Source organism: Exiguobacterium sp. HSB13, from assembly GCF_056764755.1.
In genome coordinates this window covers 1-115,343 of the sequence record NZ_JBUZOM010000001.1, presented here as the reverse complement: position 1 = coordinate 115,343, position 115,343 = coordinate 1, and the positions used below count along the sequence as shown (strand labels likewise).

Sequence of the window (115,343 nt, the reverse complement as noted above, 5' to 3'; positions counted from 1 at the left end):
CTTTTGAACGAACTCAACACGCGTCCCAGTTGCTTCGATGGAACGAATCAAATCGTTTCGCTTCTCATCCGTGTTGTCATACGCACCTAAATAAATGGTTTTCACGCGAACTTGACGCAGTACACCTAGAAGTCCACCGACGTGATCGTGATCAGCATGTGTCACGATGAGACCGTCGATTTCTGCTTCTCCTCGTGTGAATAAAAAGGGCGCGACGATATGACTACCTGGATCAAACGGACGAAGCAGTGGATGCGTCGTTTGTTGATAAACGCCACCCGTATCCACGACGAATGTCTCTCCTGCTTTCTCAAGCACGATACTATCGCCTTGCCCGACATCTAAAAAAGTGATTTGTTCGGGTGCGCGCCACTCCGTGTAGCCCCATGCCGCAAGTAAAAGGATCAACGGGAGAGCATGCCCCCACCATCTCCGCTCAGCAATGAACCAAGCAATCCCCGTTCCGACAACGACGATCGTCAAGACGATAGGAGAAAATGCTGGAACGGCAACCATCGCCAACGGTATATCCTCCGCCAGTCGTAACGCTTGATCCATCCATTGAATCGCATACTGATGCGCGATCTGAAACGTTGAACGAATCGGTAAGAACGGAAGGGTCGCAAGAATGAATGATCCCGGAAGAATCACCCATTCAATCCAGCTACCAATCAATAGGTTCAACAATGGCGACCAAATTGAAACAGTCGTCTGTTCAATACCTTGCAAAAAGAGGAGGGTTCCAAACTGTGCCCAAGCACTGATGAGCAGCCAGTTCCAAGGACGACGAACCGAACCCATGAGTCGTCTCGACAGCACAAGAAACAGCGTCAGTCCGACCGTCAATTGGAATCCGATATCGTAAATGACAGTTGGTTGAATCGCCAATTGAAAAGCTGCGACCCCCGCAATGACCTCCACCGGATCTAACGGTTTATGGAAACGACGACCGAGCAACAGAATGATCGCGACAAGAACAGCTCGTGTGACTGGAGGACTCCACTCCGTCAACCATCCGTAAATCGGCAGTAAGACAAGAACGATATCAAGTCGTTTTTCTTTGGTCATTCTGATTTTTCGTAAGACATACAACAGACTAAACACTAAAAAAGCGATATGTGATCCTGAGATGACGATCGCATGTAATAAGCCGAATTTCTTAAACCGTTCGAGCGTCACTTGATCCATTAATCGATCCTCACCAAACACAAGTGCTTCGACGTAGAAGGCTTGCTTTTGTGGTAGCAATTCTTCAATCCGTTTCAACCATGCTTCACGTACCCGTCTTCCTTCTGCCGCATACCCAGGTGTCGGATGACAGGAATCAAATGAACGGACTTCCCACTTTCCAGCGTAACGATGTGTATGCATGAATTGCTGTTCGTCAAAACCTCCCGCATTCGATTGTTGCCGGACGTCGAGCGGCTCCGTATTGACACGACAGGAGTACCCGATTCGTTCGTATCCTGTCTCTTCTTCTGCAATCGTCGCCGTCAACAGAACCGATTGATCGTTGCTCTCTGCCTCATAGCGAATTCGATCCCCATTACGCTTACCTGATAAAATGTCAACAGACGAGACGTCATGCGGTTCAGGTGACAGATGACCCATTCCGATGAAAAGGCAACTCAGAATGAGCAAACAGAAGAGACGACCGATTGAAAAAGACCATGATTTCATGACAGCAAACAACATCAACGTTACTAACCACCAGATTGATTCTTTAACGGCAACAACGAGTAAGAGCACAAACAGGGCATATAGCGGCATCAGTAGACGATCAGGTAGGATTTAAGCGACTCTAACGTCTTTTCCCCAAAACCCTTCACATCTCCGAGTGATTCATACGTCGCAAATCCTCCCTTCTCCTCCCGATAGGCCAAGATCGCTTCTGCTTTGGCAGGACCGATTCCCGGAACCTCCATCAACTGTTCCGCTGTTGCCGCATTGAGATCAATCAATCCTTTTGGTATCTCTGCTTTTGAGCGTTTCGTTGATTTCGGCTGATCTTTCGTCTTTTTTACCGGCACGATGACTTCCTGTCCATCAATGAGACGTGCCGCAAGATTCATTTGTCGAATGTCCGCTTTCGCAGTCGTCTTTGCTTTTTCGATTGCATCCTTCACTCGATCACCGAGGTGGAATTGATAGGGTCCAGGTGCTTCTACCGCCCCTTTCACATCGACCATGATGAGTTTGTCACGAATCGAGGTCTCCTTTTCTGCTGGCTCTGCTTTTGCCTCTTGTTGTTTATCCGTTAAGGACGGTTGATCGACCATCGCTTCATTCGAACAAGAGGGTAATGGTACGAACAATAAAACGATGAGTAGCAGGACGACGACGAGACCTGCGATTTGTTGCAAACGTGGAACGGTCAAGACGAATCCCTCCTTTTCCCACGACTCTAACAGGTCGCTACGGACTTCAGGAAACGAAGGAATACGTACTAACCACTCTTTTACAACACAATACTATGTGTTAGGTCGGATGAAGGTCATAACATCCATACTGTTACTTTGAATTAGCGTCTGTTTGACGAACAAAAAATCCGTCTCCTTTAAGCAACACGAACGTGTATCGCTTAAAGAAGACGGATGAGATCACTTTTACATTTTTTCAGCAACGAAGAAAATCCGCTCGGCTGTCTCAGAAGGAGCATCCGGTCCAAAATCGCCTGTGACGGCAAGGACACGGAATCCCGCTTCGCGTAACCACGTCACGTATTGTGCCGGAGGATATGTCCGCTGATGATGCGTTTCATCGACACGCTCATAGCGACCGTCCTCTTCCTCGATGAAGAAAGTCAGTTCATGGACGACAGAAAGCGGTGTTTCACCAGGATCCGCGAACCAGATATACGAACTTTGCTCGGCATGTGTCGCGTATGTCTTTCCATTGAACAACGTTTCCATCTTGTAAGGAGAATGTGTATCGAATAAGAGACGTCCACCCTCTTTGAGGATTGCTGCTACATGTGTAAACGTCTGTTTGACATCCTCTTCCGTCCGGAGATAGTTCAAGGAGTCGCATAGTATTGTCACAGCATCGACAGGTGTCGGCAATTCGATTTCGCGCATGTCTTGCGCCCAGAATTGAATGCTTAATCCCTCTTCCATCGCCTTCTCTTGCGCGACTTCTAGCATCTCTTCCGATAAATCGATCCCGAGCATTTCATAGTGTGCCGCTAATGCAAGTGTCGCCGTACCCGTTCCACATCCGATATCAGCAATCGTACTTCCAGTCGGAACATATGCTTTGACCCAGTCGACCCATTGATCGTACGGGACGTCTTGCATCAATTCATCATAGATGTAGGCGAACTGTTCGTATGCCATTAGTTGACCTCGACTTCAACCTTTGGAGCATCTGCCCAGAGTTTTTCGAGGTTATAGTAATCACGATCGTCACGGTGGAAGACATGAACGACGACGTTTTCAAGATCCGCTAACACCCAACGTGCCGCATCGAATCCTTCGAGACGTTTGATCGGTAGGTTATGTTCGTGCGCGATTTCTTTGAGTTCACGTGCAATCGCCTGTACTTGTTTTTCTGAATTCCCTTCACAGATGACGAAATAATCGGCAACTGGTGAGATGCTCGACATATTCAGGACGACGATATCTTCAGCGCGTTTATCGTCGATGGCATTTACGATTAATTGTAATTCTTGTTCGACTGTCATAGGACGGTCCCCTTTCGTTTGGCCGCGACGAAGGCATTATAAGTCTCAATCGTTCGCGGAAAGATGATGGCTTGTTTCTTACATAAAAAATGAATCGTTTGACTGAGTGTAGCGATGACGGCGTCCGTCAAATCCTGCTCCGCTACTTCACGAAGCGCTTCAACACCTGGATAACTGCGATTCGGTTCAATCGCATCCGCGACGAAGATGATTTGATCAAGCAACGGCATACCGGGTGCCCCCGTCGTGTGATTTGCGATCGCTTGATAAATCACATCTGAATCAAGACCAAGTTCTCGACGGACAAGCTCCGCACCCACTGGCGCATGAAGCAGTTCGTCATCATAATCGAGTAAAACACGTTGATTCAACTCAACGGCAATCGAACGCATCTCATTCGTATCGCGGTATTTCGCATAATCATGGAGCATGGCAGCAAGTGTTGCTTCTTCTTCATCAACACCATATTTAAGAGCCAAGTGTCGCGCTGTCTCGACGACACCTAATGTATGCACATAGCGTCGTTCAGGCAACGTACGCTCAATGATTTGACGTGCTTCTTCAAGGCGCATATAGATCCCACTCCTCAATCCGTTGTCGAACGGCTTCCGGTACAAGGTAGCGAATGCTCCGTCCGCGCGCGACCCGTTGCCGGATATCCGTTGAAGAAATTTCTAGTAATGGCATATCGACTGCTTTCACATGAGCACCGCGTGGAATCAGATACCGACTGCCCGGTCGAGCGACGGCACCAAAGACGACTTCCTCGTATAACTGTTCGGCTTGATACCACGTATCGAGACTAACGAGTGAATCCGCTCCAATGAGAAACAGAAACTCATGCTCCGGGTACCGGTGCTTGAGTGCACGAATCGTATCATACGTATAGGAAGGCTCTTCGCGCTCAAACTCGATCGCTGAGACGGAGAAGGTCGGATTCAATGCAATCGCTTCTTCAATAAGACGTAGACGTTTGGTTGCTTCTGTGACAGTACGTTGTTTATGCGGTGGCACATTCGCCGGTAAAAACCAGACCGCATCGAGTTCGAGTTGTTCCTGCGCTTGTTCGGCAATCAGGAGATGACCGATATGCGGAGGATCGAACGTTCCGCCCATCAGTCCGATTTTCATCGTGGCAATTCGAGCGTCTTGTTCTCTTTTGATTCTTTATAAAGAACGATGACTTTTCCGATGACTTGAACGAGTTCAGCATTCGTTCCTGCGACGAGTTCTTGTGCGACATCCTTTGGTGCGTCCGCACAATTTTGCAATACTTGTACTTTCAAGAGTTCCCGTTTTTCAAGCGCATCCATCAAATCAGCGCACATCGCTTCGCCGACTCCATTTTTACCGACTTGGAAAATCGGGTTTAAATCGTGAGCTGTCGCGCGTAAAAAACGTTTTTGTTTACCTGTTAACATGATTAAAATTCCTCCAATTGCTTTCGTATCACCTGCTCGCCAAGTGCAAGGTCAGGTGCTTGTCCGGTGAAGCGTTCAAATGCTTCAGCCGCTTGTAAGACGAACATCGGGACGCCGTCAAGTGTGTCGAGACCTTTTTCAGTCGCTTCACGCAATAGACGGGTCGGCGTCGGTCGATAAATAATATCACAAATCAAGGCGTGCGTCTCTGTCAATTCGATTGGACGTGCCTCGATATGTGGCGCCATCCCGACAGAAGTCGTATTGATGATGACGTCGTAACTCGTTAAATCAAGTGTTTCTTGCCATGGTAGAACGTTTGCTCCAAATTCATCGGCAACTGCCTTAGAGCGTTCTTCTGTACGATTCGTGATTGTCACATCTCCGGGTAACGCAGCAATGATACCTCGCGCCGCACCGCCCGCACCAAGAACGAGCGTTTTTTGAAATGACGGACGACGTTCTGTCAACGCGCGGACGAATCCGATTCCATCTGTATTCGCACCAATCAACTGCCCATCCTGCCGGTACACCGTGTTCACGGCGCCTGCTTTTTGAGCTGCCGGCTCTAGCCGATCCAGATACGGAATGATTGCTGTTTTATGCGGAATCGTCACATTGATTCCGTCTAGCTGATGTGTGCGTAATTTCGTAATGATTTGCGGCAATTGCTGCTCCGTTACATCGATGAGGTCATAACAGCCGAAAAGCCCAGCCGCTTCCAGCCAAGCTGTATGCAGCTCAGGTGAAAGTGAATGGGCAATCGGATGACCGATGACGGCAAAGCGCATCAGACGAGCGCCTCACGTAAGGATACAGCGACACCTTTCGGGGCGTAAGCAGCGACACGTCCACCTTTTCCGTGAACCGCAACCCACCCGAGTCCACTGAAGACGATATCCGTCTTCATGTTGTCGCGGAGGCTGAATTCATGACGGACAAGCGGCGGTAGCATCTCACGCGTCTTTTCGTTTGGCGGAGACAACAGCTCACCGTTGTGGTTCGCATATAGATCGTCTGCCTTTTCAAGCTTCGTCCGGTGAACTTTCAATTCGTTCGACATGTAGATGACGAATGAACGCTTGTTCCCTTCCATATAGTCCAATCGCGCAAGACCTCCAAAGAAGAGCGTCTGTTGCGGATGGATTTGGAAGACTTGTGGCTTGATCTCTTTTTTCGGTGTGATCAGCTTCAAGTCTTTTGCATCCACATAGTGAGCCATTTGGTGGTGATTGATGATCCCTGGTGTATCATACAGGTTACAGTTATCATCGAGTGGAATATCGATCAAATCAAGTGTCGTACCTGGGAAGTGACTGACCGTGATGACGGCCTCATCTTCTTCACCGAAGCGTTTGATGACTTGGTTGATCAGCGTCGATTTCCCGACGTTCGTACAACCAACGACATAGACGTCGCGGCCTTTTCGATAATAATCGATTTTTTCAGCAAGTTCATCAACTCCGTGCCCTTTTTTCGCACTGATCAGATGAACGTCGACTGGACGTAATCCGAGTTCTTTCGATGCTTGACGCATCCAGTTCATGAGACGATTCGGGTTTAGTGACTTCGGTAATAAATCGGCTTTGTTCCCAACGAGTAAGACGTCGTTTTTACCGACGAACCGATGTAATCCCGGTAACCAGCTTCCATTAAAATCGAAGATATCAACGATTTTAACGACAAGTGCATCTTTTTGACCGATTCCGTCTAAGATTTTAACGAAATCATCGTCCGATAACGATACATCTTGAATTTGATTGTAGTGCTTTAACTTAAAGCAACGTTGGCAAATGACCATTTCACGATCAAGTGCAGATTTAGGTGCGTATCCTGGTGCTTTTGTGTCTTCCGTTTGAATGGCGACACCACAACCAGCGCAGTGGATTTCTTCGATCATATTATGTTGAGCCGCATGCGGGAACGATATCCCTTCTCTTTTCACCGTAGCGCCCTGCTCGCTACTCCAAGAGCGTAACTTCCGACCTCTCGCCGTACATGTTGCGACTGCTGCCTTCCCTTTCATCTACCGATCTGACAGGGTTATTGTTGCTTATCCTGACGAAGTGTTTCGATCGGATGTTCCAGCACAGAAGGATCTTCTTTGACACGTTGTGTCAATTTATAGATTCCTTTGCGTTTCATCCGGCGGAAAATGACACGTTCCATCAGGCGATTGAATTTCGTGACGACACCGTCCGTCTTAACGACGGGTTGAACATGGATGACTTCGATTCCAACGGAGTTTGCACCGAGTACATCCGTAAAGAGTTGATCTCCTAAGAAAACAACTTCCTTCGCGTGATAACCGAATTCCGTCAATGCCCGTTTAAACCCGATAGGAAGCGGTTTTCGAGCAGGCGCAATGTAGTGCAATCCGAGTGGATCCGCGAACTTCTTGACGCGATCTCCATTGTTGTTCGATACGATGATGACGTCGAAACCATATTGATTATTCACCATATCCAGCCAAGCAACCAATTCGTCTGGAGCATCTGCGATATTCCATGCGACGAGTGTATTATCAAGATCGGTCAAAATAGCTTTGACACCGTTTCGTTTGAGCATTTCAAGGTCGATATCGTAGATCGAAGCCACGAAATGTTTCGGATAAAGTCGTTTGAACAAGAATAAAACCTCCAGATAATGGTCTAGCTCTATAGTTAAGTTTAAGAAACAGTTATGCTCTTATCGTTCGATTATAGCACAATCAGGTAGTAAGAGCGACGCACAAAAGAAAACGGAAGGCGGACCTTCCGTTTTCTTAATAATACCGAATCCACAGATAGAGTTGGGATAGAATCAACGTTACGATCGTGATCGGTGCTCCGTAAATCAAAAAGCGCATATAGGTGAATTTTTCACCTTGTCGTGTTGCAAGACCCGCGACGATGACGTTCGCCGACGCACCAATCAATGTTCCGTTACCACCGAGACAGGCACCGAGTGCGAGGGACCACCATAACACGTCCACTTTCGCATCTGCTGGTGACAATCCGATCCCAGCAGCCACATCGTTGATGAGTGGAATCATCGTCGCGACGAACGGGATGTTATCGATCGTCGCACTGGCGATACCGGACAACCAAAGCACAGCAGTTGCTGTCGTCTTGATATCACCGCCTGTCAAATCAATCGTCTTTTCCGCAAGGTAGCGAATGATACCCGCCTCCTGAATCCCGCCGACGAGCACGAACAGTCCGGCGAAGAAAAAGATCGTCGTCCATTCGATGCGGGCAAAAATTCCTTCGAGCTGATGATCGTTTTCGATCGTCAGCAACATTAGGACCGTCGCTCCAAGGATCGCGATGGCCGGTGCTTCGAGATGGAGTCCGATTCGATCAAGCACCGGATGCAACACGAACAACGCAATCGTACTGACGAGGACGATACTGCTCCGTGTGACCAATTTGCGACTGACAATATAACTCTTCTCATCGATTTCCATCAATTTCTGTCGATCTTCCGCTTCGACATGCAGTTGTTTGCGGAAGATGAAGTACAGAATGCCAATCGTTACAACCGTGATGACGAGAATAATCGGTGCGAGATTCACTAAAAAGGCGTTAAACGTTAAGTGTGGATTCGCAGCACCAATCATGATGTTCGGTGGATCGCCGATCAAGGTCGCCGTCCCACCGATGTTTGCAAACAATACTTCTGCGAGCAAGAACGGAAACGGCGCAATCTTAAGTATCTTCGTAATCGAAAACGTAATTGGAACGATCAATAGAACCGTCGTGACGTTATCAAGAAAAGCAGATCCAAGTGCCGTCAATGCAGACAGTAAAATCAACACCTTGATCGGATCACCTTTCGTCGTCTTCGCCGCACGGATTGCGATGTATTCGAACAAGCCAGATTGGTTGGCAATCGTGACGAGAATCATCATGCCAATCAATAAGACGATCGTTCCCCACTCGATGTATTCAAATAATGCAGTCTCGAGATCCACGATGCCGATGATGACCATCGCGAGAGCTCCAAGCAAGGCGACGATCGCCCGACTTACTTTTTCACTGATGATGAAGCCATAGGTCACTAAAAAAATGATGAGTGCGATATACGTTTGGACCTGTGTACTTCCGATTTCTGCTAATGCCAGTGCCGGCATGATTCATTCCTCCTAAACGTAAGGAGACGCCCAAAACGGGCGTCTCGCTTTCATGAATGCCATTGTCCGAGGCGTTGCCCCATTAAAACTGGTCCGATTGCTTGACTGTCTAACGTCAATGCATCTTTCGGACAAATCAGGACGACCGTCGAACCGAATGAGAAGTATCCGAACTCATCCCCGCGACGAAGGCCCTTCGACTCGTTCGTCCGAACGATCGAGTTGACGTTGAGTGCACCGACCATGACATGTTCAAGAGCATGTTTCCCTTGGACGATGCGTGTCACACGACGGTAGTTCCGAGTCAATGGGCGAAGCGCATGTGTGAGACCAATCTCATTTACTGGTGCCGAATCGCGACCGAGCGTATAACTCGTCCGGACCGTTCCATCCATCGGTACATGAACACGATGGTAGTTTTGCGGACTTAAGTAAAAGATCATTACACGTCCACCGACATATTGCTGTGCTTCATGATGGGAACCGAGTAACTCGGATACCGTATACGATTGTCCTTTGACGGTAAAGCGGCTATCAGCCGTCAAATCGTCAACGACGGATAGCACACCGTCACACGGACTGACGAATGCGCCTTCTGCTTGATCGATCGGTCGCATTTCCGGTTTGACATGACGAACGAAGACGTCATGTAAACTCGAATACTCTTCAAGGCTCCGAGTCGCTTCTGTCATATTTAAATCGTATGCCTGAACGAACGGACGGATAAACGGACGACTGATACGGCTCATCGCAAAACGTTTCAGTTGTTTGGCAACAAGCGGGTGTCCATTTAATTCGAACACACGAGAGTAAAACCATTTTTTAATCATTGAGATCACCAGATGATTCTTCTTTTGAGTCCTCTACGTCTTTTCCAGCGAAGAACTCTTTATAGCTGTCTTCCGTTTGCTCACCTGCGACACGTCCAACTTCCTTACCGTCCTTAAAGTGAACGACAGTCGGTGTACCCTCGATACCAAACGTATCCCAAGCCGACTGTTCGACAGCAAGGTCGATCTGTTCGAATGGGATATCTTGTTTTTCACCAAGCGGGACGAGATATGGTTTTACTTTTTCACAGTGGGAACAACCCGTTTGATAGAAATACGTATAGAATTCATCACCGGATTTTACTTTATCTGCGACTTGTGTAGCCGTTAGATTGCCGTTCTTCGATGCAGAATCTTCTCGATCCGTGAAGACAAGAAGTAATCCTCCCACCAATACGATTAAGGCGATGACTCCCGCTGTAATCCAATTCGCCTTGGATTGCGGTTTTTTCGTATTTTTACGTTTTGTTTTCTTTGACACGTCTATCCCTCCGTCATTCTGGTATTAGCCATTTTTTCTGAACCATTATAGCATGACCATTCGCAAGAATCGTATCGATTTGCAAAGCGTCATCAATCAGTAACAGATCCGCTCGTTCTCCGACCGCTATTCGCCCGCCCGGTATACCATATGCATCCGCGACATGTCGCGTGATCGTCGTGATTGCCTGATCAAAAGCAACACCATGCGCCACTGCATCGCGCACGGCTTGTATCAGAGAAGAAGGCTTTCCTGTATCAATCCGAACTAGACGACCTGCATCATCAAATGCTGGAAGACTGGCACCAGCATCGCTCGACATCGTAATCTGTTCAGGTGGGATTCCTGCTGCTAAAGCACGGGCGACAGCCTGTCCTGCTGGAATTTCGCCTTCCGCAATGAAGCTTTCCGTCGTACACGTCGTGAAATCGATTCGTCCGCCCTGTTTCGCCCAGGCGAGTCCCGCTTCAAAAATACGTTCATTCCGGTTGATATGCGTCGGAAGGAATTGTCCGATGGGGATATCAGTCGTGTCAATCACTTCATGTAATAGATCGAGTCCTTGTTTCCCGTCTCCGATATGAACGTTCATCGTTCCCGACACGCCTTTGACCATGCCGGCAATTCGGGCTTCTGACGCTAATCGTGCGAGTTCATGGGCTGTCGGTTGTGTCGACCGATGATCGTTGATGGCAATTTCCCCGATACCGATCACTTCATTGATGAGGACGATATCATGTCCTGTCGATTGCGTCAGGAAGACCGGTGGAACCATATAACTTCCGCTTAATAGAAAGGGGCGGATACCAGATGCAGCATATCCTCGTATATGTGCCAGTAGATCGATTCCCGTTCGTGTCCAACCATCCGTTCCGAGTAATCCAACGACCGTCGTGACACCACCTTCGAATATGTCTCGAACGGTCAGCGATGCTGTTCTCGTCGCAAATCCGCCTTCTCCTCCCCCACCGATTGGATGTAAGTGTCCATCGATGAATCCAGGAACTAGCTGTTTGCCGCGACCATCGATCCGATGCGTAATCATTGCTTCATCTATGGTATAGGAACCGATTCCGATGATCTGATTTCCTGCTATGTAGATATTTTGCGGCATCTGTTGCCACAGAACCTGTTCGATGACGATCATCGATCATTCCTCCTTAAGACAAAAAGCGAGCCTATCGCCCATGTGACGACATCTCGCTTTTCCTTATTCTGCCTTAGTCCCTTGACCAAGACCTAAATCTTCATTGACGGCATCGAGTGCGAAGACGACAAGTGAAGTGACGACAGACATAGCTGTCGCGAATCCGAAGCTATACGTTACTGCATCAACTGCCGATACGATGAACACAGCTGTGTTCACGAGTAAGAATGACCAAAAGAATGTAACGAGAAAACGCATGATTTCCCCTCCGTTTCCATAACGTACTATAGAGTTATCCTACGATTTGTAGTATACCATTTTTTAAACCAAGCAACAGCTTTTCTCTAATTTTTTCAAGCGCTTTCTTTTCCTTGAAAAACTTAATCGTTTCATAAGAAGGACAATCGCTTCATATGCTACAGTAGAATTAACGAAAAGAAAGCGGAGGATTCCATCATGACCCGTCACTTAATCGCTGTCGATCTCGACGGCACTCTTTTAAAAGATGATAAGACAATCAGCGCTGCGAACATCAATGCGCTGCAACGCGCGCGTGCGAATGGTCACGAAGTCGTCATCGCAACCGGACGACCGTTTCGTCACGCCAGGAAATATTACGAACAGCTCGGTTTAACGACACCAATCGTTAACTTTAACGGTGGTCTCGTCCATCACCCACAAGACACCCACTTTGAAGTCCAGCATCATCCAATTCCATTAAAAACCGTTCAACATATTTTAGAGTCCGTCGCTGAGACGAAGACACAGAACATCGTCTGTGAAGTCACGGATCATGTCTATTTTCAATATGATCCGGTTGGCATCTACGAATTTTATACTGACCATGCCTTATCCGTCACGACCGGAGATTTACGAAAGGTGCTTATGCATGAACCAACCTCTCTTTTGATTCATGCCAAAGGAGAACACGTCGATGAGATCCGCTCCGAATTATCTGGTATTCATGCCGAGACGGTACTCAATCGTCAATGGGTGAAGCCTGAATTCATGGTCGAAGTGATGCGAAAAGGTACAAGTAAAGCGGTCGGTCTTGCCCATATCGCGCATCACCTTGGTATTGACTCTAAACAAATCATTGCTTTCGGTGATGAGGAAAACGATTTAGAGATGATCGAGTATGCTGGACACGGTGTAGCGATGGGAAATGCCATCCCCGCGCTGAAGCATCTGGCAAACGGCACGACGAAGCGAAATGAAGATGACGGGATCGCCTATTACTTGAGACACGTCCTCGGGCTCGCATGAAAACAGATAAAAGGCACTTGCTGCATGTTGCAGAGCAAGTGCCTTTTTCATTATCCTTTTCGGAAGTATCCGACGACCGAGTCCGTTGCGACGACGTTGATGAAGACCGTCTCGTCCGCTTCCCGGCAAATCCGTTCAATGTCCCGCAATTCGTGACGCTCGATGACCATCATCAACGTCGCTTTTTCAGCTCGTGAATACGTACCGATCGAAGGAATCTGCGTGATTCCTCGAATGATGTGCTGATGCAGAGCCGTCGTGATGTCATCCGCATGATTCGTGACGATGAATATCGTCAAGCGCTGGTTGCTTGTATGAATCTCATCGACGACCTTCGATGTCACGTAAATGAAGACAATCGTGTATAAGGCAGTCGACCATCCGAACAATGCCCCTGCCAATAAGGCGATCAAGAAATTCAAGACGAACAGATACAAGCCAACACTGCGATCGGAGAAACGGGCGAAGATGAGGGCAACGATATCGAAACCACCTGTCGAAGCACCGAACTTAATCGTGATACCGGTACCGATCGCAAGCAAGACCCCTCCAAACACTGCATTCAGTGTTTGATCACCTGGTATGACAGCATATTGAGGAATAAGACCAATGAAAATCGTCGTTGCCAAAACTGAAATCAAGGTGATGATTGTAAAGCTCCGACCTAACATGATCCATGCGAGCACGATCAGAGGTATGTTCAACGCCAAGAACCAGACGTTTTCACCAAACGCAAATGCTGTATTTTGAAGGACTTGCGTCAAGATTTGGGCAAGTCCTGTAAATCCAGTCGAATATACACCACTAGGAATCAAAAACCAGTTCATGGCAACGGCGATGACGAATCCCCCAATCGAAGCCACGATCACTTTTAACATACTTTCCTTTACTACTGCTGTCACACGCCGTTCTCCTCTCATTCATAACTATCTTGAAACACTTTAGCACATTCAAATGTCGCCGGATAGTCAAGATTTCCAAAGATTGATGTTCTTTTTCATGATGGCGTTTTCATTTGTGACAAAGGTGTCCTGATTCTTGTTACACAAAAAAGAACCGACTAAAAAATCGGTTCTTTTTTTCTCTTATACTGTCATCGAAGCAGGAACTGTAATCTGTCCGCTTGCTGGAACTTCCACAGTCGTTCCATGGACATTCAAGCTGAATGCTTCGCCTTCCGTTTGAGCGATTTCGACAGCATTCGGCTGTACATGGACATGGATATGATGACCGCGCCATTGCATCCGGAATGTATAACTCGTCCATCCTTTTGGCAACATCGGCTTAAAGGACAACGTATCATTTGCTACTCGTAATCCAGCAAACCCATGAACGATCGACATCCAAGATCCAACCATCGACGTGATATGCAATCCGTCTTCCGTGTCGTTGTTGTAGTTATCAAGATCAAGTCGAGCCGAACGTTGATACAATTCAACCGCTTTTTCCTCATACCCGACTTCTGCTGCAATGATTGAATAGATACATGGTGATAGTGACGATTCATGGACCGTACGTGGTTCATAGAAATCGAAGTTTGCTTTTTTCTCTTCTAGACTGAAGCGATCCGTCAAGAAGTAGAGACCTTGTAAGACATCTGCCTGTTTAATGAAAACAGAGCGCAGGATCCGGTCCCATGACCAATTCTGGTTCAGCGGGAGATGTTTCGGATCGAGTTCAGCGACCAAGATTTGTTCCTTATCCATGAAACCATCTTGTTGCATGAAGATCCCAGGTGCTGCTTCATCTTTCGGATAATACATCTTCGCGTCGATGTCAGCCCACTTCGCCAACTCCTCATCCGTCAATGCTAATTGATGCATGAGTTCTTGCAGACGTTCTGGCTCTTCTTGCGCTAAATGACGGTGAACGGTCTGTGTATATTCGAGACACCACGCCGCAATCAGATTCGTATACCAGTTGTTGTTGACGTTGTTCTCATATTCGTTTGGTCCCGTCACACCAAGAATCATGTAGACATCCTTATGCGGCACGTAATTGACGCGACTTGCCCAGTAACGAGCAATCTCGACTAACACTTCAAACCCGTATTGTCCAAGGTACGACGTGTCTCCCGTGTAGTTCGTGTAATTATAAATCGCATGTGCGATCGCACCATTCCGGTGAATTTCCTCATGCGTGATTTCCCACTCGTTGTGGCACTCTTCTCCGTTCATCGTTACCATCGGATAAAGCGCACCCTTCATGCCGACATTCTTATCCGCATTTTCTTTCGCTTGCGGCAATTGGTTGTGGCGATACTTGAGTAAATTCCAAGCAACTTCCGGTTTCGACGTCGCAAGGTAGAAGTTCAAGCAGTACGCTTCCGTATCCCAATACGTCGCACCACCATACTTCTCGCCCGTGAATCCTTTTGGTCCGATGTTCAGGCGTGAATCTTCACCTGTGTAAGTCTGGAACATATGGAAGATGTTGAATCGAATCCCTTGCTGTGCCTCGACATCACCTTCAATTTTCACATCCGCTTCTTCCCAGTGGTGCAACCAAGCGGCTTCATGTGTCGCAAGCAATGGTTCAAAGCCTGATTCGAATGCGACGTGAACACGTTTCATCGCTTGCTCCAGTAACGCATCGATTTCATGGTCGCGATTCGTTACGAGTGCGACGAATTTTTCGACTGTGACACCCTCACCTACTGCGGCTTGTTTCGTAAAACGATTCGCGACGTACTGCGTATTGCCATCGACGACTTCACATCGTGCGCCTTCGACATCCGTGATCATCGCTGCCGTCACATGCCAATCGAGCTTTTTCGTTTTTGATGTCACATAACCGAACCGTTCTTCAATTCCGTGTTCGACAGGAAGCCAGAACTTCTCATCATAGTTCGAGTCTTCATTTTCAACATCCGCATCGAGATACGATTCAATGACGATTTCTGCTTCGAAATTGACAGGTGTCACCGTATATTGCAAGGCAGCGATTTCTTTATCGACGATTGAGAAGAAGCGCTTGGATTCGACTTTTATCTCTTCTTCTCCATGCTTCAACAACATCGCCCGCGTCAATACACCATGTTGCATATCAAGTTCACGTTTGAAGTCAACGACTTCCCACGTATTCAAATCAACAGCTTTTCCGTTGACAGATACTTTCAAACCCATGATGTTGACAGCATTGAGTACTTTCGCGAAATACTCCGGATAACCGTTTTTCCACCAGCCGACACGTGTCTTATCGGGATAATAAACACCTGCGACATACATGCCTTGATGCGTGTCACCAGTATATTCTTCTTCAAATGTACCGCGCATTCCCATATGACCGTTTCCGATCGATGTCATCGATTCTGCTAGTCGATTATCTTCTGGATGAAAACCAAGCTCTGTAATTTTCCACTCATTGACCTCAAAAAGTCGTTTCATCGTCAAGTCGCTCCTTTTTATGCTACGCATGTCAGTCAATCTGAACATGTAAGCGTTTCATCTATACTCTACATTCTTTATTGTACACATAAAAGGCATCAATGCAATCGTTTGCACGAAAATAAATTTCTTTTTCTGCAACCGCTTCCTTTTACTAGAAATCGACATCCATTTGAATCAAAAAAAGTCTATTTTCAAACCAATCGGCTTAAAAATAGACTTCTGTTTCATGCTTCAGATTTTCCGCCACATGACTGACGGACAACGAGATAATGCGGAACGATGACGCGCTTCCCATAAGGTGTCGCATCTTCATTGATTTGTTCAATCAAACAATTCGTCGCTTCAAAACCAAGTCCAAAGATATTGATTTCAACAGAAGTCAACGGTGGGCTTGAGAATTCTGCGATGAACAAGTTATTGAAACTGACGACGGCCATTTGATCCGGCACACTGATACCCATCTCATTCAGTGTACTCATGACACCAAGTGCCATCATATCGTCACTAACAACGACGGCAGTCGGTGGATGTTCAAGTGACATCAGTCGTTTGACTGCCTCGGCACCACCCGTCGTCATAAATGGGGCGCTGACGATATAAGAATCGTGAATCGGAATTCCCTCTTCCATGAGAGCTGTCTTATAACCACCGACACGTTCTTGTGTCACAGCTAAATCCTGTGCCCCACCGACGAATGCAATACACTCATGCCCGAGTTGATGTAAATACTTCGTTACTTCGCGACCCGCTAAGTAATTATCCGTATCGACATACGTGACGTGTGATGAATCACTGAATGGTTTACCGACAACGACGAACGGAAACTTCGAGTCCTGCAGAAATTGAACGACTTTGTCATCCGTACGAGAATACAATACGACGACGCCATCGACGCGACGGCCCTGAACCATCGAGACGACACCTTCATATACCTCTTCTTCCGAAACACCTGTCGTCATATATAACGAATAGCCATTTTGATGCGCTTTTGTACTAATTCCTCGAATGACCTCCGAAAAGAACGGGTTTTGTAGCGTTTTTGTTGCAGCACTTGGCATGACAAGACCGATTGCTTGTGTCGTTCGATTCGCTAGACTGCGTGCATGAACGTTTGGATAATATCCGAGCTCATCCATCGCCTGTCGCACCCGTTCCTTCGTCTTTTGACTGATGCGTGAACTATTCGCAATAACGCGTGATACCGTCGAGGGTGCGACATTCGCTTCCCGTGCTACATCCTTGATTGTTACCTGCATCCCCTTCACCTCACATTTCCCCTAGTTAAGTATTTTATTTTGTTTGACGTTGCATGCGTTTACGGTGAACGAGAAGAAGTATGAGCGCTAAAATCGGAGCAATCGCACCAATTGCGACGATCGACCACCAGTTGACTTGTGACTTTTCGATGACATAGCTGTTCGCACTATTTGCATCAAGCGTGATCTCATAGGCGTCACCATCCTGACGCACCAAATCTGAGAATAAAAGTCCTCTTAGACGCTGGTCATCACCAATTTCTTTCGCAGACACGCGTAAGCTCGTCTTTTTTTCTCCAAGATTGATCGCGTAAACGACTTGTTGTTGTTTCGTCTCCCGGGAGTAGACTGCCATATGATCGGTCTTTGCGATCAAGCGTTGCTTCCCTGTTGCAAACGCTGGGTAGTCCTGACGCATCTCGTTCAACGTTTTTACGTACTGTTGCATCTTCTTGTTTTGATCAAATGTCATCATCATCCGGTTTCCGGGATCCTCACCACCTGGCATCGCCACCTCTGTTCCTTGGTAGACGATCGGCATCCCTGGTGCAGCATAGAGTGCGAACAATGCTAGTCGAAGTTGCCGCTCCTCTTCGTCTGCTCCACCAATCTTTGCTTCCGTGATGAAGCGTTTGACATCATGATTATCAATGAAGGTTGCAAGTCCCTTGGCATTCGGATTAAACGTAGTATCTCGATTATAAACTGAATCGAGCTCTTCCGCTGAACCATTTTTGCGAGCAAACTGATCCTTGACTCCATAATAAAACGGGAAGTTCGTCACGGAATCAAAACCTAATTTCGAATAGGACGCAATTTTTCGCGGATCTCCATCGAATACTTCAGCTAATAAGAATAAGTCTGGATGCTTTTCTTTGACTGCTGGGATGAACGTTTCCCAAAATGTGGCAGGTACATGGCGAACTGTATCGAGCCGGTATCCGTCTATACCCGTTTCATCGACCCAGTAGTTCGCGACATCAATTAAATAATCGACGACTTCCGGATTTTCTGTATTGAAGTCCGGTAAATCGAACAGCCAGTTATTCTCGACTTCCGACGGGTTATTCCAATTCATGATCGGTTGATTTTTATGAAACCACTCCGGTTTTTCTTTCACCATTGGATGATTTGGTCCTAAATGATTGACGACAAGATCAAGGACGACCTTGATATCCCGGTCATGCGCTTCCTTGACGAGACGTTTAAACTCTTCCTTTGTTCCGAAGTGCGGATCAATTTCGTAATAATCATCCGTCCAGTATCCATGATAACCATTCGGACGATTCTTAAAGATCGGCGTCAACCAAATCGAAGTGAAGCCCTTTTCCTTGATGTAATCGAGACGTTTCGTAACACCTTCTAAATCGCCGCCTTGGAACGCTTTTGGATTTTCAGGATCCGCCTCTCGGTCATTACTCGGATCGCCATTCTCAAACCGGTCCACCATGATGAAATACATTCGTTCTTTTTCCCAACCTGCTGCTTCACCCGTCATCGGTTGAAGCCCGATAGACAAGAGAAGCGGCAAGAGGAGAAGCATTATGCCTCGTCTCATGCCGCTGATTTCCCCCTTATGATTATCCTTTTGTTCCACCAGCCGTCAATCCAGACACGAAGAAGCGCTGGAATGCGAAGAAGAGAAGAACGATTGGAACTGCTGATAATACGGCACCTGCCGCAAATAACGTGAAGTTATTGTCGAACTGCTCCGACACCATGTTGTACAACCCGACCGCAAGTGTCTGTTTCTCAGGAGAACGCAGGACGAGCGATGCTAAAATGAAGTCGTTGAATGGTGCCATGAAGTTGAACAACGCGATGACGGCGACCATCGGTTTTGCGAGCGGTAAGATGATTTGCCAGAAGATTCGTAAGTGACCGGCACCATCCATCCGTGCCGCCTCATCAAGTTCTTTTGGAATCGTATCAAAATATCCTTTTGCAAGATACGTATTCATTGGAATCGCACCACCCGAATAGAGCAGGATGAGCGCCAGATGCGTATCAAACAATTCTAACATATTAAGCAAGACATAAATCGCAATAATGGCAACGAATTGCGGTACCATCTGCAACACGAGGAACAAGATGAGTGAATTTTTCCGACCGACGAAGCGATAGCGCGAAAAAATGTATCCTGTTAACGTGATTAGAGCGACTGAGACGACCATCGTGATGACGGCAATCTTAATTGTGTTTAGATACCACATGCCATAATCCGTTTTTGCTGGATCAAACAAATCAAAGTAGTGGATCAAGGTCGGATTACTTGGGAAGATATCCGATGTAATGCTTTTCCCAGGGTTGAGTGAAGTACCAACGACCCAAAGGAGTGGATAAACGATAATGATGGAGGCGATCGTCAAAATGAGATATGACAACGCCATGTTGATTCGGTTTTGTTTTCTCATATTAGATCATATCCTCATCTTTGAATGATTTTGAACGCTTGAACTGAATGACGGCAATCGTCATGATGAAGAACGACAACACAAGCGTGATCGCTGCTGCGAATCCATACTGCGGGTTCGAGCCAAGCGACAATTTGTAAATCCACGAAATCAAGATATCCGTTCCACCAGCCGATTGACCCGGTACTGCCGGTCCACCGTTGTTGAAGAGATAAATGATGTTGAAGTTATTAAAGTTAAACGTATACTGCGTGATTAAAATTGGTGCTGTTGCGAAAAGAATCATCGGCAACGTAATCAAGCGGAATTTCTCACCTGCTGTCGCTCCATCAATTGTCGCTGCCTCATAAAGATCTTCTGGTATCGACTGCAAGATCCCCGTCGTCAGTGTCATGATGTATGGGAAACCTAACCACCACTGAATCCCGATCAAGGCAAGCTTCGTATACGTCGGATCTGTCATCCAGTCGACACCGTCAGTAAGACCAATCGCTGGTAATAACGTCGTATTGAAAACACCGAATGTCTCATTGAACATCGAGCGGAAGATCAAGATCGTAATGAAGGCTGGTACTGCCCATGACAGGATCAAGATGGAACGGAAGAATCGTTTTCCTTTGAGTCCTTTTTGGTTCAGCAAGACTGCAAGTCCGATACCGATCGCGATGACACCCGTCGTCGAAGCGACGGTCCAGACAAGCGTCCAGCCGAGAACGCTGACGAATGTATCACGGAAAATATCGACCGTGAAGATATTCAAGAAGTTTTGGATACCGATCCAGTCGACTAACTTCGCTGGAGGCGAGTTGTTGAATTTGTAGTTCGTAAAGGCAATCAAGAAAGTAAAGATCAACGGTAAGACGACCGTGAACACCAGAAGTACTAATGAAGGAATCAACATCGCGTACGGGAACCCGTTATCGCGGAAGTTCCGTAGTTGCATCTTCAAAGATGGCACTTCAAGGTTCATGTCACGTAACTTACCGATTCGATACGCATCGATAAAGTTCCAGACGTAAATGGCGATACCAAAGACAAGTAAAATCAAGGCAATGATGCCCTCGACCATCAGAAAGATCGAGTGATCCCCTCTTACGCCTGGTACCTCACCGAGTGTAATCAAGCCCCAGATCGCTCCGCGATCGCCAGGACCATTTCCTGCTCCTTTGAAGAACAGTTCAAAGTTGACGAGAAAATATGATAGTACGACGACAAAAAATGTCGCGCCTTTAAGGAATTGTTTATTGTATAGTTGTCCCACTCCTGGAATGATCGACATCAGCGCCGCAATCGTGCGGTGGTTCGTCTTTTTTTCAGGCGTTGGATTCGTCGGGTGTGGTGTTGCAATCGCAGCCATCGTCCGTTCTCCTTTCCAAAGGTCATGTCTGACCTCAGGCTTCTCTTCCAACCATAAAGATGAGGGGGAATCCAAGACCCCCCTCTCTTTATCTCTTTTTCATGGATTCACGCGTTCCATTTACGCTTATTGATTGTTTGCTTCGATTTGTTGCTTGATTTGTTTGACAGCGTCATCAGCTGATTTTTGTGCATCTTGTTTGTTTGTTGCAACAAGCTGAAGTGCTGCTGCCATTGGTTCCCAAACTTGACCCATCTCAGCGATGTTTGGCATTGGCACACCGTTTTGTGATTGTGCGAAGACTGCTGCTGCGACTTCGTTATCCTTGATTGTTGCATCTTCTTGAAGAGCAGTGACTGGTGGGATCTCATTGTATTTTTCGAACATTGCTTTAGCGTTTTCTTCACCTGTGAGTGATGCCAAGAACTTCTCAGCCCACTCTGCATTTTCCGAGTATGCTGAAATCGCGTATGTTTTTACACCAACGAATGTTTTGATTGGCTCACCGTTTGGAAGTTTCGGAAGTGCTGAAGCTCCAAGATTGATGCCTTTTTCTTTATAGCTCGCAACTGCCCATGGACCGTTCATGACAGCAACAGCTTTTTTATCACCGAAGAGTTGATCAAGTGCTTGACCACCGCCACCACCGATGAGACCTTTCGGGAAGAGACCTTCTTTGTACCACTTGCCGATGTAATCCATACCTTCGACAGCACCTTCGTTGTTCAAGCCGATATCTGCTGGATCCAATTTGCCGCCGTTGTCTTTGAAGACATAACCACCGTATCCACCGATTGGACCGTGTGCGAAGTAGAAGTTATCCCAAAGCGCGAGGAATCCGTATTTCCCGTCTTTCTTTTGCTCTGTTGAGATCTTGTACAGATCATCCATTGAAGCTGGTGCTTCTTTTAATTCATCTTTATTGAAAAGGAGGATTGGTGTTTCAACTGCTTTCGGATATCCGTAGACTTTACCATCAAACGTTACTGCCGATTTCGCTGTATCGATGAATGGCTCAAGTGCTTTTTCGCCATCCTTGAGTTCCGCGATCAAACCTTGGTCAACGACTGTACCGATTTGGTCGTGTGGAAGAAGCATGATGTCCGGTCCTTTACCTGCTGGTCCGTCAAGTGCTACTTTCTTCTGTTGATCTGTCATCTTGACTTCTTTAACTTCAACTTTGACGCCTTCTTTTTCTTCGAACGCTTTAGCTGCAGCTTTAGTTGTTTCAGCTTTTTCAGTGTCTTCCCAGATGACGATCTTGCTTGGTTTTTTACTGCCTGAATCTGAAGATGATGATTCAGAATCCGATCCACCGCCACATGCTGCAAGAGCACCGATTGCCATGACAGATACAGAAAGACCTGCTACGAATTTTTTCATTTCCATGATTGAAATTTCCTCCCCAAGTTAACTTATGAATGATAAGTTTTAATGCACAACGTTTGCATAAAGGCACAACCATTTTCTCATGATAACAACCGAGTGGTTGTAAGCGTTTTATGAAAACGTTTGCATCACCTTTACATTTTTATTATACAATCTAAAATCCTTTTGACAAGTCCTTTTATTCAATTATTTTCTTACATTTCAAAAACTTTTTATTTCTATTTTCATTATTTGAATCAAATACCAGGTCAGAGAAGCAGTAAAAAAGAAAACGTTTTCATTTTTATATTTTGCACAAGATGATGCAAACGATTGCATTAGACTCTCGACTTTTATCAGGAATCCTTGATTTCACGGGATTGCAATTGACTTTAAGAAAGCGCTTTACTATTCTTAGGTCGAAGACATAATCAATACGATGCAAGCGATTGCGTTAAGGAGTGACTGCCATGTTCAAAGAAGCTGTGTTCCACCGTGCGATGTCTCCATTCGTCTATAAGTACGATGAGCGAACAATCCACATCCGTTTACAAACAAAAAAAAATGACATTGATCGCGTCGATCTGATTTGGGGCGACCCATACGATTGGCATACTGAAAACCCAGATGCTGCCGATTGGAACTTCGATCCCTCAAAATCAAACTACTGGAATACATTTGAAACACCGATGAAGCGAAGTGGATCAGATGAGTTATACGATTACTGGTTCATCGATGTTGTTCCTCCCTTCCGTCGTCTACGATATGGTTTCCGTCTCCATGACGGTGCAACAAGTCATGTATTCACGGAACGTGGCTGGTTCGATGAAAAACCGCTCGATGATACAGGCTACTATTTCTGTGTTCCTTTCCTTAATGCAGTCGATGTATTCACTGCACCAGATTGGGTCCAGGATACGGTTTGGTATCAAATCTTCCCAGATCGCTTTGCAAATGGCGATGCGACGAATGATCCAGCTGGTACACTTCCATGGAATAGTACAGCACCGACGACGACGAATCTTTTCGGTGGAGATTTCCAAGGGGTCATCGACCATATCGATTATCTCGTTGAACTTGGTATCACTGGCATTTACTTCTGCCCCATCTTCTTGGCGAAATCGAATCATAAATATGACACAATCGATTACTTAGAAATTGATCCACAGTTCGGTACGAAAGAGAAATTCAAGGAAATGGTCGATCTGTTACACGCACACGGCATTCGCATCATGTTAGATGCCGTTTTCAATCATGCCGGCTTCCACCATAAAGCATTCGCTGACATTCGTGAACATGGTAGCCACTCCACCTATAAAGAATGGTTCCACCTGCGTGATTTCCCGCTCGTGACAGAACCGTTGCCGAACTACGATACGTTTGCTTTCGTACCTGAGATGCCGAAATTCAATACCGAGAATGATGAAGTAAAGTCTTACTTGCTCCACGTCGCTCGTTACTGGGTCGAAGAATTCGGAATCGATGGCTGGCGACTCGACGTCGCCAACGAAGTCGATCACGCATTTTGGCGTGATTTCCGTCAAGTCGTCAAGGAGGTCAACCCTGACACGTATATCCTTGGTGAAATTTGGCATGACTCACAGGAATGGTTGCTCGGTGACCAGTTTGACGCCGTCATGAACTATCCATTTACGAATGCCGCCTTGAACTTCTTTGCCTTAGATAAGACTAAAGCAACTTCGTATGCGAACGATATGTCGCATGTATTGTTCTCAAACACGATGAATGTCAATGAAGTAACCTTTAATTTGATCGGTTCTCACGATACACCGCGTGCATTGACGCGTGCAGGGAATAATAAGAGTAAGTTACGTCTCTTGTTACTTTCGATGCTGACGTTCTCGGGCAGTCCTGTCATTTATTATGGAGATGAAATCGGTCTTGATGGGGATCAAGATCCAGGCTGCCGGAAATGTATGCCGTGGGATCCAGAGGAGCAGGATCAGGAGTTATTCGCCTATACGCGACACTTGTTGCAGCTTCGAAAGCAACATAAGACACTTGCGAACAAAGGACATATCTCTTTCGTTCACGCGAATGATGAGACAAATACGATCATCATGCGTCGCATGAGTCCGGAAGGATTGTATTATATCTATTTCAACAACTCAGATGTTTCTGTTTCGTTGACCGCTCCACAAGCTGGTCGGGGGCTTGATTTATTGACGAACACGCACCAGCAGACGCTTGATGTCTCTCTCCCTGCGTATTCAGGAACGATCGTTCAAGTCTTATAACCATCTAAAAGCCTGTACACTTACCTTCTATAAAGAAGTTTTGTGTCCAGGCTTTTTTCTGTATCCGTTCTCCAGGATAGAAACGAGTTAATGAATGCTTGCGAATTAGGGTATAGGATACAGAAAGGAGGACATCCTCCATGGAAATTTTCTTTTACGCCGGTCTCATCCTCATCGGCTTGTTTACGATCAGTTACTTAAGCGAACGATTTCACGTCCCGAGTATTCTGGCCTTCATCTTGATCGGAATCGTCCTTGGCTTCTATTACGACCCTCCCGAAGAGCTGAAACTCGGAGGAGAAGCGGGCATCATCGTCTTATTCTTTTTACTCGGTCTAAAATTTTCAGTGGCGGACTTGCTGATTCAGCTCCGTTCCATTTGGAAAGCAGGAGTCATCGATATTCTACTTTCGTTTGGTGGAACAATCCTGTTGACCCTATCGTTTGGCTTTTCAGTCGCCGAATCGTTTTTGATCGGCTGTGTCTTGTATGCGACGAGTTCTTCGATTTCTGCTCGGCTGCTCGACCGTGAACCAGATAAACACCAAGACGTGAATCGCTTCGTGCTGTCCTTACTCGTCTTCGAAGATTTGATGGCACCAATCCTACTGACGACGGCACCGTTCGTTTTAGGGACTGAGACGTTCTCGGTTGCCAAAATCAGCATCATCTTTCTCGGGTTCGCCTTCTTCTTCATTGCTCTGATGATCATGACGTTGTTTATCCGAAGACGTGGTCGGTTAGTCGACTCCCTCTATCGACATCCCGATGCTGGGATCGGGATCATCGGCTTGATTTTATTGTTTTCTGGAATTGGAATCTTATTTGGTCTATCAGAAGTACTCGGTGCCTTCATCATCGGTATTCTGTTAACCGAACTGGATGAGACGCGTTATCTTAGACGGCTAGTCACTCCGTTCCAAGACTTATTATTACCCTTGTTCTTTATCACGTTTGGAATGTCATTCGAGTTGACTGAGGGATTACCGATTGATCTATTTTTCTTCGCTCTTGTCATTTGGGGAGTCGTCTCTAAATTCTTAGTCGGTTACCTCGGCGGAAGGTCCTTTGGTTTATCGAATTATCATGCGATCGAATCTGGCTTTTGTCTAGGTCCACGTGGTGAATTTTCGATACTTTTCATCACGCTCGCTAGTGGTGCATTCGTGACGTTGACCGGGATATACATTTTTGTTTCTGCTTTTCTTGGAATTCTATTATTCCGCATCTCTACAGGATTGACGAACCGTACACATGCGACCGCACGAAAAATCAAAAAGAAATTGAATTAAAAAAGACGTCGGCGCATCGTGCGTTTCCGACGTCTTTCTTCTATATATGTTCTTCGATTCATCGTCCGACAAAAACAGGGCGTTTTTTTTCGATGAAGGATTCAACAGCATGACGATGATCTTCCGTTTTTCCAGCACGTGACTGATAGATGATTTCTTGAGCAAGCATTTCCTCCAAGTTATTTTCATAACTCGCTGCTTGCAGCTGCTTGATGTACCCGATCACTTTTGTCGGACGATCTGCCAGCTGACGAGCAAACGCTGTGACCTCTTCTACAAATTGCTCTGATTCGATACTTCGTGTCGCAAGATTGAGCGAAACGGCTTCGTCTGCTGAAATCGTGTCACCGAGTAACGCAAGCTCTGTTGCTTTTGCCGCACCGATTAGCCGAGGTAAGAAATACGGCGCTCCTGCATCCGGGACAAGACCGATATTGATGAATCCAAGCGACAATTTCGCTTCAGCGTGGACGAGCCGGAAATCGCAGGCAAGCGTCAATGATAAACCGGCACCTGCCGCTACACCATTGATGGCAGCAATCGTCGGTTTTTTTGATTTAGCGAGTGCCCGAACGACAGGATGATAATACTGTTGTAGATATTCACCATGATCGAGCTCAGGTGAGACGGTTTTCAAATCTTGTCCTGCACAAAAACCACGTCCTTCACCAGTCAAGACGATGACACGTACTTCCTCATCCTGATTCGCTTCTTCTAGAGCGTCTGCCAACTCTTCTAATAAATTCGACGTTAATGCATTCAGTTGTTTGGGTCGAGCCAGCGTTAGCGTTGCGATTTGATCCTTGACGACATAATGCATTTCTCGTTTCATCGGATTCCCCTACCTTTTAAAAATGAATGATTGTTCATTATGATGTATTCGTGATATTTTATGAAAATCCTTTTAAATCTCTTTTTTTTCGATGAAAGACAAAAAACCCTCTTTCATTATGAAAATCGAAGGCGTATAGTTTCAAAAAGATAAAGAAACACTATTCGTTTTATGAAACAAAGGGGATTTATTTATGAAAACAATCAAGCAACCAAGCTTATTCCACATTACGTGGCCATTATTCATCGAGATTGCATTGCATATGAGCCTCGGGATCATTGCAACGTTGATTTTAAGTTATTACTCGGATAGCGCTGCTGCGGCAGTCGGTGTATCCAATCAAATTTTGAATATCTTCATTATTCTCTTTAACATCACCTCGGTCGGTGCAACGATCATCATTGGTCAGTACCTCGGTGCAAGAAAGACGCAAAACGCTCGTCAAACGGCTCGTTCTGCTTTTGCGATTAACTTGTATACCGGTCTCATCGTTTCTCTGACCGTCGTGTTGTTCGGAAGACAACTCCTTGGATTTTTCTCGTTAGAAGGAGAGACGCTCGTCTATGGCGAAACGTTCATTAAGATCGTTGGTCTATTCCTTTTCTTAGAAGCTATCTCATTGACACTGGGTGCGATTCTCCGGAGTCATGGATTCACTAAAAATGCTATGTATGTCACGCTACTCATGAATTTCGTTAGTGCTTTTGGTAACGTCATCGCTGTTCTTGGACTCTTCGGCATTCCCGTTCTCGGTGTTGCTGGTGTCGCTTGGTCGATCGTCATCGCCCGGACAATCGCTGTCCTTGTCTTGTTCTTTGTCGTTTACCGCAAACTTTCTTTACGTTTTACAGTAAAAGACTTGATTCATTTCAATCGTGAGGATGTGAAACGAATCATGAACATCGGAATCCCATCTGCTGGTGAAGGGATCTCGTATCAATTCTCACAACTCATCATCACAGGATTCATCGCAACAATTGGTGAAGCAGCGTTGTCTGCTCGTGTTTATGTATCAAACATCACAATGCTTTGTTTCCTATTTACGCTTGCGATCGCGCAAGGAACGCAATTACTCGTCGCACGCCAAGTTGGTGCTCAACAATTTGAACAAGCATATGGACGTGCTGTGAAAACATTGAAGATCGCTGTTTTCGCAAGCTTCATCTCAGCTGTTGCACTTGCTTCATTCGGCTCATCGATTCTATCAGTATTCACATCAAGTCCTGAAATCATTGCAATCGGTATCCCACTACTCTGGGCAAGCGTCATTCTTGAACCAGGTCGCGCGATGAACATTGTGCTTATGGGAACTCTTAAATCGGCAGGAGATGTTCGTTTCCCTGTCGCCATCGGTATTATATCGATGTGGGGAATCGCGGTCGTCCTCAGTTATACACTTGGTCTTGGTTTCGGTCTCGGTTTACTTGGAATCTGGATTGCCTTCTCTGCTGACGAATGGTTCCGTGGCATTTTCGCCATGAAACGTTGGCACGGACGGAAATGGGTCCAATACTCACTCGTCAAAGGAGAAACACATGAGCAAAACGAACGTCGAGAGGCTTCTGAAGCAGTCTAAGATTGACTTCGAATCCCTCACTTATCCTGTTGATTTTGATGATTTATCTGCTGAAGCCGTCGCTAGAAAGATTAATTACCCCCTTTCGACCATTTTTAAAACCCTTGTTTTGAAAATGGTCGAAAATAAATATGTCTTCGTCGTCATTTCAGGGGAAGAAGAACTCTCTCTAAAGGCAGCGGCTAAAGCATTGCATTCGAAAAAAGTCGCGCTTGTTCCGATGAAGGAGTTAGAAGGTCTGACTGGCTATATTCGAGGTGGTGTCTCTGCCATCGGTGCTAAGAAGAATTTTCCGGTTCTTTTATCGGATCGTGCTATCCATGAACCATTCATCATCATATCCGCTGGAAAACGTGGACATCAAGTTCGATTGAATCCTCACGATTTTTTATCTTTCACTCAGGGGATTCTCTTTACGAACGGCTGAATTCCATCTCCTAATTATGGTATGATGAGTAGTATCGATGAAGTGGCAGGAGGAATCATTTTGTGGAAAGATCGTGTTCGTAATTCAATACCCAACCTATTTACGTTCGGAAATCTGTATTGTGGTTTTTTAGCCATCGTCATGGCGGCAAAAGGTGATTTTCAAAATGCCACCTTACTAATCGTCATCGCGATGATGCTTGATAGTCTGGACGGACGTCTTGCTCGGATGCTTGGTGTAGCAGGCGACTTCGGAAAAGAACTGGACTCATTAGCAGATATCGTGACATTCGGTGTCGCACCTGCAATGATGGCCTACTATACGTATTTCTATGAATTCGGAGAAGTTGGTTTACTAATTTCTGCTCTGTTCCCGTTGTTCGGCGCATTCCGTCTTGCCCGGTTTAATTTATCGGCAACGAATGTGGCATCTGCTTATTTTTCAGGTGTACCGATTACGGCGGCAGGTGGTATTTTGGCCGTTGTTACGTTGTTTAGTGGACGAATGAACGACTTGATGGTTCCACTTGTCTTCACAGGTCTTGCCTTCTTGATGGTCAGTCGTGTCAAGATTCCAAGTTTTAAAGACATTCCCGTTCCGCGCCATACGTTCGTCATCACCTTTACATTGCTATACGTGACGTATGTCATGATTGCTCGTAGCAATGAATGGTCGACGTTTTGGTTCGTTGCTGTTCCGTTGTATATCGCGTTTCTCCTTTTCTCTTTCATCAAAAAGAAGAAGCAAAAGCAACATTCAAACGGATGATGGTAGGAAGTGGTCCGGTTTCTCTTGCGAGAAGCCGGACCACTTTTTTTATAGGACCGCTTCTCCCTCGCTCGTTTTCAAGATATATGGGTATACTTATGACAGAAGCTATTTTGGAAATGGAGGAATGTCACGCATGGAGCAGTTTCATAAACGTCTTTGGATTTTCTTTTCAATTTGGTTCACCATCGGCTTGATCTTAGTTGGTTTTTCGTTACTCCCCCCTTGGCTCGAGTGGGCCAATGCCGTCTTTTTATTCGCTTCCGGCTTATACGCAGCACTCTATTTTTGGCATATCTTACCGAAGGGTCGTCTTGTCATCCCCTTCATCTTCTTTGGTTCGATCATCATCGAGTCGATTGGGGTCCATACCGGTTTTCCGTTTGGAACATATCGTTATGAGTCGGATTTCGGTGTTCAATTATTAGGTGTGCCGATAACGATCGGGGCTGCATGGCTGTCGGTCATGGGGGCGAGTCTCGCTTTCTCCCGTTTGTTTTCGTTTCGCTATAGTACATTGATCCTCGTTCCATTGTTTGCCGTCTGGCTCGATTTAGCGATTGATCCTGTTGCTGCTAACGTGAAATCGTATTGGCTTTGGCAAGACGGTGGCTGGTATTACGATATTCCGACACAGAACTTCTTCGGCTGGTATGGAACGGCGCTCGTCTTTTCCTTTTTCATCAATCGCTATCAAGTCAAAGCGACGGATGCCGCACTCGAACAAAACAATCAGTATCTCTTTTTGATGTTGCACACTTTATTCGGTGTAACAGCAGGAGTTGCTGGTCTCTATGGCGTCACTTTGGTCAGCTTAAGTGCATTCATCGTCTATTTCATTGTGAAACGAGGGGTTATCGTTGAAAGAAGCAAACAAAAGCAAATTAGCTGAATCCGTATTTCATACGTATGTTGATCATGCTTTGATCCGACGTCATTTCCACCGTGTCTTATATCGAGCAGACGATCTACCTGTCCCTGGTCTCATGCTTGCTACGCACAGTTCTTGGTGGGATGGTATGATTCTTTTTCATTTGGATCAGACCTGTTTCCATCACGATCCTTACGTCATGATTGACCAAGCAGGGCTTGCTCGCTTCCCGTTCTTCTCTCGTCTTGGAGCTTTCTCTGTTGATCGGACATCATTCGCGGATATCAAGACAAGTCTTCATTATGCCAAAGAACGACTTCAAAATGGCAGCAGCGTCTGGATGTTTCCTCAAGGCGAGGAACGTCATCAAGAGGACCGTCCGCTTCGCTTAGCAAGTGGTGCCACACATTTGACGCGTCATACGGATCACGTGTCTCTCGTCGCCTTTTATTATTCATATGGCCATGAACAGCAACCGGACATCTATATCCGGACGCGTCGCTTTCATCCATTACCTGAGGAACGTTCAAGTGCCCAGGCAAAACGACTGACGGCAGAACTAACCGCCTTATACGACGACATTCGAGCAGATGCAATTGCGGAACGTATTGATTTATATCGTTGTATCTCTACAAGAAGGGAACCACTTCCTGCGCGAACGGAGCGCTGGTTACGGGCACTTCGGTCATGAGTTGGTTCTTTCTCTTCTTCGCTCTAGCTGTCTGTCTCTATACATGGATCAATTTAGCTTTTTTACCACGATTAACGGATCCCGTTCAACCAGATAGTCTAGCAATCTGCATCCCTTTACGTAATGAGGAGCGTAACGTACGAAAATTATTAGACGCACTAGCACCTGCTCTGACACCTGGGATGCACGTTTACTTATATGAAGACCGTTCGACCGATCGGACGCGCGAGTTATTGCTCGATCGGATTGGTCAAGACGACCGTTTTACAGTGATTGATGGTCTTCCCTTACCAGCAGGCTGGGCAGGAAAGGTCCATGCGTGTCATCAACTCGCGAAACGAACGACAGAGGACTACTTGTTATTTCTCGATGCTGATGTGACACTGACACCTGATGCAATTTGTCGCTTATACGGAACGTTACGAACAGAACGAGCCGTTTTCCTTTCCGGTTTCCCGTCCTTTCCTGTACCGACGTTTCTCGGAAAGTGTTTGATTCCAATGCAACATGTTCTTATTGCACAACATCTTCCGATTCCTTTTCGCAAGGTGAAGCATCCAGCGTTTGCTGCAGCCAACGGAATGGTCGTTCTCGTCGAACGACGTGCGTATGATCAAGTCGGTGGACATGAAAGTATTCAATCGGCTCTAGTTGACGATTTAGAACTTTGTCGCACATTTAAAAAATACGGATGGACGACGACGCTCGTCGAAGTCGCTCCAGCAGTCTCTTGTGATATGTACGCCACGAATGAAGAGGTCTGGCAAGGTTTTCTAAAGAATGTCTTTCGTGGGATGAACGATTCTTATGTTGTCGGATCATACTTTCTACTCTTTTACTTGGTTCAAGCAAGTGTCCTACCTTATCTCATCCTTCACCCATCCTGGCAGATAGGTGGTGCACTGATTCTTCTTTACTTAGCACGATTCCGGATTGATCGTGCGGCACGAATCCGACATGTTTGGTGGCTCCATCCACTAGCTGTATTCTTTTATGTCATCTTGCTAGCAAGTGCGATGATTCGAAGCTTTAGGAAACGGGAAATCACATGGAAGGGTAGGACCTATTCATAAGGAGGAATCAGTATCATGAAACATATAGCTGTCATCGGAGCTGGTCTTGGCGGACTAAGCGCTGCCATCTCATTAGCTGCAAAAGGATTTCGTGTCACGGTCATCGAGCGCAATACACATATCGGTGGCAAAATGATGCCGATCGTCACAGAAGGACATCGCTTCGACTTTGGTCCGAACACGATCACGATGCCGGAAGTTTTTCAATCTGTCATTCTTGAATCTGGTGCGGATCCTGATGAATACTTTACATTCACGAAACTTGAGCGTCACACGGTCAATCACTTTTCTGACGGACGCACCTTAACGTTCTCGTCTGGACGTGAAGCGATGCGGACAGAAGTAGATCGTTTCACGAACGGTCAGTTGGCAAAAAACGATATTACAGGTTATCAAGAAGAAGTGGCGAAGTTGCATACGATTGCAAAACAACAATTCTTTACGAATATAGATTCATTCATCCGCCCCTCCCTCTGGCGAGACATGTTGAAAGTGCATCCCTTCCAAAACCTTCATGGGCTGCATAAGCACTACTTTAAGGATAAAGGGTTGATTCAGGCACTCGATCGTTATGCGACCTATATCGGGAGTAGCCCTTATCAAACACCCGCTACCTTCAGTCTCATCGCTCATTTAGAACTAAATGACGGCGTCTACTTCACGAATGGCGGCAATACAGCAATCGCAGAAGGATTCGCTCGACGTGCAAAAGAACTAGGTGTCGTCTTCCGTCTTGGCGATGAGGTGACACAGATCGAAGTCGTCAATGGACAAGCAACGGAAATCGAATTGAATCACTTGGAATATCTACCGGTCGACTTCGTCGTCATGAACGGCGATTTATTGACACAATATCCACGCCTGATCTCAGAAACGGCACGACCTGATTTTAAAAATCCGACACCTGCTCAAGTCGAACCATCAATTTCTGCCTACGTCCGATGTATCGGTCTCTCACGTCGGATCGAAGGACTGGCTCATCATAACGTCTTCTTCTCTTCGGATTACGAAGCTGAGTTCAAGGCACTCTTTGATGAAAAACGTTACGCTGAGGAGCCGACGATCTATATCTCGAATTCTTCCGTCACAGCACCAGAAATGGGACAAGCGGGTGACAACTTATTCGTGCTCGTCAATGCACCCGCAACGGATACTGGACATGCGATTGATTTTGATACGTATGATCAACTGATCAATCAACGATTGCAGTCATTTGGAATTGATATTTCATCTGATGTCGTCTTCGAACAACGGGTCACACCACAGGATATCGAACAAACCTTCTTTGCTTATCACGGCTCGTTATATGGCTTGTCATCCAATGGCATCCGGTCGTCTTTCCTCCGTCCGAGCAACCGTTCAAAGAATGTTCACAATTTGTTTTTTGCCGGTGGATCAACGCATCCTGGTGGTGGTAGTCCAATGGTGACGCTTTCAGGAAAACTAGCAAGTGAACGAATCGTCTCTGCTGTCGCCGCTACCCTGTGAACGTTATGTGAATTGCATATCAATCACTTGTACGGACAACTAAGATTTGATACGATTACTTCGAGTTCAAGAGGTAGTGATTGACCCCACATCCTCAATCAAGCGCAAGGTGACTTCCCCGAGTCAAGAGCGTTGAAGAACTTACTTTTTCTAACCAGCGAAATCAAATGGGACCCACCCATTTCATCACGTGACTCATCGTGTGTCCATTCGCATGACTTACGACGTTCCCCCTTAGATCGTCTCATCCGAATGGTCCACAGATAGCTCGATAAAGAAAAGACCATCCCCGTGGTCGAAACAGACCTATCTCGTAGTCCAGATGTTCGCTCTGGTGTAGAAGTAATCTGAGACTCCCCGGTCTCAGACCATAGAAAAAAGACCTTGGTCCCCGCCAAGGTCTTTTTTCTATGGTCATGTATTAAATCGTAGCAAGTAACTTCATTTTTTGCCAACGGCTGACGTACGCGCGTTTCGTAAAGACGTCATAGTGATTATCCCGCGCTGCATCAAGAATACCGCGGTACAGGAAGGCAGCAGCTTTTAGAGCACGCCGACTCTCACGTGGATATCGTTCAAACGATGGAATCGCCGCGTCATATAGATGCTCTGCTCGAAGGGCAACCTCTTCCCAGAGACCGATGAAGTCTCCTGAAGGACGACCAGCGAGTAACGACTCTGCTGTGACACCGTATGTCTCCATCCATGAATGGGGCAAGTAGATACGACCACGTTTTGCATCTTCACCGACATCTCGCAAAATGTTCGTCAGTTGCATCGCGATTCCAAGATCGATAGCTGATTTACGGAGATCAGGCTGTTGCGGTGCAAGGATGGGTAACAGCATCAAACCGACAGTACTCGCTACGTAGTAGCTGTATTGCTCTGTCTCCTCAAGCGTTTGATAACGATTTTTCTCGATATCCCAACGCATCCCTTCTGCGAGCTCAAGAAATGGTGTCTCATCCATTTCATAACGTTCAAATACATCTGCTAAAGCAATCCATAACGGTTTATCTAGTACTTCGCCATCACGGAATCGTTTGAATTCATTCAAGAAAGCCATTAAGCTCTCTTTTGGTGTCTCCGATTCATCGACGGTATCATCGAGGAATCGGCAAAATGTATAGATGGCATAAACAGCTTGTCGATCTGCTTTTGGTAAGAGTGAAAAGGCTTTATAGAACGTTTTAGATCCGGACTGAATGACTTCCTCACATTTGATATACGCGTTCTGGATCGTCACTGAATTCATGTTTCCACCCCATCTCTTGTTCCATTCGGTTTACGAGTATCGTTGCGCCCATCATGACGACTGGTACTCCTCCACACGGATGTACCGATGCACCGACGGCATATAATCGATCGATATCCGGATACGGTTTTGCCTGTGTCTTTAAGGCAGCAGATTGGCGAATCGTCGGCGCAATCCCAAAACTCCCTCCCTGATACAATCCAAAGGCCTGTGCATCATTCGGTGTGCGAATCTTCATTTCTTGTATCTTTTCCCGGAATCCCGGATGATGATGCTCGATTTTTTCAAGTACGGTCTCAATGAAGTCTACTTTTTCATAATCTTCTACACCATAGCCACGTGGAGAAGGAATTAATGAATAGACGACGCTATCGTCCGTTCCTGTCAAACTACGGTCAATCTGACTTGGATGGAACAGATAGACTGCCGGATGTTCAGGTAATCGTCCTTTTTTAAAGATATTCGTCATGAGCGGTTCCAAGTCGTTTGGCATCAAAAAGCGATGCACTGGTAAATCGACTTTCCCTTTCATCTTGAAATACAGTAATAGCGTACCGCCTGAAGGCGTATAGGTCTTAGGTTGTTTACCTTCCACAAGACGTTCCATCAATGGAAACTCTCCATTTAGTACGATTTGATCGAAGGCTTCGTGTGTTCCATCTTGTAAGATGATTTCTTTCGCCTGTCCTTGGTCGACAACGATTCGTTCAACGGGTGCCTCGAAGACGAATCGGACACCACGTTCGACTAATGTGTCGTACATGCGTTCAGCAAGCGAGAAATAGCCACCTTTTACATACCAGACACCTTCTGCTTGTTCCCGGTACGGAATCAAACCGTAAATCGATGGTGTTGTATAAGGATTTCCGCCGATATAAAATGTCGGGAAACTGTATGCCATGCGCAAATATTTACTCTTGAAGTATCGCTTCAAATGGTCATGTGCTGTCTCTAGAGCATGCATCTGTAATAATGGACGCATCATGTCTGGGTGCAACAACTCCGTCTTCCGACGATAACCACGTTCTAAAAATTTCGATACACTCGTCTCATAATCCTTTTCTTTTTGATGCATGAATTCATAAAATCCACGACCTTCACCGAATTGACGTTCGATTGCGATCGCTTGATCCACGACATCGGCTACTTTCGTGACGACGGTACCGTCGTCGAAGTGAAGGTCATACAATGGATCGACCCGTTCAAGTTCTACTCCCGTCACGCCGGCTTCTGCCAACTGCTCTTTTAACTTGCCTGGCATCAGGACGATCGTCGGACCTTCATCGATGCGGCCACCTGATTCAAAATCGACGGATCGTAATCGACCACCGACATGCGCTTCTTTTTCAAAAATCGTAATCTCGACTCCGGGATGTCTTGCTGTCAGCAAAAGCGCTGCATGCAGTGTACCGACACCGGCTCCTACGAATCCTATCTTCATGTCCGCACCCCTTCTTTTTTGAGCACAAGTTCTGCAGTGATACGCGCGGATTCGAAGATCGTTGGTAATCCGCTACCTGGATGTGTGCCACCTCCGACGAGATACAGATGATCGAGCTCTTCAAATTGATTATGCGGTCGGAAATACATCATCTGCGTCAACTGATGACCGAGATTGAACGTCGCGCCTTGATGGATCCCCATCGCTTCCCAGTCGTCTGGCGTGAACATCTCTTCGACTTCGATTGCTGCTTCAATCCCTTGATACGGCGAACGCGTTTCAAGGGCGTCAAGAACACGACGACGTAGTTTCGGTCCTTCGATCGACCAATCAAGTTCAGAGTAATTGTTCGGTACCGGCACTAGGACATACATAGCAGACTTGCCTTCAGGTGCTAGCGTTGGATCAATCACGGATGGATTTTGGACATAGAATGAAAAGTCATCCGATAATTCCAAAGTCTGTGTCATCTCACGAACGTTTTTCTCATAGTCCTCCGCAAAATAAATCGTGTGGTGTGGTGCATCAAACGTCCGGTTGACACCAAGATATAACATGAACGTCGAACATGAGAATTTTTTACGGTCAATTTTTGGTCGGGACCATTTTTTCAAAACCCCTTCCGGCACCAAATGATTCATCGCATGTGCGAAATCGGCACCGATGATGACTTCATCGAATAACTCATGTTGACCTGACTCAAGGATGACTCCTTCGACAGTTTTTCCATTTAAGATCAATTGTTCGACGCCTGCACCTAACTGTACGGTTCCGCCCAGCTCCTCGATCGCACGTTGCATTGCTAGCGGTACTTGATGCATCCCGCCAATCGGATGGTGGACACCGTAAGCATGTTCCATGTAAGACAGGATGGAAAAACCACCTGGACATTCCCAAGCTGACATGCCTAAATATTTCGCTTGGAATGTAAAAGAATACTTCAATTCTTCGCTCGTGAAGTAATCGGATAAAACATCATAAAGCGATCGTCCAAGCGATAGGCGTGGAAGTGCCGTTAAGACACGCGGTGATAAGTAATCCGTTAGCCGATCGTGACGTGTCTGTAAGATGGGCATGAGCTTTCCAAGCTTAAGTGCTTGCTCTGCCATGAATCGATCGTACCCTTCTCCATTTCCAGGAAAGTGTTGTTCAATCGTCTCTTTCATCCGGTCCCGATCCGTCGTCATCGTGAATTGCTCTGTTCCACCTTTAAAATAGAGCGTGTACATCGGATCAAGTGCCTTTAAATCTAAATAATCTTCTAATCGTAAACCAGCTTCGTGAAAAACGTTTTCTAAAATATGCGGCATATTAAGGAATGTTGGTCCTCGGTCGAACGTATAGTCACCTAGTTTGACGGCAGAAGTTCGTCCACCGACTTGCGTTTGTTTTTCATAAACGGTGACGTCTACTCCTTTTCCTGCTAATAACAAGGCACATGCAAGTCCCCCAGGTCCTGCTCCTATCACTGCTACGCGTCGCTTCACCCAAATCTCTCCTTTATCTCTCATCGTTTCAACTATTATACTAAGCACATAGTAAAAGCGACAAATTTGAACTGTCTTCCAACTGTAAAAACGCCAGACTTCGCTTAGGAAGTGGCGTTTGCAGTGACGATATACCAGGCACCTTCTTTTAAGAATGGTGTGATCGAAATGTTTTCAAACCCAGCTTTCGATAGATCTTCTTTCAATTCTTCCTTACTCGGTAATGGATATAGATTCTCATGCAACGTCATAAAGGCATTGAATGCTGCTGAGAAAGGTGCGCCATGTGAACTATCACGTAATGGTGTGACGAGAATGACTGTTCCATCATCTTTGACGAAACGACGAACTCCTTCTAATAGTGCAAGTCGTTCCGGTTGCGGGAAGTAATACAAAATATTATTCATCATGACACCGTCATATGTCTCTTTGACATCAAACGTTTTGATATCCCCGACGACAAAATCAATCTCTCCGCTCGTATCTCGCCGTTTTGCTTCGGCGATAACCGATTCTTCAATATCAATTCCGGCGAGTCGTAAGTCCGGCAATGCCTCGTGGATTTTACGGAGATACCCTCCGTAGGCACAACCAATATCAAGAAGTGAAGTCAGATTACGATTCCGAATGATGTGACGTACTGCTGGGAAAGCAACAGTCTCAACGAGAGCTGAAGTTTCAGCTACGATGTCTCCATGTTCCTCTCCATTAAAGGTCTTTTGGTGACCCTCTTCTAAAAATTGAGGATAAGAGAATAGTGCTGGTAAGTGCAGCTCCATCATTTCCGATAACATGAATCCGATACTGCGGTCGTCTGATTGAGAGAGTTCCGGAAGAACATGGCGAGTCGCTGTATAGCGTAAATCTTTTTTCTTCAAGTGACCGACTGCGACGCCGACTTCGAACCAGCGGGATAGCGCTTCCTGTGTCAGCGGACGCTGCATCCGTAGCTGTGCCTCTGCTTGTGTTGCTCCTGTTTGAAGAGCATCGAATAATCCATATTTATAACCGATATACCCATGCCAAAGTGGTAACACCGGTTCTGCGCGTTTCATCCATTTCCGTGCCCGGAAAACCTTCGTCCATTCCTTCAACTGTGCCACAAGCGTTCCCCTCTCTACTGTGTAATACATCCCTTTTCCCAAATAACAACCACTTGTAAACAAAAATTACTAACGGACATACAAAAAGAGTCCTTTTCAACCTATGAGGTCGAAAAGGACTCTTTGATTCCGCATGAAATTAGAAGAACTTCATACCGTATGGGAGTGAATAACCTAGGAATATTGTCACAAGGACAAGCACGATGAATCCGATGACGAAACCGGAATAGGCTTTGCCCTTTTTGACACGAACGAGTGTCAACTCTCCGAAGACGAGCGACAATAAGCCGAGGGTGATCTTCGCATGGTAGAGTGGGTCTGGATTTTCAGACATCCCCATGATTTTGATATACAGGTAAAGACCTGTCGCGAACGTCAATAAAAGCAACAGACGGAACGCCATATGAATCCCTTTTGCAGCTTTTTTGTTGTTCTTGTACATCGAAAAGGCGACGAAGAACGTGACCAATAAAAGTACCCAAAGTAAGACGTGTGTGTGAACGAATGCTGTGATTGGCATTTCATTTCCTCCTTTCTTTTCCTATCTCATCGTATCTGATTTCAGGACGAACACCTAGTGTTATTTTGTTGATATATGGTTTTTTCAGGAGATTGTCACATGTGTGGATTGGACGATTGGGAATTTGACAGTGAAGAGACTTCCTTCCCTTACGACCGATTCCACGTGAATTTCTCCACCATGACCGGTGACGATTTCCTTACAGATGGCTAGACCGAGACCCGTACCTCCAATTTTTCGACTATCTGAGTTGTCGACGCGGTAGAATTTTTCAAAGAGACGACTGAGCGATTGTTCCGGAATCCCGATTCCCTCATCCCGGACTTGAAGAATGACTTGATCAAGCGATGTCGTGAGTACGACATCGATCGCACCGCCAGAAGGTGAATACTTCACCGCATTATTCAATAAATTATTGAGCAACTGTCTGATTTTTTCTTCATCTGCTTCAATGACGGGCAATTGATCTCCTTCGTGACGGAACGTAATCCGATGAGCTTGTGTCGAAGCTGCATAGAACTGTGTCGTCTCTTCAGCAATCGCATGAACGTTCACGGATGCTTTTTTATACGATTGTGTTCCTGATTCCATGCGCTGGACATCTAAGAAATCATTGACGAGATTCGCAAGACGTTCCGTTTCGGAATGGATCGTCCGTAAATATCGATCTTGGCGCGATTCTTCGATGTCCCGGTTGAGCATGAGCTCTGTAAAGCCGTAAATCGAAGAGAGTGGCGTCCGAAGTTCATGAGAGACGGTTGAAACGAGTTCCGATTTCAAACGATCCATTTCGGTCTCTTTCGTCACATCACGCATGACGAGCATCGTTCCTTTATGCACCTGATGAATCTGGATCACCTCGACATAAAATTGAATGAATACCGTCTCGTTTCGAATCGAGAATTGTAGACTGTCAGTCGGTAATTCTCCACGCAGAACTGAGTCTACATATCGACTGAAGACTTCCGGTTCATCGACGACGGATCGAATGACTTCTAAGCACGTTTGCAGTGTCTCCTGTTCAGTCTGGACACCATAACGTAATTCCGGGAATAAATCGTATAATGGTCGATTGACGAAGACCTCTTCTTTACCCGGTTCGAGATAGATGACGGCCTCTCGAATCGAATCAAGAATCCGTTCCGTCTTCGTTTTCTCTTTCGTCATCTCATCAAATAAACGCATGCGTAAGAGCGATAGTGACAATTGACGAGAGAACGACATGACATCACGCATCTGTTCGTTCGTAAACTGATCGCGATAACGGACAAGGTAGATATACGCGATGATATCATCTGCCGTTGGATCGAGAATCGGCACAGCCGTTTCATACATATAGTACGGATACGGTAATGGATGATTGCTCGCGACTTGTTTAGAAGAATGCACAGGTGACTTCAATGACTCGGCTCGTTTTAAGAGAGACGCCTCGTTTTGAAGCAACTGTTCTGCCAATTCATCCGTCATTCCATACGTAACGACAGAATAACTGTCTTCCTCATCAACAAATACTAATGCACCAATCTCAGAATCTGTGATCGTGACGAGCTTCTCGATGATTTCTGGATAAGCAGTCAACGACTCACGTGCCGCTAGCGTTTCTGTCAAATCATTCCGATACTGCAAATGTTGCTCATTCCGCATCGTCAGTTCTAATGCTTCTTCGAGTTCTTCTTGCTGTGCTTGTAATTCTTCCTGCTGTGCTTGCAATTCTTCCTGTTGCGCCTGTAATTCTTCATTTTTCGCTAATAAATGCTGCTTGTTCTCGGAAATCGAACTTGCCATCTGATTGAAGGATAACGCCAGAATTCCGATTTCATCTTTACGATTCGGTACTTTGACGCTCGAAACATCTTCACCGTTTGCAAGCCGTTGACTGTTCTTGACGAGAGATAATAATTCCATCGTGATGCGGCGAATAAACGGATAAATAAAGAAAATCAAGATGGCAAGTAAGACGACGATATTCGCTAACCAAATCAGCTGTGTCGTCCGGATTTCCCGTTCCAGCTGGGCGCTCGTCCGTTGTGCCCAATCCTCTAAAAATTCACGATAACCGCCGAGTGCTAGCTCGCTCTTATTGATCTCTGATAGTACATCAATGTTTCCTTGAGCATCTAATTGAATCTTACCTTCAGCTAACAATCGCTGACCAAGTGGCAGTTCAGCAAGTGTTGTTCCTTTTAAGAACGATTCCGTGACATCTCCGGATTCTTTCGCTTTGACATAAGATTGAATAAGCGGCAAAATGGCATCGAAATAATAACCATACAATTCTCTCGAGGACTGGGCGAATGCCTTTCCCTGATCATAAATCGCATTTTTTTCGAACCATTCAGTCTGCTGATCGATCTTATCTTGTTGGGCCATGACCTGATTATATAAATCCGTATTTCCCATCAAGGCATAACCACGCATATTGAACTGGACATCCTGCCACTCTTCCCATAAGGCACCCGCACGTGCACTCCGATCACGGATATCTTCTAATTTCGCCCGAGTCGCCTGCAGTTTCGTGTCGGTGTAGTTGTAGACGATCAATGATGAAATCATCAATGTAGCTAATACGACATAAAAGGAAGCCATGAGTTGGCGTCCGATTTTTCGATTAATCCACTTTGTGATCACTCAGTATTCCTCCTACTACATCAATCAACTCTAGAGGACTAAATGGTTTGGAGAAGAAATAGTTCGCACCAATTTCTTCCGCGCGTTCCCGGTCGGATTGTTGACTTTTAGCCGTCAACATCATGATTTTTAGATGTTGCTTATCCGGATGTTGTCGGACTTTTTCGATGACTTCAATCCCTGTCATTCCAGGCATCATGTAATCAAGTAGAACAAGGTCGTATTCAGCGTTCATGATTTTTTGATACGCTTCGTCTCCATCTGTCGCTTCGTCGATCGTATATCCTTCATCTTCTAGTGTATCGAGTACTAACATGCGTAAGACATCTTCGTCTTCTGCTAATAAAATACGTGCCATCTATTAAAACCTCCCAAAATTATCCATCGTCAAAGTAACATATCTTCTTTATTTTACACAGTTCCTTCACAATAAGAAACGGAAATCGCTTCAGAAACTGATTTTGTCTCCTTATTCCTCATCCCTCTTTCGTCCTATGCTAAAACCTCCCTCATCTCTACCTTAAGTAGGAGAACGAGGAAGGTCTCGATCGTATCAAAATTAAATTAAACTAAATCAATCGTTTCTTCTAAAGCAAACGCATAGATGACCTTCCGTGTAATCTGAATATGAAGAATCGCTTCTAGCGCTTCTTGATACAGATTCAATTGGGTCGCATATCGTTCACGTAACACGTCTGCAGGTGTTTGCCCGACTTCCGTCGTAACGATTTGATCCGATTTATAATCGAGCAAGATATATGACTCCCCATCCTGAATCAAACAGTCGACGATTCCTTGCATGACTGCGTCATCCACTGGACCTGTCCAGTCTTTCCGGAAGCGCGATGCCCCGATCTTATAAGTGAATGGCAACTCACGATAGACGTGGTTCGTCCGTAATCGTTCGCTGAACAATTGTCCGATTTCAGAGTCGAGGAACCCTTGTAACTGTGCTGTCGCTTCCCGCATCGTCTTCGCTTCAATCGGCGTAATGCGTTCCGTTGCTTCCCACTGATCAATTTGATTCGAAATCGATTCGTCCGGTTCATACAATTGCATCGCTAAGTGTAAGACCGTTCCTCGTTCCGCCCCACTGAGAACTGGTCCGAGGAATTGAGGCGTTCGGTAATAGGTCGTCTGGCGATATGTCGTTTCAAATGCTGCACGTTCCAGCTGTTCCGCCCGCTTCAGTTCCGTGACGGTCTGTTTTGCTGCCGTCTCTGTCGCAAGCGCATGCGGATACTGATACGAAAATGCCGCTTCGACGATTTCTTTGACTTGCGAATTAATCGGCACATCGATTTTTTCAAGCTTCTGGACGTGTTCGAGTTGCTCCACGAGTGTTGAGATTTCTTGATACGGTGCTAACTCCTCTAAAGACATCACGCGAATCGACCAATCCGTCTCATCCGGACGTAGTAAACTACTGCGTAAAACTGCCGGAACGACCCATTCTGCATAACTCTTCGCTTGGCGCCGGTCATTTTCAGGTAGTAAGACTTCATCTGGTGGCGTCATCTGCCAAGTCGCCATTTGATCTTCTAAATCCTTGACTGTGCCGACGAGAATCAACTTTTCCTTCGCTCGAGTCATCGCAACATACAAGACGCGCATCTCTTCCGCCTTCATCTCTCGATCCATTTCCCGGCGAATGACTTCTTTCAGAAGGGTCCCAGATCTTAAACGACGAATTGGATCAATCGCATCTAGGGCAATGCCATACGTCTTATGCAACTGAATCGCTTGCATCTGATCCTGTTTGTTGAATTGCTTCGTCAATTGGCTGACGATCGTCACAGGGAACTCGAGTCCTTTTGATTGGTGGATCGTCATGATGCGAACGACGTCCTCGTCTTCTCCAAGCGAACGGGCTTCTGCGAAGTCTTCTCCTCGTTCAATTAATCGATTGATCAAACGAAGGAAACGATATAATCCACGATAACCGGACGTCTCATATTGCTTCGCTCGCTCATATAAGGCGTTCAAGTTGGCTTGACGACTTTTTCCTCCGGCGAGACAGCCGACGTACTCAAAATAGCCGGTCTGATCAAAGAGCGATCGAATAAAAGCCGGAAGGGCACTCCCACGCGCTTCAGTTCGCCATGATTGAATCTGACGGATAATTTCATCTATTCGAATTCCGAGTGATGATTCCTCTGCCGCCATCGCTAGCGCTGCCTCATAAAAGCTTCCTTCTTTTTGTTTTGCTCGAATCCGTCCTAAATCTCGATCTGCCACTCCAAAAATCGGCGATCGTAACAGACTCGCGAATGGAATATCTTGAAGTGGATTATCGATCGTCTTGAGCAATGCCATCATGATTTGAATTTCCGTCGCTTGGAAGTATCCGCCCGTCGTATCCGCATAGACCGGAATCTCATACTGTTCGAGCACTTCGACAAGCGCTTGGACACGCTTACCACGCGACCGTGCTAAGACGACGATGTCGCGGTATTCACAGGTCCGGAATCGGTTTGCTTTCGCATCGTAAATCAGATGTGGATGCTTCGAATCAACGAGTTCTAAAATTCGTGTTGCAATCGCTCGTGCTTCAACCTCTTCTTTTTCACTATCAAGTGGATCAATCAAGAGTAATTCAGGCGCCACTTGCTCCGATTCGAGATAACTCAGATTCCCGAGTCGAAGGTGCGCGGCTTCATCGTAATCAATCTCCCCGACCGTCTCATCCATTACTTGGCGGAAGATTTGATTCGTTCCATCCAGCACTTCAAGACGACTTCGGAAGTTTTTTGTTAAATCGATCCGTGTTCCAACGTCGGTCTGTTGGAATCGTTTGAATTTCTCAAGGAACAGTCCTGGCTCTGCATGACGAAATTTATAGATGGATTGTTTGACATCACCGACCATGAAGAGATTTCCTGTCGCCTCATCCGTTTTCGAGACCAATTGGATGATGCGTTCCTGAACCTCATTCGTATCTTGATATTCGTCAACGAGTACTTCGACGAAGCGTTCCTTCAGAAGTTTTGCCACGTCTGACGGTTGTCCTTCGTCCGTCAAAATCTCTAATGCAAAATGTTCAAGATCCGAAAAATCGACGATACCACGTTGTTGTTTCGCTTCAAGATAATCACTTGCAAATTGACGTACGAGTGTTACGATCGTTTCCACATGTCGAAGCTGCGATCGTAAGTCTTCTAAATAATCAACACCAGTCTTTTGGACGAATAACTCTTTCATTTTCTTGAACTCCGCTACGAGTCGCGTCCGCTCTGCTTGAAACGGTTTGATTCCTTCATCCCCGCGTGGACTCTTCCAGCGACCGAACTCTACTGCTTGAAAAGCAAGCGCAACCATCGACCATTGGCGTGCTGACGTCTCAAGTGAGGTAAAAGGAGCAATGTCCTGTCGCATCATGTTTCCCATTTCCGCATAACCAGACTGCTCCAGCTCAAAAGCAAGTTCTCGGTAACGTCCCAATACATTTGAGAGACTTTCCCACTCTAATTCGACTAGTCGTTGCATAAGTGGAGAATCATCCGGGTCAATCGGCTGATCGTACTGACTGATTAAATGTGCATAAAAGGCTTCCGGATCTGGTAAGGAACGGGAAAATCGATAGAGATTCGAAATCAGTGTCAGCATCGCTTGATCATCCCGATCTGACGTATAACTATCAATCAAATCATAGAATCCCGGGTCCTCAGAAGCATAAAAGGACTCAAAGACCGCTTCTAAGACATCGTCTTGTAATAACAGTAATTCAGATTCATCGGCAATTCGAAACGCAGGATCCAGACCAATCCGGTAATAATTCTCGCGGAGAATCGACAAACAGAACGAATGAATCGTCGTAATTTGTGCCCGGTTCATCAATTGACGCTGTTTTTTCAAATACAAATCGTCCGGTGCCTCTTTGATGCGCTGATCCATGACCTCGATGACCCGCGTCTTCATCTCACGTGCTGCCGCATTCGTAAAGGTAGCAACTAGAATTCGATCTGCCGACAACTCATCTTTGGGATCAATCAATCGTTGCGTCAGCCGTTCGACGAGGACGGCTGTCTTCCCTGATCCAGCTGCCGCTGAGACTAGGATATGTCCACCTCTAGCTGAAATGGCTTGTTGTTGTTCTTCCGTCCAACGCACGCTCATTCTTCTTCCTCCTTCAACCGTTCCAGTACCTCTTTTTCAGACATCGGCTTTAATGGGCGATACTGATTCCCAAGCGATTCATCGAACTGACAGACTGAACGATACTCACAAAAACTACACGGAGTCCGCTCTTGATAATCAAATGGATTGATAGCGATATCCCCATCGTAGATTTCTTGACTGCTGTCTTTTAGTGACTCCCATGCATGATCCATCAGCGCTGATAAATCTTCCTCCTGTACGACACCTTTCGTCTGCGTCTTATGCAGTCCGTTTTTCGTGAATGTCACTTTGACAAGCGGTGATTTTTTTCGTTCATCGTACGCAATATGATCCATCGCTCGTAGTACTTCGTCATTCTCGAGGATGACGCCTTGCATTTGATAGGACTCGAGTAACAGTCGGTTGCGTTCTTCTTCGTCAGCCGATAAATCGCCCCGCAACATGGGGTTTTTGACGTGGAAATATAACGCACCAGCTGGTTTTGCCTGCTGTTGATAAAGCAGCTCCGACTGTTCCACGACCGTCTTCAAATACAACAACATCTGAATCGCAAGCCCATAATAGATTTCCGCAAAATCAAGTCCTCGAGCACTTGATTTATAATCAATGATTCGAACGTATAGCTGATCACCAATCGTCGCCTGATCAATCCGGTCGATGCGACCCGTGAATTCAATTTCTGTTCCATCCGGCAATGTAAAGCGTAATGGTGGGAACGTCGCGTTCCCAAAACTGATTTCAAATAAGTCGGGTTCAAAATCTGTTCGCTTTGCTTGTTCAACAAGCATTTTAGCTGTTTGCTCCACGACATCCGTCAATTTTTTCTTGATATACCCGAACCGACTCGAACTCATCAAAATCGCATTCTGAATTTCCGGTGTCACCTTTTCGACAGCTTCCTTCGCAAGTGTCCCGCACGTCTCGCCATCGAGCTCTCGCCAGTGTCGTCCGGAAGCTTTAATACTGAGCGACAGATCATTTAATGCACCGTGGAACAGATTTCCGATGTCTGGTGCTTCAAATTTATAAAGCTTTCGCTCGCGTAAGCGAAGTCCGTATCGGGCAAAATGCTTATACGAGCAGGCGTTATAGGTCTCAAAACGCGAAACGCTCGCTTGCAGTGAATCACCATATAAACGATGCGCCAACCCTTCCGGCAAGGCTTCCGCTTGATTTTGATAGAACAAGGCACTCGAGAATAACCCCATCCGTTCACGTCCCTGTCCATTTTCGAGAAGCGTATTGTACACTTCGAACCAAATCGGCTGAATCGGATAACGTCGTTGAAGACGCCGGAGTTCAATCGCTGTCGCTGCTGCCGCGCGATCTGGACTCGTCACAAAATCAAGTTGTTCTTGCGGTGCGTGTTCCCCAGCTTCTGCAAAGTGTGTTTTGATCGGACGATCGAGCAACAGTTGTCGCTTTAATTGTTTTGTGATCGCTGCCGGCTGAAGCGCCTTTCCTTCTTCATCGACAAGTGCGTAACTAACATACAATGCTTCACTTGGAGCCATCATCCCTTGATACAGGTAAAACAGCTCATCATCAAACACATCAAGAGACGCTTTCCCAACCGGAATACCATGTTCATGTAAAAAGTCATGATCATTTTCGGACAGTAACTTTGATTGATCTTGAACGAACGGAATCAGACCATCATTCACTCCCAGTAAAAAGACGACTTTCACTCGTTGTAATCGTCCACGGACATAGTCCGTCGCGATAACTTGATCAAGCGATGGAGGAACAAGTGCAAAACGAAGGCTCTCAAGTCCTGTCTCGACCATCTGAACAAACAGTTCCGTCGACAAGGTATGCTCAGGCGCAGCAGCTTCTAGCTGTTCGAATAGATGGAGTATCGCTTCGTACACTTGATCGTGTTCCCGGGCAACAAGTAACTGATCCTGCTCTAGTGCCTGCTTACGCCATTCCATTAAACGTTCTGCAATTTTTTGTTCTTCAAGGAATTGATAAAGACCTTTCGTATACGCGCTCATCGTCTTTGCCTGCTTCAACCGACGGTGCAATGGTTCAATCAAGTCGACGACGAAGGTTCGTAAATCGTTCAGTTCTTCTTCTTGCGCAAGCTCTTCTTCCGTTAAGCGAACTTCCTCCGCTAGGCGTCGCTTTAATTGCCATGGTTGTTGCCACATCGATCCTTTGATGCCGCGTTCGAGCACGAACGTCTCGAAACGATCGAGCGCTAGACGCGCATCTTCTGCTGGAATCGGCAAGAGCTCCGTCTTCAGTAAACGAAAGACTGTTTCTTCCCGATAACCCGACGTCACGATGTCTAAAGCAGATTGAATCAAGTCAATGAGCGGATGATGAACCATCGACTCACGTTGATCCAAGAAATACGGAACATCGTACATGTGGAAGGCTCGTTCCAAGTGATCCGCATACGGCTCTAGATGTCGCACGACGAATGCCATTTCATGAAAACGATACCCTTTTTGTCGAACGAGTTGAATCGCTTTACGCACGGCTGATTCTGCTTCGACTTGACGGTTAACTGCAGCTGTCATCTGAAAGCCGTCAACGTCATGATCGACAGCGGGATATCCCGGCTTCAACAAGGCCTGCTCCAAATGTCGTAGCCCTTCTGATTGAAACTTGATTGGTTGATCGTACAAGATTTCTTCGTATGGAATCGACAGCTCCTGCATCTGACCGATCAACTGCATGTAGCATCGCTGAGACACACCAAAAGAGGTTTGTTTCGCATAAGGATCCGTTGGGTCCATCGTAAAACTAATATGCATTTCAGCCACTTGTTGCATCAAGGCGAGCAGTACTTGTTGTTCCTGAAGCGAAAATTCATAAAATCCGTCGACGATGATCGTCGCTTGATCCAGTCGTGCTTTTGGAAGTAATTCAAGTAACGTCGTATAGTAATCGTCCGCATGGAGTGCTTTATCGACGATGCGTTCCGTAAAGCGCTCATAAATCAAAGCAAGATCGTTCAATTTCGGTGACCGTTCGAGAGAACGATCACTCACTTGACGCAACATGTCTGGTTCAATCAACGAGCGTTTAAACGACGCGATGAGCTCATCAAGTCCTTGGAAAAATCCTGGCATGTTTTTAGTTCGTTTAAAAATCTTCAGTTCGTCTTCTGATTCCTCGACGACCTGTCGCAGTAATAGCTGTGTCCCCGTCTCATCGAGAAATGGAATCGCTTGATTCCCGTAATCGCGTAAGATATGAAACGCAAAGCGCCGTAGACTCATGACCTCAAGACGAACAAGACCTGCTATCCGGTCATCTGTCGCAATCCGCCGCTCCATTTCAAATGACATCTGATCCGGAACGATGAAATACATCTTCTCCCCTAGCGGTCGTTGCTCGAGTTCTTGTATGACGCGCTCGATCAATTGTGTCGTTTTCCCACTACCGGCACGACCAATATGCATATGGTTCATCAAGAAAACCTCCTCCTCGTTTTTCTTTACTATCAGTATCTCACAAACAAGAACAAATGTACTGTTTTTGGCGCATGCCTTCTAAGTATAAATTTGCTATAATCAGGACACATCCTATGTAAGGCAGGTGATGCTTCTTGTCACTTTACGAAACCATCGGAGGCGAGCATATACTCACATCCTTGGTTCGCTCGTTCTATCATCAAGTCTACCATGATTCACTGTTGCGACCGTTATTCCCTGAAGATCGACAACGTGTCGAACAGGCACAACTCGTCTTCTTGACCCAATTGACAGGAGGACCGCGCGACCCGGATCAACCGCCGGCGAGTTTAGCGATGATTCACCGGTTATTACCGATTCAAAAAGAACATGCCATCCGTTGGTTGGAACTGATGGAAGTAGCTTCTCTTGATACGATTCCAAATGAAGAAGCACGACTCCAACTACTCGAGCGATTACGAATTGGCGCGATGAATGTACTACGCGTTTGTGAAGCACACCAGATGGACTGAGGGATTTTTCTTTCTCATCTGTCCATTTCCATGTAAAATAATAATTGGAGGCGATAAAACATGACGGAAGAACAAGAACAACGACCTGAACTCGTAAAGAATGCGATCGAGCAAGCAGAAGCATCGACGAACGAGGATGACACGCTCGAGGAAGAGCAAACCGAAGAACAAAAAAAATTGGATCATATCAAAGGTCTCGTAACACTTGAACGTGGATCTGATTACTATCGTGTCGTTTTTTATGACGACCATAAACACTTGATTTTCAAGGAACTCGATTACGATCGTGTCGACTTCGTAGGTCGTTTCTACAATGATAGCTTTGATCCGACAAACTTGACGGAACTAGAAGAAATCGCAGACAAAGCACTCTCGACTTCTTTACGAAAACGATTCTTATAATGCATGAAATAAGCCATCCTCCGATTGGAGAACGGCTTATTTTTTATTGATCAGATTGTTTTTTCTTCCGACGAAGAACATAAGCAAGAACGCCACCTGCGACAGCGATCCCTGTTGCCGCCAAGATCGGTAATAAGACCTTTTTGTTAGATGCTAGTTTTTGTTTGACTTGCTCAAGGCGCGACTCATTCGTCTCCTTCAAGGCGATAGATGTCCGACGGTTCATCGTGACGTGTTTCGCAGCATCCGTCACGACGATGCGTTTCGTGACCCAACGGCGATTTCCAGCATCATCGACGACTAATTGTCGTGCCCTTTTAATTCCTTTGATTCGTTTACCCGGTGTATTTTCCGGACGTACGATGCGGGAACTGATAAAACGTCTGCCTCCAGTCGCACCAAATCCAGGCTGTAATTTTCGGCGATTTAACCATTCGTATGATTCATTCATCGTGTCGCGGTAAAAGTTACCGCTTCACCTCCCTATGATTTCTCTCTCTACTGTTTCTCCTTACGTAAGTAAGATTCCTGTTATGTGTTTCCACTTTTCACCGATTCTTAAACTCCGGTAACTGAAAACGACGTTGCATTTCATACGCCAGTTCCAGCGTTTTAATCCGTTGTCGCTCGATGCTGTACGCAGATGCATCGGTATCGATACATTGCCCTGTCTGAAATTCGACTTGTACTTTACCCGATTTTTTCTGGACAGTCTTCATCTGTTTAAAATTAATCCAAATACATTCCGCCTTTTCTTTTGCGGTCGTCGGAAAGAAAATCGTTTGTGCTTGCCAATCCACTAAAACAGGTGTCTTTCGGTTCGGACCAAGAATATGCCGCGCTGCTTCAATTCTTCCACGCATCGACGAACCAAAATACAAACAGGATTCTTCAATCAACTTAATGGGATGACCGTCTAAAATGCTTTCAGAATGCTCCTTGATGACGAGTGTCTGGGGTTCACCGTATTGACCGTATCGCGGGATCAAGGCTAACGTTTCTTCCGTGATTGGGTATGACATCTCCTTCGCTCCCTTCCTGGATTATATTGGTTATATCAAACTTCCTTTTACTTTGCATGAACGTAACGATTATTTCCTAATGAAAAAAACGAGATCCTAAGATCCCGTTTTTAAAATTCTTTCGGATTTTTTTCCTCTTGCTCAATGAAATGACGAGGGAAATTAAAAATCACACAAACTTTTCCGACTCCATTTCCCGCAGAGCGATTTTCGATTGCGACCGTTCCATCATGACGCTCGACGATCCGTTTGACGATATAGAGACCAAGCCCAAACTTCCCTTCCTTGCCACGTGAGAATTGATGGAACAGTGGCGAGGAGGCGTCAAGCGGTGGTCCATCATTTTCGATTTCGATATGAACCTGATCCGCTGTTCCGGACAATCGGATATCGATTCGTGTTTCGGCATAACGAATCGCATTATCCATGACATTTTCGAGCGCAACACGTAACTGCTCTCCTTCACCAAGAACAATTCCTGCTTCTCCGCTGACATGCCATTCCAGTGACTTCGTTCCAGAAAAGCGATTTTTCAACAGATGCACCATCCGGTCGATGTCAACATTGTCCCAGGTCGAACGATCGAGCTCGAAATAGTCGAGCTTCGTGACATAAAGTAGAGCCGCGACTTTTTTCTCTAACCGCTCCGCCTCTTCATCAATGACGGATACGGATCCGGTCAAATCACCATCTGGATAAATCCCGTCTGAGATGGACTGGGCATAACTTCGAATAACCATGATTGGCGTTTTCAAATCATGGGAGATGTTTTGAAGTAATGATTTTTGTGCCTTATCCTGCTTTTCAAGATCCATCCGCATCGCATCGACGGATCGTGCGAGTCGTCCGATTTCATCCCCGCGGTCAAGCGGAAGTGGTGTATCCCATTTTTGAGCCGCGATTTTACCGACCGCTCCCTCGATTTCAACGAGTGGTTGTGTCAAACGTCGTGCTAACCAAAACGCAATGAATAGCGTAAAGATACTTCCGATGATGACGACGAATCCGATTTTCGAGAATAACTGCGTAATCAGTTCTTGTCGATACGCATCCCAAACATAGGAGACACGATAGTACGTTTCACCACTATCCTCGATTTTTCGAATACTGTAGTAGACATCTTCTTTATCAAGACGCGTCGTATACTTTGCCGTAACTGTTTTTTGATCAATCGCATCACGGTACATCTGATTGATCAGCTGTTGTGGCGCTCCACCGTAATAGAGCTTCCCGTTTTTAGAAAGAAGTAGGATATTCACAGAACGGGACTCCTGTTTCCGGCGGTCGAATTCAATCGGATTATCTTGAAGCATCTCGATGACGGAAGCGTCCTTCGAGAAGAAGACTTCGCTATTCTCAAGTGTCGCATAGACCTGTTCATCGATGAAATTTCCGATCGATGACCGGATGACCAAGAGAATGACCGCAGAAAGCGTGACGATGACGAGCAGAAACATCGCCCAAATCTGGAATCCAAGACTGCGGTTTTTCATGCAGACACCAAGCGATAACCGATACCGTAAATCGTTTCGAGCTCAAGCTTCGATAATTTTTTACGGACGCGACGAACGAGATCATCGACGACTCGGTCTGAACCGAAATAATCGTCACCCCAGACGCTGACGAGAATCTGCTCGCGTGACATCGGCGTCCCAATTTGTGTGGCGAATAAAATCAATAGATCGTATTCTTTCGACGTCAAATCGATTTCTTGACCATTCTCTTCGATGATTCGTTTCTCTGGATAAATCATATAATCACCGTATTGGATGACACCACTTTTTGGTGTCGCATACGTTCGTGCCAATATCTTTTTGACGCGGATGACGAGTTCTCGCGGAAGGAACGGTTTTGCGATGTAATCGTCCGACCCCATCTCAAGACCAATGATTTTATCGATGTCCTCATCACGAGCCGAGATGAAGATGACAGGTGTCGTCTCATCATGTGCCTTGATCCGCTTAATCAATTGAAAACCATCCATATCCGGTAGCATGATGTCTAAAATCCATAAGTCAGGCTTTTCAACGATGGCAGAGGCTGCTGCCTCACCAGACGTAAAGGATTTCACCTGCCATCCTTCTTGCTCCAAATATTTCACGAGTACACGATTCAAGTTCACTTCATCATCAACTAAATAGATTGTATGCATGGCTCTCACTCCTCGACTAATGTGCTTTGTTTCAGTGTATCAAAGGAATTCCGCAAAATTATGGGAGAGTGGATAATAATTCAAAAAAACCTTTCTTTTCAAAAGAAAAGAAAGGCGAAGTCATAAATTTTCTATTATTTGACGAGACGGAGCGCTGGATACGCTACTTGCTCGTTCTTTGAAGTCACAGGTGTTGCCTGTTGACGACGTTCCATTTTTACGACGTGCGTCAAAAATCCAACGCCGCCTCCTAGCAATACCGTTACACCCGTCATTAATAGAATCTCCATTTTCTTCGCCACCTTTTCCATCGCAATTGATAATCAGTATCATCCTCAAACTGACTATAGCATGCTCAAACGAAAATGAGAAGCGTTCTCATGAAATTAATCGTCTAAAAACTTTTGTTGTTCCAATTCATGACGTTTTCGGATAATTTCTTTCCAATCAAATTGACCTTGTTCGAGTCCATTGATTAAAATTTCAGCAGTTCCAACATTCGTCGCAAGCGGCAGATCGTATACGTCGCATAATCGAATGAGTGCCGAGACGTCCGGTTCATGTGGTTGCGCCGTCAGTGGATCCCGTAAAAAAATCACGATATCGATTTTTCCTTGTGCTACAAGCGCTCCGATTTCCTGATCCCCGCCGAGTGGACCTGACTTACAGCGATGGACGTGCAGATCGGTTGCTTCCATGATCCGTTGTCCGGTCGTTCCTGTCGCGTATAATGTATTTTTCTTAAAGAATGCGGCGTAAGCCCGTGTAAAGCCCATCATCTCATCCTTTTTCTCATCATGTGCAATCAATGCGATATTCATTCGTATCCCCTCCTTCTTGTCTATGCACAGAAAAAGAACTTCAGAAACCTGAAGTTCTTGAGACAGTCATGAATTCGTCGGTTGTTTCTTCAACACGGTCCGTAAAATCTTCCCGGTCGTATTACGAGGTAATTGATCAATGAACTCAATCTGTGTCGGACATTTATATTTCGCGAGTGATGTAGCACAGAATGCCTGCGTTTCCTCTTCCGTCATCGTTTCACGAGCAACAACGAATGCTTTGACGGCTTCGCCCATCTCCTCATCCGGTATGCCGATGACGGCGGCTTCAATGACGTTCGGATGTTGGTAAAGGACTTCTTCGACTTCACGCGGGTAGACATTGTAACCACCGACGATGATCATATCTTTTTTGCGATCGACGATATAGAAATACCCGTCTTCATCTCGACGAGCTAAATCACCCGTATACAGCCAGCCATCGCGTAACGTCGCTTGCGACTCTTCCGGCATCTTGTAATAACCCGTCATGACGTTTGGTCCCCGAACGATCAATTCTCCGACTTGACCATCTGGTAATTCCTGTCCAAGTTCATCAACGACTTTGTTTTCAACATCGACGATCGACGTACCAATCGATCCTGGTTTCTGAATACCATTGACTGGGTTAAAACAAGTAACAGGTGAGGCTTCCGATAAACCGTATCCTTCGAGGATATGACACTGGAATGTCCGATCAAACGCTTCAAGAAGCGGCACTGGAAGACTCGCTCCCCCTGAGACGAACAAACGTGTTGATTCAAAATAGGTCGCATATTCTGGATGGGCCTTCACGGTTTGAAGTAAGAAATTATACATCGTTGGCACTCCCGCGAAGATTGTCACCTGTTCTTTTTTCGCTAACTCGAACGTCTCCTGTGGTGAAAAACGTGAAGCAATGATGATTGACGCTCCATGTGCGAGTGAAGCATTGACGACGACCGTCAAACAAAAGACATGGAACATCGGTAACACAGCAAGTGTTCGATCGCTACTAGATACATGTAGATAATCTCCAATCGAGCGCGCATTTGATGTCAGATTACGGTGGGATAACATCGCACCTTTTGGTTTTCCTGTCGTTCCACTCGTATAGAGAATGACAGCGATGTCGTCCAGTTCATTCGTCACTTCTGTCAAGGGATGTTCGATTTCGAGCCAACGATCGAGCGTGATGAACGTCACTTGTTGATGTGTTTCGTTCGGTCCTTCTTGATCCGCGTAAGGAACAGAGACAACAATCTTGAGATTCGGTAAATGCACGAGACGATCTTTTGCAGCTTCGACGAGCGGCGCAATGCCTAAAATCCCCTTCACATCACCGTTCATCAGGATATACCCGATCTCATCCGGTGTATATGTAGGGTTGATTGGAATCGCGATTGCCCCTTGTTTCATGATGGCGTAATATGCCACTAGGAATGCTGGGCTATTCCCTAAGATCAGCGCGACATGATCGCCTTTTCGGATTCCGTTCGCTTCAAGCGCACCGGCTGCCCGGTGAAACTTCTCGACGAACTCACGATAGCTGACTTGCGTGTCCTCAAACACATACGCGGTTGAGTCCGGATGTGTTCGAGCGGTTTCTTCGACGGATTGAATCAATCCTAGCATGAGCAAAATTCCCCTTTCGAATGAATGACTATTCATTTTTTGCGTAAAAAAAATCCATACGTAGTCAAAAGCGACCGTATGGATAGTGTAACACTTTTTGGAAACGTTTTCACCGAGTTTCTTTTTAACCGTTGACGATGACGCCACCGTTTAAATGAAGAACTTGTCCTGTCATATAACTTGAATCATTACACGCTAAGAAGACATATGCCGATGCCATTTCAGCTGGCTGTCCCGGACGATCCATCGGTGTATTCTTCCCGAATGTCTTGACCGATTCATGTGGGAACGTTTCTGTGATGAGCGGCGTCCAGATTGGGCCTGGTGCGACGGCATTAACACGAATTCCTTCTTTCGCTAAGTTCATTGAAAGACTCCGCGTGAAGCTGACGATGGCTCCCTTCGTCGCAGAATAGTCAATTAAAAGCGCGTTCCCTTCGTATGCCGTCGACGATGTTGTATTGATGATGGCAGAACCGAGTGAAAGGTGCGGTAGCGCGGCACGTGCAAGACGCATCATTCCGAAGATATTCGTCTTGAACGTCTTTTCCATCGACTCGTCCGTAATGTCCTTCAGACTATCTTCAGGTTTTTGCATGCTCGCATTATTGACGACGATATCTAGGCGACCAAAACGATCGATTGTTTTTTGGACGAGTGTTTCACAGTACTCCGCATCTCCGATATCCCCTTGAGAGAGCAGGACTTCGCCTCCTAGTTCCTCGAGACGTGCTTTTGTTTCTTCCGCGCCCTCTTGATCACCGTAGAAAGCGATGACGACTTTTGCACCTTCCCGGACATAAGCAATCGAGACAGCGCGTCCAATCCCAGAGTTTCCGCCTGTAACGATTGCTACTTTTCCTTCCAGTTTACCTGCTGCCTTATAATCATAACGTTCATAATATGGTAACGGTTGTTGATCCTCCGTTTTTGGTAACCCTTCTGAAATCCGTTCAAAATCAATAAAGTCCGTCAACGAACCTTCTAAAAAATTATCTTTATTATAGCCCATGAAAAAAACTCCCCCTATGCAGTTGATAGAAGGAGTTTTCCCATAAAGACTTACGCTAAAACGTCTAGGACCTCATCAAGTTCGACAGCCCCGAAATATTTTTTCAATTCATATCGACCGAGCACTTCGCGAAGAGACGCACGGTCATAACGTGAACCTTCGAGCGCCCGTGCGATTTCTTCCGCATCTTCGACACCAAAGAAGTCGCCGTAGATCTTCGCTTCTTCAATGATGCCTTTTTTAACGTTCAATCGGAAATCAATCGTCCCGATCGGGAAACGTTTTTTATGAATGACATCGAATTTCGGCGATTTTCCGAAATTCCACTCCCAGTTGCCATAACGTTCTGCCGAGATGGCACGTACTTTATCCCAGTCCTCTTCTGTTAAGATATACCGTTCAATCTCTTTCCCTTCATAGATCGAAGCAAGGAGATGATCGACGAATTGTTCCATCGTCAATGGTTCTGACAGAAATTCCGAAATATTCGCGACACGGCTCCGGACTGATTTAATGCCTTTAGAGCGCATCTTCTCTTCACTGACGACAAGCGCATTGACGACTTCTTCAATGTTTGAATCGAGCATCAGTGTCCCGTGACTAAACATCCGCCCTTTAGTCGTGAACTGGGCATTCCCACTGATTTTCCGGCTTCCGACATGAATATCGTTTCGTCCGGATAACTCCGCTTCGACACCGAGTTTATGCAACGCTTGTACAACCGGCTCCGTGAACTTTTTATAGTTGTTAAACGAATCTCCGTCATCTTTCGTCAAGAAACTGAAGTTCAAGTTTCCTTCGTCATGATACACAGCGCCACCACCGGAAAGACGACGGACGACGTGGATGCCGTTTTCCTCAACATACTTCAGATTGACTTCTTCGTTCGTGTTCTGGTTTTTTCCGACGATGATCGACGGACCGTTGATATAAAACAAGAAGTAGTCTTCTTCATTGACGTTCAGGTTGTTCAAGATGAATTCTTCAACAGCGAGATTGATTCGCGCATCGCGAATCTCAGGATGGAAGATGAATTTCATAAGGGTTTCGTGCTCCTTTGTGATGGAATCATAATTGATCAGTTACAGCCGTCAACACCACATGCGTCACCTTCAGCGATGACTTCAAGTGTTTGTTCTTGGCGAATTTTCGCGAAGACTTGTTCGAATGCCTCTACTGGTTGTGCGCCTGAAATGGCATATTTCCGGTCGAAGACGAAGAACGGTACACCACGAACACCGAGTTGTTGCGCCATTGCTTCTTCTTCTCGAACATCTGTCGCCAGTTCTTCTGAAGCGAGAAACGCTGTGACGTCTGCTTCAGCAAGTCCAGCATCTACTGCAATCCGTGTCAGAATGGTTGGGTCATTTAAATCTTCTCCATTCATGAAATACGCTGTGAACAAGGCTTCTGATACTGCATTCATCTTACCATGTTTTTTAGCGAATTGAGTCAGGCGATGAGCCTCGAATGTATTGGCTGGGATGACACGATCCATCTCATAGTGCAAGCCTTCCTGACGTGCCGTATCAACGACACCTTGCGACATATTCCGTGCTTGCTCGAGAGTCGTTCCATATTTTGAAGCAAGAATTTCGTATAATCCTTGCGTTGGTACTGCTGGTGCATCTGGATCGAGTTCAAAGCTTTTAAATTCGACCTCGACATCCAACTTTTCATTCGCAATCGCTTGTTCTAGGCGACGCTTCCCAATATAACAAAACGGACATGCATAATCCGACCATACTTCTACTTTCATCTGTGTTCTCTCCTTTTTGTGCGATATCATACTTTAAGCATAGTCGCCTCTAGGCAGAGTTGCAATCTTTCCGCCCAAGACCTCCTTGACTTCATACAAAAAAGAACCAAGACATTGCATCTTGGTTCTTTACCATTTTAAAACTTATTCTGTCACGAGTGCATGCGCTGCATCTTCGATTTCGATATCGAGTTCTTTCGTGTAAGCAGCTGTTTGTTCTGCAGTCCAGTTCAAGACAGTTTTCATCTCTTCGATGACCGCGTCTTTGTGAGCACGAGCCCACGCGATGTCGAAGAAGACAGCACCTGTACGACGGATGAAGAAGTCGATTGGACGAGCGACCATTTCATGTTCGATGCTGTAGTGGAGTTGTGCATAGACAGAACGTGGAAGAGCTGTCGTTGCCGCATCGTATGCTGCTGCATATTCAAGTACTTTCGGTAAGTTCGAACCGTAGCGTTTTGCAAGGAATTGAACTTCTTCTGTCGTTAGACCATTCGTTGCTGTTTGAGCTTTAAGGAATTCAGCAAATCCTTTTGCTCCGCCGACGTGTCCACCAGACATTGGCATGTTTTTTGTCGAGCAACGTGCGTATGCGACGTTTTCTTCTTTTTTCAAAAGTTTAGCGACGAGATCAACGACGTGCTCGCCCATTTTACGGTATCCAGTCAATTTCCCACCAGCAATCGTGATGAGACCTGACTCAGATTGCCAAACTTCATCTTTACGAGAAATTTCAGAAGGATCTTTTCCTTCTTCATAAATCAATGGACGTACACCAGCCCAGCTTGATTCTACGTCTTCCGCTGTCACTTTAACCTCTGGGAACATATAGTGAATCGCGTCTAGGACGTAGTCTTGGTCTTCGACTGTGAACTTCGGATGTGCTGTATCTTTATCGAAGAACGTATCTGTCGTACCCACGTATGCTTTTCCATCACGTGGAATCGCGAAGATCATCCGACCGTCTGGTGTATCGAAGTAGACCGCTTGTTTGAGTGGGAATTTCGATTGATCGATGACGACGTGGACACCTTTTGTCAAACGAAGTTGTTTCCCGACTTTAGAGCCATCTTTTTCACGTAATTCATCGACCCATGGACCTGTCGCGTTGACGACTTTTTTCGCACGGATTTCATGCACGTCACCTGTCAAAAGATCCGTCACACGCATGCCAACGACTTTCCCAGCATCATAGATGATTTCTTCTGCTTTTGTATAGTTGACGACACGTGCACCGTGTTCAACCGCTTCTTTCATGACTTCGATTGTTAGACGGGCGTCATCCGTACGGTACTCGACGTAGTATCCGCCACCTTTAAGACCTTGTTGTTTGACGAGTGGTTCTTTTGCCAATGTTTCTTTCGCAGATAACATCGAACGCCACTCAGAACGTTTAACACCTGCTAAGAAGTCATAGACACGAAGACCGATCGACGTACTGAATGGTCCGAACGTACCACCTTTATGCATCGGAAGCAACATCCACTCTGGTGTCGTGACATGTGGTCCGTTTTCGTAAACGATCGCACGTTCTTTACCGACTTCCGCGACCATTTGAACTTCGAATTGTTTTAAATAACGTAGACCACCATGGACTAATTTCGTTGAACGACTAGACGTACCGGACGCGAAATCCTGCATTTCGACGAGGCCAATCTTCATACCGCGTGACGCCGCATCGAGGGCGATCCCCGCACCTGTGATACCGCCACCTACGACGAGTAGATCGAGTTCTTCACGTGTTAATCGATTGTAGACATCTGCACGGTTTTTGCTTGAGAATGGTTGGTTAGCCATGAATAGTTCCTCCTGTTTAGGTTCGAAAAAAAAGAGACCACAACAAACACGCTGACTATGTCAACTGCTGCTGTGGTCTCTCCATATTCTCCGACCGATTTATTAACTTGACCTTACTATAACATATCTCACATCATTTGAACAACATCGTAGCTTGAACAGCTTTTTGCCATCCACCATAGAGCGCATCCGTCTCTTCTTTCGCCATGCTTGGCTCGAAGCGACGTTCTTTTTTCCATTGCGTCGCGATCTGTTCACGGTTCTCAAAGAATCCGACAGCAAGACCTGCAAGGTACGCTGCGCCTAACGCCGTCGTTTCATTGATTTCCGGACGCTCAACTGGTGCTTGAATGATATCACCTTGGAATTGCATCAAGAAATCGTTCTTAACCGCTCCACCGTCAACGCGAAGTGTTTTCATCTCAATCCCTGAATCTTGCTCCATCGCCGATAAGACGTCACGTGTCTGATAAGCGAGTGATTCAAGTGTCGCGCGGATGAAATGTTCTTTTTCCGTACCACGTGTCAAACCGAAGACGGCACCACGAACGTCTGAATCCCAGTAAGGTGTGCCAAGACCAACGAATGCCGGTACGACGTAGACACCGTCTGAAGACGTGACGCGTGTAGCGTATCCTTCTGATTCTTTGGCATCATCAATGAGACGTAAGCCGTCACGTAACCATTGAATCGCAGATCCTGCGACGAAGATACTTCCTTCTAAGGCATACTCAACTTTTCCATCGACGCCCCACGCGATCGTCGTCAACAATCCGTGATCTGATTTTACAGCCTCTTCGCCTGTGTTCATCAACATGAAGCAGCCTGTACCGTATGTGTTCTTCGCCATTCCTGTATCAAAACACGCTTGACCAAACAATGCTGCTTGCTGATCGCCCGCTGCTCCAGCAATCGGAACCGCTTCTCCGAAGAAGTGATACCCTGCTGTCTCTGCGTACACTTCAGAAGATGGTCGTACTTCCGGAAGCATGGCTTTTGGTACATCTAAGATATCGAGTAACTCGTCATCCCATTTTAATTCATGAATGTTATACATCAACGTACGACTTGCATTCGAATAGTCGGTCACATGTGCTTTTCCGCCGGATAATTTCCAGATGAGCCACGTATCGATCGTACCGAACAGCAGTTCACCACGTTCAGCACGTTCCCGTGCTCCTTCGACATGATCTAAAATCCATTTGACTTTCGTACCAGAGAAATAAGCGTCAATCAATAGACCTGTCTTCTCACGGAAGAGCTCGGCATGACCGGCTGCTCGAAGGGCTTCACAGATTTCAGCCGTTTGTCTCGATTGCCATACGACTGCATTGTGAATCGGTTTCCCTGTTTCTTTTTCCCAGACGACAGCTGTTTCACGTTGATTCGTGATTCCAATACCAGCAATCTGCGATGGCTTTACGTTCGCCTCCGTCAGACAAGTCGCCACGACAGCAAGGACACTTCCCCAAATCTCGTTTGCGTTGTGTTCGACCCAACCTGGTTTCGGAAAATACTGCGTGAATTCCTGTTGCGCTGAATGGACGATCTCGCCGGCACGATTAAACAGGATCGCACGTGTACTCGTCGTTCCCTGATCCAATGACAAAATGTAGTTCTCCATCTCTTCCCCATCCTTTTGTATCTAAATAAGTTAAGCTGACTTTGACTCCACTGACGTTGTTTTGTTCGGACGAACACCGAATCTATAGCATAAGCCTAATATGACGATTGTCACAAGTCCTACAATCCAAAAAGCCGGTGTATCTTTTCCTGTGAAGACCGAACGATAAAACAATCCGCCAAGACTTCCACCGAGAACTGGTCCGAGAACCGGAATCCATGAGTATCCCCAGTTCGATGATCCTTTTCCATGAATCGGTAAGATAAAGTGAGCGATACGTGGACCAAGGTCCCGCGCCGGATTCATCGCATATCCTGTCGTGCCTCCGAATGACATACCGAGGCTGACGATCAAGAAACCGACGATCAATGGATTTAGACCATCGGAGAACTTATTCGCTCCGATCGACAACAACCCGATGACAAGTAAGAATGTCGCAATCATTTCACTCATTAGATTGGCAAATGTATGTGGAATCGCGGGTGACGTCGCAAAGACGCCGAGTTTCGTTGCTGGGTCTTTCGTCTCCGCCCAGTGTGGTAAGTAATGGACGAAAACAAGACTTGCACCAAGTATCCCGCCGGCAATTTGAGCGACGATATAACCTGGTACGTCCGCCCATGCAAATGAACCGTCAAAGGCTAAACCAAGCGTTACTGCTGGATTAAGGTGTGCTCCACTGAATTGACCGACGGCATACGCTGCAATCGCCACGGCAAACCCCCATGCAAACGTGATGACGATCCAGCCTGCATCTTTCGCAAACGATTTCGTCAAACTAACGCCTGCACCAACACCGTTCCCAAGTGCGACAAGCAAAGCTGTGCCTAAAAATTCCGCTAAAATGGGTGACATATGTGTTCCTCCTTTTGGTTATGTGAAAAAAGCAACATAAAAAGGAGATCCACGTCAGTTCCTGCTTGAATTTTCTTCAAGCAGAACTCACACGTGAATCTCCCTTTTCTCCGTCACTTTGTATCAACTTGATATCACTATAACAACCAGTGAAAACGCTGTCAAACAATCCGAATGATTTTCATCACAATCCGGTTAAGAGCGCGGTTCAAAATGCCGCCATAAATCCTTGTTCGATGTCGTGATGCTTGAGGCCCCTGCTTCAATTGCTTGTTCAACTTCCTCGACCGTATCGATGAGTCCTCCAGCAAAAACAAGACGACCCGTCTTTTCTTTCACTTCTTGAATGTACTTCGGCATCAACCCTGGCAACACTTCAATGTAATCAGGTTGCGTCCGTTCCATGAGTTGATAACTTTTTTCGAGTGAACTGGAATCGAGTAAGAACATGCGTTGCATCGTCTTGACCTTTTTTTGACGTGCTTTCAAGATGACGCTTGCTTTCGTCGAAATGACACCATACGGCTTCAACTCTTGGCAGACGTATTCCGTTGCATATTCATCATTTTTTAATCCTTGAACGAGATCCATGTGCAAAAACATTTTTTTGTCGTAACGATGTGCCATTTCATAGACTGCTTTCAGACGTGATACGTGCATTTCGAGTAAGACCCCATATTCATACGGACTCTTCAGCATTTTTTCAAAGTCTTCTAATTTTCTAACGGAAGGCAGGATCTTCTGTCCAAAATATGTCATACGTTCTCCCCCTGATTCGTAATGTGTCCTAAGTATGTCGTGAAACATAAGGAATAGGCAATGCTCTTTTCATGAAAATAAGTGAAAAGAGCGCTACGATTAGGGTATAGCTTAACGAAACGATTTCTTTTCAGGAGGTGAACGCGCAGTCCTACCGTCTGTGCACGTCAATGAGTCAGCAAAAACGGATCATCATCTATTTATTTTCAATTCTTATCAATGCCTTAGGCAACAGCTTCATGGTAACCGCCTCAATCGGCAGTGCACCTTGGACTTCAGCGAGTGAAGCTGTCGCGGCGATCTCACCGTTAACCGTCGGACTAGCAATCATCGTCTTACATGTGCTCGCTTTGATTGCAGCTCTTTCTCTTGGGAGTCGATTCAGTTGGTGGACGATCGTCCTCAGTTTTGCACTCGTCGTCCTCTTCGGCGCCGCGATTGATTTCTTCTTATCCATCCATCAATTGATTTACACACCACAAGGACTTTGGATGCGCGCCGTGTACATGTTGATCGGCATGCCATTGATTTCACTTGGACTCGCACTCTATCTCCAAATCGGATTCGTATTGATGCCACCGGATTACTTGATGAAGTCACTCATCAGTCGTTTTAAAAGTACATCGCTCGGGGCGACGATCAGCCTCGGTATTCCTTTTGTGATTGCTTGCCTCTTTTCACTAATTGAACGCGAACTGATCGGTATCGGGGTCGGAACATTCATTTTCCTCTTATTGAACGGTCCGTTGATCGAATGGTTTCAGCGATTGTTCCCGATTACGGCACGTCCACCTAAACGAACAAGTTCTTGAATACTGCAAAAGAGCTGCTATTGATAGATGAATTCTTCTATCAGTAGCAGCTCTTTCATTTACGTATATGATTTTCTTTGGAAGACAAGAATCGATGCACCTAACAAGACGATGATATGAGCCAATACGAACAAGGCGGAGAACGTCAAAGTTGTTCCCATCGCTTCACTTGTACCATAGGTCATAGAATCCTTGAAATACATTGACCAGTCTAAATGCATAAATACGATCCACTTAGCGATTGCTGGTTTGAAACCAACCAGTAAGTTACCCGCAATGCTCGTAAAGAACTGCGCTAGTACGGTGAAGCCAATGATCATTCCAACAGAACGGAACAACAATGAGAAGAATAACGTCATGAATATTGTAAAAATCGGACTGACAACTTCGACGATCGTATCGCGGAACAGAATCGGATCTCCTGCCTCTGAAAACGCAAATGAGCCTGCGTAGACGACCGCAGCGATGAACACGAATTGGAACAACATGATCAAGATCGAAAAGATCAGTTTCGAGAAATAAATCGTCATTCGTGAATACGGACTCATTAATAAGTGTTTCATCGTGTCATAACGTACTTCATTCCCGATGGCTTCTGCCGTGAAGACGATCGTGATGATTCCTAATAGAGATGTCAGTAAAAGGAACGTTAATGAATAATAATCATAACGTGTGAACTCAAAATCATTCGTCTTTGCAATGATGATAATACCAACTGCAATAACGACATATAGCGCTAAGACGATCTTCGCTTTTTTAGTCGTCCACCATTTCATCCATTCATTTTGTATGAGCGAAAGCATGTGAATCCCCCTCTTTTTTCGTTACTTGCAGGAATTGTTCCTCGAGCGTCAAGCGTTTGACGGTCAATTCATGTAAATCGGCAATCGGTACGACGAGTCGCGCGATAGCTGGACACTCATTTTCCGGTGCGGTGATAATGATTTTATTCTCGAGTACTTCTGATGGGTAGTTTGCGACGCGAAGGGCATCCAGTACATCTGTCATTGCTTCTGCATTAACACGAAGGGCGATTTTCGCTCCGGTTTCATTACGAACGGACTCGACCGACTTGATGACACCTTGATCGATGATCGCGTAACGATCACTGATTTGTTCCATCTCACTCAACATATGGCTTGAAATTAAAATCGCGATATCTTGCTCACGCGCCATTTGACGTAAATATTCACGAAGCTCCGCAATCCCGGATGGGTCCAGACCATTCGTCGGTTCATCTAAGATCAAGACGCGCGGGTTATGTAGCAAGGCACGAGCAATTCCGAGTCGTTGCTTCATTCCGAGTGAGTACTCTCCGATTTTTTTTGAAAGCTTTCCTTCAAGACCAACGAGTCGTGCTAGTGCATCATAATCAACTTGGCCGAGTCCTGGAATAAGGTTTTTTGCATGAACTAAGTTTTGTTTTCCTGTCAGATAAGGATAAAACGCTGGGTTCTCAACGATTGCTCCGATTTGCGTCAACGCTTTCGAACGCTCTTCTACGACATCAAATCCATTGACCGTGACTTTCCCTGCATCCTGCTCGAGTAGTCCCGTAATGATGCGAATCGTCGTCGTCTTCCCTGCTCCGTTCGGTCCGAGGAAGCCGAACACTTCTCCTGGCGATACCTCAAAACTGACGTCTTTTAAAATTTGCTCTTTCCCGAGACGCTTTGAGATATTTTCAATCTTTAACATCTGCTCTTCCTCCTCATTCATATTTTGTCTATGCTATTAGTGTACGTGATTTTAAAGGAAAAGTTCCATTCCTTACAAATATGTAATCCGATTCCAAATGAAACTCCTCAATACGATTAGTTCCGTGCGAAAAATAACTAAAGAATGGAGCCGCTAGATGATTATTTTTAAAGAAGTGACACGCGAACATTTTCCGATCATTCAATCGTTGTATGCGAGCGTTCCTGAATATGCGCTCTTAGAAGAACGAGTGCTTCCACTCTCTGATTCGACCTTACAGGAAGAGTATTTAAATCCAGATACCGTATCGCTGATTGGGTATGTGGACGGAGAACCTGTCTTACTGATTGACTACCTACCGAAGCATCCGAAAGACGGTACACCTTGGATCGGTCTATTCTTATTGGATGCTTCTCAGCACGGAACGGGAACTAGCAGTCGGTTACTATCCGCTTTTTGTGATCAATTCCTAAGTCAGGAATCTTACATTCATCTCGCAGTTTTACCTGATAATTTAAGGGCCCTACGCTTTTGGGAAAAACACGATTTCCACTACGTGCGAACGAGTCTCTCGAATCGTGAACAACTCGTAGACGTCTACGTGTATGATGTAAGTAAAAACAAATGAAAATGCATGAATGGAGTATCACACAATGTCCAGACCCTCACTTCGCTTTGATGTTTTATTGGCAGGATTGATTTCCCTGCTATTTTTTAGCATGACGCTCGGATTAACTTTTTTCATTAGTCAACATGCAACAAACCGACTCCAATCGGAAGTCGGGATGAATCTGTCAACGACCGCTCACCAACTATCTGATAAGCTTGATCATTACATGTGGTCACGTTATGCCGAAGTAAAATTGCTAGGTTCCTTATCAACAATCCAACAAACAGAACAAAAAGCAGAAACACGGCAGACACTCGAAGAGTTACAACGACAGATTCCTGACTTTTCTTGGATTGGTCGCTTAGATGCGGAAGGTAAAGTCGTTGCGTCAACGAACCAGATTCTCGAAGGAACGTCGATCAAGGAACGCCCTGTCTTCCAACAAGCCTTATCACAACCATTCATCGGGGATGTCCATGAAGCTGTCCTACTCGCAAAATTATTGCCAAACCCAAGCGGTGAGCCACTCCAATTCGTCGATATTAGTACACCTTTATATGATCAGGGTCGATTTTCTGGTGTCCTCGCAACACATCTCAGTTTCGAATGGGCAAAAGCGATTGAACAAAGCTTTCAGAGTGCTACTTCCTCTCTCCAACAAGTCGATGTGTTCATCATTAGTCAAGATCGAAAGACGATTTTGCTTGGACCAAACGGATGGAGCGGTAAAACATTACCCGATAGCGTAACGCTGATGTCGAATGCTTCTGCGACCGCTTCCTGGCAAGGGAAAGAATTCGTCTCTGGTCAAAGTACAAGCCGAGGTTACAAGGATTACGATGGATTAGGTTGGACGGTTCTCGTGCGTCAACCGACTTCGATTGCCTTCGCTGATGCCTCCGCTTTACGTCAAACGATTTTTATCGCCGGATTGATTGCCTCTCTCATTACAGCCGTACTCGGATGGATGTTAGCGAAGTTATTGACACGACCATTATTAAAAATCACACATGCCGCCCAACAGATGCAGGATGATCCCTCAAAATCACTCCCGAATCATCGTGGAATCCGAGAAATCGAGACACTGACGGATGCCTTACAACGACTGATTCATCGCTTGCTACATACCGAACAAGAGAAACTGACGTTTGAACGCTTGTCACAACGCGACAGCCTGACGGGTCTCGCGAACCGCAACGGTCTCGCTCAATACATCGAACAATTGCCTGCAGAAACGCATTCTATCTATCTTTGCCTTGATTTGGACGGCTTTAAAGCAGTCAATGATACGTATGGTCACGCCCTAGGTGATCTCCTGCTGATTGAGGTCAGTCAACGTCTCGAACAATTACTTCCACCGGGTGGATTCGTGGCTCGTCTGGGCGGCGATGAGTTCATCATCGTCTTGACGACTCAATCCTTAACAGAAGCACGATACTTAGGTGAACAATGGATCGCTCACGTCTCGATGCCGTATCACTTAGAAGAACAAACCGTCCACATCGGGATGAGTATCGGAGTCGCCGAACAGGTGACAGGAGAATCACTCGAACAAGTCATGCATCGCGCTGATTTAGCGCTCTATCGTTCGAAGCAAAACGGCAGAGGATGTATGTCCGTTCATTGACCATTCAGGACGGAGGATTGACAAGCGCAGCTCTCCTCCGTAAGGTGAACGAGAAGCGTATAATTTTTCAACGAGGAGCTGTCAACATGAATCAATGGACACGTGAAGCACGATACCGTCCCCTCTCGGATGTCGATCCGAGCGTCTACCAAGCGATGAAGGAAGAAGTTCGAACATCTCCTTGGCGATTTTCTTACCATATTCAACCTCCGACCGGACTTTTGAATGATCCGAACGGCTTCGTCTATCACGACGGTCTCTATCATTTATTCTATCAATGGTTCCCCCTCGGACCTGTTCATGGGCTGAAGTACTGGTATCACATGACATCAAAAGATCTGGTACATTGGTTCGATGAAGGAGCTGCCTTGATTCCGAATGACGATCCCGATTCGCATGGTGCTTATTCCGGTAGTGGCTTCATTAAAAATAATCAAGTGCACATCATGTATACCGGCAATAAACGGGATGCCGATTGGAATCGCCATACGAGTCAAATCGTCGGACATCTTCGCTCCGACGGACGAATCGAAAAACATTTACCACCTGCTATTCCAAGCGTTCCTGAAGGATATACGGAACATTTTCGTGATCCGAAAGTCTTCCAAGATGCATCGGGCAGCTGGTACTGCATCATTGGTGCGCAGCGTAGTGACTTGACGGGTTGTACTGTCATCTATCAGTCTCAAGATGCAGAGCACTGGACATTCCTCGGTGAATTACAGACGAACAATCCAACATTCGGTTATATGTGGGAATGTCCTGATTATTTTGAACTCGATGGAAAAGGTGTTCTCCTCTTTAGTCCTCAAGGGATTGAACCGGATGGTACGAACTATCAAAATATCTTCCAGTCCGGTTATTTCATCGGTGAACCGTTAGCTTTACCCGACTTAACATTCACACACGAATCATTCCAAGAACTCGATTTCGGATTTGACTTCTACGCGCCACAAACAACTGAAGCGGCAGATGGTCGACGGATTCTTGTTGGTTGGATGGGGTTACCGGATATTAGTTATCCTTCTGACATCTATAACTGGGCACATGCTTTGACATTGCCACGTGAATTAACGATCGAACAGGGACAACTTCGTCAACGACCTGTCCGTGAACTGACACAGCTACGAAAAGAGACACTGTTTGACGAAACGATTCTTTTCGAGCAAGATGTGACGATTGCGGAAGCCGAGATTTTCGAACTCATGATGACAGACTTGAAGCTGTCGTCCGACTCGTTCCGCTTCTCGATTCGTCAAGATGCTACAGAAGAGACGGTATTCCACTACGATGCTGTATCACGTCAATTTACGATCGATCGAAGCCGTTCAGGCGCGGAAGTCCCTGCTGAAACATTTGGTACATCGCGGTCGACTGTCCTTACAAAAGACTTGCATACATTACGTTTGTTCGTAGATCGTTCTTCATTTGAACTTTTCCTGAACGATGGAGAAGCCGTTGCATCTGGACGCATCTTCCCGAAAGCATCCAGTCGTGGGATCGCCTTCTCTGGTGAAGCGACTGCCCATCTATCCATTTTTGATTTATCTTAAATGAACAAAAAGCATTTTCCTGAATAGAATCAGGAAAATGCTTTTTTAATTCAATGCTTCAATCGCAGTTCTTTTTCTAAATCAAATGCAAGGATGTGTTGCTCCCCAATCGGACCCATGACGGACTGTAACGTATCGACGTATCCCGTCTTGAAATACAATGATTTTGCAGCAATATTCTTCTTATTGACTGCCAGTGTGATCGCTGTGACTTCTGGAAAATGATGATGGACAAACTCTGGCAACTGCATCATTGCCTCTTTCGCGTATCCTTGGTGTTGATGGCGTACATCAATGGAAAAGGCACGTAACAGGACACTTTGTTCATGTGTTCGATGTGTTTTAGGGGGATTGAGATGGAGAATAAAAAATCCGACGACGAGATCGTCTTTTTTGATGACGACCGGGAATTTATCTGGATGGGCAACTGCATCTGTGACGACATCCGTCGGAAAAGAAGTAAACTGGACTTGTTCTTCTGGAAGAATGAACGCATCACATTGTTCATAATGTTCATTCGTATACATGTGTAATTTCACTACAGACATTCTCATTCCGCCTTCCCTCTTTGTACAGGACAAGAGAGTACTCTCTTACATCTATTCCCATTTTAATGTTTTTGTGTCCATTTGCCTAGTCTTTTAGGGTACTCGTCTTACATAACATCCAATAGGTTCTTGTCTCTTTATTCCACGGTTCTTCTTTCCGTAATCCACTCCTGACACTAAAAATGATACACTAGGGAAAGTTCGATTATTGGACGCGAAATTAATACGCTCGAGGTGAACTGTATCATGCATGAAGATTTTTTCGAACAGATGGAGCGATTGACCGGCATTCAACTGAATCCTGTTCAACAACAGGCAATCGAACATGACCATGGTCCGTTGCTGTTACTCGCCTCACCCGGCTCTGGAAAAACAACGACGCTTAATTTTAAGATTGCCTATTTGATTTTACAAAAAAAGATCGAACCACATCGTATTTTAGGGCTGACCTTCAGTAAAGCGGCAGCGCGTGAGATGGCGGATCGATTTTATCACTTATTCCATGAGCTAATCGGAACAACGGCAGCTTTTTCAACGATCCATAGTTTTGCATTTCAAGTCGTTCGGGATCATACATCCCAGCAACGTCTCTCCTATACGATCATCGAAGGACCGATGGATCAACAACATCCGAATGCGCCACATAAACGCATGTTACTCCGGCGTATTTTCCAGGAAATGAATCGGAGTGTCATTACTGATGATCAGATGGATGAGTTATTACGGATGATTTCCTTCGTCAAGAACCGTCTCCTGTCTTTAAAGGAAATCAAGGCAGTACCGACGACGATCAAACATTTCCCTGATATCTATGTGGCATATGAACAATTCAAGTCGCGTGATCCCTTACATCCGTTACTCGACTTTGATGATATGTTGACGTATGCAAATACGATTTTGGAGCAAGACCGTCGCCTGTTGCAACATTATCAGCGACGCTTTGACTATATTTTAACGGATGAGAGTCAGGATACGTCACTCGTCCAGCATCAATTGGTCGAGAAGTTAGCCTTACCACACAACCGTCTATGTGTCGTCGCGGATGATGACCAAACACTGTACAGTTGGCGTGGTGCAGATGCTTCGAAGATCCTTCATTTCAAGGATACGTATCCGAATGCGACGATTCTTTATATGGAGCAAAATTATCGTTCGTCTCAAGACATCGTATCCGTCGCGAACCAATTCATTCAGCGCAATAAAGCACGCTATCCGAAACAGATGTTCACGGAGAACGCTGCTGTTCGTCCAATCATCTTAGAGACGCTACCGACTTATGAAGATCAGACCCGCTATCTGTTGAATCAGTTACGGACAGAGACAAATTATCGTGAAGTAGCCATCTTATATCGCAACAACGCTTCTTCCATCAACGTCATGAATGCGTTAGATCAAGCAAATATCCCTTTCTACATTAAGGATGTTGATCATAAATTCTTCAGTCATTGGATTTTGAAGGATATTTTAAATTTCATGACATTCGCACAAGATCCAACAGATATCGAGATTCTAGCAACCATCCATACGAAATTCGCCGGGTATATCTCAAAAGCGCAACTGGCTCAATTGCAGCAGTTCGGTACGGGTGAGTCTTTGTTTGATCTGCTTATAAATAAAATTGAGATGAAGTTCTATCAAAAGAAACAACTCCAGCAAATGAAACGGACGTTTGCTTCCATTCAGACCGTTCGTCCGTCTGCTGCGCTTTCCCTCATTCGTCATGAATTAGGATACGAAAAGAATTTACGGAAAATGAGTGAGAGTCTTGGTTTTAGCCTCGATCATCTGCTCGAAACATTGAATACGATCGATAATATCGCAAGCGATGTACCGACGTTACTTGCCTTTCGCGAACGAATATCGCATCTTGAACAGTTAATGCGTGATGCGAAACAAAATAAAAATCAAAATGCGGTCACCCTCTCGACCTTCCACAGTGCGAAAGGACTCGAATTCGATCGTGTCTTCATGATCGATCTCGTCGCAGGGATTCTACCGTCAGCTGATACGATCAAAGCTTATAAGAATGGACAACTCGATGATATGGAAGAAGCAGCGCGCTTGTTTTACGTTGGAATGACACGGGCGCGACACGAATTGCATCTCCTGTCCTATCGATTTAAATCAAAATCGTTTGATGTCTCGCCATTCGTCGAAGACGTTCATCGTCTTGTCACGCCTAACGCTGCAAAACGAAAAGTAGAGCGCCAGCGCCCTGCTGTTGCAGCGCGAGCTAGTGTTCCTCCATTACCGATCACTGAGAACATGCGCGTCTCCCATACGGCATTTGGTCCCGGAACCGTTTTACACTTGGTTGACGACGTGTTAGAAATTTCATTTGATCAAGGAATGAAAAAACAGCTATCGTTACAAGTCTGCTCTGAAAATGCGTTACTCGAAATTTTATGAGCCAAAAAAGCCTGTTTCACATCTAATGTGAGACAGGCTTTTGGTATATATCAGTTTTTAGTTGATGACTCATTCTGACGAACCAAGGCGTCCCGAATTTCTGTCAGTAATTTTTCTTCTGTCGTTGGCGCTGCCTCTTCTTCGACGACTTCTTCTTTCTTTCGGAACGAAGTGATGCCCTTGACGAAGAGGAACAGAGCAAATGCGATCAACAAGAATTCAATACTTGCTTGAAGAAACTGACCATACTGTAACTCCGCGTTTCCGACCATGACTGACAAGCCTTTGACATCAATACCACCGATGATGATTCCGATCAAGGGCATGAAGACACTGTCGACAAGTGATTTGATGATCCCACTGAAGGCAGCACCAAGAATGACCCCGACCGCTAAGTCGATCACATTTCCGCGAAAAGCGAACTCCTTGAATGCCTTAAACATGAAACGTCCCCCTTACCAAGCGCGGGACGCCAACTGCTGAATCGCATATCCGACGCCGTGCTCATCGTTAGTTTTCGTCACATGGTGGGCAATCGCTTTTGCCTCATCGTGACCATTCCCCATTGCAATCGCCTTGCCGGCAACTTTAAACATTGGAAGATCATTCAGGTTATCACCGATGACGGCGACCTGTTCAATCGGAACACCAAGGTGGTCGGCGAGGATTTTAACTGCAGTACCTTTATCGGCACCAACAGCCATGACTTCGATATTATCGTGTCCTGACGACGTGACATAGACACCGTCGACCTTCTGCTCGATTTCCTGCCAGATCTTTTTCATTAATTCTTGATCAAACGAGAATGAGATGAATTTAAATACTTGCCCCGCTTGGTTACGGATGTACGACCGGAATCCATCAATCATCTTGACGTCTTCGTGGACATAATAACGATCGTGGAAGAAATCAAGCACTTGTTTCGCCCGATCACTTTCTTCACTCAACTCTTTCAGCGAATCATAAGCTGCGTCGATTGTCGCCCCCTGTGCTGTCACGAGTCCTTGATCACAGAACATCTCAAAGAAAACTTCATATTGACTGATGATGCCGTAAATTTGTTGCGCTTGTTCCGTCGTCAATGTCGTCGCACTTAACTCTTCTCCATCGACGGTCAGCACACGTGCTCCGTTTGACGCGATGATCGGACAGTGAATTCCTGCTGCATCCGTTAATTCCTTTGCATTTAAGTAGTTACGTCCTGTTGCGATTGCAAACTCGACACCTTGTTCGCGTGCTGCTTCAATTGCCTGAATCGTTTCCGGTTCAATTCGTTGCTTGCCCGAAAGAACGGTTCCGTCCATGTCTGATACGAGTAGTTTGATTGGATTTGCCATCGTCTTCACTCTCCTCTTTTTCTATTTCCATACCACTATACCATTTTTCACATTTTGACTGGTCGTAAACGCGGTTTACAAAATCGGGGACAACAAACGCGAAATACTTTCCTTGAATTTGATTGTTCTTGAACGCGCAGCATACGACTCGACCGTCATGAGCTTTGATACCTCACAATCAGCGAGGAAAAGACGTTCTAGTTCAATCGCTACTGCCTGATCATAGACAATCGTATTCATTTCGAAGTTCAACCGAAAACTTCGCGCATCGATATTCGTCGTCCCGACTGAAGCAATCTCGCCATCAACAACGATTGTCTTTGCGTGTAAAAATCCAGGTTCATACGTGTAGACTTTAGCTCCGTACGATAACAACTCTCCTACAGCAGCAGTCGTTGCCCAGTAAACAAATGGGTGGTCCGGTTTGTTCGGAATCATGATGCGGACTTCCACTCCGGACAGAAGGGCTGCCTTACATGCATCTAAATAACTCGTGTCTGGAATGAAATAAGGCGATTGGATATAAATCGTTCGTTTTGCTTCGTTGATCATCTTGATCAAGGCAAGCTTCAAATACTCTGAACGGGAATCCGGACCCGATGTGACGATTTGCATCGGTAATATATCCTGAATCCTATGCGTTCCATAGTAAAATAAAGATTTTTCCGTATAGACGTCACTTGCTTGGTTCCAGTCGAGAATAAAGCGGTCGAGTTGATCATGAACGACGTCACCTTCCAAGCGAAAATGTGTATCTCGCCAGTAGCCGAACTTTTCATCGATCCCGAGATATTCCGTACCAACGTTGAAGCCACCAATATAGCCGATTCGACCGTCGATGATACAAGATTTACGGTGATTGCGGTTGTTCAATCGAAAATTAACGAATCCAATCGTCGACGGGAAAAAGGCAAACACTTCTCCTCCGTGTGCGAGTAAATCCTTAAAATCCGTCCGTTTGAGACTTCGTGATCCGACAGCATCATACAAGAGACGGACTTTGATTCCTCGACGGGCACAATCGGTTAATGTATCGATCAACGCTAACCCGAGGCGGTCTTTCTGAATGATGTAGTACTGGATATTCACTTCATGCTCAGCCTGGCGAATATCTTGAATCATCCGATTGAACTTCTGCTCGCCATCCGAAAGAATCTGCAGTTGATTGGAGAGACTGAGTAACGAACCGTTCGACATCAGGTTCATCCGAATCATATCCCGATGCTTTTGAATCATCGGGTGCCGTCCCATCGTTACAAGTTCTTTTTTCTGTAAGGCAATCCGTCTATCCTGTTCCAGTTGTTCTTCATCCGTGACACGATAAAAATTCGTTTTTTTCAACAGTCTTCCGAAAAACAGATAGACGAGAAATCCAACGAGCGGAACGAAATACAAGATGAATACCCATGCCCACGTCGCACCAATATCGCGCCGCTCGAGAAAAATAACCGTCAGGACAGCCAAGATATTCATGATAAGCAATCCGTAGACGATGATGATCGTGAACGTACTCCATACTTCCACCATACGATTCCCTCCCGCTTCAACGGTATTCTTCGATTTTGATTCCTCTGTCTCTTATTCCCGTTTCCTTCCGTGTCATTCTTCTGAAGACAAAAAAACCTTTTTGAAGCGCTGCTAGCTTCAAAAAGGTTTAAGTGTGTCATGATTCTGGACAAGGTTCCGGTTGTTGTAACGCCATTTGTTCAAGCGTCGCTTTGACACCCGCTACACAGTCTGGCAATCCAACACCATCATAGGCGAGTCCGGCTAAATGAATGTGCGGATAGTGAGAAGCGACGATTTCTCGCACTTCTTGAATCCGCTGTGCATGTCCTACCGTATAGGCCGGTAAGCCGTCTAAGAGACGACTGATGACGACACGTTCCGGTTGCAAGGGACGACCACAGATGTTTTCAAGATCTTCTAAGACGACGCGTTCAATCACTTCGTCTGATTCACGAACGAGTGCATCTTTTCCGGGGCGTCCGATGAAGGCACGAAGCACGGTATGATTCGGTGCTGCATGATTCCACTTTTGATCAATCGCCGTGCATGCTGTAATTGAATACGGCGCCCGACGGTTGACGATGAATCCCGTTCCATCAATCGGTAACGCCGTTTCCTTATCGAAAATCAACGTGACCGTCGCCGTCGAGTGTGTTGAAAGGTTCGCAAGCCCTGGAAGCGTCGCATCTGGTAACAGGGACACGACTTGGCGATGCGGAATCGTCAACAAAATATCATCGGCATATTCTGGACCATGATCCGTTTCGAGACGATATCGCCCGTCTTCTTCCCGTTCAATGGAGCGAAGCGGTGTCTCAAGACGAATCTCTGTCCGTTCGAGCACCTCTTCTAAACGCTCGACGAGAGACTCGAGTCCAGTAGCAAGTGATAGGAATTGACCTGTCGCTTTGAGCATCGGACCTTGTTGTTGGTCAAGCGGACGCATGAGACGCATGCCTTCGAACAAACTTCCTGCCTTTTGTTCATTCGCAACAAATTGCGGATAGGTCGCGAACGTACTCATACGGTCGATATCACCCGCATAGATGCCTGAAAGAAGCGGTTCGATCAATTTCTCGACGAGCGCATCTCCAAGACGCGGACGCAGGTATTCCCCTAATGGAATGTCTGTTTCCGGAATCGTCAAATCAGGAGCAGGATGAAGCAAGCGTTCTGAAACCTCTGCTTTTTCTTCTTCCGTCAACAGAGATGTCTCTGCGAATAACTCTAAATCGGTCGGGATACCCATGACGGCACCTTTTGGAATCGGGTGGAGACCGCGCACATCCAAGATATACGCTTGCGACGTGTTATTGCGAACGAGTTGTTCCCCTAATCCGATCTCTTCGATGAGATCCGTCAGCACGTGTTTCCGAGCGACGTATGAATCCGGTCCACGCTCGATCGTCAATCCTTCGTCCCGATATGTCGCCACCTTACCACCGAGACGACCTTCTGCCTCGAGTAACGTGATATTCATTTCCGGAAACTGTTTCTCTGCATAATAGGCGGCTGCAAGTCCTGATATACCACCGCCCACGATGACGAGACGTTTACTGGACATAACTACCCACCTGTTTCGCGACGGCTTCCGTGACAGCCTTCATGAAAGCTGGATCCGCATTTGGCATGACAGGTCGCGCATAATGGATTCCGAGTTCGTCACAGACGACTTTACACTCGTAATCATTATCGAACAGTACTTCTAAGTGATCGGCAACGAAACCAACGGGTACGTAGACGAATGCTTCGTATCCTTTTTCTTCGTAGACATCACGCGTCAAATCCTGAACATCTGGTCCAAGCCATGGTTCTGGCGTTTGTCCAGCCGATTGCCAGCCTGTGATCATGTGCGGTACACCTGCACGTTGTGCGATCAATTCGGCTGTTTCTTTCAATTGCTCTGGGTATGGATCACCGTTTGCGATGATTTTCTCAGGCAGACTGTGTGCTGAAACGACGAGAACGGCTTTTTCTTCAGGTACTGGTAAAGCGTCGAACGTCTTGCGGATTTCTTTCCCCCACCAATCGAGAAACGCTTCTTCTTTGTACCACGATTCGACGGATGCGAGACGAATACCGTGTTGGTCCGCGACTTCCTTCGCACGACCATTGTACGAACGGATACTGAACGTCGAATAGTGAGGTGCTAAAACGACCGTGACCGCTTCCGTAATGCCGTCTTTTGCCATTTGCTCGACAGCATCCTCAACGAATGGCTCGATGTGTTTCAGACCAAGATAGAGTTTGAACTCGATTTCACCAGCATATTTCTCAGACAGTTGACGGTGTAGCTCTTCAGCCTGATCAATCGTGACTTGTGCGAGTGGTGAGACACCACCGATGGCTTCGTAACGTTCCGTTAACTCTGCCAATGCTTCTGGAGACGGTTTGCGTCCGCGACGAATGTGCGTATAATAACGCTCGATATCTTCTGGTTTATATGGCGTACCGTACGCCATAACAAGTAGTCCTAACGTCTTCATTTTCCTACCTCCATTTTTTCTTTCGAATAATCATGGATAAATGCAGTCAAACGTTTCAATACTTCTGGATCAACTTCCGGGAAGATGCCGTGACCGAGGTTAAAGATAAATCCTGGTTGCTTCATTCCCATATCGAGAATTTCCTTCGTTTTTGCTTCAAGGATATCCCATGGTGCTAACAGATAAGACGGGTCGAGGTTTCCTTGGACAGGTTTCGTCAGTCCACGCTCACGTGCTTCGTCGATCGACAAACGCCAATCAAGTCCGACGACGTCTAACGGTAAACTGTGCCATTCCTCTGCCAAGTGACTCGCTCCTACACCGAACATGATCATCGGCACGCCTGTATCTTTTAATTCTGTGAAAATGCGTTCCATCGTTGGCTTGATGTAACGGACATAATCTTTCCGGCTTGTCGTTCCGACCCATGAATCAAAGATTTGGAACGCTTGGATTCCTGCATCCACTTGTGATTTGATGTAATCGATGACCATGTCACCTAGTTTCTCCATTAAGGCATGCCATACCTCAGGTTGTCCATACATCAATGCTTTCGTTTTATGGTATCCCTTCGAAGGACCACCTTCAATCATATAGCTCGCAAGCGTGAATGGTGCCCCGGAAAAACCAATCAACGGTACTTCGAGTCGTTCCCGTAACAAACGAATCGTTTCATAGATATATGGAATATCTTCACGGTTGAAAGGTTGCAGTGCTTCTACATCTGCCATCGTGCGAATCGGATTCGCAATGACTGGACCGATACCACTCTTGATTTCGACGTCAACGCCCATCGATGGAAGTGGCGTCATGATGTCTTTATACAGAATCGCTGCATCGACCCCTAATTGTTTTACAGGTAGTTCTGTCACATATGCGCCTAGTTCCGAGTCATGTGTGATCTCGAAAAGCGTCCGCGTCTTCTTGATTTCACGATATTCCGCTTGATAACGACCTGCTTGTCGCATGTACCAGACGGGAACGTGATCAATCTGCTCGCCACGGATCGCCCGCAAAAACGTATCATTGAATTTCTTCATCATAACTACCCCTTTATACTCGTTCTAACGCCCCAAAAAAACGTACGATAAGTTTGTGAACACAGAAACATTATATCTGAAATTAAGAAGTCTGTGCCAATAAATCGTTTACAAAATGACAGTTCTGTTACCAGTTCATGAAATGTTCACTGTTTCTTGTAAAGACCGAATGCAGCATTCAACTGACCACGAATCAAGTCAGAACGTTGTTGTTCCGTTACCTTGCGTTCTTTTTCTCGAATTTCGTGCGTGCGCCAGCCATCCTCGATTTTTTCTGCGACTTCGACGAGTCGCTCGACATCCGTAAACGAATATTTTCGTGTCTTTCCATTTGTCCGTTCTGGAAAGATTAACTTCCGTTCCTCATAGTAACGAATCTGACGTTCTGACAAGCCGGTCAATTCACAGACGATTCCGATCGACATCACTTTTTTCTCACGGTAGTTCATCTTCGTCACTCCTTTCCACAAAAATACCATGTCAGATTTTCTGACACAACACGTTTCTTCGAAAGTATTTCCGTCTAAAGTAAACACATACTTTAAATGGATAAAGGAGGAACGACAATGAAACTGGAACAACTCGCTATCTCAGTCGATACGTTTTATGTCTTATTCGCAGCACTACTCGTCTTTACGATGCAAATCGGATTCTTACTTCTAGAAACAGGGATGTTACGAGCGAAGAACGCGGGTCACGTCGCCGTCAAACAAATCATCAGCTTCTCAGTTGCCGCTCTCGCCTTTTGGGCAATCGGATTTGGATTGACGTTCGGTGATGGCAATTCCATCATCGGAACGGAAGGATTCTTCTTACAAGGAGGATTCAGCAGTCTTGATTGGTCAAACATCACGATTGATGTGAAATTCCTCTTCCAACTCTCATTCGTCGCTGTCTCCCTCGCGATCGCTTGGGGCGGATTCGCAGAACGTGCTAAATTATCCGTCTACCTGTTGTTCGGAACGTTTTTCGTTGCTATCATTTATCCGATCATCGCACGTTCCGTTTGGGCAGGTGGATTCCTTGGTTCGCTCGGGATGCAAGACTTCGCTGGGTCAACGGTCGTCCACTTACAAGGTGGGATCGCTGCACTTGTTGCTGCTTTACTGCTTAAGAAACGAATCGGTGCTGAAAAAACACCGTTACTCGGACACAACGTCATCTATTCTGTAGTCGGTGCCTTCATCCTATGGTTATGTTGGTTCGGCTTCAACGCTGGTTCGACACTAACGATTGCAGATGGATTCTTTAGTTACGTTGCCTTGACGACGTTACTGGCGACTGCAGCAGGTGCCCTCGGTGCTCTTGCCATCTCATTCTGGCACCGTCGTGTCGCAGATATCCCGTCGATCATCAACGGTGTATTAGCTGCACTCGTTGCCATCACAGCAGCCTGTGCCTTCGTTGAACCGTGGGCAGCTGTCGTCATCGGCTTCCTCGCTGGTGTGATCACGTATGGGACGAGTATTCTTCTCGCTAGCCGTGTAGATGATCCACTATGTGCCTTCTCCGTTCATGGTGTCGCTGGTATCTGGGGTACACTCGCAACTGGATTCTTCGCTTCACCACGACTCGTTGAAATCACAGGAATCGGACAAGCTGGTCTCTTCTATGGTGGCGGTTTTACGCAACTCGGTGTTCAAGCACTTGGTGTCGTCTTTGCCGTCGTCATCGTAAGCGTCTTAAGTTACGCATTCTTAAAAGTTCTCGACCTCACGATTGGTCTTCGCATCACACGCGAAGATGAACTGCGTGGACTTGACGTCGCAGAACATGGTCAAGCTTCTTACGATCTCCCTGCTCCTGTCAGCAAAGAATTACGTATGGTCGAAGAAGAAGATCTCTCAAACGAACGTGTCAATTAATGATTGATAACGAACAAGAGCCTACGCGATGAATTCATCGCGTAGGCTCTTTCTTGATTATTATTTTCGAGCGTAGTATTCACCAATTACAAGCGCCAAGGCTGCACCACCAACGACATAGAGGGATCCACTTAAAAAGAATCCGAGTAGCGTCAAGACGATGCATTGACTGATTGCTGCGAAACGAATGATTTTCCGTTTCGCCTGTACAGCATTTCCAAACGGTAATAGACGAGTCAATAGATGTTGGTCTACTGCCTTCGTGAACGGTGCTAGCTGAAAGCTTGTCAGTCCTGCAAACGCAGGGATTGCAAGCGCAACGAACAACTCGTTGCCATTTGCTAACCACATGAACACAGCCCCGATTAATGTCAAACGAACAATCAATCCGATCCCGTCTCCACTCCGGATGAACTGTTTGACATACAAGTAATCGAATGTCGTTTGCGCTCGATGTGGAATCCGCTCGACCATGCTACTTAAGAGACGACGCCGTTTATACGTTGCTGTCAAATGGGGAACATCGACGAACCAATTCGCTAATCGATAAAATCGATCGCGCGATTCCTGCTCAAGTGCAATCCATTCGCGTAGAGGAAGATGGTCCTGACGCTTCAAATGGAGTACGACCATTAAGAGAAGTGCGACGACGATCGTCATCCACGCCATATCGATGATGACGAGTAGCGCCGCTCCAAACGCATACAGTAATACCGTCCGATGTGCGATACCTTCAAGCTTTGATAAATTCGCAGCCGCTCCGAACAAAGCAAGCGCTGCTCCAAGTAAAACAAGTTCAAGTGGTGTCGTCTGTTCCGTTCGGACATAAAGGACAACGACTGCTAAAAACGGAATTATGGCACGAATGATCCCAAAGACCGCATTGTACGCTCGTACTTGTTGCATGAAACTTGATAACTTCGCTAATACCGGTAATAGAAACACTTGATCCGCTTCGACGAGAAACGTCCGACTTGTCCGGTAGAGCGGTAAAATCAGAAATAAGGCTGCCATGAGATATCGACCAGGAAACGATGGATCGAGTTGATCGAGGAAACGACCGTAGACGACTAAACCGTACAAAATAACGAAGTAAACGGTGAATAACAGTCCGCCATTCGCCATGTACCTTGTATATTTCACGGTCTCCGTCATCGCCGCCTGATATCGTTCCTTCCATAAGGACTGGCTGTTCATCGTTCCGCCTCCTCGATCGCGGCAACGTAGAGATCATCCAGCGTTCCATCTTGCAGCCCATATCGGGCTCGTAAAGCAGCTGTCGTTCCTTCCGCTGCAATGTGCCCCTCATGTAAGAGCACGAATCGATTACAGTGACGCTCGGCTGTCTCAAGGATATGCGTCGACATTAAAATCCCTTTACCGTCCCGCTTGAGTTCACTAAAAATCTGTAGTAACTCGCGAATCGCGAGCGGATCTAGCCCAACGAATGGTTCATCGACGATTAATAGCTCACTCCCCGTGACAAGTGCACATAAAATCATCGCTTTTTGCTTCATCCCTTTTGAGAAGACACTTGGAAACCATTCTAGTTGCTTCGTCATTCGAAGTCTTTCAGCGTAATGTTGCGCGCGTTCTGTCGCAATCGTCTCTTCGACGTCATATCCTTGCGCCATCAGACGAAGATGCTCCCGTAACGTCAGTTGTTCATATAACATCGGCTGTTCCGGAATATACGCGACTTGACGACGATACTCGGTTTCATTCGTCGCTAAATCCAATCCATTGATTCGAACGGATCCCGTCTTGACTGGTAAAAGACCTAGTATGTGCTTGATTGTCGTTGATTTTCCGGCACCGTTTAAACCAATTAAACCAACGAGTTCACCTCTATCCACTTCAATATTAATGTCATGAAGGACGGTTTTTGACCCGTATCCTCCTGATAAACCTTTAATGTCTAATAACATGTTTGCCACTCCCTTTAGGCTCATCGTAAAGTAGGTTTGCATCGTTTTTCTAGCTTAATGCGTAGTTTTTTAAAATATAATGTTTTAATACTTGTTTTTTCGGCAATTACTCTAAGTGTAATCGTTACATCAATATATGAAAACGATTTACATGCAAATTGAAAGTGAAATCAATGAATCGTCCATTCAATCTTTATCAAGTGGTCTAATCGTCTAGTCATTTTAAGAATGTACGATTTCAGATTTTTTCATTTTCGCACGTGTTTATAACTACCTGAAAACAGGTAAAACTAATATGTAGAGGAGTTGTTTAAAAATGGGATTCTTATGGGCATTAATCGTTGGTGGTCTCATCGGTTGGATTGCAAGTCTTATCATTGGGAAAGATGTGCCAGGTGGCATCATCGGTAACATCATTGCTGGTTTCGTCGGTTCGATGATTGGTCAAGCGATCTTTGGTTCAATGGGACCAGAAATTGGTGGATTTGCAGTCATTCCGGCTATTCTCGGAGCAGTCATCTTGATCTTCATCGTTTCACTTATTCTCCGGGCAGTACGCAAGTAATCATATATTTTAAATTGAAAAGGAGTGTTTTAAATGGGATTCTTATGGGCATTAATCGTTGGTGGTATTATTGGTTGGTTAGCAAGCTTGATTTTAGGTAAAGACGTACCGGGTGGTATCATCGGTAACATCATCGCTGGTTTTGTTGGTGCATTGATCGGTCAAGCATTATTCGGAAATTGGGGTCCAATGGTTGCTGGATTCGCAATCGTTCCTGCTTTACTCGGAGCTATCATTCTTATCCTTATCGTATCGTTCATTCTCCGTGCGGTTAATAAACGATAAACAAAAATCCTCGGACATCCTGTCCGAGGATTTTTTTAGTCTTTTAATTGTAACCACATGCCGTCTTCTCGCTCGACAACTCGTTTTTCTGCTCGTAAATTTAACCATTCGAACACACCTTCAAGAAAACTAGACGGATATTCCCAAATCGTACCGACTTGTTCTTGCTTCTTTCCTTCTGGTTTTCCAGCGATGGCTTCAAGTTCATCCGGAGTCTTATTCAATCGAATTAACAACTCTTCCACCTGCCGCGACTGATAGGTCACTTCATATCCATCGTATCGCGCTCGATTGGCAACCGTTGAATCAGGCGTTCCGAATGTATTCTCAAACGAATCACGCGAACGTCCAAGATAACTAGTCATCGTATCGATATTTTTTCCAGTCCGGGCTTTTACTTCCGTCTCAAGCAACGTTTTGATATCGACCGCATATTCGTTCGAAACGGTCGTATTGAACCGATCAGCCAATTTAAAGTCGGCTGTCGCGTTCGGTTCATCTCCGAGTTGTATAGTCTTTGATTCCTCGATGGTCTGTCCTGATTGTTCCCCGCTTACCTGAACATCATACTCTCCAGGAGAACGATTGATTTCAAGGGATTTCTGATCAATCGTTCCGACTTCTTCTCCATCTAACGAAACCTTTGTTCCCGGTAGATCACTCGAAACGGTTAACCGCTGAGGATTCACATCAAGAGAGTACCGATCATACCAAAGCCATCCATCTTCTTCTTGTAACGAAAACAGATGTGTTTTCACTTGCTTACCTGCGTCTTGATCCTGTTTGACTTGTGCAATGACCCGGTCCGTCCGCTTTGCATCAGCCGTCAACCAACTAACGAGTCGCGTCGCTTCACTCATCGATAGTGACTTACCGCTCATCGTGACTAGCTTTTGGAACCCACGCTGATCCTTTTCCTTTAATAAGACAGCAAGACGCTCGTCTGTTTTCTCCATTTTCGCCGCTTCTTGTATGTTACGCCCAAACCAAAAGGCAACTAATAAGAAAAGACCAACGACGATGACGCTACCGACGAGCAGACGCCGTTTTCGTTTTTTTTGAGCCGTTGAGGCTACTCGTGATGCCATGCAGTTCGCTCCTTCCCTTCAGTAGCTGTATGTTTCTAAGTGTATCGGGTTCAATTTGACTGTCAATCGTGCGGAAGTCGGAAACTTTCCGTATACTAATATTATCTTACCCAAAGGAGTGAACGTTCCATGCAAAAAGAGTCATGTATTTTCTGTAAAATTGCTCGCAAAGAAGTCCCTGGTCATATCGTATTCGAGAACGAACAAGTTCTCGCTTTCCTAGACTTGTCACAAGTGACAAAAGGACATACGCTCGTCATCCCAAAACAACATGCCGATAACTTGTATGATCTCTCTCCTGAACAAGCACAAGACGTATTTGCGACGATCCCGCAAATCAGTCGTGCACTTCAACAAGAGACAGAGGCAGCTGGCATGAATCTCTTATCGAATACAGGAAAAGTAGCGGGTCAATCGGTCTCCCACTTCCACCTGCATCTCATTCCGCGTCACGATAAACAAGATGGTTTCGGCGCGAAATGGGAAGTTCATAATGACGATTACACGGCAGAGGAATTGGCTGAACTCGCTAACTCGATCGCTTCACGCATCTAAGTCTGTTCTTTTTCTTCTATTCTTAGAAAAATATTGCCGAAATAGGTTTCTTTCATTCGATTTTCGGTAAAATAATATGAAACAAATATTTTAATATTAAAAAGGAGGTTCAATATGTCGAAGCGTCCCGCCCGTAACTGGGTCGCTTTTGGTGCTACGCTAACACTTGTGACTTTTTACGGTCTGAAGGCGCTTCGCCAAGGTACGAAAAGCGACTCTTCGAACGGTCATCAACGTCGAAATTCTTATTCTACAATCGTAACGAATGTGCAGGATTTGACCCAGGAGGGCAAGAACTTAGTAGAGACAGCAAAAGCGTCTGGTATGGACTTCAAAGAAGAAGTCATGCAGAGCGTCTCGGAATACCAAACGGAAGTCCAAGCATCGCTCACGAAGATCCAGTCTCTCGCTGATGAAGCGAAACAGGAAGCAGACCAGCTTTCTCCACAAAAGTAAGATCCGTTGCTTCGATTTGTTTTTGTATAGTTTGCATTTTGCGCGTTTGAGCCATTGTCACCTTTCGAAAGGATGAGTCAGATATGGAACACGAAAAGTTATATCCTGGACAAGAGGCTTTATTGTATAGCCACAAGATTGTCCAGTTAAGCAAAGCACTATGGAAAACGGTAGAAAAAGATTGGCAAAATTGGATCAAGCCCTTTGATCTGAACATCAATGAACATCATATTTTGTGGATTTCGCACGCGCTAGGTGGCGCATCGATTTCTGAAATTGCGAAGTATGGTGTCATGCACGTCTCAACGGCATTTAACTTCTCGAAGAAGTTAGAAGACCGCGGACTGTTGACGTTCTCAAAAAAGGAAACAGATAAACGAAATACCTACGTCCAGTTGACACCAGAGGGCGAATCACTCTTACTTGAGACGATTCAAGCGTTCCGCCCTGAAGAAAACGGTGTCTTCCGTGCATCACTTCCTCTTCAGGAACTGTACGGGAAGTTCCCGGAATTAACGGACATTTCTGCGATCGTACGTCGCTTGTATGGCGACAGCTTCATGGACATATTCGCTGTGACATCGAAGATGATCACAGAAGAAGCAGATCGTCGCCCTCAAGATCCAGTCATGGACTCAATCAAAAAAGCATAACCTTACCAAAAGCGTTTTAGCCTCTAGCTAGAATGCTTTTTCTTAGGTCTTTTTTCCTCATGACAAGGACATTACTACTATGTCTCAAGAGCGTTATTTCCCTCACAATTTCCCATAAAAATTATCCTCAACCAACTACTTGGATGTGATAGCATGGAAAAGAGCAAGTATCTCTTGGCATGACAAGATACAGCTGTCAACCAGACGAGAATATGATATGATAAAACGGTTGAAATAAATGGTAAATTAGGGGTGTATGTATGAAAAAGAAATTGTTAGGCGCAGCAGCAGTCGCAAGTGTATTTACGTTAGCAGCATGTGGATCAAATGACGAAGCCGTCATCAATTACAAAGGTGGCGAAGTCAACAAGGCTGACGTCCAAGAAGAAGCATACGAAAAAGCTGGTGCTCAAATCGCCTTCCAGCAAACGATGAACAAATTGCTCGAGAAGAAATACGGCAAGGAAGTCACGGATAAAGAAGTCGAAGCAGAAGTCAAAAAGACAAAAGACCAGTTCCCGGATAAAGAGCAGTTCAGTACGACATTGAAATCTGCTGGAATCAAGAACGAAAAAGAATTCGAGAAAGTTCTTCGCACACAAATGCTCTTAACGGAAGCAAAATCTGCAAAATCAAAAGTAACAGATAAAGAAATCCAAGAGCGTTTTGACCAAGAAAAAGTCGAAGTTAAAGCAAGCCATATCCTCGTCGCGAAAGAGTCAGAAGCAAAAGACATCAAAAAGCAATTGGATGACGGCGCGGACTTCGCGAAACTTGCAAAAGAGAAATCAACAGATACAGGTAGCGGTACAAAAGGTGGAGACCTCGGATACTTCACAAAAGGTAAGATGGTCCAGGAATTCGAAGATTATGCGTTCAAGGATGGCGTTGAAGGTAAAATCTCCGATCCAATTAAAACACAGTTCGGTTACCACATCATCAAAGTAGTCGATCGTAAAGAAAAGAAAGACTTTACACTTGATAAAGAAAAATCACGCATCAAAAAAGCACTTGCTGAAGAAAAAGCAGCACAAGTCAACCCGAACGATATCTACCGTTCACTCATGAAAGAATACGATGTCAAAATCGAAAACAAAGACTTCAAGGATGCTTTTGATTTAGATAAACAAGAACAACAACAAATGCAACAACAAATGATGCAACAACAACAGCAGTAATCAAAAAAGGAAGCCGCGAAGGCTTCCTTTTTTCATATCTTGAATAGTTAACGAACCGTCCGAATCGGAGCTCGTTCGTATTGTTTCGGCAAGGCAACCGTATCCCCAAGTTCGGCTGCCGCATGATAGACCCAGTACGGTTGGCGAAGTAGTTCACGTGCGAGCAGGACGATATCTGCTCGACCGTTACGGACGATTTCCTCTGCATGAGCAGCTGTCGTAATCAATCCAACCGCGCCTGTTGCAATACCCGCCTCTCGCTTCAACTCTTCTGCGTAGCTCACTTGATAGCCCGGATACACTTCAGGTACCGCATTGGCGACGACAGCACCAGAACTACAATCGAGTAAATCGATGTTACGTGCTGCTAGTTCCTTCGCAAGTGGAATATAATCCGTTGCTGTCATTCCCCCCGTTGCATGATCGGCTGCTGAAATCCGGACCCAAATCGAGAGCTTCGAGACTTCCTGAATCCCATCAATGATCTCTAGCAACAAGCGCATCCGATTTTCAATCGATCCACCGTATTGGTCCTCACGAACGTTTGATAACGGAGAGAGGAACGTGTTCAATAAATAACCATGAGCTCCATGAATTTCAATGAAATCATATCCTGCTCGTTCTGCTCGTAATGCTGCATCGATGAACTGTTGTTTGATCGTCGCGATTTCCTCAAGCGTTAATGCGCGTGGATCCGTATACGTATCATCAAACGGTAAAGCGCTCGGTGCGACGGGTGGTTCTGCCGTCGTGCTTTTGCGCCCGGCATGGGCCAGTTGAATGCCTGCTTTTGCACCCGCTGCTTTGACTTGGTCGGCAATCCGTTGTAAGCCTTCAATATGCGCATCTGACCAAATTCCAAGGTCACCGGCTGAAATGCGACCGTCTGGCGTGACGGCACTCGCCTCTAAGATGACACCACCGACACCACCCATTGCACGTGTTGCATAGTGTGTGACATGCCAATCTGTCACTAGTCCATCTTCTTTTGCACTGTACATGCACATCGGCGCCATGATGACCCGATTTCGGAATGTCAACGTTCCGAGTTGAACCGTATCAAACAACTTCGTCTTCATCTTTCTTCCCCCTTATAACTTCGGACGGTAAAAAGCACGATTATCCAGTGCAAATGATCGTTCCGAGAACTGTCCTGGCTCGACATATTCCAGAAGGCGATCCATCATCGTCATCCGTGCATCAAGGTTATCGATCAAGAACAAAACTTCTGCTTCTCGCATCTGTGGTGCGACGGCAGAACCCCATTCTGGTCGTCCGTGATGACTTAAGACGAGATGTTGCAAGACCGTCAGTACTTCTGCGTCAATTTGTAATTCTGCTCCGACTTTTTCAAGTTCCGCTACCATCATCGTAATATGACCGACGAGTTTACCAGGCAACGTATATTCCGGTGCAACCGGATCGGATAACTCCTTGATTTTCGCATAATCGTGTAGAATGATGCCACTGATTAGCACGTCACGGTTTAACGTCGGATAGAGTTGAGCGATTTGATCCGCTAGACGCAACATCGAAAGGACGTGGTATGACAGCCCCGAGTAAAAAGCATGATGGTTCTTGACCGCTGCCGGGTGCGTGAAGTAGGCGTCGAATCGTGAAGTAATCAAATGCTTAACGAGCTTTTTCATGTCACTGTTTTGAATCGATTCTACGAACGCGAGGACTTCCGTCTCGATCTGCTCTCGCGGAATTGGTGCCGATTGAACATAATCCTCGACATTCGTCTCTTCTAGTACTGTGATTTGTTTAAGCTTCAGCTGTGTCCGTCCTCGATAGTCCATGACTTCTCCAGCAGCATGGACGATCGACTTCGGCGCATATTTTTCAAGATCACTCGTATCCCACATCTTCGTCTCGATTTCGCCTGTCTTATCCGTCAAGATGAGCGTCAAGTATGGTTTCCCATTTGCTGCAATTCCTTTGACTGCTTGCTTGATCATCGCTCGTTGATCGAGCGTTTCTCCAACTGCTAATTTACCGATTCCTTTCATACTTGAAACACGTCCTTTATCTGTAAAATAGGTGTCTTTTTTATATTCCATTGACTACACTTAAGGCATATACTATTTCATTCTACTATATGGGAGTCATGAACATGGAACTGGAACCTCAATTTAATTGGTCCCGCTATCTCGATTTAGCTGACTATGAACAAACATTTCCGGCGGCTACCGTCGACCAATCCGAAATGGACTGGCTCACGCAGCTACGATCAAAAGACATGAACTTTACCCGCTCGGAAAAAGGGGTTCTTTATGGTGCTGTCGTCACCTGGCAAAATCCTGTCGACAAAAGTGACCGTCGCTCGATTTGTTTTTATGTGACGAAAGAAAAACTGATCACGATCGGATTGTCGGAATCGATCGTGACACTCGTTGCCCCCTACTCGCCCGCGCATCCGTTCGCTGCTTTTTATACGATTCTTGCTTTACAGCTGAACACATATTTTGCCGGTATCGATCAGTTTGAGACGGAACTGTTCTCAAGACAAGATGAACTGCGTGGCAGCATTAATGAAGATTCGCTTGATAGCATCTTCGCGCTACGCGACACGATCGAGAACTGGTCCGATTTGATCGTTCCGTTTCAAGAGCTCGTCATGGCTGGTGAAGAATCATTTCTCGACGAGGACGCGTATCTCGAGGATCTCTCGTTGAAGCTAGCTACGAAACGTGTCCGCCGTCTGTTAATGCTCATCGAACATTATCAAAAAGACATTGAGGTCCTGCTCGACTTATCGACGACCGTCTCGAACTTCCGTGGAAACGAAATCATGAAGGCGTTAACGATCTTTACTGCCGTCGCGACACCAACGATGGCCCTCGGTGCAATTTGGGGGATGAACTTTAAAATCATGCCGGAATTAGAATGGAAATACGGTTACGCCCTATCCCTAGGACTGATCTTTCTCTCGACCGGTGGCATCTTCTACTGGATGCGCTGGCGTGGATGGTTAGGCGCTCTTGTTCGGATGCCAAAGAACAGTCGACCAAAAAAATAGATATCAGAACATAAGTTCGTTATACTAATTGTATCATATCTACTGAAAGGAGACGCTTGTACGATGGAACGAAAAATCATTCATATTGATATGGACGCCTTTTACGCTTCCGTCGAGCAACGCGATCGTCCTCGATTAAAAGGTGTTCCCGTCGTCGTCGGTGGACCACCTCATGCACGCGGTGTCGTAGCGACCTGTTCCTATGAAGCACGGAAATACGGCATCCATAGCGCGATGCCGTCAAGACGTGCCTTCCAGCTTTGCCCTCGTGCCGTCTTCATTCGTCCTCGCTTTGACGTCTACCGGGCTGTCAGTGCGCAAATCATGGCACTTTTTCGAGAAGTGACACCGCTCGTCGAGCCCCTCTCACTGGATGAGGCGTACCTCGACGTCACCGAAAATTACTTTGATCAAAAAAGTGCGACCTATATTGCGCAATATGTTCTACAACAAATTAAAGAACGGACAGGTCTGACTGCCTCTGCTGGTGTTTCTAACTCTAAACTCGTCGCGAAGGTCGCTTCCGGATACGAGAAACCGAACGGATTGACGGTCGTTCCTCCAGAGGACGTCCTGAGTTTCTTATCTCCATTAAAAATTGGAGACTTACATGGCGTCGGAAAAGTCACGGAACAAGCGTTACGCAAACAAGGGATAGAAACCGTCGCAGATGTTCAAGCAATGCCGGTCGAACAATTACGAGCATTGCTTGGACGCGATCGGGGAGCGGAACTACATGCGATGGCGCATGGGATCGACGAGCGTCCGGTTCGTCCGGAACGCGAGCGAAAATCAATCGGTTCTGAGACGACCTTCGAAGAAGATACGGAGGATATCGATACGATATTTGAGACGTTGATTCGAGAATCAAAATCCGTCATTGCGAGTCTTCAAAAAAAAGAACTCGTTTGCCGAACGATCACGATCAAGTGGAAGACTGATACATTCCAGTCACGTTCGAAACGGCATACATTTTCAGAAGAGACGGCGGACGAAGAACGATTACTTGAGGAAACAACGAAACTCTTTAATGGCATCACCTTCGACGGACCAATCCGCTTGATTGGTATGACGGTCAGTCACCTTACTACTCCTCCTGCTGCGAGACAACTGACGTGGCAAGACTTAGACTTGCGCTTGTAAAATGAATAGCGATTCATTATACTGAATACAAGACCGATCAGACAAGGGAGGAACAAGTATGCAGTATACGATGACAGTCTTTTCAGATCGTGGTGAAACGTTACTCGATGACGTTTTTGAAGCAGAAACAGATGGACAGGCACGAGAAGAAGGGATTCGACGTCTCAATGAGAGTGGATACGCCCATCATGCAGCTCGCGTCACACGTTCAGGTCGTTTGATTCATTTCGAGCGCGCTTACTTGCCACGGATCGTCCCTGCTTCATCTTGAGCCATACAAAAAAGGAAGACGTGCCATTATGGCCGTCTTCCTTTTTGATGACTTATTGGACGTCGTCTTGTTGCTCCATCATTGGCGCGTAGAGTTCTTCTAACGGCTTCATGATGATTTGTGTGACTTCCGTCAACATCGTGTGCATCCGTTGCTCTTCTTGCATCAGCTGACTGATTAATGGGTTGTTTTGTACTTCAAGCATCTTAGTTTGGGCAGACGCCATATCGTCTGGTGTGATTTCTTCACCTTGCATCTGTTTTTGTTGTAATTCAAGTTGGATGTTACGGAACGATGCGAACAACTCGTTTGATTCCGGATCCGCATTCACTTGCGTGTACAAATCTTTTAATGTCGTGTACTCCGAAGTTTCACGTAATGCACGCTCCAGAGTGTACGCGTGATCGTATAAGTTTGTTTCTGCCATGAGTAAAACCTCCAATTTGTTTAGACGAGATAAAGCCCCGCCTGTATCAATCCAATTAAACCACCTAACAACCCTCCAAGCCAAGTGATAGCCCGGAATTCTCGCTTAGAAATCGATAAGACGATTTCCTCGAGATATGCAGTATCCAGCAAACCGACCTCTTCTCGAACGATCGTTTCGAGATCGAGCGTTTGTAGAATTAGTCCGATTTGATTCGTCGTCCGTTCGAATAGATGATCGATGACGACAGGGACATGTTGCTCGAGCAATTGTGACTCGAGTGGATTCAACCAGACGCGTAATGGTGTAGCAAGCATCGATTCAATCGGTAAACGCGCCAAGACTTGTTCTTTGACGGTCTGTCGAATCCGTGACTCCGTCTCTTCCGTCATATAGGATGAGAGTGGACGATCCAGTCCCTTTTGCCATTCCTGACGTAATAAGGCAAGGATGAACTGAGACGTCGACTCTGATTGAAGTACCCGTTTCAGCTCCGGTTGAATCATATCAACGACGTTGACGTTCGCGAGCAACATCCCGAACATCCCACCTCCGAGACGCTGTTGGATGAAACGAGCAACCGTTTCCTCAAGTTGTAAACGTCCTTCTGGTCCGTCAAAATATTCCTCTGCTTGGTGTAATACGGATGTGACGAGTCTTGGCATGACCTCCTCGATTTTTTGTTCTCCGGCTTCCCCGATCAACTCGCGTACGGATTTTTCACGCCATTTACCCATGAGGAGCGAAAACTCCTGCTCCAAGTGATAACTGATTTTCCCTTGGATCCGTTGTTTTGGTTCGTCGATGAAGCGACTAATCCACGCTTCCGTCGTCTCTTCCGAGCGTGTCCATTTCATGACTTCTTGTTCGACAAGCCGCGTGACGGCTCCACGAACAGCTGGTGATGCGAGACGTTTCCCGATCCCTTCTGGCGTCAAAAGATGCTTGACGACCGTCCGTCCGAGATTCGCTGCCAGTTCATCCCGCCGTTTAGGAATCAGACCCGGCGTAAACGGCACGCGAAATTTTCCGATGTATTTCGGTTCAAGTGGTCGAAATAACATCCGAATCGCTAGATGATTCGTGACTGCGCCAATCAGGGCCCCAATGACAATGATTCCGACAAGTTTCAATACGAGTAAAAACGTATCTGACATAAGTTATCATTCCTTCCGATTTTCGACTTATGGTAAAGTCGAGATAGTTATGTACGATTTAGGAGTGATGCCGTGTGTTACAACAACTGATGACTGTATTCAATGACCAGCTTACGACCGATCCGAATGTTTATTGCCAGGAACAGTATAGCGTATATCGCCTTGAAGATGGACTCTGTTTTGGAATCAAGGCGACCGCCATCTCTGACCGTGAACAACAACTGCTTGATGTATTCGCTGAACGCATCATTACGACGTCGCGGTCTGATATCGATTTATGGCGAGAGCGTATCCAATCTGCTCATGCCCTCGAAGATCAGTCGTTCCGACTTGTCCATTTTTTGTTCAATCCAACCGATGAACGAACAAGTGAAGAAATTCAACAATTGCTCTCCTCTTTCTTTTCGCAGACGAGCATCCTTATTCCTTTTAGCACACACCGCTTCACGGTCGTCGAACGCGAAGAGTTTGTCATCGAGTCAGAACTATACGATTTATTTTTAGCATTACAATCTGATTTTGTACTCGACGGTAAGGTATTGCTTGGTCAACAACGTGCTGCAGGCGATATCGCCGTTCAGTTCCAACTTGAACAAGCAGCGCTTGCTTTCGTTCCTTCGATGCACATCGAACGTTTCTTGCCTGCCATGCTCCGCCTTGCAAGTCTAGATGACCGGCATCGCGCGACACTCATCGATCAGTTCATCCGTTCCCTCGAGCCAGAGTCTCGTGAGACGATCCTTGCTTTTTGTCGAGCTAATTTGAACGTCTCCCTGACAGCAAAACATCTATTCTTACATCGAAACAGCCTCCAGTATCGACTCGACCGGTTGACGGAGCAGACTGGAATCGATGTTCGCTCATTTGAAGGCGCTACTTTTCTCTATACCTTACTTCTTGTAGCATGATGCCTAATTGAAAACGTTTGCATTTAGTCAGGTTGTCCATAGGCAGACTCCCTGACTTCTTTTATACTAAATCTTGTAAGCGTTATTATTTCATCATTTACATTAGGGGGAACTACACATGGCTGAAATTCGTCTTGAACATATCGATAAAATCTACTCAGGTGATGCAAAAGCGGTTGATGACTTCAACCTTCACATTAAAGATAAAGAATTCATCGTCTTCGTCGGACCATCAGGTTGCGGGAAATCAACGACACTTCGGATGATCGCTGGACTTGAAGAAATCTCAGGTGGGGATTTCATCATCGATGGCAAACGCATGAACGATGTAGCACCAAAAGATCGCGATATCGCGATGGTCTTCCAAAACTATGCATTGTATCCGCATATGAACGTCTTCGATAACATGGCATTCGGATTAAAGCTTCGGAAGTTCCCGAAAGATGAAATCAAGCAACGCGTTGATAACGCAGCTCGTATCCTTGGTCTTGAAGAATACCTCGAGCGGAAGCCAAAAGCACTCTCTGGTGGTCAGCGCCAACGGGTAGCGATTGGTCGCGCCATCGTTCGTGATGCTAAAGTCTTCTTGATGGATGAGCCGCTCTCGAACTTAGATGCTAAATTGCGTGTACAAATGCGTAAGGAAATCATTCAGTTACACAAACGTCTTGAGACGACGACAATTTACGTCACGCACGATCAGACGGAAGCAATGACGCTTGCGACACGGATCGTCATCATGAAAGCGGGAATCATTCAACAAGTCGGTACGCCGAAAGAAGTCTATGATCACCCAGATAACATGTTCGTCGCTGGATTTATCGGTTCACCATCGATGAACTTCTTGACAGGTAAATTAGCGGAAGACGGTCTCTTCCATGTTTCAGGAACAGAAGAGAAGTTCGAAGTACCTGAAGGAAAAATGAAAGTTCTCCGCGACCGTGGTTACACGAACAAGGATCTCGTCCTCGGAATTCGTCCAGAGGACATCCATGCGGAATTGATTTACCAAGACACGAAAACAGCACACCGCTTCCCAGCACATATCGAAGTATCTGAATTGATGGGTGCAGAGTCTTACCTTTACTCAAAAGTCGGACAACAAGCGTTCACGGCACGTGTTGATTCACGTTCACACGTTGAAATGGGATCGCAACTTGATCTCTTCTTCGATATGACAAAAGCACACTTCTTCGATGCTTCAACAGAAGCAACGATCCGTTAATCGCATCATCGATCAGTTACGATGTTTCAGACTGTCCTATTAAGGGCAGTCTTTTTTATTGACAGACGTTCCTGTAACTTTGTATGATACTGCTTGTAGCTTAAAATTAATCCTATTCGAAAACTAGGAATTGAAATCATTTATTTATAAAGGAGAGAGCGCTATGAAACACGGTTTGAAATTAGCTGTAGCAGCATTATCGACAGCGGGGGTGCTTGCAGCATGCGGCGCTTCGAACGACAACGCAGGTTCTGATAAAGAGTCAAAAGTCATTACAGTCGGTACAGAAGCAACGTACCCACCTTTCACGTATAAAGAAAAAGGAAAATTGACAGGTTATGACGTAGACGTCATGAACGAAGTCGCAAAACGCGCCGGCTATAAAGTCGATTACAAAGCGATGGACTTCAAAGGACTCATCCCAGCACTTGATTCAAAACGGATCGATGTCATCGCGAACCAAATGGGAATCACGCCTGAGCGCCAAGAAAAATACGCTTTCTCTGATGCGTATACGGTCTCTGGTTCAACAATCATCGTCAACAATAAAACAAACGACATCAAAACACTCGACGACTTAAAAGGAAAGACAGTCGGTTCGACACAAGGTTCACTCTATGCCAAAACAGCTGAAGAAGCTGGCGCGAAAGTGAAATACTACAAAGGTGCGAACCAAGTCTTGAAAGATCTTGAAGCAGGTCGTGTTGATGCTGCCATGAACGATCGTCTCTTCGTCTTGACGGAGCTGAAGAAAGCAGGCTACAAAGTTAAAGCGGTCGGTGAAACGTTCGACAAGAACGAATCAGGCTTCATGATGGCGAAAAACAGCAAGTATACAGAAGACTTCAATAAAGCACTCGCTGAGATGCAAGAAGACGGCACTCTTGCAAAAATCGGTGAGAAGTACTTCAACGAGGATATCAGTAAGTGAGTGAATTACTGACGATCGTCCGGGATAACTCGGACGTCTACGCAAAGGCGATTGGTACGACCCTTCTTGCAAGTGGTCTCGCCATCGTCTTTGCGCTTATTCTCGGGTTGATTCTTGCCGTCATGCGTGATAGCCGTCTTGCCGTCTTTAGCGGTTTTGCACGTTTATATGTCTCGTTCTTCCGAGGAACACCATTACTGTTACAAATCCTGATTTTATACAATGGTCTCGTTGTCCTTCAATTGACTGGATTCCAAGCCCTCGCCTTCGGCTTATCGCTTCACTTTTCTGCGTATATCTCAGAATCGTTCCGCGCTGCCATCTCCTCTGTCGATCGTGGACAATGGGAAGCAGCTGACTCGCTCGGTATTCCGCGTCGTAAGACATTCAAGGATGTCATCTTACCGCAAGCGCTATCTCGAGCGATTCCACCGCTTTCGAACTCTGTCATCGATATCATCAAATCGACATCACTCGGTACGATCGTTGCTGTTGAAGAATTGACGTATGTCTCTGACCAGATTTCAGCGACAACGTACCTCGTCATGCCGTTACTCTTGTTCTCGGCTGCGATTTACTGGATCATGTCGACAATCATTCAAAGTGTTCAACATCGTTTAGAAGCACGCTTCAGTATTCCAGAATGATTTTTCCCACACTTGGAACCGTATGGATTTCAAGTGTGTTTTTTTAGATTTTTTTAGGTTTAGCACTAGGCAATCCGGGAATAATCAAGTATACTAATAAAAATCAGAATTATCTGACAACTTACAAAGGAGCGTGGCCGAGATGAAACAAGTAATTGAAGCTTTCCGTAGACAAGATGCAGAGCAGCGAATTCCAGTGCTACGTCTCGAAATCGATTATGAGCTCAGTACGCTCTTCGATGCGATTCAAGCCAATGACCAAGCTGCCGTTTCAGCAAGTAAAGATCGTCTAGATAAATACCGTCAGGAGATGCTTCGTTTAGAAGCTTAACCTCATAGATCCCCCATCTCTCCTCCCCCTTGAGATGGGGCTTTTTTTGTCTACTTTTTGACGTACATTCTATGTGTAAGCGAAAGAGAGGATCGCTTCCGAATGATATATCGGAAACGATCCTCTCACTTTATTTCGCTAACGGACAATTTACGCATTGATCCGCTTCTATCTCAAAATCAATTAATCGACGTCACGACCACGTGATGCCTTCAAAATCTCAAACCACTGTTCGCGTGTCAACGACAATTTCGTCGAACGAACCGCAGATTCGATGCGTTCAATCTTACCAGAACCAACGATTGGCATGATACGTGCTGGATGTTTGAGCAACCATGCATATGCGACTTCGTCGATTTCTTCTGCCCCGATCGTCTCTGCGATCTCCGCTAATTTTTCGCGTAACGGTGCATATTGCTCGTCCTTGAAGAGACGACCGCCCGCAAGCGGACTCCATGCCATCAACGGCATCTCATTTTCATGACAGAGATCAACGGATCCGTCCTCGAAATGTTTCAGTTCCGAAACCGACAACTCGAGTTGGTTCGTCACGAGCATGAATGGTAAGCGCGACTGAATGAGACTTTGTTGCGCAGGTGTATGGTTCGAGAGACCGAATGTCCGTACCTTTCCTGCGTCCCTCAACTCTACGAACGCTTCAGCAATCTCGTTCGGGTCCATCAACGGATCTGGACGGTGAATCAACAACGTATCCACGTACTCGACACCGAGTTCTTGAAGAGAACGGTTGACTTGTTTGATGATATGCTCTTTCGTCGTATCGTAGAATGACAACGACTGATCCGAGAAATGATTCCCTTTCATCTTGATGCCCGTCTTCGTAACGATCTCCATTCGGTCACGTAACTCCGGTTTTAAAGCAAGAGCTTCTCCGAATAAGCGTTCATTCGTGTAATCGCCATAGATATCTGCGTGATCAAACGTCGTAATTCCTAAAGCAAGACATGCTTCGATCAATTCAAGCCGCTCTTCTTTCGTCATCTCCCATTCATTCAATCGCCATAAGCCGTGAATGATGCGTGAGAATGATAAATCTTCTGTTAGTTGAATCCGTTCCATCTATCTTCCACTCCCCTATCGTATAAACTCTATCTTGTTTACTGTACCCCAAAATGGTACCGGTTGCACGGATTTCACTTTTTGATGCTCTCAGACAAAAAACAGGACCCCGTCGATGACGTGATCCTGCATGGGACTTATTGAATTTGTTCGACTTCTTGCATGACTTCATCTTCGATCTGCTGACGTTTCCGTGTCGTCTCAGCAGCATCTGGTGACGTGACGCTGAAGTAGAATTTGATTTTTGGTTCCGTACCCGATGGACGAAGGCAGAACCATGATCCATCGCTAAGCGTAAACTTCAGTACGTTGGATTTTGGCAAGTTGATCGGTGAAGGTTGATGTGTCTTCAAATCGTGGGCGATACTCGCATCATAGTCCTCGAATAAGACGACCTGTTCTCCAGCCACTTGTTTTGGCGGATTCTCACGGAACGTATCCATGATACGACCGATCTGTGCCACGCCATCCTTCCCTTTGAGTGTCAGAGAACGGAGTGACTCTTCAAAGTACCCGAACTGCTCGTAAATCGCCTGTAATGCCTCATAGAGCGTCCGTCCTTCTTTCTTATGGTACGCAGCCATCTCAGCAGCTAACAAGCACGCTTGGACGGCATCCTTGTCTCGGCAGAAGTCACCGATAAGGTAACCATAGCTCTCTTCATATCCGAAGAGATACTCATATTGACCTGATGCGTTGTATTGTTTGATTTTTTCCCCGATGAACTTAAAGCCTGTCAACGTATTCTCGACATGGAGATCATAATGGCGCGCAATCAATGCACCCAGTTCTGACGTAACAATTGTCTTCGCGACGAATCCGTTCGCTGGCAGTGTTCCTTGCGCCGCTTTTTGTGAAAGGATATAGTCGAGCAATAACGCTCCCGTCTGATTCCCTGTCAGGACTGTCCATTCTCCGTCTGCATCACGTGTTGCGACTCCAACACGGTCAGCATCGGGATCCGTCGCAATCAAGATGTCGGCATCTGTCCGATCACCATATTCGATTGCCAATTTAAAGGCAGCATGTTCTTCTGGGTTCGGTGACGTCACGGTCGGGAATGCACCGTCTGGTTCTGCTTGCTCCTTAACGACTGTCACGTGTTCGAATCCATACCGTTTCAAGCCTTCTGTTACCGGCACAAGACCTGTTCCGTGAAGTGGTGTGAAGACGATTTTAAGTGGATCCGCTAATTCCGATTGAATCGAAGGTAAGACACGAATCGTTTGTAATTTTTCTTGATACGCCTCGTCGAGCTCTTCTCCGACACGGACGATCAAACCGTTCGCGCGAAGGACTTCTTCTTGCTCAAGTTCAATCGATAGCTCATCTTCGATTTGGCTGACGTACGAAACGAGTTCATCCGCTTCTTTTGGCGGAAGTTGTCCACCGTCATCTCCATATACTTTGTAGCCATTGTACTCTGGTGGGTTGTGACTCGCCGTAATGACGATCCCGCCCGCCGCTTGTAAAGACCGAACCGCAAACGAAAGTTCCGGTGTCGGACGTAGACCGTCGAACAGATACGCTTTGATGCCGTTGCTTGCGAGCGTCCGTGCCGCCTCCAGGGCAAATTCTGGTGAGAAATGTCGTGAATCGTGTGCGATGACGATTCCTTTTGCTGCCGCTTCTTCCCCCGACGCCTTAATGAATGCTGCGAACCCTTGTGATGCTTTTCGGACCGTATATACGTTCATCCGGTTCGTCCCGACACCGATTTCCCCACGCATACCACCTGTTCCGAACTCGAGTTCTTTATAAAATGCTTCTTCAGCTGCTTTTTCATCCGTTGCTAACGTGACTAACTCTTCTTTTAATGTACTGTCTAAATCAGCGAACTGATCCCATTTTTGATAGGTTTCTTTCCATGACATGGTAAATCGACTCCTTTTTAAATGAGGGTAAGACTTGCGATGATGCGATACCTTTCATATGATTAACACTAGAAAGGGTAAGGTGATGAGGCATGTTTCCTACGATTCAAATGGCAGATCTTCAACAGCTCGTCCGAACGGATCAGATTCGCTGGTTTGACTGCCGATATGACTTGCAACAACCTGAATATGGACGAAATGCTTTTTTGGAACAACACGTCGAAGGTGCACAGCACCTGGATTTAACGACTGACCTTTCCGGTCCCATCGATGAGGTCGGCGGTCGGCATCCGCTTCCTACAAAAGAAGCGTGGCAACACACACTGGAACAGCATGGTGTGACACCAGAAGACTTCGTCGTCTTGTATGACGATGGTTTTCCGTATGCCGCTCGTGCGTGGTGGTTATTTAAATGGATCGGACATGAGCGTGTCGTCGTCCTTGAGGGCGGATTCTCCTCTTACCTAGCGTTCGATCTTCCGGTCACGGACGACGTTCCTACTTATGAACCGTCTCAGTACACGCCTCGTTTTCAAGATGAGATGCTTGTCTCGTTCGAAGAGCTGAAAGATCAGCTGACAGAAACGATGGTCATCGATTCCCGTGCACCCGATCGATACCGTGGAGAAATCGAACCACTCGATCACGTCGCCGGCCACATTCCAGGTGCCGTGAATTGTTTCTTTGAACAAGCACTCTCACCAGATGGTCGCTTACGGGACGCGGAAGATTTGAAAGAACTGTACGCTGACATCTTACCGGTCACAGCACCTGTCCTTTATTGTGGAAGTGGTGTGACAGCGTGCGTCAATGTCATCGCTCTCCATTCACTCGGGAAAACCGACGTCCGGCTTTACGCCGGCTCTTATAGTGATTGGGTCAGCCGTGGTGAAGATGTCTCCCGTTCGTAAGCATCAGACACTGACAGAAACATCTGTCAGTGTCTTTTTGTTCAGAGTTGAATCGGTTTGATGTTCCAGATTGCATTCGCATACTCTTTAATCGTTCGGTCACTTGAGAACACACCTGACCGCGCAATATTAAGAATGACGCGTTTATACCATTCTTCTGGTTGCTGATACATCCGATCGATTCGTTCCTGCGCTTGTTGATACGACATGAAGTCTTTCAGGATCAGATACTCATCATTATACGTCAATAATGAATCATAAATCGCTTGGAATTCACCTGGAGCAAATAATGTTCCATCGACGAGACTATCGATGATCCGTCGTAGCTCGGGTTGGGCACTGTATTGATCGTATGCACTGTAACCACCGTACTGCTTATAATTCATGACTTCCTGCGGTGTTAAGCCGAAGATGAAGATATTCGCATCCCCGACCTCGTCTCGAATTTCGATGTTCGCTCCGTCGAGCGTTCCGATCGTCAAGGCGCCATTCATCATGAATTTCATGTTGCCGGTTCCAGAGGCTTCATAACTTGCAGTCGAAATCTGTTCACTGACATCACTTGCCGGGAAGATCTTCTCAGCAAGCGATACACGGTAGTTTTCTAGGAAGACGACTTTCAAGTATGGACTAACGTCTGGATCCTGATTGATCAAGCGAGCTAACGCATTGATATAACGAATGACTTCTTTTGCATAATGATAGCCTGGCGCAGCCTTTGCACCAAAGATGAATGTCCGCGGTGTCATCGTAAAGGAACGGTCTTCCTTCAAACGATAATAAAGCGAATGAATGTGTAACGCATTCAAGAGTTGGCGTTTGTACGCATGCAATCGTTTGACTTGAACATCAAATATCGAGGTCGGATCCACGACGATACCAGTTTCTTTTTCAATGAGCAATGCTAATTCTTCTTTGCGCTGAAGTTTGATCTCGGCGATGTCGTTCTGTAATGCTGAATCCTCTGCCCATTTCGTCAACTTTTGCAAATCGGACGGATGTTGAATCCAACTGTCCCCGATCGCTTCTGTCACGCGATTTGCCAGTGCTGGGTTCGATGAGAGGAACCAGCGACGATGTGTAATTCCGTTCGTCTTATTGTTAAAGCGAAGCGGGAACATTTCATAAAACAGTCGCATCTCGCGCTGCTTCAGAATCTCAGTATGAATCTGTGCGACACCATTCGTCGAATGCGTGCCGACGACAGCCAGATTCGCCATGTTGATTCGGTCATCCGCGATGATGGCGATATCTCGCATATGCGCTTCCATGTGTGGATAGTTCGCGAGAACATCCTTACAGAAGCGTCGATTGATCTCCTCGATGATGAGGTAGATGCGCGGTAACAAGCGACGGAACAAATCAATCGGCCAGCGCTCGAGCGCTTCTGATAGTAATGTGTGGTTCGTAAACGACATGACACTCTTTGTGATCCGCCATGCCTCTTCCCATCCAAATCCTTCTTCATCGATTAGAATCCGCATCAATTCCGGAATCGCGACGACCGGATGCGTATCATTGATATGGATGGCAATATGATTGCCGAGTTGCTTCAGTGAGTGATTTCGTTTTTTAAAGGACGTTAAGATACTCCGTAATCCAGCAGAAACGAAGAAGTATTGTTGCTTCAGACGCAACTCTTTTCCTTCATACGTCGTATCATCCGGATACAGGAACTCGGAAATCGTCTGAATCGATTGTTTATGTGCCAGTAAATCTTTATAGTTTCCACGGTATTGGCTAAGTAATTCATCATCATCAAGTGGAGACTCAGCACTCCAGAGTCGCAGGTTATTGACGACCTTGTTTTGATAACCGACGATCGGCATGTCGTACGGAACAGCACGAACGATTTCAGCCGGTTCATGATGGACGCGATACCCATCACCGACTTCTTCAAGCCAGACATGACCACCAAATGGAATATCGACCGCCTTATCAGAACGTCTGATTTCCCACATGTTCCCGTTCTTCAGCCAGTTATCTGGTAATTCGACTTGATAACCATCGATGATTTTTTGCTTGAAGAGACCATACTGATACCGGATCCCGTTCCCATGTCCAGGCAGACCGAGCGCAGCCAAGGAATCAAGAAAACACGCCGCGAGACGACCAAGACCCCCGTTCCCAAGTCCAGGTTCCGGCTCTTCTTCTGTCAAATCACTGAGCTGATATCCGAGTTCTTCAAGTCCCTGTTCCACATCCTTTAAGACATCGAGACTCAATAGGTTATTATGCAGGAAACGTCCGAGCAAAAACTCGAGTGAAAAGTAATAGACCTGCTTACTTTTTTTATGGATGTACGTTTCCTTCGTCCGCAACCAATCAGTCGTGACCGTCTCGCGTACCATATAGGCGAGCGTTTGATAGATATCATTTTCTGTTGCTTCCGTTATTGCCTTACCATGCATCGAAACGAATCGTTCCGTAAACCTCTCCTTGAACTTCTCTTTATCTTTGAACATGACGTAACCCCTTTTCCCAGTGATACGATCAAGTGGCGGACGGTGCAATCAATTGGTATAACGCCAAGTATTCATCTGCGGAACGCAACCAACTAAAGTCTTCATTCATCGCCGTCTCAATCAAGTGCTCAAAGACCGGTCGATCATGGTAGACCTCAATCGTACGCTTAATCGCTTCTAAAAACTCATGTGCATTATAATTCGCGAACGAGAATCCATTTCCTTCTAACGTGAACTGATTGAACGGTTTGACCGTATCACGTAGACCACCTGTTTCCCGAACGACCGGTAAACAGCCGTATTTCATCGAAATCAACTGACTGAGACCACACGGTTCAAAACGCGACGGCATCAAGAAGGCGTCACTCCCCGCGTAGATCCGTTGCGCGAGACCAACATCGAATCCGATATAAGAAGCGATTTTGTCTGGACGAATCGATGTCGCGTGGTGGAACAACCCTTCATATTCCGCTTCACCTGATCCGAGAATGATGAACTGGGCATCAAGTTCGAACAAGTCTGGCAAGATATGCGCAAGTAGATCGATTCCCTTTTGGTCAACAAGACGAGAGACGAAACCGAACAGTGGTACATCCGGATTGATCGGGAGACCTAGTTCTTCTTGTAAGGCCGCTTTGTTCTTCGCCTTTCCTTCCGTGACAGTGTCAACGGAATACGTCTCAACGAGATGCGTATCATGCGCAGGATCAAATTGACGATAGTCGATCCCGTTCAAGATGCCACGCACGTCAACAGCACGATGTTGTAAGACTGGCTCAAGCGTCTCACCGTAATAAGGATCCATGATCTCATCACGGTACGATGGACTGACTGTCGTGATTTGATTGGAGTGGACCAGTCCTGCCTTCATGTAATTGACGAGTCCGTTATGAGCGATCCCATCCGCAGTGAAATGTTCATGACTCAATCCAAGTAAATCACCGAGCACTTCCTCTGGGAAGACACCTTGGTATTGTAGATTGTGAATCGTAAAGACCGTTTTAATGTCTTGATAGCGCTCTAGGTGTTGATAGTGGATTCGTAGGAACGCTGGAATCACACCTGTTTGCCAATCGTGACAATGGATGACATCTGGTACTTCCTTTCGATCCAGATGTTGAATCATCTCAAGGACGGCACGTGAGAAATACGCAAACCGTTCTGCGTCATCATAGTGTCCATAAATGACGCCATCGCGTTTGAAGTAATACTCATTATCGATGAAATAGAACGTCACACCATCTTGTTTCAATCGAAGGACGGCACCAAATTGCTGGCGCCAACCGACTGGCACGATGAAGTCGAACATAAACTCCATCTCTGATTTATATTGCTCCTTGATTTGACCGTAATTGGGTAAGACGACCGAAACGTCTGCCCCTTCCTCAGCAAGCGCTAAGGGGAGCGAGCCGACGACGTCAGCTAGCCCCCCTGTCTTGATGAAGGGTGTCGCTTCCGTGGCAGCAAACCATACCTTCATGAATGACATCTCCTTTAAACGATTGTTTGTTTTTTGATGACGATTGGCTCTTCTGCCGTTCCGCGGATGACTTGACCGCGTTTGACAGTAACTTCTTTATCGAGAATTGCGTACTCGACGACCGCACCCTCTTCAATGACTGATTTCTGCATGATGATCGAATTTTTGACGCGAGCGTGTTTTCCGACTTTGACACCACGGAACAGGATGCTGTCCGTCGTCGTGCCTTCTAACTTACAGCCGTTCGCGACGAGTGAATTCTTAATCGCTGACCCCGGCAAGTAACGCGTTGGCGGTTCATGCTTGATTTTCGTATAAACGTGTTGGAAGTCGTTGATCGCTCCCCACTGTTCAAGCAACAGCATACTCTCACGGTAATATGAACGAAGCGAATGAATGACTTGTGATGTACCACGGTATTCATACCCGTGCACGTGCAAGCGATTGAGCTGCGAACGAATGATGCTTTGAAGTAAATCGTACTCGCCACGTGCGATTGCTTCATCAACTAAACGAACAAAGAGGTTCTTCGATAGGACGACCGTCTCCATGTAGAACGTCTCATCCGTCGGTTGGAACCCTCGCGATCCGATTGCAGTTACGCGGTTCTGTTCGCCAAAACGAATTGGACGGCAGTATTTACAAGGCAGTTCACGCTTTGTATAGACGACCGTGATGTCCGCATTCGATTCTTTATGTTCGCGTAATACATCGCGATAATCTACTGCAGATAAGATGTTTGAACCAGAAACGACGACATAGTTTTCCTTACTGCGAAGGAAGAAGTCACGGTGGAGGTGGAAGTTCGATAAATCTCCACGGAACTCGTTCGCATCTTGTGACAATGCAGGTGGGAAGATATAGAGTCCACCGTTTGAACGGTCAAGATCCCACTCTTTACCCGATCCAAGATGGTCCATCATTCCACGATATTTCTCGAGCGTAAAAATCCCGATGTTCGCGATATCGTTTTGTACCATGTTCGTTAATGTAAAATCGATCAATCGATAACGTCCTGCAAATGGAACTGCTGCTAAGTTACGATGCTCCGTCAATTCTTTGAAAAAGCCTTCTTCTCCGCTTAAATTGATGACACCTAATAAATCGACCTTCATTCGAATATCCCCCTTATTGAATCGCTTCTTTGATGACTTCGTTCTTCTTGACGATGCTGTCTGCTTCAATGACGAAGACTTCTCCGTCTGGAGAACCGATCGTTGCACCATCTTCTACGATCACACCGTCTGCTAAGATTGCCCGATGAATCGTGACGTCTCGTCCGATTTTGACGTTCGGGAAAATGACCGAGTCTTTGACGAGTGATCCTTCTGCTACGTCGACACCATGGAAGAGAACCGAATGATTGATTTCGCCTTCAATATGGCATCCTTCATTGATGATCGATGTCTCGACTGTCGCAGCATTCCCGATATATTGTGGTTGCTGATTCGGGTTGACCGAATAGACTTTCCAAGAAGGATCATATAAATCAAACTCTGGTTCCGCCGTCAACAAGTCCATATTCGCTTCCCAGAGTGATTGAATCGTTCCGACATCTTTCCAGTATCCTTTAAATTTATATGCACGAATATTAAGGTTTTCAAAGAGCATGTTCGGAATGATGTTCTTACCGAAGTCAAAGCTTGATTCCGCATCGCCAGCATCTTGAATTAAATGACGCTTCAATACATCCCAGTTAAAGACATAGATTCCCATCGATGCAAGATTCGATTTTGGATTCTGTGGTTTTTCTTCGAATTCATTGATCCGGAGATCATCATCCGTGTTGAGAATTCCGAACCGTGGTGCTTCTTCCCACGGCACTTCACGAACGGAGATCGTCACGTCCGCTCCGCCAAGACGATGCTCTTCAATCATCTGTTCATAATCCATTTTATAAATATGATCGCCTGATAAGACAAGAACATAGTCAGGGTCAAATTGGTTGATGTAACTCATGTTTCGATAAATGGCATTGGCCGTTCCTTCGTACCAGTTCTTTCCGTTTTGCGCCTGGTAAGGAGGTAGAATCGTCAAACCACCGTTACGTCGATCTAAATCCCATGCGCTCCCGATTCCGAGATAGCGGTTTAATTCAAGTGGTTCATATTGCGTCAATACACCAACTGTATCGATTCCTGAGTTCGTACAGTTCGATAGTGGGAAATCAATAATCCGGTACTTTCCTCCAAATGCAACAGCTGGTTTTGCAGTATGTTTCGTTAAAGCTCCCAGACGTTTCCCTTCTCCGCCTGCCAGTAACATCGCAACGACATTCTTTTTAGCCATTTCGTCCCCTCCATTTATGCTCTTTTTTTCAGACAATTCGCGTTGTAAAATCCACAGATACTTCTATATACCCAATCTTTTCTCTTTTTAATATAACATTCCTGCAAAATAGGTTTATTAAAATACAAAAATCTAAAAAAAATCTACTGATTTCTCCATAAAAGACCGATAATAGGAATGAAATGGCTTTTTGAAAGGAGTTCTCATGCGAATTACTACAGGGTATCTTGTCTTACTTGGTCTTGCGACGATGCTTCTATTTTCCTTATTTTCAATAAAAGATGAGTTGAAAACAGCACGTACACTTTTTTTCTGGGCCGATGAACAGACGACGCGACATCCACTGACCTCCTATCAACCAATCACCGTAACCTATGAAAACAAACGGGTCGAGCTCTATGACGGATTGCGACGGGATGATCTAACTCCTCGAACATTGCCGAAAAAAGTCGAGCAAGCGTTTGTTGCCATCGAAGATCAGCGTTTCTATCAACATGACGGATATGACATCACAGGAATCTTACGCGCGTTTACAAAAAATCAGTCTGATTCTAAATCTCAAGGTGGCAGTACGATCACACAACAACTAGCAAGAATGACGTATCTATCAAACGAAAAAACATATACTAGGAAAATAAAAGAGTTATTAATTGCTGTGTCTTTGGAGCAAAAATATTCAAAAAAAGAACTGATGACGGCGTATGCCAATCAAGCCTATTTTGCGAATAATATTTATGGTATCGAACTTGCCGCAAAATCATATTTCAATAAGCCGGCACGCGAGTTGAGTTGGTCTGAAATCAGTTTTCTGACAGCAATTCCGAACAATCCTTCTCTTTATGACCCGCTACGCTTTCCTGAAAACACAAAAAAACGTCAGCAACGAATCGTTCAAGCGTTAATACGCGATCGTGTACTGACGAAAGATTTTGCTATTTCTCGTGTGTCGCCTCGATCCTATAAACCGAGTGTCCCTTATCCAGATTATATCGATGCAACCGTTCAAGCTGCTGTTCGGATGACCGCTCAAAAAAAAGGTTGGAGTGAGAAGCGTGCTGCAGAATATCTGCATCAACAAGGGGCGGTCATCTCGACATATCTCGACTCAGCAGAACAACGACGGGCTAAAGAAGCTCTTCGCAATCTACCCAACCCGATTGAGGGTGCTTATGTTGGCATCGACGGACAAACACACGGGGTCACCGCTCTTGTTGGCTACAAATCGAATTTGACAGGTCAGTTCAACCGAGCAGTGCAGTCGTACCGACAACCAGGTTCAGCCATCAAACCGTTACTTGTTTATGGTCCTTACCTTGAGAAGACGAAAGCCCGCTTGTCGAGCACGTTAGACGGTAGTCCTGTCTGTATCGATGGATACTGTCCGTCAAATAGCGGAAATCGAATTCTCGGACAAGTAACGATTGCTGACGCGATTGCCTATTCTTATAACACTCCAGCGATTCGAGCATTCGCTGTCTCTTTCCGGGAAGGATTGAAGTCCATCCGTCCGTTCCAGTTCAGCCAATGGACACGTGAGGATGACGCCTTTACGAGTGCTCTAGGTGGTTTACAGTACGGAATCAGTCCGTATGAACTGACGAACGCTTATACCGTATTCGTTAATGATGGGCTCTATCGACCGGCATCGATGATCAAAAGTATTACGCTTAAGAATGGAACGGTCGAACGACCACAAGAAAAGGAACAACGCATTTGGTCCAGTCAGACGAATCGGGAATTACGGGCTGGTTTAAAGAATGTCATGACATATGGAACGGGACGCAAAGGATATGATTCCTCTGCGCGCTATATCGGAGGAAAAACAGGAACAACGAACGATAACAAGGATATGTGGTTCGTCGGTATTAAGAATCAACATATCGGAGGGATTTGGCTAGGGGCAGATCGCCCGCGTCCCTTCCCTGTTGAGGCGAATGCAACGTTACAGGTCCAGACGTGGGCGACGATTTTACGTCCTTAAGTCAACTTGGAAATAAAATCGCTTCCCCGAACGAATTGAATAAAGTCAGACCGACCCACGATAGGCCAGCAAGCAGAACACCCCAGGCTAAGAAAGAAAAGATAATCAAACCGACGGCTCCTGCTGCACTCGTCATTTTACTAATTTGTATCGTGTAAAAGATGAAGTAGATGAAAAAAGACACAAGCAACACGATTCCGACATGCAAGAAGGACGTCATAAAGGCAAAGCTAACACAACCTCCGATAAGTAGCAAAATACTTCCCGGACGTAACATGCCGAGTGTCGTTCCCTCTTGTTCCTTGATGAAAAAGGCGAAACCGAGCTGATTGATCGTATCCGATAATAATTTCAATGAACTGAAGATCATGAAGTAGACAATCAAAAAGCCGAGCCAAACGACAAGCTTCGTATCGCGTGCCGTCAAGAGTTGTAACAATTCATCGTACACACCAACTTGATCGAGCCAATGTAATGCGAGTTCCGTCGTTGCAATCGCAAGGGACGTACTAAATAACAAGATGCTGATCAGCGGAGCATAACTTAATAGGTAAACGTTCGTACGCATGTGGAGTCTCCATTCATAGAAAATTCATATGTAGCACACAATTTCACTTACAGGTATACTATAATAGATTATATCGGTTCAAGAGACTGAAGGGGGAAACAAAAATGGCATTTATCTTAATGGTCGGCGTAAGTCTTGCGTTTTTGACAGCAATCTTCACTGCAGGCTACAACAAAAAACCTGAAGGTAACGAATAATTCATAAAAGCTCCATCCTGATTCAGGATGGAGCTTTTGCTTTACAGAAGACCTGCGTATCCTTGCTGACGTAATGCTTCATAGACGATGATCGCTGCCGTGTTTGAGACGTTCAGTGAACGAACGAGGTTCGATTGTGGTAGACGGATACACCGTTCTGCGTTCGCATCGATGACTTCAAGCGGCAATCCTTTCGTTTCCCGACCAAAAACGAAGAAATAGTCTTGTTCGACGTCGGATAAGTCAATCTGACTCGGGTACTGTTCCCCATATTTCGTAATGTAGTAGAAAATCCCCTCTGGATGCTTCTCCCACAGTTCCTCTAACGAATCATGATAACGGACATCAACAAATTCCCAGTAATCGAGACCCGCACGTTTAAGTTGCTTATCGTCCGTCGAGAAGCCGAGCGGTCGAATCAAGTGAAGGACTGAATGCGTTGCCGCACAAGTTCGTGAAATATTCCCCGTGTTTTGTGGAATTTCCGGTTGATACATAACGACATGAATAGCCATGGTTTAATTCTCTCCTATCTCATGCGCTAAAAGCGCTTCTTTATGGGCAATCCCGCTTGCGAAACCCGTCAGTTTACCCGTCGCTCCAATAACGCGGTGACATGGATAAATCAATGCGATCGGATTCCGATTCAAGGCACCGCCAACAGCTCGTGCTGCCTTTGGTTTCCCAATCATTCGAGCCAGTTCACCGTAACTGATCGTCTGACCAAACGGAACGGTTCGTAAAGCGTGCAATACTTGCTCTGCAAAAGGCGTGACACGCAACTGACAAGGAAGTGCATCAAGCGCTTGTCGATCGCCTACTGCGTAACGATCAAATGCCATGCGCCAAGCTTTCGGTAATTCACCGTCGTCGGTTTCTTCTTGCAAATAGGTTCGAGCACGCTCTTCATTCAATCCAAAATCGAGATACACGATGTGCTCTTTTTCCCATGCGACGAGCAATGTACCAAATTCATAAGTGAGCTGTTGAAATGGCATCTGCTTCCCCCCACTCCTCAAGTAACCGTTGTCCTTCGGTTTGCACATCCACTGCAATATCGGCTAAAAGACGTGATTCGATATATGACTTTTCTTCAATTCCACCAATTCGACCGACTGCCCAGAGTGCCAGTGCCCGCATGTCTTCCCGGGCATCCGTTTCTATCATCAATCGTAGCGCATCAATCGCACTCTTGTCTCGATAATGGACGAGCGCACAAATCGCATTACGCTGAATCGGCTTCTTTCCACGCCATGCGCCAGATAACGTACCGAACCGGCTCTTGAACTCACGATTACTCATGGATAAGAGTGGAACTAAGAGCGGTTTGACTTGTTCTGGATCCGGCTGCAGTTCAGCATGATGTGTCGCATTCTTCTTCCGGTTATATGGACAGACTTGCTGACACGTATCACAACCGTATAGACGGTTCCCAAGTGCCATTCGAAATGGTTCTGGAAGCAGCGTTTTCGTCTGTGTCAAAAACGAGATACACCGTTTAGCGTCGATGACGCCAGGTTCAACAAGCGCATCTGTCGGACAAGCGTCGATACACTTATTGCATGTCCCACACAATTCTTCGACTGGCTGATCAGGCGGTAGGACGATATCTGTAATTAGTTCACCAAGATAGAGATAGGATCCGTGCTCCTCACTGATGATCGAGCAGTTTTTCCCACTGAATCCGATACCTGCTCGTTCCGCCACAGCACGATCGACGAGTTCTCCCGTATCGACCATTGAGCGCGTCCTTGCACCTGGATTTAATTCTTGGATTTTTTCTTCAAGTAACGTCAAACGTTGGCGCAACGCCTGATGATAATCGAGCCCCCAAGACGATCGACAAAAGATACCGCGCCGCTCTCCTTCTTTGCCACGCGGCGCATTTTTAAGGGTACTTGGATACGCGACCGCAATCGCAATGATCGAAGCGGCATCTTCTACGAGTAATGAAGGAGTCGTTCGTAAATCGAGATCGGGCTCTTCGAAACCAGAAGCAAATCCTTTCTCCTGCTGCACTTGCAGACGACGTTTTAAGACAAGAAACGGATCTGCTGTCGTCACCTTCAGCTCATCGATTCCGATCTCTGTTGCGTACTCTTGTAAAGCCAGTTTCAATTGTACACCATCCATCACGACTCACTCCTTTCCTGTTAAGATTCCTTCCTAAACAAAAAGAGCAAGGTGTCAGCGAAAACGACACATTGCTCTTTTTTGGTAAGCGGGTGAAGGGAATCGAACCCTCGTCATCAGCTTGGAAGGCTGAGGTTTTACCATTAAACTACACCCGCATAATCAGGTGAAACATCAGATTGTGTAAAAAGTATAAAGCGGGTGAAGGGAATCGAACCCTCGTCATCAGCTTGGAAGGCTGAGGTTTTACCATTAAACTACACCCGCAAGATACCGGTGGTCGGAATCGAACCGACACTCCAAAGGAACACGATTTTGAGTCGTGCGCGTCTACCAGTTCCGCCACACCGGCACAATCTCTTGCAAAACTATTTAATTGAGAAATAGTTGGAGGCGCCAGTCAGAATCGAACTGACGATAAAGGAGTTGCAGTCCTCTGCCTTACCACTTGGCTATGGCGCCACTCATTGGAGCGGAAGACGGGATTCGAACCCGCGACCCCGACCTTGGCAAGGTCGTATTCTACCACTGAACTACTTCCGCTTGAAAAGCTGGGCTGGAAGGGATCGAACCTTCGCGTGCTGGAATCAAAATCCAGTGCCTTACCACTTGGCTACAGCCCAATAATAAGAGGGCGACTGATGGGAATTGAACCCACGAATGCCGGAATCACAATCCGGTGCGTTAACCACTTCGCCACAATCGCCATGGTAAACAGGGGCAGCAGGAATCGAACCCGCGCTGACGGTTTTGGAGACCGTAGTTCTACCGCTAAACTATGCCCCTATGGTGGTGGGGGGGGGCGGATTCGAACCGCCGAACCCGAGGGAGCGGATTTACAGTCCGCCGCGTTTAGCCACTTCGCTACCCCCCCACAAATGGGAAAATCATGTTTTTAATAAAGATGGTGGCTTTGGACGGAATCGAACCGCCGACACAAGGATTTTCAGTCCTTTGCTCTACCAACTGAGCTACAAAGCCTTAACAATGGCGGTCCTGACGGGATTCGAACCCGCGATCTCCTGCGTGACAGGCAGGCATGTTAACCGCTACACCACAGGACCGTATGTAATTGCGGGGGCCGGATTTGAACCGACGACCTTTGGGTTATGAGCCCAACGAGCTACCAGACTGCTCCACCCCGCGACGCTATAAATGGTGACCCGTACGGGATTCGAACCCGTGTTACCGCCGTGAAAGGGCGGTGTCTTAACCGCTTGACCAACGGGCCATTATGAATTGAAAGTGATGATGGCGGAGAGCAAGGGATTCGAACCCTTGAGACGCTTTTGACGCCTACACGATTTCCAATCGTGCTCCTTCGGCCACTCGGACAGCTCTCCATTGTACGTGGTGAAGAAGTAATAAATGGCTCCGCAAGTAGGATTTGAACCTACGACCTACCGGTTAACAGCCGGTTGCTCTACCGCTGAGCTATTGCGGAACGATCGCCTGGCAGCGTCCTATCCTCACAGGGGGAAGCCCCCAACTACTTTCGGCGTTCAAGTGCTTAACTTCCGTGTTCGGCATGGGAACGGGTGTGACCACTTGGCTATCGCCACCAGACATTTATTATCTTAACATTATGTTCGCATAACGTCAAGACTTTTTTTCGTTTTTTTGAAAGGCTCGCGCCCTCAAAACTGAAGTCATCAACAATGCATCTGCTAGAACAAGGCCTCGACCGATTAGTATCACTCAGCTCCACATGTCGCCATGCTTCCACCCGTGACCTATCTACCTCATCGTCTCTGAGGGGTCTTTCTTGATTACTCAAAGGGAAATCT

Annotated in this window: 106 protein-coding genes, 15 tRNA genes, 2 rRNA genes and 1 pseudogene (1 of these 124 running past the window's edge); 34 read left to right on the top strand and 90 right to left on the bottom strand. The window is 46.0% G+C overall.

Going from position 1 to position 115,343, the window contains the following annotated elements; all coding sequences use genetic code 11:
* From ACZGCQ_RS00620 to ACZGCQ_RS00550, 15 genes are all read right to left on the bottom strand, one after another.
* Positions 1 to 1,770: the 5' portion of a DNA internalization-related competence protein ComEC/Rec2 gene (locus ACZGCQ_RS00620; RefSeq protein ID WP_481265086.1), read on the bottom strand. The gene continues 393 nt to the left of window position 1, outside the view; the window shows 1,770 of its 2,163 coding nt (coding positions 1–1,770); it begins with the start codon at positions 1,768 to 1,770; its stop codon lies beyond the left edge, outside the window.
* A complete protein-coding gene (locus ACZGCQ_RS00615; RefSeq protein ID WP_481265085.1) occupies positions 1,770 to 2,378 on the bottom strand; it encodes a helix-hairpin-helix domain-containing protein in 609 nt (202 codons plus the stop codon). The genes ACZGCQ_RS00620 and ACZGCQ_RS00615 overlap by 1 nt, the downstream gene beginning before the upstream one ends.
* 228 nt (positions 2,379 to 2,606) lie before the next feature.
* A complete protein-coding gene (locus ACZGCQ_RS00610) occupies positions 2,607 to 3,335 on the bottom strand; it encodes a class I SAM-dependent DNA methyltransferase (RefSeq protein WP_341086919.1) in 729 nt (242 codons plus the stop codon).
* Entirely contained in the window at positions 3,335 to 3,682 is a 348-nt protein-coding gene (gene rsfS / locus ACZGCQ_RS00605; RefSeq protein WP_029340991.1) for a ribosome silencing factor, read from the bottom strand. The genes ACZGCQ_RS00610 and rsfS overlap by 1 nt, the downstream gene beginning before the upstream one ends.
* The gene (yqeK, locus tag ACZGCQ_RS00600; protein ID WP_023467426.1) at positions 3,679 to 4,254 is read right to left on the bottom strand and encodes a bis(5'-nucleosyl)-tetraphosphatase (symmetrical) YqeK; all 576 of its coding nucleotides are present in this window, start codon (positions 4,252 to 4,254) and stop codon (positions 3,679 to 3,681) included. The genes rsfS and yqeK overlap by 4 nt, the downstream gene beginning before the upstream one ends.
* A complete protein-coding gene (gene nadD / locus ACZGCQ_RS00595; protein WP_481265084.1) occupies positions 4,244 to 4,813 on the bottom strand; it encodes a nicotinate-nucleotide adenylyltransferase in 570 nt (189 codons plus the stop codon). The genes yqeK and nadD overlap by 11 nt, the downstream gene beginning before the upstream one ends.
* Positions 4,810 to 5,103, bottom strand: a complete 294-nt coding sequence (gene yhbY / locus ACZGCQ_RS00590; RefSeq protein WP_023467424.1) for a ribosome assembly RNA-binding protein YhbY — start codon at positions 5,101 to 5,103, stop codon at positions 4,810 to 4,812. Before yhbY ends, nadD begins: the two co-directional genes overlap by 4 nt.
* 2 nt (positions 5,104 to 5,105) lie before the next feature.
* Positions 5,106 to 5,894, bottom strand: a complete 789-nt coding sequence (gene aroE / locus ACZGCQ_RS00585) for a shikimate dehydrogenase (protein ID WP_481265083.1) — start codon at positions 5,892 to 5,894, stop codon at positions 5,106 to 5,108.
* Complete coding sequence (gene yqeH, locus ACZGCQ_RS00580; RefSeq protein ID WP_023467421.1) at positions 5,894 to 7,003, bottom strand: ribosome biogenesis GTPase YqeH; 1,110 nt, start codon at positions 7,001 to 7,003, stop codon at positions 5,894 to 5,896. The genes aroE and yqeH overlap by 1 nt, the downstream gene beginning before the upstream one ends.
* A 143-nt stretch (positions 7,004 to 7,146) precedes the next feature.
* Positions 7,147 to 7,731 carry a YqeG family HAD IIIA-type phosphatase gene (locus ACZGCQ_RS00575; protein WP_029340987.1) on the bottom strand — a complete coding sequence of 195 codons (585 nt, stop codon included), beginning with the start codon at positions 7,729 to 7,731 and terminating at the stop codon, positions 7,147 to 7,149.
* Between the two features lie 136 nt (positions 7,732 to 7,867).
* Entirely contained in the window at positions 7,868 to 9,217 is a 1,350-nt protein-coding gene (locus tag ACZGCQ_RS00570; protein ID WP_051656221.1) for an ArsB/NhaD family transporter, read from the bottom strand.
* A 50-nt stretch (positions 9,218 to 9,267) separates the two neighbouring features.
* Entirely contained in the window at positions 9,268 to 10,047 is a 780-nt protein-coding gene (locus tag ACZGCQ_RS00565; RefSeq protein ID WP_481265082.1) for a phosphatidylserine decarboxylase, read from the bottom strand.
* A complete protein-coding gene (locus ACZGCQ_RS00560; RefSeq protein ID WP_029340984.1) occupies positions 10,040 to 10,528 on the bottom strand; it encodes a thioredoxin family protein in 489 nt (162 codons plus the stop codon). The genes ACZGCQ_RS00565 and ACZGCQ_RS00560 overlap by 8 nt, the downstream gene beginning before the upstream one ends.
* Before the next feature lie 13 nt (positions 10,529 to 10,541).
* Complete coding sequence (gene iadA / locus ACZGCQ_RS00555) at positions 10,542 to 11,675, bottom strand: beta-aspartyl-peptidase (RefSeq protein WP_481265081.1); 1,134 nt, start codon at positions 11,673 to 11,675, stop codon at positions 10,542 to 10,544.
* A 63-nt stretch (positions 11,676 to 11,738) separates the two neighbouring features.
* On the bottom strand, positions 11,739 to 11,933 hold the full coding sequence (locus ACZGCQ_RS00550) for a YjzD family protein (RefSeq protein WP_023467415.1): 195 nt from the start codon (positions 11,931 to 11,933) through the stop codon (positions 11,739 to 11,741).
* 198 nt (positions 11,934 to 12,131) lie between these two features.
* Between ACZGCQ_RS00550 and ACZGCQ_RS00545 the strand changes: the two genes are divergently transcribed.
* Positions 12,132 to 12,941: a Cof-type HAD-IIB family hydrolase gene (locus tag ACZGCQ_RS00545; protein ID WP_069940359.1), complete on the top strand. Its 810-nt coding sequence runs from the start codon at positions 12,132 to 12,134 to the stop codon at positions 12,939 to 12,941.
* A 50-nt stretch (positions 12,942 to 12,991) separates the two neighbouring features.
* Here ACZGCQ_RS00545 and ACZGCQ_RS00540 read toward each other — a convergent pair whose 3' ends face one another.
* The 7 genes from ACZGCQ_RS00540 to ACZGCQ_RS00510 form a co-directional block, all read right to left on the bottom strand.
* The gene (locus ACZGCQ_RS00540) at positions 12,992 to 13,843 is read right to left on the bottom strand and encodes a YitT family protein (protein ID WP_035398426.1); all 852 of its coding nucleotides are present in this window, start codon (positions 13,841 to 13,843) and stop codon (positions 12,992 to 12,994) included.
* Positions 13,844 to 14,026: 183 nt separating this feature from the next.
* The gene (locus ACZGCQ_RS00535; RefSeq protein WP_336798493.1) at positions 14,027 to 16,327 is read right to left on the bottom strand and encodes a glycoside hydrolase family 65 protein; all 2,301 of its coding nucleotides are present in this window, start codon (positions 16,325 to 16,327) and stop codon (positions 14,027 to 14,029) included.
* Between the two features lie 227 nt (positions 16,328 to 16,554).
* Positions 16,555 to 17,586, bottom strand: a complete 1,032-nt coding sequence (locus ACZGCQ_RS00530) for a LacI family DNA-binding transcriptional regulator (protein ID WP_047396486.1) — start codon at positions 17,584 to 17,586, stop codon at positions 16,555 to 16,557.
* 34 nt (positions 17,587 to 17,620) lie between these two features.
* Complete coding sequence (locus ACZGCQ_RS00525) at positions 17,621 to 19,144, bottom strand: alpha-amylase family glycosyl hydrolase (RefSeq protein ID WP_481265080.1); 1,524 nt, start codon at positions 19,142 to 19,144, stop codon at positions 17,621 to 17,623.
* Positions 19,145 to 19,166: 22 nt separating this feature from the next.
* Positions 19,167 to 20,000: a sugar ABC transporter permease gene (locus tag ACZGCQ_RS00520; RefSeq protein ID WP_035409327.1), complete on the bottom strand. Its 834-nt coding sequence runs from the start codon at positions 19,998 to 20,000 to the stop codon at positions 19,167 to 19,169.
* A 1-nt stretch (position 20,001) separates the two neighbouring features.
* The gene (locus tag ACZGCQ_RS00515; protein WP_326188434.1) at positions 20,002 to 21,357 is read right to left on the bottom strand and encodes a sugar ABC transporter permease; all 1,356 of its coding nucleotides are present in this window, start codon (positions 21,355 to 21,357) and stop codon (positions 20,002 to 20,004) included.
* Between the two features lie 126 nt (positions 21,358 to 21,483).
* A complete protein-coding gene (locus ACZGCQ_RS00510; RefSeq protein WP_481266359.1) occupies positions 21,484 to 22,740 on the bottom strand; it encodes an extracellular solute-binding protein in 1,257 nt (418 codons plus the stop codon).
* Between the two features lie 455 nt (positions 22,741 to 23,195).
* Here ACZGCQ_RS00510 and ACZGCQ_RS00505 point away from each other — a divergent pair, with 455 nt between their 5' ends.
* Positions 23,196 to 24,983 carry a glycoside hydrolase family 13 protein gene (locus ACZGCQ_RS00505; RefSeq protein WP_481265079.1) on the top strand — a complete coding sequence of 596 codons (1,788 nt, stop codon included), beginning with the start codon at positions 23,196 to 23,198 and terminating at the stop codon, positions 24,981 to 24,983.
* A gap of 140 nt (positions 24,984 to 25,123) precedes the next feature.
* Positions 25,124 to 26,275, top strand: a complete 1,152-nt coding sequence (locus ACZGCQ_RS00500; RefSeq protein WP_481265078.1) for a cation:proton antiporter — start codon at positions 25,124 to 25,126, stop codon at positions 26,273 to 26,275.
* Positions 26,276 to 26,333: 58 nt separating this feature from the next.
* Here ACZGCQ_RS00500 and ACZGCQ_RS00495 read toward each other — a convergent pair whose 3' ends face one another.
* Positions 26,334 to 27,107, bottom strand: a complete 774-nt coding sequence (locus ACZGCQ_RS00495; protein WP_481265077.1) for an enoyl-CoA hydratase/isomerase family protein — start codon at positions 27,105 to 27,107, stop codon at positions 26,334 to 26,336.
* A 193-nt stretch (positions 27,108 to 27,300) separates the two neighbouring features.
* Between ACZGCQ_RS00495 and ACZGCQ_RS00490 the strand changes: the two genes are divergently transcribed.
* The 7 genes from ACZGCQ_RS00490 to ACZGCQ_RS00460 all read left to right on the top strand — a co-directional run bounded on the left by ACZGCQ_RS00490 (position 27,301) and on the right by ACZGCQ_RS00460 (position 34,001).
* The gene (locus tag ACZGCQ_RS00490; RefSeq protein ID WP_481265076.1) at positions 27,301 to 28,683 is read left to right on the top strand and encodes an MATE family efflux transporter; all 1,383 of its coding nucleotides are present in this window, start codon (positions 27,301 to 27,303) and stop codon (positions 28,681 to 28,683) included.
* The gene (locus ACZGCQ_RS00485) at positions 28,643 to 29,110 is read left to right on the top strand and encodes an aminoacyl-tRNA deacylase (RefSeq protein ID WP_481265075.1); all 468 of its coding nucleotides are present in this window, start codon (positions 28,643 to 28,645) and stop codon (positions 29,108 to 29,110) included. The genes ACZGCQ_RS00490 and ACZGCQ_RS00485 overlap by 41 nt, the downstream gene beginning before the upstream one ends.
* 21 nt (positions 29,111 to 29,131) lie before the next feature.
* Positions 29,132 to 29,878 (top strand): CDP-diacylglycerol--serine O-phosphatidyltransferase, encoded by a 747-nt coding sequence (pssA, locus tag ACZGCQ_RS00480; protein WP_174316042.1) that lies wholly within the window; start codon positions 29,132 to 29,134, stop codon positions 29,876 to 29,878.
* Positions 29,879 to 30,014: 136 nt separating this feature from the next.
* Entirely contained in the window at positions 30,015 to 30,770 is a 756-nt protein-coding gene (locus ACZGCQ_RS00475) for a carotenoid biosynthesis protein (protein WP_481265074.1), read from the top strand.
* Positions 30,739 to 31,440: a lysophospholipid acyltransferase family protein gene (locus ACZGCQ_RS00470; protein WP_481265073.1), complete on the top strand. Its 702-nt coding sequence runs from the start codon at positions 30,739 to 30,741 to the stop codon at positions 31,438 to 31,440. The genes ACZGCQ_RS00475 and ACZGCQ_RS00470 overlap by 32 nt, the downstream gene beginning before the upstream one ends.
* Positions 31,437 to 32,513, top strand: coding sequence for a glycosyltransferase family 2 protein (locus ACZGCQ_RS00465; RefSeq protein ID WP_481265072.1), 1,077 nt, complete (start codon positions 31,437 to 31,439; stop codon positions 32,511 to 32,513). Before ACZGCQ_RS00470 ends, ACZGCQ_RS00465 begins: the two co-directional genes overlap by 4 nt.
* A gap of 15 nt (positions 32,514 to 32,528) precedes the next feature.
* The gene (locus ACZGCQ_RS00460) at positions 32,529 to 34,001 is read left to right on the top strand and encodes a phytoene desaturase family protein (RefSeq protein ID WP_481265071.1); all 1,473 of its coding nucleotides are present in this window, start codon (positions 32,529 to 32,531) and stop codon (positions 33,999 to 34,001) included.
* 421 nt (positions 34,002 to 34,422) lie between these two features.
* Here ACZGCQ_RS00460 and ACZGCQ_RS00455 read toward each other — a convergent pair whose 3' ends face one another.
* From ACZGCQ_RS00455 to addB, 9 genes are all read right to left on the bottom strand, one after another.
* Positions 34,423 to 35,256, bottom strand: coding sequence for a phytoene/squalene synthase family protein (locus tag ACZGCQ_RS00455; protein ID WP_029340972.1), 834 nt, complete (start codon positions 35,254 to 35,256; stop codon positions 34,423 to 34,425).
* The gene (locus ACZGCQ_RS00450; protein WP_481265070.1) at positions 35,216 to 36,697 is read right to left on the bottom strand and encodes a phytoene desaturase family protein; all 1,482 of its coding nucleotides are present in this window, start codon (positions 36,695 to 36,697) and stop codon (positions 35,216 to 35,218) included. The genes ACZGCQ_RS00455 and ACZGCQ_RS00450 overlap by 41 nt, the downstream gene beginning before the upstream one ends.
* Positions 36,694 to 38,184, bottom strand: coding sequence for a phytoene desaturase family protein (locus tag ACZGCQ_RS00445; RefSeq protein WP_029340970.1), 1,491 nt, complete (start codon positions 38,182 to 38,184; stop codon positions 36,694 to 36,696). The genes ACZGCQ_RS00450 and ACZGCQ_RS00445 overlap by 4 nt, the downstream gene beginning before the upstream one ends.
* 104 nt (positions 38,185 to 38,288) lie before the next feature.
* Positions 38,289 to 39,287, bottom strand: a complete 999-nt coding sequence (locus ACZGCQ_RS00440) for a class I SAM-dependent methyltransferase (protein WP_481265069.1) — start codon at positions 39,285 to 39,287, stop codon at positions 38,289 to 38,291.
* A gap of 139 nt (positions 39,288 to 39,426) precedes the next feature.
* Positions 39,427 to 39,807: a DUF1516 family protein gene (locus ACZGCQ_RS00435; protein WP_481265068.1), complete on the bottom strand. Its 381-nt coding sequence runs from the start codon at positions 39,805 to 39,807 to the stop codon at positions 39,427 to 39,429.
* Positions 39,808 to 39,891: 84 nt separating this feature from the next.
* Positions 39,892 to 42,435 carry a HAMP domain-containing sensor histidine kinase gene (locus ACZGCQ_RS00430; RefSeq protein WP_481265067.1) on the bottom strand — a complete coding sequence of 848 codons (2,544 nt, stop codon included), beginning with the start codon at positions 42,433 to 42,435 and terminating at the stop codon, positions 39,892 to 39,894.
* Entirely contained in the window at positions 42,416 to 42,793 is a 378-nt protein-coding gene (locus ACZGCQ_RS00425; protein WP_294743170.1) for a response regulator, read from the bottom strand. The genes ACZGCQ_RS00430 and ACZGCQ_RS00425 overlap by 20 nt, the downstream gene beginning before the upstream one ends.
* Before the next feature lie 206 nt (positions 42,794 to 42,999).
* Positions 43,000 to 46,551 (bottom strand): helicase-exonuclease AddAB subunit AddA, encoded by a 3,552-nt coding sequence (addA, locus tag ACZGCQ_RS00420; protein ID WP_481265066.1) that lies wholly within the window; start codon positions 46,549 to 46,551, stop codon positions 43,000 to 43,002.
* Entirely contained in the window at positions 46,548 to 49,979 is a 3,432-nt protein-coding gene (gene addB / locus ACZGCQ_RS00415) for a helicase-exonuclease AddAB subunit AddB (protein WP_481265065.1), read from the bottom strand. Before addB ends, addA begins: the two co-directional genes overlap by 4 nt.
* A gap of 137 nt (positions 49,980 to 50,116) precedes the next feature.
* On the opposite strand from addB, the gene ACZGCQ_RS00410 reads away from it, so the two are divergent.
* Positions 50,117 to 50,494: a truncated hemoglobin gene (locus tag ACZGCQ_RS00410; RefSeq protein ID WP_481265064.1), complete on the top strand. Its 378-nt coding sequence runs from the start codon at positions 50,117 to 50,119 to the stop codon at positions 50,492 to 50,494.
* 60 nt (positions 50,495 to 50,554) lie between these two features.
* Positions 50,555 to 50,896 carry a hypothetical protein gene (locus ACZGCQ_RS00405; RefSeq protein WP_029340963.1) on the top strand — a complete coding sequence of 114 codons (342 nt, stop codon included), beginning with the start codon at positions 50,555 to 50,557 and terminating at the stop codon, positions 50,894 to 50,896.
* A gap of 43 nt (positions 50,897 to 50,939) precedes the next feature.
* Here the strand turns inward: ACZGCQ_RS00405 and ACZGCQ_RS00400 are convergent, their stop codons facing one another.
* From ACZGCQ_RS00400 to ACZGCQ_RS00335, 14 genes are all read right to left on the bottom strand, one after another.
* Positions 50,940 to 51,347 (bottom strand): hypothetical protein, encoded by a 408-nt coding sequence (locus tag ACZGCQ_RS00400; protein WP_023467385.1) that lies wholly within the window; start codon positions 51,345 to 51,347, stop codon positions 50,940 to 50,942.
* Positions 51,348 to 51,444: 97 nt separating this feature from the next.
* Complete coding sequence (locus ACZGCQ_RS00395) at positions 51,445 to 51,918, bottom strand: competence protein ComK (RefSeq protein WP_029340962.1); 474 nt, start codon at positions 51,916 to 51,918, stop codon at positions 51,445 to 51,447.
* Positions 51,919 to 52,028: 110 nt separating this feature from the next.
* Complete coding sequence (locus ACZGCQ_RS00390; RefSeq protein ID WP_481265063.1) at positions 52,029 to 53,411, bottom strand: HAMP domain-containing sensor histidine kinase; 1,383 nt, start codon at positions 53,409 to 53,411, stop codon at positions 52,029 to 52,031.
* Positions 53,408 to 54,070, bottom strand: coding sequence for a response regulator transcription factor (locus ACZGCQ_RS00385; RefSeq protein WP_023467381.1), 663 nt, complete (start codon positions 54,068 to 54,070; stop codon positions 53,408 to 53,410). Before ACZGCQ_RS00385 ends, ACZGCQ_RS00390 begins: the two co-directional genes overlap by 4 nt.
* 134 nt (positions 54,071 to 54,204) lie before the next feature.
* The gene (locus ACZGCQ_RS00380) at positions 54,205 to 54,360 is read right to left on the bottom strand and encodes a hypothetical protein (protein ID WP_023467380.1); all 156 of its coding nucleotides are present in this window, start codon (positions 54,358 to 54,360) and stop codon (positions 54,205 to 54,207) included.
* A 96-nt stretch (positions 54,361 to 54,456) separates the two neighbouring features.
* The gene (gene mgsA / locus ACZGCQ_RS00375) at positions 54,457 to 54,891 is read right to left on the bottom strand and encodes a methylglyoxal synthase (RefSeq protein WP_023467379.1); all 435 of its coding nucleotides are present in this window, start codon (positions 54,889 to 54,891) and stop codon (positions 54,457 to 54,459) included.
* A 66-nt stretch (positions 54,892 to 54,957) separates the two neighbouring features.
* Positions 54,958 to 56,505 carry a fatty acid--CoA ligase family protein gene (locus tag ACZGCQ_RS00370; protein ID WP_481265062.1) on the bottom strand — a complete coding sequence of 516 codons (1,548 nt, stop codon included), beginning with the start codon at positions 56,503 to 56,505 and terminating at the stop codon, positions 54,958 to 54,960.
* A gap of 124 nt (positions 56,506 to 56,629) precedes the next feature.
* On the bottom strand, positions 56,630 to 57,517 hold the full coding sequence (locus ACZGCQ_RS00365) for an SDR family oxidoreductase (RefSeq protein WP_481265061.1): 888 nt from the start codon (positions 57,515 to 57,517) through the stop codon (positions 56,630 to 56,632).
* A 50-nt stretch (positions 57,518 to 57,567) separates the two neighbouring features.
* On the bottom strand, positions 57,568 to 58,557 hold the full coding sequence (gene lplA, locus ACZGCQ_RS00360; RefSeq protein ID WP_023467375.1) for a lipoate--protein ligase: 990 nt from the start codon (positions 58,555 to 58,557) through the stop codon (positions 57,568 to 57,570).
* Between the two features lie 38 nt (positions 58,558 to 58,595).
* Positions 58,596 to 59,276 (bottom strand): DsbA family oxidoreductase, encoded by a 681-nt coding sequence (locus tag ACZGCQ_RS00355; RefSeq protein ID WP_029340957.1) that lies wholly within the window; start codon positions 59,274 to 59,276, stop codon positions 58,596 to 58,598.
* 144 nt (positions 59,277 to 59,420) lie between these two features.
* Positions 59,421 to 61,076, bottom strand: coding sequence for a glycerol-3-phosphate dehydrogenase/oxidase (locus ACZGCQ_RS00350; RefSeq protein ID WP_481265060.1), 1,656 nt, complete (start codon positions 61,074 to 61,076; stop codon positions 59,421 to 59,423).
* A 133-nt stretch (positions 61,077 to 61,209) separates the two neighbouring features.
* Positions 61,210 to 62,700 carry a glycerol kinase GlpK gene (gene glpK, locus ACZGCQ_RS00345; RefSeq protein ID WP_214857027.1) on the bottom strand — a complete coding sequence of 497 codons (1,491 nt, stop codon included), beginning with the start codon at positions 62,698 to 62,700 and terminating at the stop codon, positions 61,210 to 61,212.
* A 30-nt stretch (positions 62,701 to 62,730) separates the two neighbouring features.
* Positions 62,731 to 63,555, bottom strand: coding sequence for an MIP/aquaporin family protein (locus ACZGCQ_RS00340; RefSeq protein WP_023467371.1), 825 nt, complete (start codon positions 63,553 to 63,555; stop codon positions 62,731 to 62,733).
* A gap of 195 nt (positions 63,556 to 63,750) precedes the next feature.
* On the bottom strand, positions 63,751 to 64,314 hold the full coding sequence (locus ACZGCQ_RS00335; RefSeq protein ID WP_023467370.1) for a glycerol-3-phosphate responsive antiterminator: 564 nt from the start codon (positions 64,312 to 64,314) through the stop codon (positions 63,751 to 63,753).
* Between the two features lie 170 nt (positions 64,315 to 64,484).
* On the opposite strand from ACZGCQ_RS00335, the gene ACZGCQ_RS00330 reads away from it, so the two are divergent.
* Complete coding sequence (locus ACZGCQ_RS00330; protein ID WP_336798490.1) at positions 64,485 to 65,126, top strand: YczE/YyaS/YitT family protein; 642 nt, start codon at positions 64,485 to 64,487, stop codon at positions 65,124 to 65,126.
* A 59-nt stretch (positions 65,127 to 65,185) separates the two neighbouring features.
* Here the strand turns inward: ACZGCQ_RS00330 and ACZGCQ_RS00325 are convergent, their stop codons facing one another.
* Entirely contained in the window at positions 65,186 to 65,929 is a 744-nt protein-coding gene (locus tag ACZGCQ_RS00325; protein ID WP_481265059.1) for an ABC transporter permease, read from the bottom strand.
* Positions 65,907 to 66,824, bottom strand: coding sequence for an ABC transporter ATP-binding protein (locus ACZGCQ_RS00320; RefSeq protein ID WP_481265058.1), 918 nt, complete (start codon positions 66,822 to 66,824; stop codon positions 65,907 to 65,909). Before ACZGCQ_RS00320 ends, ACZGCQ_RS00325 begins: the two co-directional genes overlap by 23 nt.
* A 157-nt stretch (positions 66,825 to 66,981) precedes the next feature.
* Here ACZGCQ_RS00320 and ACZGCQ_RS00315 point away from each other — a divergent pair, with 157 nt between their 5' ends.
* From ACZGCQ_RS00315 to ACZGCQ_RS00305, 3 genes are all read left to right on the top strand, one after another.
* Complete coding sequence (locus ACZGCQ_RS00315; protein ID WP_290779696.1) at positions 66,982 to 67,452, top strand: GNAT family N-acetyltransferase; 471 nt, start codon at positions 66,982 to 66,984, stop codon at positions 67,450 to 67,452.
* Positions 67,453 to 67,543: 91 nt separating this feature from the next.
* Complete coding sequence (locus ACZGCQ_RS00310) at positions 67,544 to 69,061, top strand: sensor domain-containing diguanylate cyclase (protein WP_481265057.1); 1,518 nt, start codon at positions 67,544 to 67,546, stop codon at positions 69,059 to 69,061.
* Between the two features lie 86 nt (positions 69,062 to 69,147).
* Positions 69,148 to 70,614, top strand: coding sequence for a glycoside hydrolase family 32 protein (locus ACZGCQ_RS00305; RefSeq protein WP_481265056.1), 1,467 nt, complete (start codon positions 69,148 to 69,150; stop codon positions 70,612 to 70,614).
* A 50-nt stretch (positions 70,615 to 70,664) separates the two neighbouring features.
* Here ACZGCQ_RS00305 and ACZGCQ_RS00300 read toward each other — a convergent pair whose 3' ends face one another.
* The gene (locus ACZGCQ_RS00300) at positions 70,665 to 71,162 is read right to left on the bottom strand and encodes a GNAT family N-acetyltransferase (protein WP_481265055.1); all 498 of its coding nucleotides are present in this window, start codon (positions 71,160 to 71,162) and stop codon (positions 70,665 to 70,667) included.
* Between the two features lie 246 nt (positions 71,163 to 71,408).
* Between ACZGCQ_RS00300 and ACZGCQ_RS00295 the strand changes: the two genes are divergently transcribed.
* Positions 71,409 to 73,571 carry an ATP-dependent helicase gene (locus tag ACZGCQ_RS00295; protein WP_481265054.1) on the top strand — a complete coding sequence of 721 codons (2,163 nt, stop codon included), beginning with the start codon at positions 71,409 to 71,411 and terminating at the stop codon, positions 73,569 to 73,571.
* Positions 73,572 to 73,621: 50 nt separating this feature from the next.
* On the opposite strand, the gene mscL is transcribed toward ACZGCQ_RS00295, so the two are convergent.
* The 7 genes from mscL to ACZGCQ_RS00260 form a co-directional block, all read right to left on the bottom strand.
* The gene (mscL, locus tag ACZGCQ_RS00290) at positions 73,622 to 74,014 is read right to left on the bottom strand and encodes a large-conductance mechanosensitive channel protein MscL (RefSeq protein ID WP_029340945.1); all 393 of its coding nucleotides are present in this window, start codon (positions 74,012 to 74,014) and stop codon (positions 73,622 to 73,624) included.
* Between the two features lie 12 nt (positions 74,015 to 74,026).
* Positions 74,027 to 74,908 carry a Cof-type HAD-IIB family hydrolase gene (locus tag ACZGCQ_RS00285; protein ID WP_481265053.1) on the bottom strand — a complete coding sequence of 294 codons (882 nt, stop codon included), beginning with the start codon at positions 74,906 to 74,908 and terminating at the stop codon, positions 74,027 to 74,029.
* A gap of 75 nt (positions 74,909 to 74,983) precedes the next feature.
* Positions 74,984 to 76,435, bottom strand: a complete 1,452-nt coding sequence (cls, locus tag ACZGCQ_RS00280) for a cardiolipin synthase (protein ID WP_035398470.1) — start codon at positions 76,433 to 76,435, stop codon at positions 74,984 to 74,986.
* A gap of 136 nt (positions 76,436 to 76,571) precedes the next feature.
* Positions 76,572 to 77,981, bottom strand: coding sequence for a protoporphyrinogen oxidase (gene hemG, locus ACZGCQ_RS00275; protein WP_481265052.1), 1,410 nt, complete (start codon positions 77,979 to 77,981; stop codon positions 76,572 to 76,574).
* Positions 77,971 to 78,903 carry a ferrochelatase gene (gene hemH / locus ACZGCQ_RS00270; protein WP_023467355.1) on the bottom strand — a complete coding sequence of 311 codons (933 nt, stop codon included), beginning with the start codon at positions 78,901 to 78,903 and terminating at the stop codon, positions 77,971 to 77,973. The genes hemG and hemH overlap by 11 nt, the downstream gene beginning before the upstream one ends.
* Positions 78,900 to 79,946, bottom strand: a complete 1,047-nt coding sequence (gene hemE, locus ACZGCQ_RS00265; protein WP_023467354.1) for a uroporphyrinogen decarboxylase — start codon at positions 79,944 to 79,946, stop codon at positions 78,900 to 78,902. Before hemE ends, hemH begins: the two co-directional genes overlap by 4 nt.
* A gap of 143 nt (positions 79,947 to 80,089) precedes the next feature.
* Complete coding sequence (locus ACZGCQ_RS00260; protein WP_023467353.1) at positions 80,090 to 80,392, bottom strand: MerR family transcriptional regulator; 303 nt, start codon at positions 80,390 to 80,392, stop codon at positions 80,090 to 80,092.
* A gap of 117 nt (positions 80,393 to 80,509) precedes the next feature.
* On the opposite strand from ACZGCQ_RS00260, the gene ACZGCQ_RS00255 reads away from it, so the two are divergent.
* On the top strand, positions 80,510 to 81,808 hold the full coding sequence (locus ACZGCQ_RS00255; protein WP_050677708.1) for an ammonium transporter: 1,299 nt from the start codon (positions 80,510 to 80,512) through the stop codon (positions 81,806 to 81,808).
* A 60-nt stretch (positions 81,809 to 81,868) separates the two neighbouring features.
* Here ACZGCQ_RS00255 and ACZGCQ_RS00250 read toward each other — a convergent pair whose 3' ends face one another.
* Together ACZGCQ_RS00250 and ACZGCQ_RS00245 are read right to left on the bottom strand one after the other, a co-directional pair.
* A complete protein-coding gene (locus tag ACZGCQ_RS00250; protein WP_047396237.1) occupies positions 81,869 to 83,005 on the bottom strand; it encodes an ABC transporter permease in 1,137 nt (378 codons plus the stop codon).
* Positions 83,002 to 83,736, bottom strand: coding sequence for an ABC transporter ATP-binding protein (locus ACZGCQ_RS00245; protein WP_350464659.1), 735 nt, complete (start codon positions 83,734 to 83,736; stop codon positions 83,002 to 83,004). The genes ACZGCQ_RS00250 and ACZGCQ_RS00245 overlap by 4 nt, the downstream gene beginning before the upstream one ends.
* Positions 83,737 to 84,052: 316 nt before the next feature.
* Between ACZGCQ_RS00245 and ACZGCQ_RS00240 the strand changes: the two genes are divergently transcribed.
* Positions 84,053 to 84,301, top strand: coding sequence for a GlsB/YeaQ/YmgE family stress response membrane protein (locus tag ACZGCQ_RS00240; RefSeq protein WP_481265051.1), 249 nt, complete (start codon positions 84,053 to 84,055; stop codon positions 84,299 to 84,301).
* A gap of 33 nt (positions 84,302 to 84,334) precedes the next feature.
* Complete coding sequence (locus ACZGCQ_RS00235; protein ID WP_023467348.1) at positions 84,335 to 84,586, top strand: GlsB/YeaQ/YmgE family stress response membrane protein; 252 nt, start codon at positions 84,335 to 84,337, stop codon at positions 84,584 to 84,586.
* A gap of 35 nt (positions 84,587 to 84,621) precedes the next feature.
* On the opposite strand, the gene ACZGCQ_RS00230 is transcribed toward ACZGCQ_RS00235, so the two are convergent.
* Complete coding sequence (locus tag ACZGCQ_RS00230; protein ID WP_481265050.1) at positions 84,622 to 85,674, bottom strand: TcaA second domain-containing protein; 1,053 nt, start codon at positions 85,672 to 85,674, stop codon at positions 84,622 to 84,624.
* 126 nt (positions 85,675 to 85,800) lie between these two features.
* On the opposite strand from ACZGCQ_RS00230, the pseudogene ACZGCQ_RS00225 reads away from it, so the two are divergent.
* The 4 genes and pseudogenes from ACZGCQ_RS00225 to ACZGCQ_RS00210 form a co-directional block, all read left to right on the top strand.
* Positions 85,801 to 86,229 (top strand): annotated as a pseudogene (locus ACZGCQ_RS00225) (HIT family protein); the annotation flags it as partial.
* 114 nt (positions 86,230 to 86,343) lie between these two features.
* Entirely contained in the window at positions 86,344 to 86,685 is a 342-nt protein-coding gene (locus ACZGCQ_RS00220) for a hypothetical protein (protein WP_290779639.1), read from the top strand.
* Between the two features lie 83 nt (positions 86,686 to 86,768).
* Complete coding sequence (locus ACZGCQ_RS00215; RefSeq protein WP_481265049.1) at positions 86,769 to 87,338, top strand: HTH-type transcriptional regulator Hpr; 570 nt, start codon at positions 86,769 to 86,771, stop codon at positions 87,336 to 87,338.
* 260 nt (positions 87,339 to 87,598) lie between these two features.
* Positions 87,599 to 88,516, top strand: coding sequence for a peptidylprolyl isomerase (locus ACZGCQ_RS00210; RefSeq protein WP_029340934.1), 918 nt, complete (start codon positions 87,599 to 87,601; stop codon positions 88,514 to 88,516).
* Positions 88,517 to 88,563: 47 nt separating this feature from the next.
* Here the strand turns inward: ACZGCQ_RS00210 and namA are convergent, their stop codons facing one another.
* Positions 88,564 to 89,595: an NADPH dehydrogenase NamA gene (namA, locus tag ACZGCQ_RS00205; protein WP_214729778.1), complete on the bottom strand. Its 1,032-nt coding sequence runs from the start codon at positions 89,593 to 89,595 to the stop codon at positions 88,564 to 88,566.
* Between the two features lie 12 nt (positions 89,596 to 89,607).
* Complete coding sequence (locus tag ACZGCQ_RS00200) at positions 89,608 to 90,528, bottom strand: HD domain-containing protein (RefSeq protein ID WP_029340932.1); 921 nt, start codon at positions 90,526 to 90,528, stop codon at positions 89,608 to 89,610.
* Between the two features lie 104 nt (positions 90,529 to 90,632).
* On the opposite strand from ACZGCQ_RS00200, the gene ACZGCQ_RS00195 reads away from it, so the two are divergent.
* The 3 genes from ACZGCQ_RS00195 (at position 90,633) to ACZGCQ_RS00185 (ending at position 92,952) form a co-directional block, all read left to right on the top strand.
* Positions 90,633 to 91,538 carry a magnesium transporter CorA family protein gene (locus ACZGCQ_RS00195; protein WP_481265048.1) on the top strand — a complete coding sequence of 302 codons (906 nt, stop codon included), beginning with the start codon at positions 90,633 to 90,635 and terminating at the stop codon, positions 91,536 to 91,538.
* A 63-nt stretch (positions 91,539 to 91,601) separates the two neighbouring features.
* Entirely contained in the window at positions 91,602 to 92,681 is a 1,080-nt protein-coding gene (gene dinB / locus ACZGCQ_RS00190; protein ID WP_481265047.1) for a DNA polymerase IV, read from the top strand.
* Between the two features lie 58 nt (positions 92,682 to 92,739).
* Positions 92,740 to 92,952: a YhzD family protein gene (locus ACZGCQ_RS00185; protein ID WP_029340929.1), complete on the top strand. Its 213-nt coding sequence runs from the start codon at positions 92,740 to 92,742 to the stop codon at positions 92,950 to 92,952.
* A 52-nt stretch (positions 92,953 to 93,004) separates the two neighbouring features.
* Here ACZGCQ_RS00185 and ACZGCQ_RS00180 read toward each other — a convergent pair whose 3' ends face one another.
* Both ACZGCQ_RS00180 and ACZGCQ_RS00175 read right to left on the bottom strand, forming a co-directional pair.
* The gene (locus ACZGCQ_RS00180) at positions 93,005 to 93,379 is read right to left on the bottom strand and encodes a YlbF/YmcA family competence regulator (RefSeq protein ID WP_023467337.1); all 375 of its coding nucleotides are present in this window, start codon (positions 93,377 to 93,379) and stop codon (positions 93,005 to 93,007) included.
* 20 nt (positions 93,380 to 93,399) lie between these two features.
* Positions 93,400 to 94,536, bottom strand: coding sequence for a DUF445 family protein (locus tag ACZGCQ_RS00175; protein ID WP_481265046.1), 1,137 nt, complete (start codon positions 94,534 to 94,536; stop codon positions 93,400 to 93,402).
* 74 nt (positions 94,537 to 94,610) lie between these two features.
* Here ACZGCQ_RS00175 and ACZGCQ_RS00170 point away from each other — a divergent pair, with 74 nt between their 5' ends.
* The 5 genes from ACZGCQ_RS00170 (at position 94,611) to ACZGCQ_RS00150 (ending at position 98,578) form a co-directional block, all read left to right on the top strand.
* Positions 94,611 to 95,444: a PucR family transcriptional regulator gene (locus tag ACZGCQ_RS00170; protein ID WP_481265045.1), complete on the top strand. Its 834-nt coding sequence runs from the start codon at positions 94,611 to 94,613 to the stop codon at positions 95,442 to 95,444.
* A gap of 118 nt (positions 95,445 to 95,562) precedes the next feature.
* The gene (locus ACZGCQ_RS00165; RefSeq protein WP_035409428.1) at positions 95,563 to 96,669 is read left to right on the top strand and encodes an ABC transporter ATP-binding protein; all 1,107 of its coding nucleotides are present in this window, start codon (positions 95,563 to 95,565) and stop codon (positions 96,667 to 96,669) included.
* A gap of 163 nt (positions 96,670 to 96,832) precedes the next feature.
* A complete protein-coding gene (locus tag ACZGCQ_RS00160) occupies positions 96,833 to 97,600 on the top strand; it encodes a transporter substrate-binding domain-containing protein (RefSeq protein WP_047396216.1) in 768 nt (255 codons plus the stop codon).
* Positions 97,597 to 98,247, top strand: a complete 651-nt coding sequence (locus ACZGCQ_RS00155; RefSeq protein WP_029340925.1) for an amino acid ABC transporter permease — start codon at positions 97,597 to 97,599, stop codon at positions 98,245 to 98,247. Before ACZGCQ_RS00160 ends, ACZGCQ_RS00155 begins: the two co-directional genes overlap by 4 nt.
* A gap of 142 nt (positions 98,248 to 98,389) precedes the next feature.
* Positions 98,390 to 98,578: a hypothetical protein gene (locus ACZGCQ_RS00150; protein ID WP_029340924.1), complete on the top strand. Its 189-nt coding sequence runs from the start codon at positions 98,390 to 98,392 to the stop codon at positions 98,576 to 98,578.
* A gap of 183 nt (positions 98,579 to 98,761) precedes the next feature.
* Here the strand turns inward: ACZGCQ_RS00150 and ACZGCQ_RS00145 are convergent, their stop codons facing one another.
* Positions 98,762 to 99,658, bottom strand: coding sequence for an aldo/keto reductase (locus ACZGCQ_RS00145; RefSeq protein WP_481265044.1), 897 nt, complete (start codon positions 99,656 to 99,658; stop codon positions 98,762 to 98,764).
* Positions 99,659 to 99,795: 137 nt separating this feature from the next.
* A complete protein-coding gene (locus ACZGCQ_RS00140) occupies positions 99,796 to 101,532 on the bottom strand; it encodes a phospho-sugar mutase (RefSeq protein WP_350464651.1) in 1,737 nt (578 codons plus the stop codon).
* Positions 101,533 to 101,624: 92 nt separating this feature from the next.
* Between ACZGCQ_RS00140 and ACZGCQ_RS00135 the strand changes: the two genes are divergently transcribed.
* Complete coding sequence (locus tag ACZGCQ_RS00135) at positions 101,625 to 102,443, top strand: sulfurtransferase (protein WP_481265043.1); 819 nt, start codon at positions 101,625 to 101,627, stop codon at positions 102,441 to 102,443.
* Positions 102,444 to 102,484: 41 nt separating this feature from the next.
* Here the strand turns inward: ACZGCQ_RS00135 and ACZGCQ_RS00130 are convergent, their stop codons facing one another.
* Genes ACZGCQ_RS00130 through ACZGCQ_RS00115 form a run of 4 tightly spaced genes read right to left on the bottom strand, consistent with a single transcriptional unit; the run spans position 102,485 to position 108,677 of the window.
* Positions 102,485 to 104,908, bottom strand: coding sequence for a glycogen/starch/alpha-glucan phosphorylase (locus tag ACZGCQ_RS00130; protein ID WP_481265042.1), 2,424 nt, complete (start codon positions 104,906 to 104,908; stop codon positions 102,485 to 102,487).
* A gap of 28 nt (positions 104,909 to 104,936) precedes the next feature.
* Positions 104,937 to 106,388 carry a glycogen synthase GlgA gene (gene glgA, locus ACZGCQ_RS00125; RefSeq protein WP_481265041.1) on the bottom strand — a complete coding sequence of 484 codons (1,452 nt, stop codon included), beginning with the start codon at positions 106,386 to 106,388 and terminating at the stop codon, positions 104,937 to 104,939.
* 14 nt (positions 106,389 to 106,402) lie between these two features.
* Complete coding sequence (glgD, locus tag ACZGCQ_RS00120; RefSeq protein WP_294751781.1) at positions 106,403 to 107,503, bottom strand: glucose-1-phosphate adenylyltransferase subunit GlgD; 1,101 nt, start codon at positions 107,501 to 107,503, stop codon at positions 106,403 to 106,405.
* 13 nt (positions 107,504 to 107,516) lie between these two features.
* A complete protein-coding gene (locus ACZGCQ_RS00115; RefSeq protein ID WP_058265030.1) occupies positions 107,517 to 108,677 on the bottom strand; it encodes a glucose-1-phosphate adenylyltransferase in 1,161 nt (386 codons plus the stop codon).
* A 205-nt stretch (positions 108,678 to 108,882) separates the two neighbouring features.
* Between ACZGCQ_RS00115 and ACZGCQ_RS00110 the strand changes: the two genes are divergently transcribed.
* Complete coding sequence (locus ACZGCQ_RS00110) at positions 108,883 to 110,658, top strand: transglycosylase domain-containing protein (RefSeq protein WP_481265040.1); 1,776 nt, start codon at positions 108,883 to 108,885, stop codon at positions 110,656 to 110,658.
* Between the two features lies 1 nt (position 110,659).
* On the opposite strand, the gene ACZGCQ_RS00105 is transcribed toward ACZGCQ_RS00110, so the two are convergent.
* From ACZGCQ_RS00105 to ACZGCQ_RS00005, 21 genes are all read right to left on the bottom strand, one after another.
* Positions 110,660 to 111,226 carry a DUF5366 family protein gene (locus ACZGCQ_RS00105; RefSeq protein WP_195865554.1) on the bottom strand — a complete coding sequence of 189 codons (567 nt, stop codon included), beginning with the start codon at positions 111,224 to 111,226 and terminating at the stop codon, positions 110,660 to 110,662.
* Positions 111,227 to 111,464: 238 nt separating this feature from the next.
* Entirely contained in the window at positions 111,465 to 111,938 is a 474-nt protein-coding gene (trmL, locus tag ACZGCQ_RS00100) for a tRNA (uridine(34)/cytosine(34)/5-carboxymethylaminomethyluridine(34)-2'-O)-methyltransferase TrmL (RefSeq protein WP_023467320.1), read from the bottom strand.
* 3 nt (positions 111,939 to 111,941) lie between these two features.
* Positions 111,942 to 112,421, bottom strand: a complete 480-nt coding sequence (locus ACZGCQ_RS00095; protein WP_223041399.1) for a methylated-DNA--[protein]-cysteine S-methyltransferase — start codon at positions 112,419 to 112,421, stop codon at positions 111,942 to 111,944.
* Positions 112,396 to 113,556 carry a tRNA epoxyqueuosine(34) reductase QueG gene (gene queG, locus ACZGCQ_RS00090; RefSeq protein WP_481265039.1) on the bottom strand — a complete coding sequence of 387 codons (1,161 nt, stop codon included), beginning with the start codon at positions 113,554 to 113,556 and terminating at the stop codon, positions 112,396 to 112,398. Before queG ends, ACZGCQ_RS00095 begins: the two co-directional genes overlap by 26 nt.
* A gap of 87 nt (positions 113,557 to 113,643) precedes the next feature.
* Positions 113,644 to 113,714 (bottom strand) — tRNA-Gly (locus ACZGCQ_RS00085).
* A 38-nt stretch (positions 113,715 to 113,752) separates the two neighbouring features.
* Positions 113,753 to 113,823, bottom strand: a tRNA-Gly gene (locus tag ACZGCQ_RS00080).
* Between the two features lie 4 nt (positions 113,824 to 113,827).
* Positions 113,828 to 113,908, bottom strand: a tRNA-Leu gene (locus ACZGCQ_RS00075).
* A gap of 36 nt (positions 113,909 to 113,944) precedes the next feature.
* Positions 113,945 to 114,018, bottom strand: a tRNA-Cys gene (locus tag ACZGCQ_RS00070).
* Between the two features lie 6 nt (positions 114,019 to 114,024).
* Positions 114,025 to 114,099: transfer RNA gene (locus ACZGCQ_RS00065), tRNA-Gly, on the bottom strand.
* Positions 114,100 to 114,107: 8 nt separating this feature from the next.
* Positions 114,108 to 114,179: transfer RNA gene (locus tag ACZGCQ_RS00060), tRNA-Gln, on the bottom strand.
* Between the two features lie 10 nt (positions 114,180 to 114,189).
* Positions 114,190 to 114,262: transfer RNA gene (locus tag ACZGCQ_RS00055), tRNA-His, on the bottom strand.
* A 9-nt stretch (positions 114,263 to 114,271) separates the two neighbouring features.
* Positions 114,272 to 114,342: transfer RNA gene (locus tag ACZGCQ_RS00050), tRNA-Trp, on the bottom strand.
* Positions 114,343 to 114,346: 4 nt separating this feature from the next.
* Positions 114,347 to 114,430: transfer RNA gene (locus tag ACZGCQ_RS00045), tRNA-Tyr, on the bottom strand.
* A gap of 31 nt (positions 114,431 to 114,461) precedes the next feature.
* Positions 114,462 to 114,537 (bottom strand) — tRNA-Phe (locus tag ACZGCQ_RS00040).
* A gap of 7 nt (positions 114,538 to 114,544) precedes the next feature.
* Positions 114,545 to 114,620, bottom strand: a tRNA-Asp gene (locus tag ACZGCQ_RS00035).
* 8 nt (positions 114,621 to 114,628) lie between these two features.
* Positions 114,629 to 114,702, bottom strand: a tRNA-Met gene (locus ACZGCQ_RS00030).
* Between the two features lie 10 nt (positions 114,703 to 114,712).
* Positions 114,713 to 114,787: transfer RNA gene (locus ACZGCQ_RS00025), tRNA-Glu, on the bottom strand.
* Positions 114,788 to 114,808: 21 nt separating this feature from the next.
* Positions 114,809 to 114,899: transfer RNA gene (locus ACZGCQ_RS00020), tRNA-Ser, on the bottom strand.
* Between the two features lie 26 nt (positions 114,900 to 114,925).
* Positions 114,926 to 115,000, bottom strand: a tRNA-Asn gene (locus ACZGCQ_RS00015).
* 6 nt (positions 115,001 to 115,006) lie between these two features.
* Positions 115,007 to 115,122: ribosomal RNA gene (gene rrf, locus ACZGCQ_RS00010) — 5S ribosomal RNA — on the bottom strand.
* A gap of 102 nt (positions 115,123 to 115,224) precedes the next feature.
* Positions 115,225 to 115,343: ribosomal RNA gene (locus ACZGCQ_RS00005) — 23S ribosomal RNA — on the bottom strand; the annotation flags it as partial.

Excerpts from the sequence above, each read along its gene's own strand:
- ACZGCQ_RS00610 (WP_341086919.1), bottom strand. The coding sequence starts at position 3,335 with ATGGCATACGAACAGTTCGCCTACATCTATGATGAATTGATGCAAGAC.
- rsfS (WP_029340991.1), bottom strand. The coding sequence starts at position 3,682 with ATGACAGTCGAACAAGAATTACAATTAATCGTAAATGCCATCGACGAT.
- yqeK (WP_023467426.1), bottom strand. The coding sequence starts at position 4,254 with ATGCGCCTTGAAGAAGCACGTCAAATCATTGAGCGTACGTTGCCTGAA.
- nadD (WP_481265084.1), bottom strand. The coding sequence starts at position 4,813 with ATGAAAATCGGACTGATGGGCGGAACGTTCGATCCTCCGCATATCGGT.
- yhbY (WP_023467424.1), bottom strand. The coding sequence starts at position 5,103 with ATGTTAACAGGTAAACAAAAACGTTTTTTACGCGCGACAGCTCACGAT.
- aroE (WP_481265083.1), bottom strand. The coding sequence starts at position 5,894 with ATGCGCTTTGCCGTCATCGGTCATCCGATTGCCCATTCACTTTCACCT.
- yqeH (WP_023467421.1), bottom strand. The coding sequence starts at position 7,003 with ATGATCGAAGAAATCCACTGCGCTGGTTGTGGTGTCGCCATTCAAACG.
- ACZGCQ_RS00570 (WP_051656221.1), bottom strand. The coding sequence starts at position 9,217 with ATGCCGGCACTGGCATTAGCAGAAATCGGAAGTACACAGGTCCAAACG.
- ACZGCQ_RS00565 (WP_481265082.1), bottom strand. The coding sequence starts at position 10,047 with ATGATTAAAAAATGGTTTTACTCTCGTGTGTTCGAATTAAATGGACAC.
- iadA (WP_481265081.1), bottom strand. The coding sequence starts at position 11,675 with ATGATCGTCATCGAACAGGTTCTGTGGCAACAGATGCCGCAAAATATC.
- ACZGCQ_RS00550 (WP_023467415.1), bottom strand. The coding sequence starts at position 11,933 with ATGCGTTTTCTCGTTACATTCTTTTGGTCATTCTTACTCGTGAACACA.
- ACZGCQ_RS00545 (WP_069940359.1), top strand. The coding sequence starts at position 12,132 with ATGACCCGTCACTTAATCGCTGTCGATCTCGACGGCACTCTTTTAAAA.
- ACZGCQ_RS00535 (WP_336798493.1), bottom strand. The coding sequence starts at position 16,327 with ATGAAACGACTTTTTGAGGTCAATGAGTGGAAAATTACAGAGCTTGGT.
- ACZGCQ_RS00530 (WP_047396486.1), bottom strand. The coding sequence starts at position 17,586 with ATGCAGGTAACAATCAAGGATGTAGCACGGGAAGCGAATGTCGCACCC.
- ACZGCQ_RS00525 (WP_481265080.1), bottom strand. The coding sequence starts at position 19,144 with ATGAGACGAGGCATAATGCTTCTCCTCTTGCCGCTTCTCTTGTCTATC.
- ACZGCQ_RS00520 (WP_035409327.1), bottom strand. The coding sequence starts at position 20,000 with ATGAGAAAACAAAACCGAATCAACATGGCGTTGTCATATCTCATTTTG.
- ACZGCQ_RS00515 (WP_326188434.1), bottom strand. The coding sequence starts at position 21,357 with ATGGCTGCGATTGCAACACCACACCCGACGAATCCAACGCCTGAAAAA.
- ACZGCQ_RS00510 (WP_481266359.1), bottom strand. The coding sequence starts at position 22,740 with ATGAAAAAATTCGTAGCAGGTCTTTCTGTATCTGTCATGGCAATCGGT.
- ACZGCQ_RS00505 (WP_481265079.1), top strand. The coding sequence starts at position 23,196 with ATGTTCAAAGAAGCTGTGTTCCACCGTGCGATGTCTCCATTCGTCTAT.
- ACZGCQ_RS00500 (WP_481265078.1), top strand. The coding sequence starts at position 25,124 with ATGGAAATTTTCTTTTACGCCGGTCTCATCCTCATCGGCTTGTTTACG.
- ACZGCQ_RS00495 (WP_481265077.1), bottom strand. The coding sequence starts at position 27,107 with ATGAAACGAGAAATGCATTATGTCGTCAAGGATCAAATCGCAACGCTA.
- ACZGCQ_RS00490 (WP_481265076.1), top strand. The coding sequence starts at position 27,301 with ATGAAAACAATCAAGCAACCAAGCTTATTCCACATTACGTGGCCATTA.
- ACZGCQ_RS00485 (WP_481265075.1), top strand. The coding sequence starts at position 28,643 with ATGAGCAAAACGAACGTCGAGAGGCTTCTGAAGCAGTCTAAGATTGAC.
- pssA (WP_174316042.1), top strand. The coding sequence starts at position 29,132 with ATGATGAGTAGTATCGATGAAGTGGCAGGAGGAATCATTTTGTGGAAA.
- ACZGCQ_RS00475 (WP_481265074.1), top strand. The coding sequence starts at position 30,015 with ATGGAGCAGTTTCATAAACGTCTTTGGATTTTCTTTTCAATTTGGTTC.
- ACZGCQ_RS00465 (WP_481265072.1), top strand. The coding sequence starts at position 31,437 with ATGAGTTGGTTCTTTCTCTTCTTCGCTCTAGCTGTCTGTCTCTATACA.
- ACZGCQ_RS00460 (WP_481265071.1), top strand. The coding sequence starts at position 32,529 with ATGAAACATATAGCTGTCATCGGAGCTGGTCTTGGCGGACTAAGCGCT.
- ACZGCQ_RS00455 (WP_029340972.1), bottom strand. The coding sequence starts at position 35,256 with ATGAATTCAGTGACGATCCAGAACGCGTATATCAAATGTGAGGAAGTC.
- ACZGCQ_RS00450 (WP_481265070.1), bottom strand. The coding sequence starts at position 36,697 with ATGAAGATAGGATTCGTAGGAGCCGGTGTCGGTACACTGCATGCAGCG.
- ACZGCQ_RS00435 (WP_481265068.1), bottom strand. The coding sequence starts at position 39,807 with ATGCCAATCACAGCATTCGTTCACACACACGTCTTACTTTGGGTACTT.
- ACZGCQ_RS00425 (WP_294743170.1), bottom strand. The coding sequence starts at position 42,793 with ATGGCACGTATTTTATTAGCAGAAGACGAAGATGTCTTACGCATGTTA.
- addA (WP_481265066.1), bottom strand. The coding sequence starts at position 46,551 with ATGAGCGTGCGTTGGACGGAAGAACAACAACAAGCCATTTCAGCTAGA.
- addB (WP_481265065.1), bottom strand. The coding sequence starts at position 49,979 with ATGAACCATATGCATATTGGTCGTGCCGGTAGTGGGAAAACGACACAA.
- ACZGCQ_RS00405 (WP_029340963.1), top strand. The coding sequence starts at position 50,555 with ATGACGGAAGAACAAGAACAACGACCTGAACTCGTAAAGAATGCGATC.
- ACZGCQ_RS00400 (WP_023467385.1), bottom strand. The coding sequence starts at position 51,347 with ATGAATGAATCATACGAATGGTTAAATCGCCGAAAATTACAGCCTGGA.
- ACZGCQ_RS00395 (WP_029340962.1), bottom strand. The coding sequence starts at position 51,918 with ATGTCATACCCAATCACGGAAGAAACGTTAGCCTTGATCCCGCGATAC.
- ACZGCQ_RS00390 (WP_481265063.1), bottom strand. The coding sequence starts at position 53,411 with ATGAAAAACCGCAGTCTTGGATTCCAGATTTGGGCGATGTTTCTGCTC.
- ACZGCQ_RS00385 (WP_023467381.1), bottom strand. The coding sequence starts at position 54,070 with ATGCATACAATCTATTTAGTTGATGATGAAGTGAACTTGAATCGTGTA.
- ACZGCQ_RS00380 (WP_023467380.1), bottom strand. The coding sequence starts at position 54,360 with ATGGAGATTCTATTAATGACGGGTGTAACGGTATTGCTAGGAGGCGGC.
- mgsA (WP_023467379.1), bottom strand. The coding sequence starts at position 54,891 with ATGAATATCGCATTGATTGCACATGATGAGAAAAAGGATGAGATGATG.
- ACZGCQ_RS00370 (WP_481265062.1), bottom strand. The coding sequence starts at position 56,505 with ATGCTAGGATTGATTCAATCCGTCGAAGAAACCGCTCGAACACATCCG.
- ACZGCQ_RS00365 (WP_481265061.1), bottom strand. The coding sequence starts at position 57,517 with ATGGGCTATAATAAAGATAATTTTTTAGAAGGTTCGTTGACGGACTTT.
- lplA (WP_023467375.1), bottom strand. The coding sequence starts at position 58,557 with ATGAAATTCATCTTCCATCCTGAGATTCGCGATGCGCGAATCAATCTC.
- ACZGCQ_RS00355 (WP_029340957.1), bottom strand. The coding sequence starts at position 59,276 with ATGAAAGTAGAAGTATGGTCGGATTATGCATGTCCGTTTTGTTATATT.
- ACZGCQ_RS00350 (WP_481265060.1), bottom strand. The coding sequence starts at position 61,076 with ATGGCTAACCAACCATTCTCAAGCAAAAACCGTGCAGATGTCTACAAT.
- glpK (WP_214857027.1), bottom strand. The coding sequence starts at position 62,700 with ATGGAGAACTACATTTTGTCATTGGATCAGGGAACGACGAGTACACGT.
- ACZGCQ_RS00340 (WP_023467371.1), bottom strand. The coding sequence starts at position 63,555 with ATGTCACCCATTTTAGCGGAATTTTTAGGCACAGCTTTGCTTGTCGCA.
- ACZGCQ_RS00335 (WP_023467370.1), bottom strand. The coding sequence starts at position 64,314 with ATGACATATTTTGGACAGAAGATCCTGCCTTCCGTTAGAAAATTAGAA.
- ACZGCQ_RS00330 (WP_336798490.1), top strand. The coding sequence starts at position 64,485 with ATGAGTCAGCAAAAACGGATCATCATCTATTTATTTTCAATTCTTATC.
- ACZGCQ_RS00325 (WP_481265059.1), bottom strand. The coding sequence starts at position 65,929 with ATGCTTTCGCTCATACAAAATGAATGGATGAAATGGTGGACGACTAAA.
- ACZGCQ_RS00320 (WP_481265058.1), bottom strand. The coding sequence starts at position 66,824 with ATGTTAAAGATTGAAAATATCTCAAAGCGTCTCGGGAAAGAGCAAATT.
- ACZGCQ_RS00315 (WP_290779696.1), top strand. The coding sequence starts at position 66,982 with ATGATTATTTTTAAAGAAGTGACACGCGAACATTTTCCGATCATTCAA.
- ACZGCQ_RS00310 (WP_481265057.1), top strand. The coding sequence starts at position 67,544 with ATGACGCTCGGATTAACTTTTTTCATTAGTCAACATGCAACAAACCGA.
- ACZGCQ_RS00305 (WP_481265056.1), top strand. The coding sequence starts at position 69,148 with ATGAATCAATGGACACGTGAAGCACGATACCGTCCCCTCTCGGATGTC.
- ACZGCQ_RS00300 (WP_481265055.1), bottom strand. The coding sequence starts at position 71,162 with ATGTCTGTAGTGAAATTACACATGTATACGAATGAACATTATGAACAA.
- ACZGCQ_RS00295 (WP_481265054.1), top strand. The coding sequence starts at position 71,409 with ATGCATGAAGATTTTTTCGAACAGATGGAGCGATTGACCGGCATTCAA.
- mscL (WP_029340945.1), bottom strand. The coding sequence starts at position 74,014 with ATGTTTAAGGCATTCAAGGAGTTCGCTTTTCGCGGAAATGTGATCGAC.
- ACZGCQ_RS00285 (WP_481265053.1), bottom strand. The coding sequence starts at position 74,908 with ATGGCAAATCCAATCAAACTACTCGTATCAGACATGGACGGAACCGTT.
- cls (WP_035398470.1), bottom strand. The coding sequence starts at position 76,435 with ATGGTGGAAGTATGGAGTACGTTCACGATCATCATCGTCTACGGATTG.
- hemG (WP_481265052.1), bottom strand. The coding sequence starts at position 77,981 with ATGTCCAGTAAACGTCTCGTCATCGTGGGCGGTGGTATATCAGGACTT.
- hemH (WP_023467355.1), bottom strand. The coding sequence starts at position 78,903 with ATGAAGACGTTAGGACTACTTGTTATGGCGTACGGTACGCCATATAAA.
- hemE (WP_023467354.1), bottom strand. The coding sequence starts at position 79,946 with ATGATGAAGAAATTCAATGATACGTTTTTGCGGGCGATCCGTGGCGAG.
- ACZGCQ_RS00260 (WP_023467353.1), bottom strand. The coding sequence starts at position 80,392 with ATGAACTACCGTGAGAAAAAAGTGATGTCGATCGGAATCGTCTGTGAA.
- ACZGCQ_RS00255 (WP_050677708.1), top strand. The coding sequence starts at position 80,510 with ATGAAACTGGAACAACTCGCTATCTCAGTCGATACGTTTTATGTCTTA.
- ACZGCQ_RS00250 (WP_047396237.1), bottom strand. The coding sequence starts at position 83,005 with ATGAACAGCCAGTCCTTATGGAAGGAACGATATCAGGCGGCGATGACG.
- ACZGCQ_RS00245 (WP_350464659.1), bottom strand. The coding sequence starts at position 83,736 with ATGTTATTAGACATTAAAGGTTTATCAGGAGGATACGGGTCAAAAACC.
- ACZGCQ_RS00240 (WP_481265051.1), top strand. The coding sequence starts at position 84,053 with ATGGGATTCTTATGGGCATTAATCGTTGGTGGTCTCATCGGTTGGATT.
- ACZGCQ_RS00235 (WP_023467348.1), top strand. The coding sequence starts at position 84,335 with ATGGGATTCTTATGGGCATTAATCGTTGGTGGTATTATTGGTTGGTTA.
- ACZGCQ_RS00230 (WP_481265050.1), bottom strand. The coding sequence starts at position 85,674 with ATGGCATCACGAGTAGCCTCAACGGCTCAAAAAAAACGAAAACGGCGT.
- ACZGCQ_RS00220 (WP_290779639.1), top strand. The coding sequence starts at position 86,344 with ATGTCGAAGCGTCCCGCCCGTAACTGGGTCGCTTTTGGTGCTACGCTA.
- ACZGCQ_RS00215 (WP_481265049.1), top strand. The coding sequence starts at position 86,769 with ATGGAACACGAAAAGTTATATCCTGGACAAGAGGCTTTATTGTATAGC.
- ACZGCQ_RS00210 (WP_029340934.1), top strand. The coding sequence starts at position 87,599 with ATGAAAAAGAAATTGTTAGGCGCAGCAGCAGTCGCAAGTGTATTTACG.
- namA (WP_214729778.1), bottom strand. The coding sequence starts at position 89,595 with ATGAAGACGAAGTTGTTTGATACGGTTCAACTCGGAACGTTGACATTC.
- ACZGCQ_RS00200 (WP_029340932.1), bottom strand. The coding sequence starts at position 90,528 with ATGAAAGGAATCGGTAAATTAGCAGTTGGAGAAACGCTCGATCAACGA.
- ACZGCQ_RS00195 (WP_481265048.1), top strand. The coding sequence starts at position 90,633 with ATGGAACTGGAACCTCAATTTAATTGGTCCCGCTATCTCGATTTAGCT.
- dinB (WP_481265047.1), top strand. The coding sequence starts at position 91,602 with ATGGAACGAAAAATCATTCATATTGATATGGACGCCTTTTACGCTTCC.
- ACZGCQ_RS00185 (WP_029340929.1), top strand. The coding sequence starts at position 92,740 with ATGCAGTATACGATGACAGTCTTTTCAGATCGTGGTGAAACGTTACTC.
- ACZGCQ_RS00180 (WP_023467337.1), bottom strand. The coding sequence starts at position 93,379 with ATGGCAGAAACAAACTTATACGATCACGCGTACACTCTGGAGCGTGCA.
- ACZGCQ_RS00175 (WP_481265046.1), bottom strand. The coding sequence starts at position 94,536 with ATGTCAGATACGTTTTTACTCGTATTGAAACTTGTCGGAATCATTGTC.
- ACZGCQ_RS00165 (WP_035409428.1), top strand. The coding sequence starts at position 95,563 with ATGGCTGAAATTCGTCTTGAACATATCGATAAAATCTACTCAGGTGAT.
- ACZGCQ_RS00160 (WP_047396216.1), top strand. The coding sequence starts at position 96,833 with ATGAAACACGGTTTGAAATTAGCTGTAGCAGCATTATCGACAGCGGGG.
- ACZGCQ_RS00150 (WP_029340924.1), top strand. The coding sequence starts at position 98,390 with ATGAAACAAGTAATTGAAGCTTTCCGTAGACAAGATGCAGAGCAGCGA.
- ACZGCQ_RS00145 (WP_481265044.1), bottom strand. The coding sequence starts at position 99,658 with ATGGAACGGATTCAACTAACAGAAGATTTATCATTCTCACGCATCATT.
- ACZGCQ_RS00140 (WP_350464651.1), bottom strand. The coding sequence starts at position 101,532 with ATGTCATGGAAAGAAACCTATCAAAAATGGGATCAGTTCGCTGATTTA.
- ACZGCQ_RS00135 (WP_481265043.1), top strand. The coding sequence starts at position 101,625 with ATGTTTCCTACGATTCAAATGGCAGATCTTCAACAGCTCGTCCGAACG.
- ACZGCQ_RS00130 (WP_481265042.1), bottom strand. The coding sequence starts at position 104,908 with ATGTTCAAAGATAAAGAGAAGTTCAAGGAGAGGTTTACGGAACGATTC.
- glgA (WP_481265041.1), bottom strand. The coding sequence starts at position 106,388 with ATGAAGGTATGGTTTGCTGCCACGGAAGCGACACCCTTCATCAAGACA.
- glgD (WP_294751781.1), bottom strand. The coding sequence starts at position 107,503 with ATGAAGGTCGATTTATTAGGTGTCATCAATTTAAGCGGAGAAGAAGGC.
- ACZGCQ_RS00115 (WP_058265030.1), bottom strand. The coding sequence starts at position 108,677 with ATGGCTAAAAAGAATGTCGTTGCGATGTTACTGGCAGGCGGAGAAGGG.
- ACZGCQ_RS00110 (WP_481265040.1), top strand. The coding sequence starts at position 108,883 with ATGCGAATTACTACAGGGTATCTTGTCTTACTTGGTCTTGCGACGATG.
- ACZGCQ_RS00105 (WP_195865554.1), bottom strand. The coding sequence starts at position 111,226 with ATGCGTACGAACGTTTACCTATTAAGTTATGCTCCGCTGATCAGCATC.
- trmL (WP_023467320.1), bottom strand. The coding sequence starts at position 111,938 with ATGGCTATTCATGTCGTTATGTATCAACCGGAAATTCCACAAAACACG.
- ACZGCQ_RS00095 (WP_223041399.1), bottom strand. The coding sequence starts at position 112,421 with ATGCCATTTCAACAGCTCACTTATGAATTTGGTACATTGCTCGTCGCA.
- queG (WP_481265039.1), bottom strand. The coding sequence starts at position 113,556 with ATGGATGGTGTACAATTGAAACTGGCTTTACAAGAGTACGCAACAGAG.